At 58.3% G+C, this 112863-nt stretch carries 105 protein-coding genes, 2 tRNA genes, 3 pseudogenes and 1 other annotated feature; of the genes and pseudogenes, 58 read left to right on the top strand and 52 right to left on the bottom strand.

The genetic code is table 11. The features are described from left to right. Positions 1–170 precede the first annotated feature (170 nt). Positions 171–347: a GhoT/OrtT family toxin gene (locus ACUTSC_RS21695; RefSeq protein WP_197767398.1), complete on the bottom strand. Its 177-nt coding sequence runs from the start codon at positions 345–347 to the stop codon at positions 171–173. Between the two features lie 816 nt (positions 348–1163). Between ACUTSC_RS21695 and ACUTSC_RS21690 the strand changes: the two genes are divergently transcribed. Beyond that, positions 1164–1853, top strand: coding sequence for an alpha/beta fold hydrolase (locus ACUTSC_RS21690; RefSeq protein WP_197767397.1), 690 nt, complete (start codon positions 1164–1166; stop codon positions 1851–1853). A gap of 211 nt (positions 1854–2064) precedes the next feature. On the opposite strand, the gene ACUTSC_RS21685 is transcribed toward ACUTSC_RS21690, so the two are convergent. From ACUTSC_RS21685 to yeaG, 3 genes are all read right to left on the bottom strand, one after another. Then, entirely contained in the window at positions 2065–2295 is a 231-nt protein-coding gene (locus ACUTSC_RS21685; protein WP_004932237.1) for a hypothetical protein, read from the bottom strand. Between the two features lie 337 nt (positions 2296–2632). Continuing rightward, the gene (locus ACUTSC_RS21680) at positions 2633–3901 is read right to left on the bottom strand and encodes a DUF444 family protein (protein ID WP_197767396.1); all 1269 of its coding nucleotides are present in this window, start codon (positions 3899–3901) and stop codon (positions 2633–2635) included. A gap of 132 nt (positions 3902–4033) precedes the next feature. Then, positions 4034–5968 (bottom strand): protein kinase YeaG, encoded by a 1935-nt coding sequence (gene yeaG / locus ACUTSC_RS21675; RefSeq protein WP_025303096.1) that lies wholly within the window; start codon positions 5966–5968, stop codon positions 4034–4036. Between the two features lie 426 nt (positions 5969–6394). Between yeaG and ACUTSC_RS21670 the strand changes: the two genes are divergently transcribed. After that, complete coding sequence (locus tag ACUTSC_RS21670; RefSeq protein WP_063990128.1) at positions 6395–7159, top strand: MipA/OmpV family protein; 765 nt, start codon at positions 6395–6397, stop codon at positions 7157–7159. Between the two features lie 94 nt (positions 7160–7253). Here ACUTSC_RS21670 and ACUTSC_RS21665 read toward each other — a convergent pair whose 3' ends face one another. Together ACUTSC_RS21665 and gapA are read right to left on the bottom strand one after the other, a co-directional pair. Next, positions 7254–8129 (bottom strand): D-hexose-6-phosphate mutarotase, encoded by an 876-nt coding sequence (locus tag ACUTSC_RS21665; protein WP_197767395.1) that lies wholly within the window; start codon positions 8127–8129, stop codon positions 7254–7256. Positions 8130–8212: 83 nt separating this feature from the next. Continuing rightward, positions 8213–9208: a glyceraldehyde-3-phosphate dehydrogenase gene (gapA, locus tag ACUTSC_RS21660; RefSeq protein ID WP_004932222.1), complete on the bottom strand. Its 996-nt coding sequence runs from the start codon at positions 9206–9208 to the stop codon at positions 8213–8215. Positions 9209–9556: 348 nt separating this feature from the next. Here gapA and msrB point away from each other — a divergent pair, with 348 nt between their 5' ends. Together msrB and ACUTSC_RS21650 are read left to right on the top strand one after the other, a co-directional pair. Then, positions 9557–9970, top strand: a complete 414-nt coding sequence (gene msrB, locus ACUTSC_RS21655; RefSeq protein WP_004932219.1) for a peptide-methionine (R)-S-oxide reductase MsrB — start codon at positions 9557–9559, stop codon at positions 9968–9970. Between the two features lie 63 nt (positions 9971–10033). After that, the gene (locus tag ACUTSC_RS21650) at positions 10034–10306 is read left to right on the top strand and encodes a YeaC family protein (protein WP_033634809.1); all 273 of its coding nucleotides are present in this window, start codon (positions 10034–10036) and stop codon (positions 10304–10306) included. A gap of 42 nt (positions 10307–10348) precedes the next feature. Here the strand turns inward: ACUTSC_RS21650 and ACUTSC_RS21645 are convergent, their stop codons facing one another. The 4 genes from ACUTSC_RS21645 to sppA all read right to left on the bottom strand — a co-directional run bounded on the left by ACUTSC_RS21645 (position 10349) and on the right by sppA (position 15480). Next, positions 10349–11626 (bottom strand): glycoside hydrolase family 18 protein, encoded by a 1278-nt coding sequence (locus tag ACUTSC_RS21645; protein ID WP_445653546.1) that lies wholly within the window; start codon positions 11624–11626, stop codon positions 10349–10351. A gap of 232 nt (positions 11627–11858) precedes the next feature. Beyond that, positions 11859–12491: a bifunctional nicotinamidase/pyrazinamidase gene (pncA, locus tag ACUTSC_RS21640; protein ID WP_197767393.1), complete on the bottom strand. Its 633-nt coding sequence runs from the start codon at positions 12489–12491 to the stop codon at positions 11859–11861. A 22-nt stretch (positions 12492–12513) separates the two neighbouring features. Beyond that, complete coding sequence (gene ansA, locus ACUTSC_RS21635) at positions 12514–13530, bottom strand: asparaginase (protein ID WP_047730911.1); 1017 nt, start codon at positions 13528–13530, stop codon at positions 12514–12516. Positions 13531–13623: 93 nt separating this feature from the next. Beyond that, positions 13624–15480 carry a signal peptide peptidase SppA gene (gene sppA, locus ACUTSC_RS21630; RefSeq protein ID WP_103101069.1) on the bottom strand — a complete coding sequence of 619 codons (1857 nt, stop codon included), beginning with the start codon at positions 15478–15480 and terminating at the stop codon, positions 13624–13626. A 160-nt stretch (positions 15481–15640) separates the two neighbouring features. On the opposite strand from sppA, the gene ACUTSC_RS21625 reads away from it, so the two are divergent. The 5 genes from ACUTSC_RS21625 (at position 15641) to ACUTSC_RS21605 (ending at position 20729) form a co-directional block, all read left to right on the top strand. Continuing rightward, positions 15641–16192, top strand: coding sequence for an NAD(P)H nitroreductase (locus tag ACUTSC_RS21625; RefSeq protein ID WP_004932204.1), 552 nt, complete (start codon positions 15641–15643; stop codon positions 16190–16192). A gap of 157 nt (positions 16193–16349) precedes the next feature. Beyond that, on the top strand, positions 16350–17393 hold the full coding sequence (gene selD, locus ACUTSC_RS21620) for a selenide, water dikinase SelD (protein WP_197767392.1): 1044 nt from the start codon (positions 16350–16352) through the stop codon (positions 17391–17393). A gap of 8 nt (positions 17394–17401) precedes the next feature. Next, complete coding sequence (gene mnmH, locus ACUTSC_RS21615) at positions 17402–18511, top strand: tRNA 2-selenouridine(34) synthase MnmH (protein ID WP_197767391.1); 1110 nt, start codon at positions 17402–17404, stop codon at positions 18509–18511. Then, entirely contained in the window at positions 18511–20436 is a 1926-nt protein-coding gene (locus ACUTSC_RS21610) for a DNA topoisomerase III (protein WP_197767390.1), read from the top strand. The genes mnmH and ACUTSC_RS21610 overlap by 1 nt, the downstream gene beginning before the upstream one ends. Beyond that, positions 20433–20729, top strand: a complete 297-nt coding sequence (locus ACUTSC_RS21605; RefSeq protein ID WP_197767389.1) for a DUF1496 domain-containing protein — start codon at positions 20433–20435, stop codon at positions 20727–20729. Before ACUTSC_RS21610 ends, ACUTSC_RS21605 begins: the two co-directional genes overlap by 4 nt. A 21-nt stretch (positions 20730–20750) precedes the next feature. On the opposite strand, the gene ACUTSC_RS21600 is transcribed toward ACUTSC_RS21605, so the two are convergent. From ACUTSC_RS21600 to ACUTSC_RS21570, 7 genes are all read right to left on the bottom strand, one after another. Continuing rightward, a complete protein-coding gene (locus ACUTSC_RS21600) occupies positions 20751–21152 on the bottom strand; it encodes a pyrimidine (deoxy)nucleoside triphosphate diphosphatase (protein ID WP_197767424.1) in 402 nt (133 codons plus the stop codon). Positions 21153–21196: 44 nt separating this feature from the next. Continuing rightward, positions 21197–22003, bottom strand: coding sequence for an exodeoxyribonuclease III (gene xthA / locus ACUTSC_RS21595; RefSeq protein ID WP_197767388.1), 807 nt, complete (start codon positions 22001–22003; stop codon positions 21197–21199). Positions 22004–22104: 101 nt separating this feature from the next. Further along, a complete protein-coding gene (locus tag ACUTSC_RS21590; RefSeq protein ID WP_004932190.1) occupies positions 22105–22677 on the bottom strand; it encodes an LOG family protein in 573 nt (190 codons plus the stop codon). Between the two features lie 196 nt (positions 22678–22873). Beyond that, positions 22874–22958: transfer RNA gene (locus ACUTSC_RS21585), tRNA-Tyr, on the bottom strand. A 96-nt stretch (positions 22959–23054) separates the two neighbouring features. After that, positions 23055–23139 (bottom strand) — tRNA-Tyr (locus ACUTSC_RS21580). Positions 23140–23315: 176 nt separating this feature from the next. Continuing rightward, positions 23316–24164 (bottom strand): formyltetrahydrofolate deformylase, encoded by an 849-nt coding sequence (gene purU / locus ACUTSC_RS21575; RefSeq protein ID WP_016927485.1) that lies wholly within the window; start codon positions 24162–24164, stop codon positions 23316–23318. 68 nt (positions 24165–24232) lie between these two features. Then, positions 24233–24697: a YchJ family protein gene (locus ACUTSC_RS21570; protein ID WP_063990115.1), complete on the bottom strand. Its 465-nt coding sequence runs from the start codon at positions 24695–24697 to the stop codon at positions 24233–24235. Between the two features lie 118 nt (positions 24698–24815). Between ACUTSC_RS21570 and rssA the strand changes: the two genes are divergently transcribed. The 5 genes from rssA (at position 24816) to ACUTSC_RS21545 (ending at position 30370) form a co-directional block, all read left to right on the top strand. Then, a complete protein-coding gene (gene rssA / locus ACUTSC_RS21565; protein ID WP_197767387.1) occupies positions 24816–25718 on the top strand; it encodes a patatin-like phospholipase RssA in 903 nt (300 codons plus the stop codon). A 103-nt stretch (positions 25719–25821) separates the two neighbouring features. Next, a complete protein-coding gene (gene rssB, locus ACUTSC_RS21560; RefSeq protein WP_197767386.1) occupies positions 25822–26835 on the top strand; it encodes a two-component system response regulator RssB in 1014 nt (337 codons plus the stop codon). A 213-nt stretch (positions 26836–27048) separates the two neighbouring features. Beyond that, positions 27049–27966, top strand: coding sequence for a UTP--glucose-1-phosphate uridylyltransferase GalU (gene galU, locus ACUTSC_RS21555; protein ID WP_197767385.1), 918 nt, complete (start codon positions 27049–27051; stop codon positions 27964–27966). 40 nt (positions 27967–28006) lie between these two features. Beyond that, positions 28007–29350 (top strand): nucleotide sugar dehydrogenase, encoded by a 1344-nt coding sequence (locus tag ACUTSC_RS21550; RefSeq protein ID WP_197767384.1) that lies wholly within the window; start codon positions 28007–28009, stop codon positions 29348–29350. Between the two features lie 9 nt (positions 29351–29359). Further along, positions 29360–30370 carry an NAD-dependent epimerase/dehydratase family protein gene (locus ACUTSC_RS21545; RefSeq protein WP_197767383.1) on the top strand — a complete coding sequence of 337 codons (1011 nt, stop codon included), beginning with the start codon at positions 29360–29362 and terminating at the stop codon, positions 30368–30370. Between the two features lie 183 nt (positions 30371–30553). On the opposite strand, the gene hns is transcribed toward ACUTSC_RS21545, so the two are convergent. Further along, a complete protein-coding gene (gene hns / locus ACUTSC_RS21540) occupies positions 30554–30961 on the bottom strand; it encodes a histone-like nucleoid-structuring protein H-NS (RefSeq protein WP_004932170.1) in 408 nt (135 codons plus the stop codon). Between the two features lie 699 nt (positions 30962–31660). On the opposite strand from hns, the gene ACUTSC_RS21535 reads away from it, so the two are divergent. Beyond that, on the top strand, positions 31661–32245 hold the full coding sequence (locus ACUTSC_RS21535) for a thymidine kinase (RefSeq protein ID WP_038877247.1): 585 nt from the start codon (positions 31661–31663) through the stop codon (positions 32243–32245). Between the two features lie 119 nt (positions 32246–32364). On the opposite strand, the gene adhE is transcribed toward ACUTSC_RS21535, so the two are convergent. Then, entirely contained in the window at positions 32365–35037 is a 2673-nt protein-coding gene (gene adhE / locus ACUTSC_RS21530; protein WP_060439800.1) for a bifunctional acetaldehyde-CoA/alcohol dehydrogenase, read from the bottom strand. Between the two features lie 531 nt (positions 35038–35568). On the opposite strand from adhE, the gene ACUTSC_RS21525 reads away from it, so the two are divergent. The 7 genes from ACUTSC_RS21525 (at position 35569) to oppF (ending at position 44286) form a co-directional block, all read left to right on the top strand. Beyond that, complete coding sequence (locus tag ACUTSC_RS21525; RefSeq protein ID WP_015378089.1) at positions 35569–36213, top strand: YchE family NAAT transporter; 645 nt, start codon at positions 35569–35571, stop codon at positions 36211–36213. Between the two features lie 696 nt (positions 36214–36909). After that, positions 36910–38547 (top strand): ABC transporter substrate-binding protein, encoded by a 1638-nt coding sequence (locus ACUTSC_RS21520; protein WP_197767382.1) that lies wholly within the window; start codon positions 36910–36912, stop codon positions 38545–38547. A 148-nt stretch (positions 38548–38695) separates the two neighbouring features. Beyond that, positions 38696–40333: an oligopeptide ABC transporter substrate-binding protein OppA gene (gene oppA, locus ACUTSC_RS21515; protein ID WP_025303074.1), complete on the top strand. Its 1638-nt coding sequence runs from the start codon at positions 38696–38698 to the stop codon at positions 40331–40333. 83 nt (positions 40334–40416) lie between these two features. Beyond that, positions 40417–41337: an oligopeptide ABC transporter permease OppB gene (oppB, locus tag ACUTSC_RS21510; protein ID WP_004932150.1), complete on the top strand. Its 921-nt coding sequence runs from the start codon at positions 40417–40419 to the stop codon at positions 41335–41337. A gap of 14 nt (positions 41338–41351) precedes the next feature. Beyond that, entirely contained in the window at positions 41352–42260 is a 909-nt protein-coding gene (gene oppC / locus ACUTSC_RS21505) for an oligopeptide ABC transporter permease OppC (RefSeq protein ID WP_025303073.1), read from the top strand. A gap of 11 nt (positions 42261–42271) precedes the next feature. Next, a complete protein-coding gene (locus ACUTSC_RS21500) occupies positions 42272–43288 on the top strand; it encodes an ABC transporter ATP-binding protein (protein ID WP_033634782.1) in 1017 nt (338 codons plus the stop codon). Further along, positions 43285–44286 carry a murein tripeptide/oligopeptide ABC transporter ATP binding protein OppF gene (gene oppF / locus ACUTSC_RS21495; RefSeq protein WP_025303071.1) on the top strand — a complete coding sequence of 334 codons (1002 nt, stop codon included), beginning with the start codon at positions 43285–43287 and terminating at the stop codon, positions 44284–44286. The genes ACUTSC_RS21500 and oppF overlap by 4 nt, the downstream gene beginning before the upstream one ends. Before the next feature lie 73 nt (positions 44287–44359). On the opposite strand, the gene ACUTSC_RS21490 is transcribed toward oppF, so the two are convergent. Both ACUTSC_RS21490 and cls read right to left on the bottom strand, forming a co-directional pair. Continuing rightward, positions 44360–44683 carry an HI1450 family dsDNA-mimic protein gene (locus ACUTSC_RS21490; RefSeq protein WP_004932139.1) on the bottom strand — a complete coding sequence of 108 codons (324 nt, stop codon included), beginning with the start codon at positions 44681–44683 and terminating at the stop codon, positions 44360–44362. 56 nt (positions 44684–44739) lie between these two features. Then, positions 44740–46200, bottom strand: coding sequence for a cardiolipin synthase (cls, locus tag ACUTSC_RS21485; protein WP_038877257.1), 1461 nt, complete (start codon positions 46198–46200; stop codon positions 44740–44742). A gap of 242 nt (positions 46201–46442) precedes the next feature. Here cls and ACUTSC_RS21480 point away from each other — a divergent pair, with 242 nt between their 5' ends. Then, complete coding sequence (locus tag ACUTSC_RS21480) at positions 46443–46619, top strand: YciY family protein (RefSeq protein ID WP_025159792.1); 177 nt, start codon at positions 46443–46445, stop codon at positions 46617–46619. Positions 46620–46664: 45 nt separating this feature from the next. Here ACUTSC_RS21480 and ACUTSC_RS21475 read toward each other — a convergent pair whose 3' ends face one another. Together ACUTSC_RS21475 and smfY are read right to left on the bottom strand one after the other, a co-directional pair. Beyond that, complete coding sequence (locus tag ACUTSC_RS21475) at positions 46665–47156, bottom strand: Dps family protein (protein ID WP_039565820.1); 492 nt, start codon at positions 47154–47156, stop codon at positions 46665–46667. Positions 47157–47356: 200 nt separating this feature from the next. After that, on the bottom strand, positions 47357–48829 hold the full coding sequence (smfY, locus tag ACUTSC_RS21470; RefSeq protein WP_197767381.1) for a multidrug efflux MFS transporter SmfY: 1473 nt from the start codon (positions 48827–48829) through the stop codon (positions 47357–47359). Between the two features lie 126 nt (positions 48830–48955). On the opposite strand from smfY, the gene ACUTSC_RS21465 reads away from it, so the two are divergent. Further along, the gene (locus tag ACUTSC_RS21465) at positions 48956–49519 is read left to right on the top strand and encodes a TetR family transcriptional regulator (protein ID WP_197767380.1); all 564 of its coding nucleotides are present in this window, start codon (positions 48956–48958) and stop codon (positions 49517–49519) included. 137 nt (positions 49520–49656) lie between these two features. Here ACUTSC_RS21465 and ACUTSC_RS21460 read toward each other — a convergent pair. The 5 genes and pseudogenes from ACUTSC_RS21460 to ACUTSC_RS21440 form a co-directional block, all read right to left on the bottom strand. Continuing rightward, positions 49657–50663, bottom strand: a pseudogene (locus tag ACUTSC_RS21460) (substrate-binding domain-containing protein). A 33-nt stretch (positions 50664–50696) separates the two neighbouring features. Further along, a complete protein-coding gene (locus tag ACUTSC_RS21455; protein ID WP_443006777.1) occupies positions 50697–51674 on the bottom strand; it encodes an ABC transporter permease in 978 nt (325 codons plus the stop codon). Between the two features lie 76 nt (positions 51675–51750). Further along, positions 51751–53256: a sugar ABC transporter ATP-binding protein gene (locus tag ACUTSC_RS21450; RefSeq protein WP_443003121.1), complete on the bottom strand. Its 1506-nt coding sequence runs from the start codon at positions 53254–53256 to the stop codon at positions 51751–51753. After that, positions 53253–54770, bottom strand: coding sequence for a xylulokinase (gene xylB / locus ACUTSC_RS21445; RefSeq protein ID WP_197767377.1), 1518 nt, complete (start codon positions 54768–54770; stop codon positions 53253–53255). The genes ACUTSC_RS21450 and xylB overlap by 4 nt, the downstream gene beginning before the upstream one ends. 4 nt (positions 54771–54774) lie before the next feature. Then, complete coding sequence (locus ACUTSC_RS21440) at positions 54775–55809, bottom strand: NAD(P)-dependent alcohol dehydrogenase (protein ID WP_197773322.1); 1035 nt, start codon at positions 55807–55809, stop codon at positions 54775–54777. 228 nt (positions 55810–56037) lie between these two features. On the opposite strand from ACUTSC_RS21440, the gene ACUTSC_RS21435 reads away from it, so the two are divergent. Both ACUTSC_RS21435 and ACUTSC_RS21430 read left to right on the top strand, forming a co-directional pair. After that, positions 56038–56604: a D-lyxose/D-mannose family sugar isomerase gene (locus tag ACUTSC_RS21435; RefSeq protein ID WP_197767423.1), complete on the top strand. Its 567-nt coding sequence runs from the start codon at positions 56038–56040 to the stop codon at positions 56602–56604. Positions 56605–56663: 59 nt separating this feature from the next. Then, entirely contained in the window at positions 56664–57665 is a 1002-nt protein-coding gene (locus ACUTSC_RS21430; RefSeq protein ID WP_033647592.1) for a LacI family DNA-binding transcriptional regulator, read from the top strand. Between the two features lie 134 nt (positions 57666–57799). On the opposite strand, the pseudogene ACUTSC_RS21425 reads toward ACUTSC_RS21430, so the two are convergent. Next, positions 57800–58645: pseudogene (locus tag ACUTSC_RS21425) on the bottom strand (DMT family transporter); the annotation flags it as partial. Positions 58646–58737: 92 nt separating this feature from the next. On the opposite strand from ACUTSC_RS21425, the gene ACUTSC_RS21420 reads away from it, so the two are divergent. Continuing rightward, positions 58738–59604, top strand: a complete 867-nt coding sequence (locus ACUTSC_RS21420) for a LysR substrate-binding domain-containing protein (protein WP_197767376.1) — start codon at positions 58738–58740, stop codon at positions 59602–59604. Positions 59605–59616: 12 nt separating this feature from the next. Here the strand turns inward: ACUTSC_RS21420 and ACUTSC_RS21415 are convergent, their stop codons facing one another. Both ACUTSC_RS21415 and ACUTSC_RS21410 read right to left on the bottom strand, forming a co-directional pair. Next, positions 59617–60579, bottom strand: a complete 963-nt coding sequence (locus tag ACUTSC_RS21415; RefSeq protein WP_445653545.1) for an amidohydrolase family protein — start codon at positions 60577–60579, stop codon at positions 59617–59619. Positions 60580–60745: 166 nt separating this feature from the next. Continuing rightward, positions 60746–61042 carry a YciI family protein gene (locus ACUTSC_RS21410; protein ID WP_197767374.1) on the bottom strand — a complete coding sequence of 99 codons (297 nt, stop codon included), beginning with the start codon at positions 61040–61042 and terminating at the stop codon, positions 60746–60748. Positions 61043–61217: 175 nt separating this feature from the next. Here ACUTSC_RS21410 and ACUTSC_RS21405 point away from each other — a divergent pair, with 175 nt between their 5' ends. Continuing rightward, a complete protein-coding gene (locus ACUTSC_RS21405; RefSeq protein WP_025303057.1) occupies positions 61218–61871 on the top strand; it encodes an epoxyqueuosine reductase QueH in 654 nt (217 codons plus the stop codon). Positions 61872–62107: 236 nt separating this feature from the next. Beyond that, positions 62108–62851 carry a TonB system transport protein TonB gene (gene tonB / locus ACUTSC_RS21400; RefSeq protein ID WP_016927510.1) on the top strand — a complete coding sequence of 248 codons (744 nt, stop codon included), beginning with the start codon at positions 62108–62110 and terminating at the stop codon, positions 62849–62851. Positions 62852–62918: 67 nt separating this feature from the next. Here the strand turns inward: tonB and yciA are convergent, their stop codons facing one another. Together yciA and ACUTSC_RS21390 are read right to left on the bottom strand one after the other, a co-directional pair. Then, positions 62919–63347 carry an acyl-CoA thioester hydrolase YciA gene (gene yciA, locus ACUTSC_RS21395; protein WP_004932085.1) on the bottom strand — a complete coding sequence of 143 codons (429 nt, stop codon included), beginning with the start codon at positions 63345–63347 and terminating at the stop codon, positions 62919–62921. Between the two features lie 76 nt (positions 63348–63423). Further along, a complete protein-coding gene (locus tag ACUTSC_RS21390; RefSeq protein WP_004932082.1) occupies positions 63424–63963 on the bottom strand; it encodes a septation protein A in 540 nt (179 codons plus the stop codon). 222 nt (positions 63964–64185) lie between these two features. Between ACUTSC_RS21390 and ACUTSC_RS21385 the strand changes: the two genes are divergently transcribed. Beyond that, entirely contained in the window at positions 64186–65889 is a 1704-nt protein-coding gene (locus ACUTSC_RS21385; RefSeq protein ID WP_197767373.1) for a SulP family inorganic anion transporter, read from the top strand. Between the two features lie 52 nt (positions 65890–65941). Here ACUTSC_RS21385 and ACUTSC_RS21380 read toward each other — a convergent pair whose 3' ends face one another. After that, complete coding sequence (locus ACUTSC_RS21380) at positions 65942–66694, bottom strand: YciC family protein (RefSeq protein WP_063990052.1); 753 nt, start codon at positions 66692–66694, stop codon at positions 65942–65944. A gap of 34 nt (positions 66695–66728) precedes the next feature. Further along, positions 66729–67169: a YkgJ family cysteine cluster protein gene (locus ACUTSC_RS21375; RefSeq protein WP_197767372.1), complete on the bottom strand. Its 441-nt coding sequence runs from the start codon at positions 67167–67169 to the stop codon at positions 66729–66731. 286 nt (positions 67170–67455) lie between these two features. On the opposite strand from ACUTSC_RS21375, the gene ompW reads away from it, so the two are divergent. Continuing rightward, positions 67456–68088, top strand: coding sequence for an outer membrane protein OmpW (ompW, locus tag ACUTSC_RS21370; RefSeq protein WP_004932076.1), 633 nt, complete (start codon positions 67456–67458; stop codon positions 68086–68088). A gap of 44 nt (positions 68089–68132) precedes the next feature. Here ompW and ACUTSC_RS21365 read toward each other — a convergent pair whose 3' ends face one another. The 6 genes and pseudogenes from ACUTSC_RS21365 to ACUTSC_RS21340 form a co-directional block, all read right to left on the bottom strand. Continuing rightward, positions 68133–68447, bottom strand: a complete 315-nt coding sequence (locus ACUTSC_RS21365; protein WP_025303053.1) for a BON domain-containing protein — start codon at positions 68445–68447, stop codon at positions 68133–68135. 217 nt (positions 68448–68664) lie between these two features. After that, complete coding sequence (gene trpA / locus ACUTSC_RS21360; RefSeq protein ID WP_142110002.1) at positions 68665–69471, bottom strand: tryptophan synthase subunit alpha; 807 nt, start codon at positions 69469–69471, stop codon at positions 68665–68667. Further along, positions 69471–70661 (bottom strand): tryptophan synthase subunit beta, encoded by a 1191-nt coding sequence (gene trpB / locus ACUTSC_RS21355; RefSeq protein ID WP_033634762.1) that lies wholly within the window; start codon positions 70659–70661, stop codon positions 69471–69473. The genes trpA and trpB overlap by 1 nt, the downstream gene beginning before the upstream one ends. A 41-nt stretch (positions 70662–70702) precedes the next feature. Then, positions 70703–72064 (bottom strand): bifunctional indole-3-glycerol-phosphate synthase TrpC/phosphoribosylanthranilate isomerase TrpF, encoded by a 1362-nt coding sequence (trpCF, locus tag ACUTSC_RS21350; protein ID WP_197767422.1) that lies wholly within the window; start codon positions 72062–72064, stop codon positions 70703–70705. 3 nt (positions 72065–72067) lie between these two features. Continuing rightward, positions 72068–73664, bottom strand: a pseudogene (trpD, locus tag ACUTSC_RS21345) (bifunctional anthranilate synthase glutamate amidotransferase component TrpG/anthranilate phosphoribosyltransferase TrpD). Next, positions 73664–75226: an anthranilate synthase component 1 gene (locus ACUTSC_RS21340; RefSeq protein ID WP_197767371.1), complete on the bottom strand. Its 1563-nt coding sequence runs from the start codon at positions 75224–75226 to the stop codon at positions 73664–73666. The pseudogene trpD and the gene ACUTSC_RS21340 overlap by 1 nt, the downstream one beginning before the upstream one ends. Positions 75227–75250: 24 nt before the next feature. Continuing rightward, positions 75251–75354, bottom strand: a sequence feature (Trp leader region). Positions 75355–75606: 252 nt separating this feature from the next. Between ACUTSC_RS21340 and rnm the strand changes: the two genes are divergently transcribed. The 5 genes from rnm (at position 75607) to rluB (ending at position 79645) form a co-directional block, all read left to right on the top strand. After that, positions 75607–76488 (top strand): RNase RNM, encoded by an 882-nt coding sequence (gene rnm / locus ACUTSC_RS21335; protein ID WP_197767370.1) that lies wholly within the window; start codon positions 75607–75609, stop codon positions 76486–76488. Positions 76489–76534: 46 nt separating this feature from the next. Then, a complete protein-coding gene (locus tag ACUTSC_RS21330) occupies positions 76535–77155 on the top strand; it encodes an L-threonylcarbamoyladenylate synthase (RefSeq protein ID WP_197767369.1) in 621 nt (206 codons plus the stop codon). 115 nt (positions 77156–77270) lie between these two features. After that, complete coding sequence (locus ACUTSC_RS21325) at positions 77271–77630, top strand: Rap1a/Tai family immunity protein (RefSeq protein WP_046898939.1); 360 nt, start codon at positions 77271–77273, stop codon at positions 77628–77630. A gap of 149 nt (positions 77631–77779) precedes the next feature. Continuing rightward, positions 77780–78577: an alpha/beta fold hydrolase gene (locus ACUTSC_RS21320; RefSeq protein WP_197767368.1), complete on the top strand. Its 798-nt coding sequence runs from the start codon at positions 77780–77782 to the stop codon at positions 78575–78577. A gap of 162 nt (positions 78578–78739) precedes the next feature. After that, complete coding sequence (gene rluB / locus ACUTSC_RS21315) at positions 78740–79645, top strand: 23S rRNA pseudouridine(2605) synthase RluB (protein ID WP_025303042.1); 906 nt, start codon at positions 78740–78742, stop codon at positions 79643–79645. A 38-nt stretch (positions 79646–79683) separates the two neighbouring features. Here the strand turns inward: rluB and cobO are convergent, their stop codons facing one another. Then, positions 79684–80274: a cob(I)yrinic acid a,c-diamide adenosyltransferase gene (cobO, locus tag ACUTSC_RS21310; RefSeq protein WP_049200634.1), complete on the bottom strand. Its 591-nt coding sequence runs from the start codon at positions 80272–80274 to the stop codon at positions 79684–79686. Between the two features lie 13 nt (positions 80275–80287). Beyond that, positions 80288–81049 carry a YciK family oxidoreductase gene (locus ACUTSC_RS21305; protein WP_197767367.1) on the bottom strand — a complete coding sequence of 254 codons (762 nt, stop codon included), beginning with the start codon at positions 81047–81049 and terminating at the stop codon, positions 80288–80290. 359 nt (positions 81050–81408) lie between these two features. Between ACUTSC_RS21305 and sohB the strand changes: the two genes are divergently transcribed. Then, positions 81409–82455: a protease SohB gene (gene sohB / locus ACUTSC_RS21300; RefSeq protein WP_004930703.1), complete on the top strand. Its 1047-nt coding sequence runs from the start codon at positions 81409–81411 to the stop codon at positions 82453–82455. A 51-nt stretch (positions 82456–82506) separates the two neighbouring features. Here sohB and ACUTSC_RS21295 read toward each other — a convergent pair whose 3' ends face one another. After that, a complete protein-coding gene (locus ACUTSC_RS21295; RefSeq protein ID WP_004930700.1) occupies positions 82507–82758 on the bottom strand; it encodes a YciN family protein in 252 nt (83 codons plus the stop codon). A 427-nt stretch (positions 82759–83185) separates the two neighbouring features. On the opposite strand from ACUTSC_RS21295, the gene topA reads away from it, so the two are divergent. From topA to acnA, 4 genes are all read left to right on the top strand, one after another. Then, positions 83186–85783, top strand: coding sequence for a type I DNA topoisomerase (gene topA / locus ACUTSC_RS21290; RefSeq protein WP_197767366.1), 2598 nt, complete (start codon positions 83186–83188; stop codon positions 85781–85783). A 360-nt stretch (positions 85784–86143) separates the two neighbouring features. After that, entirely contained in the window at positions 86144–87118 is a 975-nt protein-coding gene (gene cysB / locus ACUTSC_RS21285) for an HTH-type transcriptional regulator CysB (RefSeq protein WP_004930690.1), read from the top strand. 190 nt (positions 87119–87308) lie between these two features. Further along, positions 87309–87545 (top strand): hypothetical protein, encoded by a 237-nt coding sequence (locus ACUTSC_RS21280; RefSeq protein WP_060424102.1) that lies wholly within the window; start codon positions 87309–87311, stop codon positions 87543–87545. Between the two features lie 223 nt (positions 87546–87768). Beyond that, positions 87769–90441: an aconitate hydratase AcnA gene (acnA, locus tag ACUTSC_RS21275; RefSeq protein WP_197767365.1), complete on the top strand. Its 2673-nt coding sequence runs from the start codon at positions 87769–87771 to the stop codon at positions 90439–90441. A 53-nt stretch (positions 90442–90494) separates the two neighbouring features. Here the strand turns inward: acnA and ribA are convergent, their stop codons facing one another. Continuing rightward, on the bottom strand, positions 90495–91088 hold the full coding sequence (gene ribA / locus ACUTSC_RS21270) for a GTP cyclohydrolase II (protein WP_019452695.1): 594 nt from the start codon (positions 91086–91088) through the stop codon (positions 90495–90497). A 279-nt stretch (positions 91089–91367) separates the two neighbouring features. Here ribA and pgpB point away from each other — a divergent pair, with 279 nt between their 5' ends. Next, positions 91368–92129 (top strand): phosphatidylglycerophosphatase B, encoded by a 762-nt coding sequence (gene pgpB, locus ACUTSC_RS21265; RefSeq protein ID WP_197767364.1) that lies wholly within the window; start codon positions 91368–91370, stop codon positions 92127–92129. Positions 92130–92151: 22 nt separating this feature from the next. Here the strand turns inward: pgpB and ACUTSC_RS21260 are convergent, their stop codons facing one another. Continuing rightward, positions 92152–92946 carry a DeoR/GlpR family DNA-binding transcription regulator gene (locus ACUTSC_RS21260; protein WP_197767363.1) on the bottom strand — a complete coding sequence of 265 codons (795 nt, stop codon included), beginning with the start codon at positions 92944–92946 and terminating at the stop codon, positions 92152–92154. A 389-nt stretch (positions 92947–93335) separates the two neighbouring features. On the opposite strand from ACUTSC_RS21260, the gene ACUTSC_RS21255 reads away from it, so the two are divergent. From ACUTSC_RS21255 to lapB, 11 genes are all read left to right on the top strand, one after another. Continuing rightward, positions 93336–94139, top strand: coding sequence for a transketolase (locus ACUTSC_RS21255; RefSeq protein WP_004930671.1), 804 nt, complete (start codon positions 93336–93338; stop codon positions 94137–94139). A 2-nt stretch (positions 94140–94141) separates the two neighbouring features. Further along, positions 94142–95047: a transketolase C-terminal domain-containing protein gene (locus ACUTSC_RS21250; RefSeq protein WP_197767362.1), complete on the top strand. Its 906-nt coding sequence runs from the start codon at positions 94142–94144 to the stop codon at positions 95045–95047. A gap of 10 nt (positions 95048–95057) precedes the next feature. Then, positions 95058–95858 (top strand): GolD/DthD family dehydrogenase, encoded by an 801-nt coding sequence (locus ACUTSC_RS21245; RefSeq protein WP_197767361.1) that lies wholly within the window; start codon positions 95058–95060, stop codon positions 95856–95858. Between the two features lie 63 nt (positions 95859–95921). Then, the gene (locus ACUTSC_RS21240) at positions 95922–96854 is read left to right on the top strand and encodes a substrate-binding domain-containing protein (RefSeq protein ID WP_197767360.1); all 933 of its coding nucleotides are present in this window, start codon (positions 95922–95924) and stop codon (positions 96852–96854) included. A 64-nt stretch (positions 96855–96918) separates the two neighbouring features. Further along, positions 96919–97536, top strand: coding sequence for a DUF2291 family protein (locus tag ACUTSC_RS21235; protein WP_197767359.1), 618 nt, complete (start codon positions 96919–96921; stop codon positions 97534–97536). Between the two features lie 9 nt (positions 97537–97545). Continuing rightward, on the top strand, positions 97546–99045 hold the full coding sequence (locus tag ACUTSC_RS21230) for a sugar ABC transporter ATP-binding protein (RefSeq protein WP_197767358.1): 1500 nt from the start codon (positions 97546–97548) through the stop codon (positions 99043–99045). Positions 99046–99055: 10 nt separating this feature from the next. Then, a complete protein-coding gene (locus tag ACUTSC_RS21225) occupies positions 99056–100120 on the top strand; it encodes an ABC transporter permease (protein WP_197767357.1) in 1065 nt (354 codons plus the stop codon). Further along, on the top strand, positions 100113–101636 hold the full coding sequence (locus ACUTSC_RS21220; protein ID WP_197767356.1) for an FGGY family carbohydrate kinase: 1524 nt from the start codon (positions 100113–100115) through the stop codon (positions 101634–101636). The genes ACUTSC_RS21225 and ACUTSC_RS21220 overlap by 8 nt, the downstream gene beginning before the upstream one ends. Then, a complete protein-coding gene (locus tag ACUTSC_RS21215) occupies positions 101633–102430 on the top strand; it encodes an SDR family oxidoreductase (protein WP_445653544.1) in 798 nt (265 codons plus the stop codon). Before ACUTSC_RS21220 ends, ACUTSC_RS21215 begins: the two co-directional genes overlap by 4 nt. Positions 102431–102721: 291 nt before the next feature. Next, positions 102722–103024 carry a lipopolysaccharide assembly protein LapA domain-containing protein gene (locus tag ACUTSC_RS21210; protein WP_197767421.1) on the top strand — a complete coding sequence of 101 codons (303 nt, stop codon included), beginning with the start codon at positions 102722–102724 and terminating at the stop codon, positions 103022–103024. Between the two features lie 6 nt (positions 103025–103030). Continuing rightward, a complete protein-coding gene (lapB, locus tag ACUTSC_RS21205) occupies positions 103031–104203 on the top strand; it encodes a lipopolysaccharide assembly protein LapB (protein ID WP_025303023.1) in 1173 nt (390 codons plus the stop codon). A 66-nt stretch (positions 104204–104269) separates the two neighbouring features. Here the strand turns inward: lapB and ACUTSC_RS21200 are convergent, their stop codons facing one another. After that, positions 104270–104569: an Arc family DNA-binding protein gene (locus tag ACUTSC_RS21200; RefSeq protein WP_197767354.1), complete on the bottom strand. Its 300-nt coding sequence runs from the start codon at positions 104567–104569 to the stop codon at positions 104270–104272. A 171-nt stretch (positions 104570–104740) separates the two neighbouring features. Continuing rightward, complete coding sequence (gene bhsA, locus ACUTSC_RS21195; RefSeq protein WP_016927533.1) at positions 104741–105001, bottom strand: multiple stress resistance protein BhsA; 261 nt, start codon at positions 104999–105001, stop codon at positions 104741–104743. A gap of 329 nt (positions 105002–105330) precedes the next feature. Here bhsA and pyrF point away from each other — a divergent pair, with 329 nt between their 5' ends. Both pyrF and yciH read left to right on the top strand, forming a co-directional pair. Then, the gene (gene pyrF / locus ACUTSC_RS21190) at positions 105331–106059 is read left to right on the top strand and encodes an orotidine-5'-phosphate decarboxylase (protein ID WP_197767353.1); all 729 of its coding nucleotides are present in this window, start codon (positions 105331–105333) and stop codon (positions 106057–106059) included. Between the two features lie 10 nt (positions 106060–106069). After that, positions 106070–106396: a stress response translation initiation inhibitor YciH gene (yciH, locus tag ACUTSC_RS21185; protein WP_197767352.1), complete on the top strand. Its 327-nt coding sequence runs from the start codon at positions 106070–106072 to the stop codon at positions 106394–106396. A 190-nt stretch (positions 106397–106586) separates the two neighbouring features. Here the strand turns inward: yciH and osmB are convergent, their stop codons facing one another. The 4 genes from osmB to ACUTSC_RS21165 all read right to left on the bottom strand — a co-directional run bounded on the left by osmB (position 106587) and on the right by ACUTSC_RS21165 (position 111210). After that, positions 106587–106805 (bottom strand): osmotically-inducible lipoprotein OsmB, encoded by a 219-nt coding sequence (gene osmB, locus ACUTSC_RS21180; protein WP_004945176.1) that lies wholly within the window; start codon positions 106803–106805, stop codon positions 106587–106589. Positions 106806–107076: 271 nt separating this feature from the next. Then, entirely contained in the window at positions 107077–107823 is a 747-nt protein-coding gene (locus ACUTSC_RS21175) for a DeoR/GlpR family DNA-binding transcription regulator (protein ID WP_004930631.1), read from the bottom strand. Positions 107824–107873: 50 nt separating this feature from the next. Continuing rightward, the gene (locus ACUTSC_RS21170) at positions 107874–110306 is read right to left on the bottom strand and encodes a formate C-acetyltransferase/glycerol dehydratase family glycyl radical enzyme (RefSeq protein WP_197767351.1); all 2433 of its coding nucleotides are present in this window, start codon (positions 110304–110306) and stop codon (positions 107874–107876) included. Positions 110307–110310: 4 nt separating this feature from the next. Next, positions 110311–111210, bottom strand: coding sequence for a glycyl-radical enzyme activating protein (locus ACUTSC_RS21165; protein ID WP_197767350.1), 900 nt, complete (start codon positions 111208–111210; stop codon positions 110311–110313). Between the two features lie 149 nt (positions 111211–111359). Here ACUTSC_RS21165 and fsa point away from each other — a divergent pair, with 149 nt between their 5' ends. From fsa to ACUTSC_RS21150, 3 genes are all read left to right on the top strand, one after another. Then, positions 111360–112025 carry a fructose-6-phosphate aldolase gene (gene fsa / locus ACUTSC_RS21160; RefSeq protein ID WP_197767349.1) on the top strand — a complete coding sequence of 222 codons (666 nt, stop codon included), beginning with the start codon at positions 111360–111362 and terminating at the stop codon, positions 112023–112025. Positions 112026–112407: 382 nt separating this feature from the next. Beyond that, the gene (locus tag ACUTSC_RS21155) at positions 112408–112782 is read left to right on the top strand and encodes a hypothetical protein (RefSeq protein WP_443006779.1); all 375 of its coding nucleotides are present in this window, start codon (positions 112408–112410) and stop codon (positions 112780–112782) included. Further along, a partial coding sequence (locus ACUTSC_RS21150; protein ID WP_445653547.1) for a hypothetical protein occupies positions 112755–112863 on the top strand: 109 nt, incomplete at its 3' end. The genes ACUTSC_RS21155 and ACUTSC_RS21150, both read left to right, overlap by 28 nt.

The following is a 112863-nucleotide window of genomic DNA, read 5'->3' as shown; positions in this document are numbered from 1 at the left end:
TTGTCTCCTTCTGTGCCCCCCGATCCGGTACGACATTGCTCACATTGCTTCCAATTTTCATGCCAGCCTTGCGCTGGCTTTTTTTATTCCACGCCAAAAACTCTGACGTCGGTGGTCAGTCTCTTTTCATTAACATGATTGTTTAAAAGCCACCGCGTGGCATTAGGGCGTTAGAACAGCGAAAACAGCAACACGACCGGCAGACTCAGCGGCCAGGTTAACCCGATGGTCAGTGCGCTGATACAGCGAATCTTGACGGAGTCCCGGCTAACCAGGTAGGTGAAAACCATTGAAACTAACAGACCAATAAAATAACAGTATTGCGTTGCAACCCACAGCGGTGACATGAAACCCGATCCCAGTTGTATTTTTACGCGCGAATTTTAGGAGCTTGGCGGGTGATAATCAATAACCAAAGGCCGTTTATTCAAACCTTTATCCATAAGAATGCATAATTCTTTTCTATAAAGAACGTAGGGTTATTAACGGCCTTACGTTTATTACCAAAAGAAATCAACAGCATAGTTACCGGTAACATTTCGCGTCAGGCAAGCCCTCTATTTGAGGGGCTGCGCCAGGTCAGAAAAACGTCGACGAGGGATACAGAAAGGGGATAGGACTGTTATCCGTAAATATTATTGATGTATCTGTGGGCGGAAAGGTTAAGGCGGGATAGCGTCAGGTTTCGCTTTCGTGGGCACTTTGGGGACCGGTTTTAGCGCATCGTCCCGATGCGCCGCTTGCCAGCCAGGGAGACGGGTTGTTGTTAATGAATGTTAAGACCGTAGACGAACAGCCACGAAAACAGCAGCGCCAGCAGGCATGCCATAAAAACGATGGAGATCATTTCCTTCACAACTTCATTCCTTTTCCCGGTGAGCTAAATTTACTTCTCTTTGTTTTTGCGCGAAATTTTAGATCGGTATGGGTAAAAATCCTAGTTTTAATCCCTTTTTTTCGCTGGTCCTGCGGCGTAAGCCGCTTCGATAACGCCGTGGCGACGCCGGAGAATCGGGGAGGTTAACCCGTCGTAGCTATTGCTGAACGCCATGAGGCTGACTATATAAAATGGGGACTACGTGGCGTCGAAGGCAGCCGGGCACGTTCCTTCAGGGGCTGTTCATCTGCCTGCGGTGCTTTACTATGGGGTGAAGGAGTCGGCAATGAGCACAAAACCAACTATCGTGCTGGTACACGGATTCTGGGGCGGCGCCGCGCACTGGAGTAAGGTCATCCTCGAGTTGTCACGCAGGGGATATACGGCGATTCATGCGGTGGAAATGCCTTTGACATCGCTGGCTGAGGATGCTGAGCGCACGCGCAAGATGGTCGCGCAGCAAGCGGGACCGGTATTATTGGTGGGGCACTCTTACGGTGGTGCCGTGATCACGGCAATGGGCAACCAGCCTAACGTGGTCGGCCTGGTCTACATCGCCGCCTTTGCGCCGGATGTCGGCGAAAGCCCCGGCGGCATTACGCAAGCGCATCCTCCTGCGGCAGTCGCGAATCTGGCACCGGACAGCGACGGCTATCTGTGGATAAAAGCCGACAAGTTTCACGAGAGTTTTTGCCAGGACCTTACCCCCGACGAGGCGCTGGTGATGGCGGTAGCGCAGAAGGCCCCGCTGGCCGATACCTTCGGTAACACCATCGGCGAACCGGCATGGAAACATAAAACGTCATGGTATCAACTTTCCAGCGACGATCGCATGATAGCGCCGGAGAATCAGCGGCGAATGGCGCAGCGGCTGCAGGCCAAGAAAATCATGGTGCTGAATGCCAGCCATGCCTCGCTGGTTTCCCATGCCGATGAGGTGGCGGGTTTGATTGACGAAGCGGCCGGTTTGAAATAAAGCAGGGGCAGGAAGGTTCGCCGGACTAAAGGGTGGCATTCTGCGACAGATTATCCCTTCGCTGCCTATTACGGCGGACTAAAGAGCCGGCGTAATAGGAGCGAATTAGGGATAAGCGCTGATATCGCTATCGATATTAATGATTAACAGCATCATTAACACCACGAGGGCGGTAATAAGGGCGGCAATAGTCTGCCTTACGCATATCGCCTTAGCGCCCGTTAACGCCGATCATTTCTATTGCCGCACGATGCAATCGCTGAAAATAATCATCGGGTTGTTTTTCTATCTCCTGGATAAGGCTGGCGAGCAGGTTCTGTTTGGTTATCGGCTTGTTGGCGGTCAGTACCAGCAGCACGTTTTTGCCGAGCAGGCAGCATATTTGCTTATGGTATTCATCAACATCGTGCTTGTTGAGGCCATAGAGGGTGTAGTCGATCATGATGTCTAACCTGCTGACAGGTAAATGCCCGCCGCAGCGGGCTGAGAAGCCATAGAAAAATAAAGTGAGGCAAATTTCGCTTAGGAAGAGACTTAAGCGATGGAGTAACGATAACTGAATGGGAATATTCCTATCAAGCCATGTGGGCGCAGAGGCGAATGTTTAGGAATAACCTCAGAAGAACAAATAATAGAGAGGACCGTTCTGGGGAATCTGACTTATTATTGGTGTTGCTGTTGTTTAAAAATCAAACATACGTGATGTAAATATATAATGCAAAAAAGAAACAGCCGGAAAACGGCGTTTTCCGGCTGTGGTGACATACACGCAATGTTATTCACACGGTCTGCTTGCGGAACAGTTCGCGGAATACCGGATAGATATCGTCCGGTTCGCGGATATGCTGCATGGCGAAGTTGTCGAATTTCGCCTGCAGATCCTCGTATTCGCGCCACAGCGTTTGGTGAGCGCGGCGAGTGATTTCTATGTAGCTGTAATAACGCACCATCGGCAAGATCTTCTTCGCCAAAAGCTCGTGACACAGCGGTGAATCGTCGGCCCAGTTATCGCCGTCCGACGCTTGCGCGGCGTAAATATTCCATTGCGCCGGGTCATAACGCTCTTCGACGACGTCGCTCATCAGCTTCAGCGCGCTGGAGACGATGGTGCCGCCGGTTTCCTGCGAATAGAAGAACTCCTGTTCGTCCACCTCTTTCGCTTGGGTGTGATGGCGAATATAGACTACCTCGACGTTTTTGTAGGTTCGGCTCAGGAACAAATAGAGCAGAATGTAAAAACGCTTGGCCATGTCTTTGGTCGCCTGGTCCATCGAGCCGGACACGTCCATCAGGCAGAACATCACCGCCTGGCTGGAGGGCTCCGGCCGGCGTTCATAGTTTTTGTAGCGCAGGTCGAAGGTATCGATAAACGGTACGCTTTCGATTTTCTTGCGCAGTTCGGCAATTTCCTTGCGCAGCCGCTCCTCTTCCAGCAATTGCACGGGTTCGGTGTTTTCCAACTGGGTCAGCGCATCTTCCAGCTCGTGCAATGCGCGTCTTTTACCGGCGGTCATGGCGGTACGCCGCGCCAGCGAATTCTGCAGCGAACGCACGACGCTGATGTTGGCCGGCACGCCGTTGGCGGTATAGCCGGCGCGGTGGGTTTTGAACTCGGTCAACTGCTTGTATTGGTTCTTTTTCAGGTTGGGCAGGGCGAGATCCTCGAACAACAGATCGAGGTATTCGTCTTTGGAGATCTGGAAGACGAATTCATCCTGGCCTTCACCGTCCTGGCTGGCGTTGCCCTGGCCGCCGCCACCGCCTGCGCCTCCCTGAGGCCGCTCAACGCGATCGTTCTGCACGAAGTGGTCATTGCCTGGGTGAACGCGATGGCGAGTGCCGCCGCGTCCCTGATGAAACATCGGTTCGTTGATATCGTCAGTGGGGATGGAGACCGACTCCCCGCTGTCCACGTCGGTGACCGAACGCTTGTTAATGGCTTCGGCAATCGACTGTTTGATTTGCGACTTGTAACGGCGCAAGAAGCGCTGGCGGTTCACCATGCTCTTGTTTTTGCCGTTCAGCCGTCGGTCAATGAAATAGGCCATACTTCCCCCAAACGACGTTGCCAACTCTTCATGTCCCGGTCGCGGCAGCGCAATGAGCCAGCCCCTCCGTGGGCTTCGCTGCAACGTCCATGACTGTGGACATGGCCCTGATAATGCCGCTTACCTGAGGCGTTATGAGGATTTTCTGACCCGCAGATACCATTCACACAGCAGGCGCACCTGCTTGCGGGTATAGCCTTTCTCCATCATGCGGTCGACGAAGTCGTCGTGTTTTTTCTGCTCGTCCGTCGACGTTTTGGCGTTAAACGAGATGACCGGCAACAGCTCTTCGGTATTGGAGAACATTTTCTTCTCGATCACGGTACGCAGCTTCTCGTAGCTGGTCCAGTTCGGATTGCGGCCGTTGTTGTTGGCGCGGGCACGCAGCACGAAGTTCACGATTTCGTTACGGAAATCTTTCGGGTTGCTGATACCGGCCGGTTTCTCAATTTTCTCCAGTTCGGCGTTCAAAGACTCGCGGTCGAACAGCTGACCGGTGTCGGGATCGCGATACTCCTGATCCTGGATCCAGAAGTCCGCGTAGGTCACGTAACGGTCAAAAATGTTCTGTCCGTATTCCGAGTAGGATTCCAGATAGGCGGTCTGGATCTCTTTGCCGATAAACTCGGCGTATTTCGGGATCAGATAGCCTTTCAGGTGTTCCAGGTATTTCTCGGCCAAATCCTGCGGGAACTGTTCGCGTTCGATCTGCTGCTCCAGCACATAGAACAGGTGTACCGGGTTGGCCGCCACCTCGGCGTGATCGAAGTTGAATACCCGCGAGAGGATTTTAAAGGCGAAACGGGTGGAGAGGCCGTTCATGCCTTCGTCAACCCCGGCGTAGTCGCGGTACTCCTGATAGGACTTGGCTTTCGGATCGGTATCCTTGAGGCTTTCGCCGTCATACACGCGCATTTTCGAGTAAATGCTCGAGTTTTCCGGCTCTTTCAACCGCGACAGCACGCTAAACCGCGCCAGCGTTTCGAGGGTGCCCGGCGCGCAGGGCGCATGGGTCAGCTCGCTGTGATCCAGCAGCTTGTCGTAAATCTTGATCTCTTCCGACACGCGCAGGCAGTAAGGCACCTTGACGATGTACACGCGGTCGAGGAACGCTTCGTTGTTCTTGTTGTTGCGGAAGGTCACCCACTCGGATTCGTTGGAGTGCGCCAGAATAATGCCGCTGAACGGCAGGGCGGAGATGCCTTCGGTACCGTTGTAGTTGCCTTCCTGGGTCGCGGTCAGCAGCGGATGCAGCACCTTGATCGGCGCTTTGAACATCTCGACGAACTCCATAATCCCCTGGTTGGCGCGGCACAGGGCGCCGGAGTAGCCGTAGGCGTCCGGATCGTTCTGCGCGTGGTTCTCCAGTTTACGGATATCCACTTTACCGACCAGCGCCGAGATGTCCTGGTTGTTCTCATCGCCTGGTTCGGTTTTGGCGATGGCGATCTGCTCCAGGATGGAAGGGCGCACTTTCACGACTTTAAACTTGGTGATGTCGCCGCCGAACTCATGCAGGCGCTTCGCCGCCCAGGGCGACATGATGGTGCCGAGATAGCGACTCGGGATGTTGAACTCTTTCTCCAGGATCGAGGCATCTTCCTGCGGGTTGAACAGGCACAGCGGGTGATCGTTGACCGGGCTGCGCTCGCCGTTGGCGCTGAGGGTGTAGATGGGCACGCGCTGCATCAACGCCTTGAGACGTTCCGCCAGCGAGGATTTACCGCCGCCCACCGGGCCCAGCAGGTACAAGATCTGTTTCTTCTCTTCCAGGCCCTGCGCGGCGTGTTTCAGGTAAGAGACGATCTGTTCGATGGCCTCTTCCATGCCGTAGAATTCTTCGAAGGCCGGATAGCGTGCGATCACGCGGTTGGAGAACAGGCGCGACAGGCGTGATTCCAGCGCAGTGTCGACCATCACAGGTTCACCGATAGCCATCAGCAGACGTTCGGCCGCGTTGGCATAGGCACTGCGATCTTGCCGGCAAATGGTAAGAAATTCCTGCAGTGTGAACTCTTCGTCCTTGGCAGCTTCGTAGCGCTGGCGATAGTGGTCAAATATGTTCATGATGCCCGTCCTTTCGTTATTAGCACAGGTTAAAGAGAGCGTGTGATAGTGTTCTGGCCCCCGGAAGATGAGAATACGCCTGAGTACAGCAACCCGTATGCCAACTTGGTGCGCTTATTATCGCGAGTTGCGCTGTATGCCACTGGGCCCAGGATAAATTCGCCTTCTGATTTAAGCTTAGTTTGCTTGCCGGAAAATTTCCTGCCGCAGAAAAAGCTTTTTTTAAGTCATATCAATGACTCAGTTATTACTGTGTAAGCCAAATGCCTTGTCTGGCGCGGCCTGCGGGATGAAACGTCATCGTTCCGCCATGATTAATTCATAATTCCGCTATAAGTTATTCGATCTTGGTCGTTTTCTATTGTAAAGATTAGGCGCGCAACTAAATTTTCACATAAACTATTGCGGCTATTAACCCTGTAATTTATGGAAAAAGAACCAGTGAAGATTTCAAAACTCAAAACGCTAGCAATTATCGCTTCCGCAATGGTTTGTGCGCAAAGTGCTCAGGCGGGAACCTGGTCACTTGGCGCTGCCGCGCTGGTTAGCCCGGACGCGTATCGCGGTTATCAGGACCGCGTTTATCCGGTGCCCGTCATCGACTATGAAGGTGACGACTTCTACTTCCGTACTCTGACCGCCGGTTACTACCTGTGGAAAGATCAAGAAAACCAGCTGAGCATCATGGGTTACTACACGCCATGGGGCTACCGTCCGGGCGACAGCGACGACGATCGCATGAAGCGCCTCGACAAGCGTCGCGGCACGCTGATGGCCGGCCTGGCTTATTCGCACAACGCCCAGTGGGGCACTATCCGTACCACTTTCACCGGCGACACGCTGAACAACAGCAACGGGCTGGTGGGCGATGTGGCTTATCTGTACAAGTTTGATCTGGACGCGCTGACGCTGGTCCCGGGCGTGGGCGTGATGTGGAACAGCAAGAACCAGAACAAATATTACTACGGTGTCAGCGCCAATGAATCGCGCCGCAGCGGCCTGGACAGCTACACCCCAGGCGATAGCTGGGCACCGTATCTCGAGCTGAGCGCCAATTACCAGATCAACAAAAGCTGGAATGCCTTCTTCGTCGGCCGCTATGTGAAGTTGTCTGATGAAGTGAAAGACAGTCCGATGGTGGATAAATCCTACACCGGTTTGTTGATGACGGGTGTGAGCTACACCTTCTAATCATGCATTGCACGATTACCGTGCGTGACGTGCATCAAAAAGGGGCGCCTGCGCCCCTTTTGCACATCTGCAGTGCGCTATCGCGCACGGCTCCTCAGGCCTTCTTACGGCTGCGGAAGGTCACACCCAAACGGGCCGGTTGTTCGCCAGCGGCGACCAGCGGTTTGCTGACGCGCCCGGTCTCTACGCAGACCATGGTCTTGTAACCGTCGTTCGGCATATCCCCCATGCTGCAGGAGAGCTCTACGCCCGGGTTCCAGGCGATGACGTCGCTCATATGATGGTGGTGAACCTCTATGGTGCGTGCGAGCGCCGGATCGCGGATCTGGCTGAAGGCCTCCGGGCGGGTGTAGACGCGGTCGGTTTGGCCTATGAAGGTCACTTCGCCCGCCTGGCACGCCTCTGCGCCGCCCGCCACCTTGTCGATATAAGGCTCGCCCAGGCCCGCCACGCTGACCCGATCGATGTCGCCGACCTGGAAGTAGCTGTGCAGCGCCGCCGTAGCCTGATAATCGCCGTGCGATTCCAGCTCGATCTCGCACTCCGCACCCAGCTTGAAGCGGGCAATCAGCGTGAAGGCGTGCGGCCACAGTTTGCGGGTCTGTTCATTGTCTTTCAGGGTAAAGGTCAGGATGACGCCGTTGTCATCTTCATCGTGCGCTGTCAGGCTCCAGGGCTGATTGCGGGCAAAACCGTGGGAGGGTTGTGCTACCGGGCCGAACCACGGCCAGCAGATCGGCACGCCGCCGCGGATGGCCTTGCCTTTGGCAAAGGGGGTATTGCTGCTGAGCCAAATCACCGGCTGCTCACCGCTGGGCTGCCAGGCCAGCAAATGGGCGCCTTGCAGCGCGACGGCCGCGCGCACTTTCGGGTGCGACACCACAACCACGCCCAGTTCATCGAGTTGACGCAGGCTGATGTAAGGCGAAATCTGTTCGGAAACGGGCAGGGTGAAAATTTTCTCGTTCATTTCATTACCTATTGTTTGCCGGAGAGACAAATAAAAAAGGGCGACAAAAATGTCGCCCTCATTATCAGCTTAACATCATGCCATTACTTGGAGATGTGAGCGATCAGATCCAGAACCTTGTTGGAATAACCGGTTTCGTTGTCGTACCAGGAAACCAGTTTCACGAAGTTGTCGTTCAGTGCGATACCGGCTTTGGCATCGAACACGGAAGTCAGCACTTCGCCGTTGAAATCGGTGGAAACCACGTCGTCTTCAACGTAGCCCAGAACGCCTTTCATAGAACCTTCAGCGGCATCTTTGATGGCTTTCTTGATTTCTTCGTAGGTAGCCGCTTTTTCCAGACGCACGGTCAGGTCAACAACGGATACGTTTGGCGTCGGTACGCGGAACGCCATACCGGTCAGTTTGCCTTTCAGCTCTGGCAGAACAACGCCAACCGCTTTCGCTGCGCCGGTAGAAGAAGGGATGATGTTCTGGGATGCGCCGCGGCCGCCGCGCCAGTCTTTGTGGGACGGGCCATCAACGGTTTTCTGCGTGGCGGTGGTCGCGTGAACGGTGGTCATCAGGCCTTCAACGATACCGAAGTTGTCGTTGATGACTTTAGCCAGTGGCGCCAGGCAGTTGGTGGTGCAAGAGGCGTTGGACACGATGTCCTGGCCGGCATATTTATCAAAGTTGGCGCCACGCACGAACATTGGGGTCGCATCTTTGGATGGGCCAGTCAGAACGACTTTTTTAGCGCCAGCGGTGATGTGTTTACGTGCGGTTTCGTCGGTCAGGAAGATACCGGTCGCTTCAGCAACCACGTCAACGCCCACTTCGTTCCACTTCAGGTTAGCCGGGTCTTTCTCTGCGGTAACACGGATGGTTTTGCCGTTAACAACCAGGTGGCCGTCTTTAACTTCTACCGTACCGTTGAAACGGCCGTGAGTAGAGTCATACTTCAGCATGTAAGCCATGTACTCTGCGTCCAACAGGTCGTTGATTGCAACGATCTCGATGTCAGAACGCTCTTGAGCAGCACGGAAAACAATGCGACCGATACGGCCAAAACCGTTGATACCTACTTTGATAGTCATATATTCCACCAGCTATTTGTTAGTGAATAAAAGGTTGGTTGTAAAATTACAAAAACCTTACCCAGCGTCAAGCGGAATCGTGTCAATTCTTGCGGCAAGTCAAACCGGAAGGGTGGTTTTGCACGCTTATTGCACAGTCCATTTGCGCTCGGCCTCATCCGTTATATGGGGACAAGCCGCCAAGTATAAAGTCAGCATACGCAAGATGTGTGATCGCTATCACATATCATCGTGACGTGGCCTTTATGGGCTACAGTTTAGGCCAAAAACCCCTGCAGCGGTGTTAATTTTTTGTTATTATTAATCATTGTTTTCGTTGACATTATCCACATTCAGAGATAGGCACAAATGGCTAAAGAGACAACCCCCGGTCATCCGGTCACGGAACTGAATGAAATCCAACGTTATGTGACGCAACAGCGCGGCACCGAAGCGCCGTTCAGCGGCAAATTGCTGCACAACAAGCGCGAGGGCGTGTACCATTGCCTGTGCTGTAACCAGCCGCTGTTCTATTCCGAAACCAAATACGATTCCGGCTGCGGCTGGCCGAGCTTTTATGAGCCGGTTTCCGCCGATGCAATCCGTTATCTTGATGATAATTCACATAATATGCACCGTGTTGAAATCCGCTGCGGCCATTGCGACGCGCACCTGGGGCACGTTTTCCCCGATGGCCCGCAGCCGACCGGTGACCGTTATTGCGTCAACTCCGCCTCGCTGAGTTTCACCGATGGCGAAAATGGCGACCAAACGGCCGGCTAAGTGGTAATTTAACCAACAAAATCGATTCAGCTAATTATTCATCCGTAAGCGAGAAGGGCTCTGATGGACGTGAAAGATCTGATTGCGGCGATGACGCCCGAGATATACCAGCGCCTGGTACAGGCGGTTGAGCTGGGCAAATGGCCGGACGGCGTGGCGCTGACGCCGGAGCAAAAAGAAAACAGCCTGCAGGCGGTGATGCTGTGGCAGTCGATGAACAACGTCGATCCGCAGCACATGAGCATCGGCACCGACGGGCAGATCGTGATGAAGAGCAAGCAAGAGCTGAAACAGCAGTTCGTTGCCGAGCCGCTGGCCAAACTCAAACCGCAGTAAGGCTGCTCTAAAGCGGGGCGATGACGCCATCGCCCCGTCGATTCACCGTTTTTCGCCCTTAATCCCCAGCGATTCCGCCAGCTGCTGCGCCAGCCGGTTATTGTCGTCCGCGCCGTACTCCCAGAACATCGCCCCACCCAATCCCTGGCTTTTGATGTACTCGGCTTTGATAGCCACCGAACGCGGGTTCTCGTAGGAGATAGCGAACAGCGGTTTGCCTGCGGCAGATTGCAGCGTCAGGTAAGGCACCTTGGCGTCGTCATCCCAGTGTTCGCGAAAACGATGCTGCGGATCGTTGAGCAATTTGCTGACGATATCGTGGTATTTAAAGTAAGTGTCTTTGCTGAGATCCAGCCCCAACGCGTTGAACAGGGCGGTTTCTCGCTTGCTAAAGTCAGGCTGCGTCACCGGATGCTTGGCGGCGTCCGGCTTGTCCCAGTCGATGCCCGCCTCGGTCGCCCGTTTCGGTACCCGGCCGTAGAAACCGATGCCCAGGTTCATCTGTGCCGGTTTCAGTCCGGCAGCCAGATAATTCTTTACCACGAAATCGGCGCTGTAGCGGTCGGCGGCCGCCACGGTTGGCCAACGCTTTGAATCGTACAGGTTGGCATTGAAGTACTGCGTGCCGTAAGCCATGTCGTAGGTCATCAGATTGATGTAGTCGAGGTAAGGGGCAATGCTTTTCACATCGACCCATTCCTGCGGGCTTTTGACGTTGGCCCCGACGGCGATGGTTAACAGCTTGCCTTTACCCAGTGCCTGGTGAAGCTCTTTCAGCAGCAGGGTGAAGTTGTCGCGATCTGCCGGTTGGCTTTCCACCAGCCCCCAGGCGCCGTTCACCGGATATTCCCAGTCCAGATCGATACCATCCAGCTGATATTGGGCGATCACCTGCAGCGCGGAGCGAATGAATATCGCCCGATTTTCCTCGGTAGCGGCGGTGGCGCAGAAGCCCCGTGCGCCCCAGCCGCCGACCGACAGCAGCACTTTCAGCTCGGGGTTCTGTTTGCGCAGCACCGGCAGCCATTGCAGATCGGCCGTGACTTTCGGCGACAGGTAGATCTGGTGGCGGCGAGCGGGGTCTTTCAGCGCCGCATTGGTTTCATCTTTCTCGCCGTTGTAGATCAGGCCGAAAGAATAGTTGAGGTGGGTGATTTGCGTGACGTCCAGCTTGTCGATGTCGCCACCGGGGCCAGCGGTGACGTCGCCGCCGCCGTTAAAGTAGCCGACGGAGAGATAAGCCGCCTGGGCCGTGCCTGCGCCGGCCATAGCCAACTGCACCGCCGCCAGCAATGGCAGCAGTTTTCGGGTTATTTTCATGTCTGTCTCCTTGGGTCGGCAAGGCCGACCGTACCGCCAGAGGCGGTCACAATAAAACCGGGCTCAGCGGGCCCCGGATGCGTATAACCGATTGACGCCAAAAGCGTCGCAGCCATAACAGCAAAAGCGCCTGCCGGTCACAAGCCGTTGGGGAAGAAGAAGGGCGGTATTGTGAGCGGCGTCGATATTTTCGCCGCCGCGCAGAGAGGGCGCCGGTGGCGCCCTGGAGGATTTAGTTGGCGAGAAATTGTGACAGGGTAACCAGTTGTGCACCGGCGTGCGCCATGTCCTGCAGCGCCCGCTCGCTGTCGTCCGGCTGCAGATTCACGCCGCGGCAGCCGTCGACGATCACCTGCGTTGGATAGCCGGCAGCCAGCGCATCCAGCACGCTGAACTTCACGCAGTAGTCGGTCGCCAGGCCCATGATTGCCAGCCGCCGGACGCCCTGCGATTGCAGCCAGCCGTGCAGTTCGGTCTGCGCACGGTGGCCGTTATCGAAGAACGCGCTGTAGCTGTCGATGTCCGTCTCCTGCCCTTTGCGAAAAACGGCATTGATGTGTTGCCGCTGCAACCGGGGGTGAAAATCGGCGCCGTGGCTCCCTTGTACGCAGTGCACCGGCCACCATACCTGCGGCAGGCCTTCCAGCTCGCCGAGGGTACCGACCTGCGCATGGGAGTTCACCGCAAAGCTGCGGTGATTGGCGGGGTGCCAGTCCTGGCTGGCCACCACCGGTTCGCCGCGAGCCAGACAGGCGGCGATCGCCTGATTGGCGATCGGGATGACGGCGTCGCCCGCCGTGACCGCCAACGCGCCGCCGGGGCAGAAATCGTTTTGCAGATCGATCAACAACAGGGCCGTTTTCATCGCCGCTCCAGAGTTCAGTAGGTTAACCGTTGATGCTCAGTTCGCCGCGCAGATCTTGCTGCATCAGGGCGCGGATTTGTTCCGGCGTCAGCGGCTGGCTCAGCAGGTAGTGCAGCTTGGTCAGGGCGGCTTCCACCGTCATGTCGAAACCGCTGATCACCCCGGCGTGCGCCAATGCGTTGCCGGTGGCGTAGCCTTCCATATTGACGCGCCCGGAGATGCACTGCGTCAGGTTGACCACCACGATGCCGCGTTCGGAGGCCGCACGCAACTCGTCGATCAGCTCGGCTTTCTGCGGCGCATTACCGACGCCGTAGGAGCGCAGGATCAGCGCCTTGACCGGCTGCAGCAGGAAATTGCGCACCACCGCGCCGGAAATGCCCGGATAGATGGTGACCACGCCGATCGGCTGCGGCGTGATGTCGTGAACCCGTAACGCGCCGTTGCAAGCCGGGCTGTCGATGCCGTGCTGGCGGCGAATGTGGATGCCGGCTTCCAGCAGCGGTGGCAGATTCGGGGAGGCGAAGGCGTCGAAGCCGTCGGCGTGCGCTTTGGTGGTGCGGTTGCCGCGGAACAGCTTGTTGTTGAAGAACAGGCTGACTTCGTTCACCGGATGGTTAGCCGCCAGATACAGCGCGTTGAGCAGGTTGGTCTGGCCATCGGAGCGCAGCTCCGCCAGCGGAATCTGCGAACCGGTGACGATCACCGGTTTAGCCAGGTTTTCCAGCATGAAGGAAAGCGCCGACGCGGTGAACGCCATGGTGTCGGTGCCGTGCAGGATCACGAAGCCGTCGTAGCGATCGTAGTTCTGCTTGATGTCGTCGGCGATGTGCTGCCAGTCTTCCGGCGTCATGTCCGAAGAGTCAATCAGTGGCGCGTATTCGTGAATGGTGAAATCCGGCATTTCCGGGCGGTGGAATTCGGGCATCAGCGCCAGCTGGCGCTGCAGGTGGCCAGAAACCGGGATATAGCCGTGATCGGAACGCTGCATGCCGATGGTGCCGCCGGTGTAGGCGACGTAAATGGATTTCTTTTGCATGGTCATGATTTTAACAAAGATAAGATGGGCTGAATTATAGGGGCATAGCGGCAGAAAAAAAGCCCGACGATGGCCGGGCTGCAGAATTATTTGTTAGCGGACTTCTCCGCAGGTCAGGCAGATCGCATAACGGTTTTGCGGATCGTTCAGGTTATTGAACAAGCCCGGCTGTTCTTTCACCGCGTTGGCGACCGAAGCCAGCGGGGCGGGCAACATGGCCTGAATCGCCGCCGGCAGCATGGCGTGAATGGAAACGCCGAACTGGCTGAGCACCATATCGCTCAGGCTTGGGGTATCGACGAACCAGTCGAGCTGCCACTGCTGCAGCTTCGCCAGCTCGGCGGCTTTCTTCACCGCGTCGTCGAAATCACCCAATTGATCGACCAGGCCGTTGGCTTTGGCGTCGCTGCCGAGCCAGACGTGGCCCTGGGCGATTTGGTCAACCTGTTGCGGGGTCATCTTGCGCGATTTGGCAACCAGATCGAGGAAGTTCTTATACCCGTTTTCGATATTCAGCTGCATCATCTGCGAGAACTCCTGCGGCAACGCCTTGGTGACCGCAATATCGGCCAGCGGCGAGGTCGCCACGCCGTCGGTGTGCACGCCCAGCGTATCCAGGGTTTTCTCGTAGGTATTGATGATGCCGAAAATGCCGATGGAACCGGTCAGGGTGCTCGGGCTGGCGATGATGTAGTCGGCCGGCGTTGAAACCCAGTAGCCGCCCGATGCGGCCATGCCGCCCATCGAGACCACCACCGGTTTGCCGGCGGCGCGCACGGCGGCCAGTTCGGAGCGGATCACTTCGGATGCGCTGACGCTGCCGCCCGGGCTGTTGACGCGGAACACCACGGCTTTGATGGCGGGATCCAGACGTGCCTGACGCAGCTCGGCGGCGGTAGTATCACCTCCGACGTTACCCGGCGTTTGCGGGCCGTCCATGATGGCGCCGTTGGCGAAGACGACGGCGATCTTGCCGCCCTGGTTGGCATCCGGCTTCGGCTGATAGTCGTAGATGCTGATGGCGTTGAAATCGTTCGCCTGTTTGTCCCAGCCGAAGGTCTTGACCAGCTGATTTTCGATCGCGGTGCGCGACGCCAGCTCGTCCACCAGCTTATTGTCCAGCGCATAGCGAGCGGTGTCGCCACCGGCCGCCTGCAGGCCGCTCAGCACGCCGGCGGCGCCCGGGAACAGCTGCTGCGGTGTCAGTTGGCGGTTGGCCGCGACGGTCTCCAGGTAGTTCTGCCACAGACCGCCGATCCAACGGCTGTCCGCTTCGCGCGCCGCCGGGGACATATCGTCGCGGATCAGCGGTTCGACCGCCGATTTATAGGTGCCGACGCGGAAGATATTGGTGGTGACCTTGAGCATGTCCAGCAACGACTTGTAGTACAGGTTGTTGGTGGCGAAACCGTGCAGATCGACCGCGCCCTGTGGCGACAGGTAGACCTTGTTGGCGTAGCTGGCCAGATAGTATTGCGTCTGGTTGTAGCTGTCGCCGATGGCGAAGATCGGCTTGCCGCTGTCGCGGAACTCGCGCAGCGCTTTGCCGATGTAGCGCAGCGACGGCTGATCGGCGCCGGCGAAGTCATTCAGCTGCAACACCATGCCGGTAATGTTTTTGTCGTCTTTGGCCTTGCGGATACTGTCCACCACGTCGAACAGCGAGTTTTCCTGCAGGCGGCTGCTGGAGGCACCCAACAGCTCGCGGCCCCATTGCCGCACCCGGTTGTTTACCGAAGGCTGATCGACCACCACGCCGCTTAAATCGACCAGCAGCGCGCCGCGCGCCGGGGCCGTCGAGGTGGAGGAACTTTGGAAGGACAGATAGATGCCGACCCCAACCAGGATCAGCAAGACCAGGAACAGGTTAAGGATCAGTTCCCTGATAAAATTCAGCAGACGCCATGTCCACCGGAAAATGCCGGCAATAATTTGCCACAATGTGCGCATGTGCTCTCCAACAAGAGTCGAGAATGTTCCGCTATCCTAATGAGCGGCCGGGTAAATGTCAGCTTTAAATCGTGGCACTCAGACGCTATCGCCGAGGCTGTAACTCGTCGTTTAGCTATGTTAACGTGGCCGGAATGAAAATTGTTATCAGGAGTTTACGATGGATGCTCTGGATCTTTTATTGAATCGCCGCTCGGCTTCGCGCCTGGCGGAACCGGCGCCGGCGGGGGAAGTACGCCAAAATATCATCAACGCGGGCCTGCGTGCGCCCGATCACGGCGCGCTGCAGCCGTGGCGTTTCGTGATGATCGAAAATCAGGGTCTTGAGCGCTTCAGCCAGCTGCTGCAGGCGGCGGCGAAGCAGGATCAACTGGACGAAGCGGCGATCGAAAAGGCCACCAAGGCGCCGTTCCGCGCACCGCTGATCATTACCGTCATCGCGCACTGCACTGAAGAAACCAAGGTGCCGCGCTGGGAGCAGGTGGTTTCTGCCGGTTGCGCGGTACAGGCAATGCAAATGGCGGCGTTGGCGCAGGGCTTTAACGGCATCTGGCGTACCGGCGCCTGGACCGAGCATGCGCTGGTGCGTGAAGCCTTCGGCTGCCGCGAGCAGGACGAGATCGTCGGCTTCCTCTATCTGGGCACCCCGCAGCTGAAGGCCGCCACCAAGGTGACGCCGCCGGACAGCACGCCTTTCGTCAGCTATTTCTGAGTTTTCTCCCGCGGGGCGCGGCGAAAATGCGCCAAACTCCGCAAAATCGCATGGTTTCTGAGCAGGCCGCTCGCTTATCGGCGGCCCGCTCTTATCAATCCCCTCGGCAAGCGCTACCCTATGATATCTTGAGTGCCGTTACCGAAGGGAGTGGACTATGACATCGCCAGCGATCCGTTTAACCCAGTACAGCCATGGCGCTGGCTGCGGCTGCAAAATCTCACCGAAAGTTCTCGAAACCATCTTGCACAGCGAGCGGGAAAAGTTTGTCGATCCGCGCCTGCTGGTCGGCAATGAAACCCGCGACGACGCGGCGGTGTACGACATCGGCAATGGCGTCGGCATCATCAGCACCACCGACTTCTTCATGCCGATCGTCGACGATCCGTTCGATTTCGGCCGCATTGCGGCCGCCAACGCCATCAGCGACGTGTACGCCATGGGCGGCAAACCGATCATGGCGATCGCCATTCTCGGCTGGCCGATCGCCAAACTGCCGCCGGAGGTGGCGCAGCAAGTGATCGACGGCGGGCGTTTCGCCTGCCAGCAGGCGGGGATCGCGCTGGCAGGTGGCCATTCCATCGATGCGCCGGAACCTATTTTCGGCCTGGCGGTCACCGGCGTGGTCAATACCGAGCGGGTGAAGAAAAACAGCGCCGCACAGGCCGGGGCGAAACTTTATCTGACCAAACCGCTGGGCATCGGCGTGCTGACGACCGCCGAGAAGCAAAGCAAGCTGCGCCCTGAGCATCAGGGCCTGGCGACGGAAGTGATGTGCCGCCTGAACAAGCCGGGCGCCGACTTTGCCGAGGTGGCGGGCGTTACGGCGATGACCGATATCACCGGCTTTGGCCTGCTGGGCCACCTGAGCGAGGTGTGCCAGGGCTCCGGTCTGCAGGCGACGGTCTGGTTCGAACGGGTGCCGAAGCTGCCGGACGTCGAGGCGTATATTGCCGAAGGCTGTGTGCCGGGCGGCACCGGGCGCAACTTCGACAGCTATGGCCATCTGGTGGGCGAGATGAGCGATTTGCAGCGCCAGCTGCTGTGCGATCCGCAAACCTCCGGCGGCTTGCTGTTGGCGGTATTGCCTGAGTCGGAGGCGCAGGTGCTGGCGATTGCCGAGCAGCACGGTATCACGCTCAACGCTATCGGTGAATTGCATGCCGCACAGACCGGGCAGCCGCTGATCGAGGTCGTGTAGTGTCCAACATGCAAGGAAGGCCGGACAGCGACGATTACCCACGCATTTTCCTGCAGGACGTGCCGCTGATTGACGTGCGCGCGCCGATCGAGTTTCAACAGGGCGCCTTCGCACAGGCGGTGAATTTACCGCTGATGATCGACAGCGAACGCCAAGCGGTCGGTACCTGCTATAAGCAGCATGGGCAGCAAGCGGCGATCGCGCTCGGCCACAGCCTGGTGAACGGCAAGCTGCGCGAACAGCGCACCGCCGCCTGGCTGGCGGCCTGCGCAGAGCGGCCCGCAGGCTATATTTACTGCTTCCGCGGCGGGCTGCGCTCGCAGCTGGTGCAGCAATGGCTGCATGAGGCCGGCGTGGATTATCCGCGTATCATTGGCGGTTATAAGGCGCTGCGCAATTATCTGCTCGGTGTACTGACGCAAAGCGCGGCCTTGCCGATGGCCCTGGTGGGCGGCAATACCGGCTGCGGCAAGACGCTGCTGGTCAACGAACTGGCCGACGGCGTCGATCTGGAAGGCGCGGCGCGCCATCGCGGTTCATCTTTTGGCCGAACGCTGGCGGGACAGAGTTCGCAGATAGATTTTGAGAATCGTCTGGCTGTGTTATTGCTGAAAAAACAGCATGGTGGCAGCCGCCGTTGGGTGCTGGAAGACGAAGGGCGGATCATCGGCAGCAACAATCTGCCGTTGCCGTTGTTCAATGGCATGCAACAGGCGCCGGTGGCGGTGATCGACGATCCGTTCGATATTCGCCTGGCGCGCCTGCAGGCCGAATATATCGACGGTATGCGCGAACAGTTCGAACAGGCCTATGGCGTGGAAGAAGGCTGGCGGCAGTACGACGACTATTTGCATCACGGCCTGTTCGCCATTCGCCGCCGTTTGGGCCTGGAGCGCTTCCAGCAATTGACGCAGCGGCTGGAGGCGGCGCTGCGGGCGCAGCGCCTCAGCGGCCTGGGCGACGCGCACCGCGAATGGTTGGCGCCCCTGTTGCAGCAGTACTACGATCCGATGTATTGCTATCAGTTGGAAAAGAAAGCCCAGCGGATCGTCTTCCGCGGGAACTATGCAGAAGTAAGAGAATTCTTGATGACGTTCAGCCAGAAAAACGGTGATTAATGCGACTGTTCATAGCCGAGAAACCGAGTTTGGCGCGCGCCATTGCCGACGTCTTGCCCAAGCCGCATCGCCGCGGCGACGGTTATATCGCCTGTGGCAACAACGACGTGGTGACCTGGTGCGTCGGCCACCTGTTGGAGCAGGCTCAGCCTGACGCCTATGACAGCCGCTATGCGCGCTGGTCGTTGGCGGATCTGCCGATCATCCCCGAAAAATGGCGCTTGCAGCCGCGGCCTTCGGTCAGCAAACAGCTCAACGCGATTAAAAAGCTGCTGCTCGAAGCCGATGAAGTGGTTCACGCCGGTGACCCGGATCGCGAAGGGCAACTGCTGGTGGATGAAGTGCTGGACTACCTGGATTTGACGGCGGAGAAGCGCCAGAACGTGCGCCGCTGTTTGATCAACGATCTCAACCCGCAGGCGGTGGAGCGTGCGGTCGAGCGCCTGCGCGACAACCGGGACTTTATCCCGCTGTGCGTGTCCGCGCTGGCGCGTTCGCGCGCCGACTGGCTATACGGCATCAATATGACCCGTGCCTATACGCTGCTGGGCCGCAACGCGGGTTACGACGGCGTGCTGTCGGTGGGCAGGGTGCAGACGCCGGTGCTCGGATTGGTGGTGCGTCGCGACGAAGAGATAGAAAACTTCGTGTCGAAAGACTTCTTTGAGGTCAAGGCGCACATCGTCACGCCGAAAGAAGAACGCTTTGTGGCGCTATGGCAACCCAGCGACTCCTGCGAACCTTATCAGGATGAAGAAGGGCGTTTGCTGCACCGGCCGTTGGCGGAGCACGTGGTCAAGCGCATCGAGGGCCAGCCTGCCCTGGTCACGGCGTATAATGATAAACGGGAATCAGATACCGCGCCGTTGCCGTTCTCGCTGTCCACGCTGCAAATCGAGGCGGCCCGGCGCTACAACCTCAGCGCGCAACAGGTGCTGGACGTTTGCCAGCGGCTGTACGAAACCCACAAATTGATCACCTATCCGCGTTCCGACTGCCGCTATCTGCCGGAAGAACATTTTGCCGGCCGCCACGCGGTGCTGAACGCCATCAGCGTGCACCAACCCGAGCTGTATCCGCAGCCGGTCATCGACAGCGATCGCCGCAACCGCTGCTGGGACGATAAAAAGGTCGATGCGCACCATGCCATCATTCCCACCGCCCGCGCCGGCAAGATTAATCTGACGCAGGATGAACGCAACGTGTATGGGCTGGTGGCGCGCCAGTATCTGATGCAGTTTTGTCCGGATGCGGTGTTCCGCAAATGCGTGATCGAGCTGGACATCGCCGGCGGCAAATTCATTGCCAAGGCGCGTTTCCTGGCCGAGGCTGGCTGGCGCACGCTGCTGGGCAGCAAGGAGCGCGACGAGGAAAACGAAGGCGCGCCGCTGCCGGTGGTGGCTAAGGACGATGAGTTGCAGTGTGAGCGCGGTGAAGTGGTGGAGCGCCAGACGCAGCCGCCGCGGCCGTTTACCGACGCCAGTCTGCTGTCGGCTATGACCGGCATCGCGCGATTCGTACAAGATAAAGCGTTAAAGAAAATCCTGCGGGCGACCGATGGTTTAGGAACGGAAGCGACGCGAGCGGGGATCATCGAATTGCTGTTCAAGCGGGCGTTTCTGTACAAGAAGGGACGCTATATTCACTCCAGCGAAACCGGGCGCGCGTTGATTCACTCGCTGCCGGATCTTGCTGCGCGCCCTGATATGACGGCCAACTGGGAAGCCACGCTGACGCAAATCAGCGAGAAGTCCTGCCGCTATCAGGACTTTATGCAGCCGTTGGTCGGCACGCTGCAAGAGCTGATTTATCAGGCCAAGCAGAGCCGGGCGAGCATGGCGTTTCGTGGATTGCCGCCGCCGCCTTCCAGCGGAGGCAAAAAACGCAGGAAAAGCGCCGGCAAGGCGCAGGAGAAGAGTGAATGAAGCGTGGACTCAGTGGGGTATTGGCTGCCGCTGCTCTGATGTTTTCCGGCCTGGCCGCCGCCAATCGCGGCGATGTGGACGTGGTGTTACCGGTTTCGCCGGAGATTTGGGGCACGGCCAAAAACGGCGTCAACCCACCGCCGGCACAGCCCTGTAACCGCTGTTGCGTCTACCAGAATCAGAACTATACCGAGGGCGCGGTGCTTAAAGTGGAAGGGGAAATGCTGCAGTGCGTGCGTGAGCCTAACACCATCGGCACCAACCCCTTGATTTGGGTGCGATTGAAGAAGTGACGATGTAACCTGTCGCCGCGCTCAGCATGCACCGCTTTGCGCGGCGATATAGTCCGCCAGCAGTGGAACGTCGGCGGGCGCCAGGGCGTATTCCTGCGCCTGTTGCAGCGTGACCCAGACCAGGGCCGAGTGACAATGCAGCTGCAATTCACCGGAGAACGCCGCGACTCGCCAGGCGTGCAGCCGGATGATGCGTTCGCCTTGCTGCCACTGATTGCTGCCCACATAGTCGCCGATACGGGCGCAGATCCCCAACTCCTCATCCAACTCGCGCGCCAGCGCTTCTGGCTGGCTTTCGCCGGCTTCAACTTTGCCGCCGGGAAACTCCCACAGACCGGCTTGATCGCTGCCTGCGCCGCGCTGAGCCAGCAAAATGCGGCCATTTTGTTCCAGAATGGCGGCTACCACGTCGATAATTTTCATTGGCTTCACAGAGTAAAACCCCGGCGAGCGCCGGGGTGATGGGATTACAGCGTAAATTCCGCCCAGACCGGCGCATGGTCGGAAGGTTTTTCCATACCGCGGGTTTGGTAATCGATGCCGGTGGCGATGCAGCGCGAAGCCAGCGGGGTGCTGGCCAGCAGCAGATCGATACGCAGGCCGCGGTTGTCGTCGAACCCTTTGGAGCGGTAGTCGAACCACGAGAACTCGTCGTTGCGCCCCGGGTTGGCGTGGCGATAGGTGTCTACCAGGCCCCAGTTCAGCAGGCGGTCCATCCATTCGCGCTCTTCCGGCAGGAAGGAACACTTGCCGGTGCGCAGCCAGCGTTTACGGCTGTCTTCGCCGATGCCAATGTCATAATCGCTCGGGCTGATGTTCATGTCACCCATGATCAACACCGGAGACTCCGCCGACAGCTGCTGCTCCAGGTAGTTTTGCAGATCCTGATAAAAGCGTGTTTTAGCCGGGAATTTGATCGGATGGTCGCGGCTTTCACCTTGCGGGAAGTAGCCGTTGACCACCGTCAGCGTGCCCTGTGGCGTGGCCAGATCGGCCATGATGATGCGACGCTGCGCGTCTTCTTCATCAGTCGGGAAACCGCGGCGCACGGCCAGAGGCTCCGCTTTGGTCAGCAGCGCAACGCCGTAATGGCCTTTTTGCCCGTGATAGAACACGTGATAGCCGTGCTGGCTGACTTCTTCCAGCGGGAACATGTCGTCGTGAACTTTAGTTTCCTGCAGACCGATCACGTCGGGCTGGTGCTGTTCGATAATTGCCGCCAGCTGATGCGGACGCGCGCGCAGTCCATTGATATTAAAAGAGACAAACTTCATGAGCGGTGCCGTTTTCACGAGAAAAATGTGCTGTGATAGTAGCAGAGTTTGGCGGGAAATGTAACGCAGACAGCGGCCGGACCGCTGGCTGCGCTGCGGGTTTATTTCGCCCAGCGGTCGTAATTTTTGGGTTGATAGTCGTCAAACTGTTGCAGCAGTGTTTGCGCCGATTCACTGATGTGCAGGGTGCCGAGATAGTCGTGGCGCATAAAACCCTGATCGGCGACGTGCTCGAGGAACTGGCTTAGCGGGCGATAGAAGCCGTTGACGTTCAGCAGGCCGACCGGTTTGTTGTGATAGCCGATTTGCCCCCAGGTCCAGATTTCAAACAGCTCTTCCAGCGTGCCGATGCCGCCGGGCAGGGCGATAAAACTGTCCGCCAGCGCCGCCATACGGGCTTTGCGCGTATGCATATCAGGCACCACTTCCAGTTCGGTCAGGCCGCGATGCGCGGTTTCCGCTTCAACCAGGCGCTCGGGGATAATGCCGACAGCTTCACCGCCCGCCGCCAACACGGCATCTGCCACGATCCCCATCAATCCTTTTTTGCCGCCGCCATAGATTAAACGGCGCCCCTGTGCGGCCAGCAGCTGTCCCAGTTGACGAGCCTGCTCGGCATAAGCGGGATTGACGCCTTCGCTGGCGCCACAAAAAACGCAAATATTGTTTCGCATCCACCTGTTCCTTACTGCACTAAAGAAGCCAGTGGTATAGCGAATTGTCGGCCGGAGTTCAAGTTACGGCTGGGAGTGAGGAAATAAAACATCGAGTGAAAGCGGGGAATAAGGGGAGACAAATTGAGTTTTATTGATACGAGAGCATTAGGGATGCGATGTGTTTTAACTTGGTTCAGGGATTTTTTGCAAGGGATGGTGGTGGGGGAAGGATTCGAACCTTCGAAGTCTGTGACGGCAGATTTACAGTCTGCTCCCTTTGGCCGCTCGGGAACCCCACCATGATATTCATGGATTTACTAATTGTTGCTCCGGTTTTATTCGGAAGAAACCTGGCCGGCTTCTTTACTGCTTCTTCGCTCCTGGCGGAGAAAAGATGGTGGTGGGGGAAGGATTCGAACCTTCGAAGTCAGTGACGGCAGATTTACAGTCTGCTCCCTTTGGCCGCTCGGGAACCCCACCATATTACATGGCTATTTAACTGGCCTTGCTTGCGAGAGCGCTGTCTCGGTAAGCGGGGCGCATCATATCAAATGAAGCGGATGTGTAAAGCATTGAAATGCAGAAAATGAATCGTTTGCCGTTTTTTTATTCTTGGCGGTGCATCCCTGAACGAAATGCACCGCTTTATTGAGCGATTACAGAATAACGGTGCGGTTGCCGTAGACAAAGACGCGCTGCGCCAGCACCTGATACAGCGCGCGGCTGAGCACATTTTTCTCCACGTCGCGGCCGGCGCGCATCATATCCTCGGCGGAATAGGTGTGATCGACGTGGATCACGTCCTGCATGATGATCGGGCCTTCGTCGAGATTGTCGTTAACGTAGTGGGCGGTGGCGCCGATGATTTTTACCCCGCGCTCGTAGGCCTGGTGATAAGGGCGCGCGCCGATAAACGCAGGCAGGAACGAATGGTGAATGTTGATCACTTGATTCGGATAATGTTGCACGAAGGCCGGGGTCAGCACGCGCATATATTTGGCCAGCACCACGTAATCCGGCTGATATTGATCGATCTTGGCCGTCATTTCGCGGTCATGCTGTTCACGCGTCAAGCCTTCGTGGCTCACCAGATGGAAAGGAATATCGAAACGCTCCACCAGCGATTGCAGCGTGTCGTGGTTGCCGATCACGGCGGCGATTTCAACGTCGAGGCCGCCATAGGCGCTTTTCATCAATAGATCGCCCAGGCAGTGGGCCTCTTTGGTGACCAGCACCACGATGCGACGGCGCCCGGTGCTGTGCAGCTCACGCAACGAACCTTCCGGCAGCGCGCTGTCCAGATCGGCCAGCAGCGTGTTGTCGTTGAAAATGCCTTCCAGCTCGGTGCGCATGAAGAAACGGCCGGTGCGGTGATCGACGAACTCATTATTCTGGACGATATTGAGTTCGTGCTTGTAACAGATGTTGGTGATCTTGGCGATCAGCCCTTTGGCATCCGGGCAGATGGTGCGTAACACTTTCCGTTGTACATTTTGGTGTGGCATGGGTTTGAGGATCCTGTCTGATACTGAACGGCCTGTCTGCGCAGGCGTAAACGTGAAGCGCCGGCCGGCTAGCGCCCGCAGCACTTCTTGTATTTTTTCCCTGAGCCACAGGGACAAATCGCATTTCTGCCGGGCTGGGGTTTGGTGCCGTCGATATAATACCAACGTTGATCGCGACGAAGGAAGCGCGAGCGTTCATGCATCGCCTGCGGTTCGCCGCTTTCGCCATCGATAAAGCGGGCGATGAATTCGACGAAGCCTTCATCCGGCTCATGACCGGCTTTCTCTTCCACGATCGTCAGGCCCAGCCATTCGGTATTTTTAAAGCTGTCGACGATTGCATTGCGCCACGCTTCGGCGCCGCAGTCGGGGTGCCAGGTGGCGATCAGATAGTCGACGTTATGATTTACGTAGGCGGTGAAGCGTGAACGCATCAGCTGGCCGGGCGTCGGCGCCGGCTGATTGCCGCTGATAAAGGGGGCGCAGCACGCGTTATACGCCAGTCCGCTGCCGCATGGGCATGATTCGGGCAAAATAACTCCTGAGAACACGAGGCAGAAAATGAATTTAGCGCATATGTTACCTAACAATATTCGTCAGTGACAATCTACCCTGAAAGCAGAGAACACCTTTCACCGAGAGGATGGCGCTATGCGGCAAATCAAGATCGGACTGGCGCTGGGGGCGGGATCGGCCAAAGGCTGGGCGCACATCGGCGTGATCAATGCGTTAAAGAAACTGGGAATTGAGGTCGATATCGTTGCCGGCTGCTCTGTCGGCGCGTTGGTGGGCGCGGCGTTCGCCAGCCATCGCCTGCCGGCGATGGAGCAGTGGGTGCGGTCGTTCAGCTATTGGGACGTGATTCGGCTGATGGATTTTTCCTGGCAGCGCGGCGGCCTGTTGCGCGGAGAACGGGTGTTTAACGCTGTCGGACAGCTGTTGAAGATCAATGATATCGCCGAGTGCGCGTTGAAGTTCGGCGCCGTGACGACCAATCTCAGCACCGGGCGCGAGCTGTGGCTGACCGAAGGCGATATTCATCAGGCGATACGCGCTTCCTGCAGCATGCCTGGCCTGTTGGCGCCGGTATGGGCCGACGGCTATTGGCTGGTGGATGGCGCGGTGGTCAATCCGGTGCCGGTGTCGCTCTGCCGCGCTATGGGCGCCGATATCGTCATCGCGGTCGATCTGCAGCATGACGCGCACCTGATGCAGCAGGATCTCTTCTCGATACGCATTGAGGAAGAAAACCTGGACGATGCGCCTGCAGCCACCTGGCGCGGGCGTTTGCGGGAGCGCATCGGCAGAATGCGGCAGCGCAAACCGGCGACGGCGCCGACGGCGATGGAAATCATGGGCACCTCGATTCAGATGCTGGAAAATCGCCTGAAGCGCAACCGCATGGCGAGCGATCCGCCGGATGTGTTGATCCAACCTTTTTGCCCGCAAATCTCGACGCTGGATTTCCACCGCGCCGATGAAGCGATCGAGGCAGGGTTACTGGCAGTGGAAAAACAACTGGATCGGTTGTTGCCGTTGATAAAAAATAGATAATTCTCGGTTCTCGGTTGGCATTGCGCGGTCAGTCTGTTTCAGACGAGCATAAGTGACCTTTTTGAGCCACTATTACACTATGGAAAGGGACGAGGCTCGGCTGATGGCATTACCACTTACTCACAAGCGCATCTTGATCGTTGAGGACGAGCAGGTTTTTCGTTCAGTGCTGGTCAGTTATTTGGCCTCGCTGGGTGCTGAAACCGGCGAGGCGACCAACGGTTTACAGGCGTTGAGTGCAGTCGATGACTTCAAGCCGGATCTGATCCTGTGCGATCTCGCGATGCCGGAAATGGGCGGTATCGAATTCGTTGAACACCTGCGTTTGCAGGGGGTACAGATCCCGGTGCTGGTGATCTCGGCCACCGACAAGATGGCTGACATCGCCAAGGTGTTGCGCTTGGGCGTGCAGGATGTGCTGCTCAAGCCGCTGACCGATCTCAATCGCCTGCGTGAAGCGGTGCTGGCGTGCTTATACCCCAATATGTTCACCTCCCAGGCGATTGAAGAGGTTGAGCTGTTTCAGGATTGGGATGCGCTGAGCAAAAACCCTTCCGAAGCCGTCAAACTGCTTAAACAACTGCAACCGCCGGTACAGCAGACCATTGCGCACTGCCGGATCAACTATCGGCAGTTAACCACCGGTGAAAATCCCGGCCTGGTGCTGGATATTGCCGCGTTGTCAGAAAAAGACCTGGCATTCTATTGTCTGGACGTCACGCGCGCCGGCGATAATGGCGTATTGGCGGCATTGCTGTTGCGCGCATTATTTAATGGCTTGCTGCAAGACCACCTGGCTAATCAACAGCATCGTTTGCCGCAAATGTCGGCATTGTTAAAGCAGGTTAATCAATTATTGCGGCAGGGGAAATTAGACGGCCAATTCCCGCTGCTGTTGGGATATTATCACGCCGAAAATAAGAACCTGATTCTGGTTTCCGCCGGGCTGCATGCCAACGTCAATACCGGTGACAATCAAATCCAGCTGAGCAACGGCGTGCCACTGGGGACGCTGGGGGCGACCTACATGAATCAGATCAGCCAGCGCTGTACCGCCTGGCAATGTCAGGTGTGGGGCAGCGGGGGCCGATTGCGGCTGATGCTCAGCGCTGAATAACAGGCAGCGATCGGCGAGATCTTAAGCTATTCACTTATCTGCAATTAAACCGTTTATTTATTCTCCGGATTATCCGAACGGGTAATAGTCCTAAATGTTTTCTATTTGTGTTCCGGCTAATGCTCGGCGCGTATAAGCTGGTATACTCCGAAGGTTTTTTTATATCGAGCCCAAGCTCATAAAATGAGCGCTTTAGCTTTAAGAGAGGAAATAATGCCTGCTGTAAATCGCAAAGTCAGAAAAGCCGTGATCCCGGTTGCAGGCTTGGGTACGCGGATGTTGCCGGCCACCAAAGCCATTCCGAAAGAAATGCTGCCGCTGGTTGATAAACCGCTGATCCAATACGTCGTCAATGAGTGCATTGCGGCGGGGATTAACGAGATTGTGCTGGTCACCCACTCCTCCAAGAACTCGATCGAAAACCATTTTGACACCAGTTTCGAACTCGAAGCGATGCTGGAAAAACGCGTCAAGCGCCAATTGCTGGATGAAGTGCAGTCGATCTGCCCGAAAGGCGTTACCGTGATGCAAGTCCGCCAGGGCAATGCCAAAGGCCTGGGGCACGCTATCATGTGTGCCTACCCGATGGTGGGCGACGAGCCGGTCGCGGTGGTGCTTCCGGACGTGATCCTCGACGAATACAGCGCCGATCCGAAAAAAGACAACCTCCACGACATGTTGCAGCGCTTCGAAGCCACCGGCGTCAGCCAGATCATGGTTGAACCCGTGCCACATAAAGATGTCGGAAACTACGGCGTAGCCGACTGTAAGGGCGTTGCTTTGCAACCCGGCGAAAGCGCGCCGATGGTCAGCGTGGTCGAGAAACCGTCGCCGGATAAAGCCCCGTCCAACCTGGCGATTGTCGGTCGTTACGTGTTGTCCGCCGATATTTGGCCGCTGTTGGCCAAAACGCCTCCTGGCGCCGGCGACGAAATTCAGCTGACTGATAGCATCGAAATGTTGATGCAGCAGGAAACGGTGGAAGCGTATCACCTGAAAGGCGTGAGCCATGACTGCGGTAACAAGCTGGGGTACATGCAGGCTTTTGTGGAGTACGGCATGCGTCATGCCAGCTTGGGCAAAGAATTTTCTCAGTGGCTGCAACAGGTTGTTGCCGCTGATAAGAAGTAATTTGATCTTTCGTCTTAATTTGAAAAACTAGGATTTTCACATGAAAGTAACAGTTTTTGGTATTGGTTATGTGGGGCTGGTACAGGCCGCCGTGCTGGCTGAAGTTGGCCATGACGTTATGTGCATCGATGTTGATGAGCGAAAAGTCGAAAACCTGAAAAAAGGGAATATCCCGATTTTTGAACCGGGCCTGACGCCGCTGGTACAGCAAAACTATGAGGCTGGGCGCCTGCATTTCACCACCGATGCCAAAGCGGGCGTGGCGCACGGGAATATCCAGTTTATCGCCGTCGGCACGCCGCCGGATGAGGACGGTTCCGCCGATCTTAAATATGTCACCGCGGTGGCGCGCACTATCGCCGAGCACATGACCGATCGCAAAGTGGTGATCGACAAATCTACTGTGCCGGTCGGTACGGCTGACAAGGTGCGTCAGGTGATGGCGGAAACGCTGGCGAAACGCGGCAGTAACGTGGCGTTCGACGTGGTGTCCAACCCTGAATTCCTGAAGGAAGGCGCTGCGGTGGCTGACTGCATGCGCCCCGAGCGCATCGTGATCGGTACCGACAATAAAGAGGTAATCGAACCGATTCGCGAACTGTACGAGCCGTTTAACCGCAATCACGATCGTATGATCATGATGGATATCCGCAGCGCGGAGCTGACCAAATATGCTGCCAACTGCATGCTGGCGACCAAAATCAGCTTTATGAACGAAATGTCCAACCTGGCGGAAATGCTGGGCGCGGACATCGAGAAAGTGCGCCAGGGCATCGGTTCCGATTCACGTATCGGTTATCACTTCATCTACCCTGGCTGCGGCTACGGTGGTTCTTGCTTCCCGAAAGATGTCCAGGCCTTGATCCGCACGGCGGAGCAGATCGGTTACCAACCGAAGCTGTTGCAGGCGGTAGAGCAGGTCAACTATCAACAGAAAGACAAGCTGAACAGCTTTATCAAAGACTATTTCGGCAGCGATTTGAAGGGCAAAACCTTCGCGCTGTGGGGTCTGGCGTTCAAGCCGAATACCGATGACATGCGTGAAGCGTCCAGCCGCGTGCTGATGGAGCATCTGTGGGCTGCCGGTGCCACCGTTCAAGCCTACGATCCGGAAGCGATGAACGAAGTTCAGCGCATCTATGGCCAGCGTGACGATCTGAAGCTGATGGGGACCAAAGAGGCTGCCTTGCATGGCGCCGATGCTCTGGTGATCTGCACCGAATGGCAGAATTTCCGCGCGCCGGACTTCGACGTGATCAAGAGTGCGTTGAAACAGCCGGTGATCTTCGATGGACGTAACCTGTACGATCCGGAGCGTTTGGCGAATCGTGGCTTTACCTACTATGCGATTGGCCGCGGTGCCTCGATTAAACCGGTTATTTAAGGAGTGGGCATGAAATTCCTGGTTACAGGCGCCGCAGGGTTTATTGGTTATCACGTTGCAGAGCGTTTGTTGACCGCCGGGCATCAGGTTGTCGGTATCGATAACCTGAATGACTATTATGACGTGGGCCTGAAAATGGCCCGTCTGGACAGGCTGGCGGATAAGCCGGGATTCCGCTTCATCAAGCTGGATTTGGCCGATCGTGAAGGTATGGCGGCATTGTTCGCCGAGCATCAGTTCCAACGAGTCATTCATTTGGGTGCACAAGCCGGCGTGCGATATTCGCTGGTCAACCCGTTGGCTTATGCGGATGCCAATCTGATCGGCCATTTGAACGTTCTGGAAGGCTGCCGTCATAATAAGGTCGAGCATTTACTTTACGCTTCCTCCAGCTCTGTTTATGGCCTCAATCGCAAGCTGCCGTTTGCTACCGAAGATTCTGTCGACCACCCTGTGTCGCTGTATGCGGCAACCAAAAAAGCCAATGAGCTGATGTCACACAGCTACTCTCATTTATACGGTCTCCCGACGACGGGGCTACGCTTCTTTACCGTATATGGTCCTTGGGGGCGTCCGGATATGGCGCTGTTCAAGTTTACCAAGGCCATATTGGCGGGGGAGAGTATCGATGTATATAACCACGGTGAAATGCACCGTGACTTTACTTACATCGATGATATCGCCGAGGCGATTGTGCGGCTGCAGGCGGTTATTCCGCAGGCAGATCCGTCATGGACCGTTGAACAGGGATCGCCGGCGACCAGTTCCGCGCCGTATCATGTTTATAATATCGGCAATAACACCCCCGTTAAACTGATGGAATATATCACGGCGTTGGAGCAGGCTTTGGGGGTAACTGCCCGCAAGAATATGCTGCCGATGCAACCTGGCGACGTGATGGATACCAGCGCGGATACCGCAGAGCTTTATCGTGACATTGGTTTTAAGCCGGAAACCAGCGTTGAAGAGGGTGTGAAGCGCTTTGTTGATTGGTATAAGGCATTCTACCGGGTTCAATAATTGAACGAGGTATATGCGATAAAGGGGCCTTAGGGCCCTTTTTTTCGCTGGAACGTCATGCAAGGAGGAAAATGCGAATTAGGATATTTACTAAAAGGAAAGGGATGAGGCGGAGCACGGCTATAAGCTTTAAAATGAAAAGGCCCCCCGTAGGGAGCCTTTCAGATACGGGCTGAATCGCTATTACAGCAGGAAATCATCCAGAGATTTACCTTGCTCTTCGATAGCTTTCTTAATCACCGCAGGAGTACGGCCTTGGCCGGTCCAGGTTTTCAGCTCGCCGTTTTCGTCTTTATATTGGTATTTAGCAGGACGTGCTGCACGTTTTGCTTTACCGGCAGCCTTGTTGGCAGCCATGGTTTGCAGCAGTTCATTCGGATCGATACCGTCAGCAATCAGCATTTCGCGGTATTGCTGCAGTTTACGGGTGCGTTCTTCGATTTCTGCTTGAGCCTGGCTGTCTTCTTCGCGACGTTCGTTCACAACAACTTCCAGTTTCTCGAGCATTTCTTCCAGCGTTTCCAGTGTGCATTCTCTTGCCTGGGCGCGCAGAGTGCGGATGTTGTTCAAAATCTTTAATGCTTCGCTCATTGTCCTAGTCTCAAATTATATTGGTGGGGGGCGTCTCGATAATAATAGAGTGCTATTTTCTTTTCTGCAATAGCCAAATTGACTTGAATACTCAAATTTACCTTTTAAAAAACCGTTAATCGGATCTGTCCGACTAATATAGGAAGGGCTGTTAACTATTACCCTCGGTGCGCTTAAGTCAAAATTTCAGCAGGCATGCTTTAAAAGACGCGTGTTGCAAGGCTTTCATCGATAAGTTATCGACGTAATTTATATCAATATTACAATGGGTTCTGTGGGCTTAATCACGTCATGGCAAGGCAGACATTGTAAACAATAGGGGTATATAGGTAAAGATTGCGTCAGTAAACGTCGGGGACAGCGAAGGTGATTAAATGCCCTGTATAGGCCCCGCGTATAATAGACTAGCGCACCGCTGCGGCTGCGGCACCTGCCGCGGTGAAAGGGTGACTATGGATTAATGGGCAAATGATCGCGGTTAACCATTAGCAGGAATTAATAGTGATGACAGGCATACATTATCCTGTAAATAGCTGTAAAAAGAACGGGCCGACAGAACGATATGTTTCGCTTGAAAGCGCATTATTACGGCGAACGCAATATTCGTTCGCTTTGGGCTGAGCCGGGAGGCGGCTTATGGTACACTTGCCGTCCTAATCAACATTTGAATATTTCTTATACCATCGGAGTTGCGGGGCCATGGCTCAACTTTATTTTTATTACTCTGCGATGAATGCCGGCAAGTCCACCGCGTTGCTACAGTCTTCATATAACTATCAAGAACGTGGTATGCGAACGCTGGTGTTCACCGCGGAGATCGATCACCGCTATGGCGTAGGCAAAGTCAGCTCGCGCATCGGGTTATCTTCGCAGGCCCAGCTCTATAACAACGACTCAATGCTCTTCGCCATGATTCAGCAAGAGCATCAACAGCAGCAGGTGCATTGTGTGCTGCTCGATGAAAGCCAGTTCCTGACCAAAGCGCAGGTTGAGCAATTGTGCGATGTGGTGGACCAACTGGACATTCCCGTATTGTGTTACGGCCTGCGCACCGATTTTCTCGGTGAGTTGTTTACCGGCAGCCAATATTTGCTGGCCTGGGCCGATAAGCTGGTGGAATTGAAAACCATCTGTCACTGTGGGCGCAAAGCCAATATGGTGTTGCGGTTGGACGAGAATGGCAAAGCGATGCATGCCGGCGAACAGGTGGTGATTGGCGGTAACGAGAGCTATGTCTCCGTCTGCCGCAAGCATTATAAAGAGGCGATTCACTCCCTGGACTAGGGGGAAAACGCCGCCAGAGCCCGCTGAAGCGTTTTGGCGGCGTGAGTCGAAATGCAGCGCCGCAGGCGCAATAAAAAACCCGCCGTTTGGCGGGTTTTTTTTATCGGTTCACGGAACCGTTATTTCTTGGGCTTCTTTACCGCGGCTTTGGCGGCAGCCGGAGCGGCCGCTTCCTCTTCTACCGCTTCGCTGAATTCGCGGCCGTAGAAGGTATCCAGCATGATTTGCTTCAGCTCGGCAATCAGCGGGTAGCGTGGGTTGGCGCCGGTGCATTGGTCGTCGAATGCGTCTTCCGACAGCTTGTCGACTTTCGCCAGGAAGTCCGCTTCCTGCACACCCGCCTCACGGATGGAGGTTGGGATGCCCAACTCGGTTTTCAGCTCGTCCAGCCAGGCCAGCAGTTTCTCAATCTTCTGCGCGGTACGGTCGCCCGGTGCGCTCAGGCCGAGGTGGTCGGCGATTTCAGCGTAGCGGCGGCGCGCCTGAGGGCGGTCGTACTGGCTGAAGGCCGTCTGCTTGGTCGGGTTGTCGTTCGCGTTGTAGCGAATGACGTTGGAAATCAGCATCGCGTTGGCCAGGCCGTGCGGAATGTGGAACTCCGAACCCAGCTTGTGCGCCATGGAGTGACAGACCCCGAGGAAGGCGTTGGCGAAGGCGATACCGGCGATGGTGGCGGCGTTATGCACGCGTTCACGGGCAACCGGATTTTTCGCGCCTTCTTTATAGCTGGCCGGCAGATACTCTTTCAACAGTTTCAGCGCCTGCAGCGCCTGGCCGTCGGAGTATTCGTTCGCCAGCACCGAAACGTAGGCTTCCAACGCGTGGGTGACCGCATCCAGACCGCCGAAGGCGCACAGGGATTTCGGCATGTTCATCACCAGGTTGGCATCGACAATTGCCATGTCCGGGGTCAACGCATAGTCGGCCAGCGGGTATTTCTGTCCGGTGGTGTCGTCAGTTACGACGGCAAACGGCGTGACTTCCGAACCGGTGCCTGACGTGGTGGTGATGGCGATCATTTTCGCTTTCACGCCCATTTTCGGGAACTTGTAGATACGCTTGCGGATGTCCATGAAGCGCAGTGCCAGATCCTCGAAGTGGGTTTCAGGATGTTCGTACAGCACCCACATGATTTTCGCGGCGTCCATTGGCGAGCCGCCGCCCAGCGCGATGATGACGTCCGGTTTGAAGGAGTTCATCTGCTCGGCGCCTTTACGTACGATGCTCAGCGTCGGGTCGGCTTCCACTTCGAAGAACACTTCGGTTTCGATGCCGTGAGACTTCAGAACCTTGGTGATCTGGTCGGCATAGCCGTTGTTGAACAGGAAGCGGTCGGTCACGATGAAGGCGCGTTTTGCCCCGTCGGTCGCCACTTCTTCCAGCGCGATAGGCAGCGAGCCCCGGCGGAAGTAGATCGATTTCGGAAGTTTATGCCACAACATGTTTTCTGCTCGCTTCGCTACAGTTTTCTTGTTGATCAGGTGTTTAGGTCCGACGTTCTCAGAGATGGAGTTGCCACCCCAGGAGCCGCAACCCAGCGTCAGCGAAGGCGCGAGTTTGAAGTTATACAGGTCGCCGATACCGCCCTGAGAAGCCGGGGTGTTGATCAGGATACGAGCCGTTTTCATTTTATCGCCGAAGTAGGCGATGCGAGCCGTTTGGTTATCCTGGTCGGTATACAGGCAGGAGGTGTGGCCGATACCGCCCATGGCGACCAGTTTTTCAGCTTTGGCGACGGCGTCTTCGAAGTCTTTGGCCCGGTACATCGCCAGGGTAGGCGACAGTTTTTCATGGGCGAAAGGTTCGGACTCGTCGACCAGCTTCACTTCGCCGATCAGCACTTTGGTGTTGGCCGGCACTTTGATGCCTGCCATCTCGGCGATTTTCGGTGCAGATTGGCCGACGATGGCCGCGTTCAGGCCGCCGTTTTTCAGGATGATGTCCTGAACCGCTTTCAGTTCTTTACCCTGCAGCAGATAGCCGCCGTGGGAAGCGAAACGTTCGCGTACCGCATCATAGATAGCGTCAACGACGATGACCGACTGTTCGGAAGCGCAGATAACGCCGCTGTCGAAGGTTTTGGACATCAGGATAGAGGCGACCACGCGCTTGATGTCTGCGGTTTCGTCTACCACGACCGGCGTATTACCGGCACCGACGCCGATGGCCGGCTTGCCGGAGCTGTAGGCGGCTTTCACCATGCCCGGGCCACCGGTGGCCAGGATCAGGTTGATGTCCGGGTGGTGCATCAGCTGGTTGGACAGCTCGACGGTCGGTTGGTCGATCCAACCGATGATGTCTTTCGGCGCACCGGCGGCGATAGCGGCCTGCAGCACGATATCGGCGGCTTTATTGGTGGCATTCTTCGCACGCGGGTGCGGCGAGAAGATGATGCCGTTACGGGTTTTCAGGCTGATCAGCGCTTTGAAGATCGCGGTAGAAGTTGGGTTGGTGGTAGGAACGATACCGCAAATCAGGCCGATAGGTTCGGCGATGGTGATGGTACCGAAGGTGTCATCTTCAGACAGGATGCCACAGGTTTTTTCGTCTTTATAGGCGTTGTAGATGTACTCGGAAGCGAAGTGGTTTTTGATCACTTTGTCTTCGACGATACCCATTCCGGATTCTTCCACGGCCATTTTGGCCAACGGGATACGGGCATCAGCAGCGGCGAGGGCGGCAGCGCGGAAGATTTTATCCACTTGCTCTTGAGTGAAGTTGGCATATTCGCGCTGGGCTTTTTTGACACGTGCGACAAGCTCGTTCAGTTCAGCGACATTCGTTACAGCCATAATGCTCTCCTGATAATGTTAAACTCTTTCAGTAAATAAGCCGTGCGAGCCACTAGTATAGTCGTAACGGGGATAAACGGTGATGAGAATACTGGGGCTTTCCCGCGTTATTTCTTCGCATGCTGCTGATTTGCTTAAAGAGCTTTACCCTACGCCAGCCGGAGGGGCAGACCGTGAGGAGAACGGAATCGGCGATGTGGCCACCCACTTTGTTCTACTCCCTGCCTACGACTAAGAGCTTACCCACTGTTGGGTAGTTGATTTGTGATCTAAATCATGAAAACAGCAAGCTGACACCTTTCAGCTTGCGGGTGTTGGGAATCATTCTCGATAACTGTGAGCAATGACTCTTTTTTCAACATAAAAAATCAAAAGGCCACACATCACTTTAACAAAGGACATTTGTTTTGTTGCATAACCTGCTGACAGTCAAAAATGCTGCTCTGGCCGGATGGATTACCCGCGGCAATTCCATTACATTAGCGCGCATAGGCAGCACACCTTTTTATAGCACTTAACGCGGAGCCATCTGTGGGCCAATCTCTGTTGGATCTTTCCGGCTTTATCAAGTTCTTTGTCGGTCTGTTTGCGCTGGTCAACCCGGTGGGCATCTTGCCGGTGTTTATCAGCATGACCAGCTACCAGGCGGAAGCGGGGCGTAACAAAACCAACCTGACCGCCAACCTGTCGGTCGCCATCATTCTGTGGACGTCGCTGTTTCTGGGCGAAGGGATCTTGCGGATGTTCGGCATCTCTATCGATTCGTTCCGCATCGCCGGCGGTATTTTGGTGGTGACCATCGCCATGTCGATGATCAGCGGCAAGTTGGGGGAGGACAAACAGAACAAACAGGAGAAATCGGAGAGCGCGATACGCGAAAGCATCGGCGTGGTGCCGTTAGCGCTGCCGCTGATGGCGGGGCCGGGGGCGATCAGTTCTACCATCGTGTGGAGTTCACGTTATCACAACTGGCAAAGCCTGCTCGGCTTTACGGTGGCGATCGCCTTGTTCGCCTTTTGCTGCTGGCTGTTGTTCCGCGCCGCGCCGCTGTTGGTGCGTTTGCTAGGGCAGACCGGCATCAACGTGATCACCCGAATCATGGGCCTGTTGCTGATGGCGCTCGGGATCGAGTTTATCGTTACCGGCATTAAGGCGATATTCCCCGGCCTGTTGTAATACCCTTTGTTTAGCCGCGCACCTTTCGCGTTAGCGCGGCTAAAATTAATTTTAAAGTTTAAATTATTTATTGGTTCGCATTATTATAGTGCAGAGGATGAATAAAATTTATGCGGTTGCACTCTTATGTTGCATAAATCTCATGTTGCTGTGCAAAAAAAACGCTAAGCGTTATTTCAATCACTTTTCCTCCCCCATTTCCGCGCATTTTGTCCCCGTTCAATGGTAAAGCTGTTGTTAAATTAATCACATCATTCTGTGGGGCTTGTCTCACTTTCATCCAGGTGTTATTAGTGATTAACCGACTATAGGCAGGTGTTTGTTCTTTGAATGGCTGGATTGTTAACTGAATGTTTCTTTGTGCGGCGATGAGATTGCGCCGATGGTTTCAAACGAAATGATTTTTGTTTTTTTATCTTTAAAATCAAAGTCATGACTTTGATTTTCTGTGGCCCCGATCTCGGGGGACGGATCGGGCTTCGTGCGATAAAAGAGAATTGCTTAACATTTTCGTAAAATTTATTGGCTATGGAATTTGGCTTCTGCTAATTTCCGAGCAACTTTCCCGTGGTCAATTAACTGAAATGCGCCATAAAAACGGGAATGATTTTTGCTGGTATCCGTTTATTTAGAATTCTTATAAACACTTCACAAACTTCGATAAGCGGTGCTTGTCGGTGAAAAGGAGCCTCGATTATGCAGCAAACCCTGAAGCGTACTTCTTTGACCTTGTTGATTAGCGGCGCGCTGGGCGCCGGCGCCGTAAATAGCAGTTTGGCGGCAGAGGTTCCGGCCGGCGTCCAATTGGCGCAGCAGCAGAATATTGTGATCAACAACGGTAGCGAAGTGGCTTCATTGGATCCGCATAAGGTCGAGGGCGTACCGGAAAGCAATATCATTCTTAACCTGCTGGAAGGGCTGGTGAGCACCGATGCCAACGGGCATGTGGTGCCAGCGGCGGCGACAAGCTGGGAAAACCAGAATTATCAGCATTGGACCTTCCACCTGCGTCCCGGCGCGGTGTGGAGCGACGGCAGCCCGGTGACCGCGCAAGATTTCGTCTACAGCTGGCAGCGTCTGGCCGATCCGAAAATCGCTTCGCCCTATGCCAGCTACCTGCAATACACCAAAGTTGAAAATATCGACGACATCCTGACCGGTAAGAAGCCTCCGCAGACCCTCGGCGTCAAGGCGCTGGACGACCAGACGCTGCAGGTGACGCTGAGCGAGCCAGTACCGTATTTCATCAGCATGCTGAGCCACACGTCGCTCAAACCGGTGAAACGGGCGGTGGTGGAGAAATTCGGCGACAAATGGACGCTACCCGCCAACTACGTCGGCAACGGCGCTTACCGCCTGAAAGCGTGGGTGGTGAACGAGCGCATCGTGCTGGAGCGCAGTCCGAGCTACTGGAACAACAAGCAAACGGTGATCAATCAGGCGACCTTCCTGCCGATTACCTCGGAGGTCAGCGACGTCAACCGCTTCCGCAGCGGCGAGATCGACATCACCAACAGCGCCATTCCGCCGTACCTGTACGTCAAGATGAAACGCGAAATGCCCGAGCAGCTGCACGTTAACCCTTATCTGTGCACCTTCTATTACGAGCTCAATAACAAGCGGGCGCCGTTCACCGATCCGCGCGTGCGTACGGCGGTGAAGATGACGCTGGATCGCGACATTATCGCCAACAAGATCATGGGCCAGGGGCAAATCCCGGCTTACAGCTTCACGCCAACCTTCACGGAAGGCGCCAGCTTCACTCAGCCTGCGTGGGCCGGCTGGAGTCAGGAGCAACGCAACGCCGAAGCCAGGAAACTGCTGGCGGAAGCGGGCTACAGCGACGCCAAGCCGCTGAAGTTCTCGCTGCTGTACAACACCTCCGATCAAAACAAACAGCAGGCGATCGCTGCCGCGTCGATGTGGAAGAAGAACCTGGGCGCCGAGGTCACGCTGCGCAACCAGGAATGGAAAACTTCGCTGGAGAGCCGCCATCAGGGGCAATACGACGTGGCGCGTGCCACCTGGTGCGGGGATTACAACGAACCCAGCGCGTTCCTGAACCTGGTCCTGTCCAACAGCAGCATCAATACCGTGTTCTACAAGAGCCCGGCGTTCGACGCCATCATGGCCGCCACGTTGAAGGCGCCGGATGAGGCCGCGCGCGCCGCGCTCTATCAGCAGGCGGAAGCGCAGCTGGACAAAGACTCCGCGTTGGTCCCGGTTTATTACCGCGTCAGCGCGCGGTTGATCAAGCCGACGGTGGGCGGGTTCACCGGCAAAGATCCGCTGGACTATACCGACGTTAAAAATCTTTACATTATCAAGCAGTAAAGGGGTATTCCTCACGCCGAGGCGCTGGGGAATATAGGGAAGGCCGGCCGCCGCATTCGTTCCGCGGCGGCGGGAAAACAGAGTCCGCTTACGGGCAACGCAGGTTCCGCGAAGAGCCTGTGATAATAAAAAACTGGAGTCGATAAGTATGACCAACATCACGAAGAAAACGCTCATTGCCGCCGGCGTTATCGCCGCGCTGGGTATCACAGCAACCACCAGCGCTTTCGCCGCTGACGTCCCGGCGGGCGTGCAGCTGGCCGACAAGCAAGAAATCGTCAAAAACAACGGTTCCGAAGTGCAGTCGCTGGATCCGCACAAAATCGAGGGCGTGCCGGAAAACAACGTCACGCGCGATCTGATGGAAGGCCTGGCGAACAACAGCCCGGACGGTTCCATCGTGCCGGGCGTCGCGGAAAGCTGGGATAACAAGGATTTCAAAGTCTGGACCTTCCACCTGCGTAAAGACGCAAAATGGTCCAACGGCAAGCCGGTGACGGCGCAAGATTTCGTCTACAGTTGGCAGCGCGTGGTGGATCCGAAAACCGCGTCGCCTTACGCCAGCTACCTGCAGTACGCCCATGTGGAAAACGTCGATGACATCATCGCCGGTAAAAAAGACAAGTCGACGCTGGGCGTGAAGGCCATCGACGACCACACCTTCCAGGTGACCCTGAGCGAGCCGGTGCCTTATCTGGTTGAAATGACCCCGCACTACGCCATGAAGCCGGTTTACAAAGACGCGGTGGAGAAGTTTGGCGAGAAGTGGACGCTGCCGGCCAACTACGTCAGCAACGGCGCTTACAAACTGAAAGACTGGATTGTCAACGAACGCATCGTACTGGAACGCAACCCGGAATATTGGGATAACGCCAAAACCATCATCAATAAAGTGACGTTCCTGCCTATTTCGTCGGAAGTGACCGACGTTAACCGCTACCGCACCGGTGAAATCGACATGACTTACAACAACATGCCGATCGAACTGTTCCAGAAGCTGAAAAAAGAGATCCCGAAAGAGGTGCATGTCGATCCTTACCTGTGCACCTATTACTACGAAATCAACAACCAGAAGGCGCCGTTCACCGATGCGCGCGTACGTGAAGCGCTGAAGCTGGGCATGGACCGCGACATCATCGTCAACAAGGTGAAAAACCAGGGCGATCTGCCGGCCTACAGCTTTACGCCGCCATACACCGACGGCGCCAAGCTGACCCCGCCGGAGTGGTTCGGCTGGACGCAGGAAAAACGCAACGAAGTGGCGAAGAAACTGCTGGCGGAAGCCGGCTATGGCCCGGGTAAACCGCTGACCTTCTCCCTGCTGTACAACACTTCAGACCTGCACAAGAAGCTGGCGATCGCCGCCGCCTCCATCTGGAAGAAAAACCTGGGCGTGGACGTGAAGCTGGTGAACCAGGAGTGGAAAACCTTCCTGGATACCCGCCATCAGGGTACCTATGACGTGGCGCGCGCCGGCTGGTGCGCCGACTACAACGAGCCGAGCTCGTTCCTGAACATGATGCTGTCCGACAGCAGCAGTAACACCCCGCACTATAAGAGCGCCGAGTTCGACAAGCTGATGGCCAACGTGTTGACCGCGAAGAGCAAAGACGAGCGCGCCGATCTGTATCAGAAAGCGGAAGTTCAGCTGGATAAAGATTCCGCCATCGTTCCGCTGTATTACTACGTGAACGCCCGTTTGGTGAAACCTTACGTCGGTGGCTACACCGGCAAAGACCCGCTTGATAACGTGTACGACAAAAACCTGTACATCATCAAGCATTGATACGGTAAGAGCCGGCGGCGCAGGCCGCCGGCCCATGTTGAGAATAATAAGCCGTCATCAGGCTGTCGCACAGGGTTAGGGCAATGCTTAAATTTATACTTCGTCGCTTGTTGGAAGCGATCCCGACACTATTTATCCTTATCACCATCTCATTCTTCATGATGCGCCTGGCGCCCGGCAGTCCATTTACCGGGGAACGCGCATTGCCGCCGGAAGTTATGGCGAATATCGAAGCCAAATATCATTTGAACGACCCGATCTGGAAACAGTACGGTCATTATCTGGCGCAGCTTGCGCAGGGAGACTTCGGCCCGTCCTTTAAATACAAGGACTATTCGGTGAACGATCTGGTCGCCAGCTCTTTCCCGGTTTCCGCCAAACTCGGTCTGGCCGCGTTTCTGCTGGCGGTGGTGCTGGGGGTGAGCGCCGGCGTGATCGCCGCGCTGAATCAGAACACCAAATGGGACTACACGGTGATGGGGTTCGCCATGACCGGGGTGGTGATACCCAGTTTCGTGGTGGCGCCGCTGCTGGTACTGATCTTCGCCATCACGCTGAAATGGCTGCCGGGCGGCGGCTGGAACGGCGGCGCGCCTAAGTTCATCATCCTGCCGATGGTGGCGCTGTCGCTGGCCTATATCGCCAGCATCGCCCGTATTACGCGCGGTTCGATGATTGAAGTGCTGCACTCCAACTTCATCCGCACCGCGCGCGCCAAAGGCTTGCCGATGCGTCGCATCATTTTCCGCCACGCGCTGAAGCCGGCGCTGCTGCCGGTGCTGTCCTACATGGGGCCGGCGTTCGTCGGTATCATCACCGGTTCGATGGTGATCGAAACCATCTACGGTCTGCCGGGGATCGGCCAGCTGTTCGTTAACGGCGCGCTGAACCGCGACTACTCCCTGGTGTTGAGCCTGACCATTCTGGTGGGCGCTCTGACCATTCTGTTCAATGCGATCGTCGATGTGCTGTATGCGGTCATCGATCCGAAAATCCGTTATTAATCTGGAGCACGCGAATGATGTTGACTAAAAAGAACAGCGAAGCTCTGGAACACTTCAGCGAGAAGCTGGAAGTGGAAGGACGCAGCCTGTGGCAAGACGCGCGCCGGCGCTTTATGCACAACCGTGCGGCGGTCAGCAGCCTGTTCATTCTGGTGTTGATCACGCTGTTTGTGGTGCTGGCGCCGATGCTGTCGCAGTTTGCCTACGACGATACCGACTGGGCGATGATGTCCGCCGCTCCAAGCCTGGAATCGGGACACTATTTCGGCACCGACTCCTCCGGGCGCGATCTGCTGGTGCGCGTGGCGATCGGCGGGCGCATCTCGCTGATGGTCGGCGTGGCGGCGGCGCTGGTGGCGGTGATCGTCGGCACCCTGTACGGCGCGATGTCCGGTTATCTGGGCGGCAAGATCGACTCGGTGATGATGCGTCTGCTGGAGATCCTCAACTCCTTCCCGTTCATGTTCTTCGTGATCCTGCTGGTGACCTTCTTCGGCCAGAATATCCTGCTCATCTTCGTGGCGATCGGCATGGTGTCGTGGCTGGATATGGCGCGTATCGTGCGCGGCCAAACCCTCGGCCTGAAGCGTAAGGAATTCATCGAAGCGGCGCTGGTGTGCGGCGTCTCCACGCGCAATATCGTGCTGCGGCATATCGTGCCGAACGTGCTCGGCGTGGTGGTGGTGTATGCGTCGCTGCTGGTGCCGAGCATGATCCTGTTCGAATCCTTCCTCAGCTTCCTGGGGTTAGGCACGCAGGAGCCGCTCAGCAGCTGGGGCGCATTGCTTAGCGACGGCGCCAACTCAATGGAAGTTTCACCGTGGTTGCTGCTGTTCCCGGCGGGTTTCCTGGTTGTCACTCTGTTCTGTTTCAACTTTATCGGCGATGGCCTGCGTGACGCCCTCGACCCGAAAGATCGTTAAGGAGTGCAATCATGAGCACCATTGAACATCCTCAACTGCAAACCGGCGCCGGGGTCAAAACGTCGCCACTGCTGGACGTGAAAGACCTGCGCGTCACGTTCTCCACCCCGGACGGCGACGTGACGGCGGTGAACGATCTGAACTTCGACCTGCGCGCCGGCGAAACGCTGGGCATCGTCGGTGAATCCGGTTCCGGCAAATCGCAGACCGCGTTCGCCCTGATGGGGCTGCTGGCCAGCAATGGCCGCATCGGCGGCTCGGCCAAATTCAACGGACGTGAAATCCTCAACCTGCCGGAAAATCAGCTCAACAAGCTGCGGGCCGAAGAAATCTCGATGATCTTCCAGGACCCGATGACCTCGCTCAACCCTTATATGCGCGTTGGCGAACAGCTGATGGAAGTGCTGATGCTGCATAAGAAAATGAGTAAAAGCGAAGCCTTTGAAGAGTCGGTACGCATGCTCGACGCGGTGAAAATGCCGGAAGCGCGCAAGCGTATGCGCATGTATCCGCACGAGTTTTCCGGCGGCATGCGCCAGCGCGTGATGATTGCCATGGCGCTGCTGTGTCGGCCAAAGCTGCTGATCGCCGACGAGCCGACCACCGCGCTGGACGTGACCGTCCAGGCGCAGATCATGACGCTGCTCAACGAGCTGAAGCGCGAGTTCAACACCGCCATCATCATGATCACCCACGACCTGGGTGTGGTGGCCGGCATCTGCAACAAGGTGCTGGTGATGTACGCCGGCCGCACCATGGAATACGGCAGCGCGCGCGAGGTGTTCTACCAGCCGAGCCACCCGTACTCCATCGGCCTGTTGAACGCGGTGCCACGCCTCGACGCCGAAGGCGAAGCGTTGCTGACCATTCCCGGCAATCCGCCGAACCTGCTGCGGTTGCCGAAAGGCTGCCCGTTCCAGCCGCGCTGCCCGTACGCCATGGAGCAGTGCGCGAGCGCTCCGCCGTTGGAGCAATTTGGGGAAGGGCGCCTGCGCGCCTGCTTTAAACCGGTGGAGGCGTTGGTATGACAGCGGTAACCGACAAGAAAGTGCTGCTCGAAGTGGCCGATCTGAAAGTGCACTTCGACATTCATGACGATAAACAGTGGTTCTGGCAGCCGCCGAAAACCCTGAAAGCGGTCGATGGCGTCACGCTGCGGCTGTTCGAGGGGGAAACCCTGGGCGTGGTCGGCGAATCCGGCTGCGGCAAATCCACCTTCGCGCGCGCCATCATCGGCCTGGTGAAGGCCACCAGCGGGCGCGTCGCCTGGCTGGGGAAAGATCTGCTGGGCATGAGCGATGCCGACTGGCGGAAAACCCGCAGCGATATCCAGATGATCTTCCAGGATCCGCTGGCGTCGCTCAACCCGCGCATGACCATCGGCGAGATCATCGCCGAGCCGCTACGCACCTACTACCCAAAAATGCCGCGTCAGGAAGTGAAGGACAAGGTCAAGGCGATGATGCTGAAGGTCGGCCTGCTGCCTAACCTGATCAACCGCTACCCGCACGAGTTCTCCGGCGGCCAGTGCCAGCGTATCGGCATCGCACGCGCGCTGATCCTCGAGCCGAAGCTGGTGATCTGCGACGAGCCGGTCTCCGCGCTGGACGTGTCGATTCAGGCGCAGGTGGTGAACCTGTTGCAGCAGCTGCAGCGCGAGATGGGGCTGTCATTGATCTTTATCGCCCACGATTTGGCGGTGGTGAAGCACATTTCCGATCGCGTGTTGGTGATGTACCTGGGCCATGCGGTGGAGCTGGGCACCTATGACGAGGTGTACCACAATCCGCAGCACCCTTACACCAAAGCGCTGATGTCGGCGGTGCCGATCCCGGATCCGGACAAGGAGAAGGAAAAGCAGATCCAGCTGTTGGAAGGGGAGCTGCCTTCGCCGATCAACCCGCCGACCGGCTGCGTGTTCCGCACCCGCTGCCCGATCGCCGGGCCGGAGTGCGCCAAGACGCGCCCGCTGCTGGAGGGCAGTTTCCGCCACGCAGTGTCCTGCCTGAAGGTCGATCCGCTGTAATCCGCCGCTAGCCGGCAACAAAAAGCCCCGCTGAATGAGCGGGGCTTTTTTTATCCGATGCGCTATCGGCGAATCACTCTTTCCACAGAATGTGGCACAGCTTGTGGTCTTTCTCGCGGCAGATCAGCACGCGGGCGAACACGTCGTTGATCGGCTCGCCGTCGCTGTCCGCCAGACCGATCACCACCTCGGCGAAGAAGTCCGGGTTCAGATCGTAATCCACGTGCTCGCTCCAGTCTTCGGAGGGATCGTACAGTTCGGCGCCGCCGCGCTCTTCAAACTGCAGATTGAACAGCAGAATATCCGCCGGATCCAGATTGTCGCCGGCCAATTCGAGGAAAATGTCGTAGGCCTGTTCCAGCGTTTCGTCTTCGGTAAGGCGGTTATTCAAATCCATAAAAAAATCCTGATAACAAATGATTTGGCGCTATTAAAGCACGCTCGCCGCGGCTTTTACAGCAGCGGGCTGAAAAAGTAGAACAGGCGCTCGACCAGGCGATGCCAGAACGGCCGCTTCAGCCACTCTTTGGCGTTCAGCAGCTGGGAACGGGCGATATAGTCTTCCTGCACGCAGGCCAAATCGCTGCCGAAGCCGTCATCATCGATCACCAGCGTGATCTCGAAATTCAGCCACAGGCTGCGCATATCCAGATTGACGGTGCCGACCAGGCTGAGCTGGCCGTCCACCAGCACGCTCTTGGTGTGAAGCAGACCGCCTTCGAACTGATAGATCTTGACGCCGGCCTCCAGCAGCTCGGAGAAGAACGCGCGGCTGGCCCAGCGCACCATCATCGAATCGTTGTCGCGCGGCACGATGATGCTGACCTCGACGCCGCGCAGGGCGGCGGTGCAGATGGCGTGCAGCAGATCGTCGCTCGGCACGAAGTACGGCGTGGTCATGATCAGCTGCTCGCGCGCGGAATAAACCGCGGTCAGCAGCGCCTGGTGGATCATTTCCTCGGGGAAACCGGGGCCGGAGGCGATCACCTGAATGGTATGGCCGCTCTCCTGCTCGAACGGCATGATGTTGACGTCCGGCGGCGGCGGCAGAATGCGCTTGCCGGTTTCAATCTCCCAGTCGCAGGCATAGACGATGCCCATGGTGGTGGCCACCGGGCCTTCCATGCGCGCCATCAGGTCGATCCACTGGCCGACGCCCGCATCCTGCTTGAAGTAGCGCGGATCGACCATGTTCATGCTGCCGGTATAGGCGATGTAGTTGTCGATCAGCACCACTTTGCGGTGCTGGCGCAGGTCCATGCGGCGCAGGAACACGCGCAGCAGGTTGACCTTCAGCGCTTCGACCACTTCGATGCCGGCGTTGCGCATCATCGCCGGGTAGGGGCTGCGGAAAAATTGCAGGCTGCCGGCGGAGTCGAGCATCAGGCGGCAGTGTACGCCGCGCCGGGCGGCGGCCATCAGCGATTCGGCCACCTGATCGACCAGGCCGCCGGGCTGCCAGATATAGAACACCATTTCAATGTTGTGGCGCGCCAGCTCGATGTCGCGGATCAGCGCTTTCAGCGTGTCGTCGGTGGTGGTGAGCAGCTGTAGCTGGTTGCCCTTGACGCCGTCGATGCCCTGGCGGCGGTTGCAAAGTTGGAACAGCGGTTCGGCGACCTCGCTGTACTCGGTGGCGAAGATGCGGCGGCTCTCTTTCAGCTCCTTCAGCCAGCGCGCGGTCGACGGCCACATGGCTTTGGCGCGCTCGGCCCGGCGCTTGCCCAGATGCAGCTCGCCGAACGATAAATAGGCCACGATGCCGAACAGCGGCAGAATATAGATAACCAGTAGCCAGGCCATGGCAGAGGGAACCGCACGGCGTTTCATCAAAATGCGCATCGTCACGCCGGCGATCAGCAGCCAGTAGCCGAACACCATGAGCCAACTGATTACGGTATAAAATGTTGTCATAAAGGCGAAAAATCCCGTTCGCAAACCACCAATGATGAGTGTACGCACAGATCGGGCAAGGCGAAACCTTTTATCGGCGCTTATGTTACATAAATATGATGAAGTTAAGGCACTTGCTGAAAATGAAAAGGCGGCTTTTGCCCGCGTGGCGCCCGCTGTGCCGCCGATAACTGCGGCTTGGATCACGGGTGGAAAGGGCTATAATGCCCGCGGTTGGCATTAGACGAACGAGTGACGGAATTATGAGACGCAGTAGAAATGAAGTGGGTCGCTGGCGCATGTTGCGGCAGAGCCAACGCCGCCGGCATCGCTGGCTGGAACGCCAGTCGTGCAGCAATCGCCATATTATCCGGGTGCGGCGGCGCCTGGACGATCAGCATCGGCGCGCGCTGCTGTTTGCGGTATCCTGCGAGTGGTAAAACGAAAACAGTCCCGTGAGGGACTGTTTTGTTATGGCGCCTGGGTTATTTGCCCAGATAGGCGTTGAGCATCCAGACCTGTTTTTCCTGCTCTTTGATGTAATCGCTCATCAGCGACGCGGTGCCTTCGTCACCGGCGTCTGCCGCGACCGCGAGCAGCTCACGTTGCTGCTGCAGCAAGATTGAATACCCTTCCAACAGGCCGCGCAGCGTGCCTTTATCATCGGTCACGTTGGTATGTTCCTTGATGTCGGCGGTTTTCAGATAGTCGCTGAAAGCGTGACGCGGCTGCGAGCCCAGCGTCAGAATACGTTCCGCCAGCTCATCCACCTTGGTCAGCAGATCGTTATATGTCTCTTCGAATTTCGCGTGCAGTTCAAAGAACTGCGGGCCGGTAATATTCCAGTGATAGCCGCGCACGTTCATATACAGCACCTGATAGTTCGCCAACAGCGCATTCAGCGCCTCGGCAAGTTTTGCCGATTGTTTACTGTCGAGGCCGATATGGGTTTTCGCTGCTTTCTTTGCCGTTGCCATAATAATCTTCTCCTGATTATTTGTTCCGATAGTAGACAGAATCAATTTCCATAGCTGTTACAGTAACCGGATTTATCGCAGGGTTAAACACGATAACAGGCATTATTGCCATCGCTAAAACCGATGACGATAAATCCGCCGAGCAAATTGCCGAATCAGTTTACGCAGGATCCACAGGCGAAAAAAGCCGCTTTTATCGGTTACTTGCGCAGCGCCAGTTTCACCGCGCCGGCGCCCAGCGCCATTAGCAATGCGGCGGCGATCAGCACCGTAATAAACGCGCGATCAAAGGCCAAGCGCGCCAACTGCGTCAGCTGCTGCGCGCGATCGGCCGCCAGCCCGGCCGCCAGCCGCAGGGCTTCGTCGATGCTGTCGTAGGCCAAATCGCTGACCGGCAGCTCCGCCGGCAGCGCCAGGCTGTGGCTGTAAACCGCCGTCATCAACCCGCCGAGCAGCGTCACGCCCAGCACGCCACCCAGTTCGTAGGAGACGTCTTCGATGGACGCCGCCATGCCGGACTTCTCCTCCGGCGCGTTCAGCATGATGGCGGTAGAAGCGGCGGTGATCACGCCGCCGAGGCCAAAGCCCACCAACGCCAGGCTGACCAATTGCAGCGCCATGCCGCTCTGGTATAACGCGGCAAGACCGGCGATGCCGAGGGTGGTCAGGACAAAACCGCCGAGGATGATGCTGCGTTCGCCGTAGCGTGGCAGCAGCAAACCGGCCATCGGCCCCGCCAGCGCCGAGGCCAGCGGGATCGGCAAAATAAACAGCGCCGCCTGCAGCGGGCTGAGGCCGAGCACCAGCTGCAGGCGTTGGCTGAGCACCAGCTCGACGCCGATCAGCGCCACCATCGACAGCAACGCCACGCCGATGCCGCCTGCGAACAACCGGTTGCGGAACAGGGAGAAATCGATCATCGGGTGGGCGCTGCGCTGCTGACGACGTACGAACAGCACCAGGAACAACACGCCGATCGTGGCCGCCACGAGGAGGGCGATCGCATCAGGCGTCGGTTTGCTCAGTTCCTTCAGCGCATAGATAGCGCCGACCAGGCCAATCATGATCTGCACCGAGCCGACGATGTCCGAAGGGCGTGGGTTATCGCCACCGCAGCGCGGGATCAGTTTCCACGCCAGCGGCCAGACCAGCAGCACGACCGGCACATTGATCAGGAACACCGAACCCCACCAGAAATACTCCAGCAGCAGGCCGCCGACCACCGGGCCGATGGCCGCGCCGCCGGAGGCCACCGAGGCCCAAATGCCGATCGCCAGCGCGCGCTCGCGTTCGTCGGTAAAAACGTGGCGCACGATGGACAGCGTGGCGGGCATCATCATTGCCGCGCCAACGGCGAGGAACACCCGGGCGGCGATCAGCCACTCGGCGGTGGGCGAGAACGCGGCGCACAGCGAAGCGACGGCAAATACCGGCAGCCCGGCGAGAAACAGCCGTTTATGACCGATGCGATCGCTCAGCATGCCGGCGCCGGGCAGCAGGCCGGCCACCACCAGCGGATAGGCGTTGACGATCCAGAGTTTTTGCGAGGCGCTGGCGTCCAGCGCCTGGGTTAAGCGCGGCAGGGCGGTATATAACACCGTCATATCGATGACGATCAGGAACAGGGCGCTGGCGACCATCGTCAGGATCAACCAGCGGTTCTTGGCGTACATAATTCATATCCAGTTAACGTGGGCGGCGCGGAGGCGCCGCCATTCGGGTAAGCCACCGGCGACGCCGGGTGGTATACTGATGATAATATATATCCATACGTTCGTATTGAAAAGAAGGGTTTCTTAATGGGACGTCAACGCATCATCGATCGCGACAAGGTTTTGGACACCGCCGAAGAGATCGTCGCCACCCAGGGCGCCGCCGGCTTGACCATCGACGCCGTTGCCAAAGCGATGGGGATCTCCAAGGGCGGGGTGCAGTATTGCTTCGGCAGCAAAGATGCGCTTATCGATGCCATGTTCGATCGCTGGGGCAGTGCCTACGAGACGCTGTTCGCCGCTATCGCCGGCGACGATCCTTCGCCGCAGACCGCCGTGCGGGCGCATATGCTGGCCACCCACAGTTCGGATCAGACCGCCAGCGCCAAGGCCGCCGGGCTGATGGCGACGCTGATTCAAACGCCGGAGCATCTGGCGAGCACGCGCGAATGGTATCGCAGCCGCATCGCAGGTTTGGATTTGACGACGGAAGAAGGCAAGCGCGCGCGCCTGGCGTTTCTCGCCACCGAAGGCGCCTTTATGCTGCGTTACTTTGGTTTGATGGATATCAGCCAGGCGGAATGGGAAACGATGTTCACCGATATGCAGGCGTTGATTTTAACTGAGGGTGCCTATCGCACTGATAGCTAGCAAAGCCCGCAGTGAAAGGCGTATGTTTATCGAACAAGATATTCCCTCGAAGAACCTTTAAGCCAGCCACTCCGTGCTGGCTTTTTTTTGCAGGCAAGCGCCCTGGCGGGGCCCCCTGGAGCCAGGGGGCGGGGGGATTATTTCCGGGCGTCCAACAGCGCTTGGGCGTTCTCTGCGGTAACGACGGTCCACGGAATGTAGTAATGCTTCTGCGTGCCGCCCTCCCATTTCAGATCCTTGGCGTACTGCTTCCAGATATCCGACTGCGGTTGATAGCTTTCACCTTTCACGGCGCGCAGCGCGACGTCGATGGAACCCTGCATCTGGCCTTTGGCATCTTGCAGGATAGAGACCATTTCACCGGCCTGCACCGCATGAATCGCGTCGGAAACGCCGTCAACGCCGGCAATCGCGAAGTCCTTCACATTCAGGCCGGCGCCTTTAATCGCCTCGATAGCGCCCAGTGCCATCTCGTCGTTTTGGCCGATCACGCCGTTGATTTTACCCCGGTGTTTCTGCAGCCAGTTTTCCATCAGCGGCTGCGCTTCCGCACGTGACCAGTTGGCCGTTTTGCGCTCAAGTACCGTGACCTGGCCGGCGCCGCACTCGGCAATCGCTTTATCATTGCCCTTACCGCGCTGGATCTCGCCGCTGCCGCCTTTCGGGCCTTCGATAATCACCACGTTCACTTTGTGGTTCTTGCAGTCGAGTTTATCCAGTACGGCTTTGGCTTCCAGATACCCCCCAACTCGTCATTAGACACCACTTCAGACGTCATCGCGTCCGTGTTCAGGCGCGCGTTGGTGACCACCACCGGGATTTTGGCTTCGTTGGCATTGGTGACGATATCGATATTGGCCTCAAAATCCATAGGGTTGACGATAATGGCATCGGCGCGCGTCTGGATAGCGGTGGCGGCCTGATCGTTTTGCACCGATGCATCATAACGCCCATCGTAGAAGGTCAGCACGGCTTCGCCGCTTTTCACCGCCGGGTGTTCCTTGCCGAACCTTTCCATCAATTGCACGAACTCGGCTTTGTTGCCGTACATCAATACCGCGATTTTCACCGGGGCGGCCTGAGCTGCCGACAGGCTGCCCAGCATCAGGGCAGAGGCAAACAACGCTATCTTGGTCTTATTCATGGTTTTCTCCTGGTAGAGTTGGGTCTGATGTTATTAATCGCGCTGTTGCTTACGCGAGGGGTCGAGCAAGACGGCAAGGACGATCAATGCGCCTTTGATAATTTGTTGGTAATACGATTGCACGCCGAGCAGATCGAGGCCGTTATTCATCACCCCGATAATCAGCACGCCGAAGAAGGTGCCGACCAGCGTACCGACGCCGCCGGCCATGCTGGTGCCGCCTATCACTACCGCCGCGATGGCGTCCAGCTCATACCCTGCGCCGGCGTTGGTCTGCGCCGAGCCGGTGCGCGCCGTGAGGATCAGGCCGGCGATGCCGGCCAGCGCGCCGCACAGCGTATACACCAGTATTTTGATGCGAGTGACGTTGATCCCCGAGGTGCGCGCGCTTTTCGGGTTGCCGCCGACGGCGTAGATGTAGCGCCCGAAGAGGGTTTTATTCAGCACGAGCCAGGCGAGGGCGAACAGCACGATGAAGATGATGACGGGCACCGGAACGCCGCCGACATAGCCATTGCCTAACCAGCGGAAATCGCTGTTCAATTGCGATACCGGATTGCCGTTGGTGGTCAACATGGTTAAACCGCGCGCCGCGGAGAGCATGCCCATGGTGACGATAAACGGCTGCAGCCGGTAGCGTGCTAACACGGTGCCGTTCACCAGGCCGCAAACGATGCCGATGCCCAGCGCCACAATCAGCGGCGCCATGACGGCGGTCGCGGTGTCGCCGATAGCCAATCCGTTGTTGTTGGTGGCGAAGCGGGCGGCGACGATCCCGCTTAAGGCCAGCACCGAGCCCACGGAGAGATCGACGCCGGCCGTAATGATGACAAAGGTCATGCCGATGGCCAGAATGCCGTTGATCGAGACCTGGCGCAGGACGATCAGGGTGTTTTCATTGCTGAGAAAATAGTTGCTGCTCCAGGCCCCCTGAGCGACCTGATATTCGCCAATCAGCGCCACGATCAGGCACAGGGCGAAAAAGGCGATGATAATGCCGTACTTGTGCATACGGCGCTTATTGCGGGTGAAAAATGAAATTCCTGGTGATAAGGAGTGGGCGCTGCTCATTTTTTTTCTCTCTCTGTTAAACCGCAAGTTTCATCAGTGCTGCCTGGGTCGCATCGGCTGCCGAAAGCTCGCCGGCCAACTGCCCATCACGAAACACCAATATGCGATCGCTCATGCCGATAATTTCCGAAAGCTCGGAGGAAACCATAATGATCCCTTTGTTTTGCAGGGCGAACTCCGACATAAATCGATAGATCTCTTTCTTGGCCCCAACGTCGATACCGCGCGTCGGCTCGTCGAGCAGCAAAACCTCCGGATCCAGCAGCGCCCAACGGCCCAGCACGACCTTTTGCTGGTTGCCGCCGCTCAGGTTGCCCACCGGCTGTTCGCCATCGTGGGTTTTAACGTTGAAGCGCTGGATCATGTCGCGGGTCCGCGCCTGCTCCCGTTTCTCGCTGACAAACCCCATCCGGCTGATGGCGGCAAAAGAGGCGATATTGATGTTTTCACTGACGGAACGGCACAGCACCAGGCCGGTTTCCTTGCGATCTTCCGTCACGTAGGCAATGCCGCTGTCGATGGCCTTGCGCGGAGAATGGCGGTTCAACGTCTTGTCACCCAAGCGAATCGTGCCGCTGTCGGCATGCTGAATGCCGAAGATAAGATCGAGAAACTCGCTGCGGCCCGAGCCCACCAGCCCATAGATGCCCAGGATCTCTCCGTGCTTCAGTTGCAGGCTGATATCTTTTATCTTGCTGCGCCAACACAGGTTGTTGACCTCCAGCAAGACCTCTTCGCCGGGCTGATTGAATTTGGCGAACTCGCTGTCGTACTCGCCGCCAATAATGTGTTCGATCAGCTGCTCACGGGTGATGTCGGCGATATAGCCTTCATGGATATAAGCGCCGTCGCGGAAGATGGTGTAGCTGTCCGCAATTTGGAATATCTCTGACAAACGGTGAGAGACGTAGATAATGCCTTTACCTTTTGCCGCCAGTTGCTGAAGCGTCTGAAAGATTTTTTGCGCATCCTCTTCGCCAATCGCCGAGGTGGGTTCATCCATGATGATGATGTCGGCATTGGCATGCGACAGCGCCTTGGCGATCTCGACCAGCTGCTGCTCGGCGACGCTCAGGTTGCGCATTTTTTCTCGGGCGTCGATCTTGAAATCAAGCTCTTCAAGCAGGCGGGTCGTGCGCTGATTGAGCGTTGCGAAATCCACGAACCCCAGGCGTCTCGGCTCGCGGCCCAGCCAAATGTTTTCGGCCACCGTCAGATCCGGGATCGCGCTCAGTTCCTGCTGCACGATGGCGATGCCGGCATTGAGGGCTTCCCGAGGATGATGAAATTCGCAGCGTTGACCATTGATAAAAATGTCGCCGCCATCGGGTTGAATAAAGCCCATCAGAATGCTGAGAAAGGTGGATTTACCCGCGCCGTTGCCGCCGCACAGGGCATGGATGGATCCGCGCCGCAGGCAAAACTCCGCATTCTTCAGCGCCACGACCGGGCCAAAGGCTTTCCTGACGCCGCTGACCTCCAGCAGATAGGCGGGCGCTGGCGTATGGGGATCTCGCGTCACAGTTGCACCTCCGGGTAGGTCTGCTGCAAGCGTTGCAGGTACCGTTGATAAAGCGTTTCGTATTGCGCCCGTCTGCCGGCGTTTGGCCGTGTGCGCGTGGCCTCATCCAGCGCAACGAAGCGTTGGCACAGTTCGGCCAGCAACGCGCCGGCGTTCCGGCGCGGATCGTCGGCCAACATCGTCGCCCACATCGCCTGAACGGCGCCGCCCAGCGCGGCGGTCTCTTTGGCTTTCAGACAGACCACCGGGCACCCCATTACGTCCGCGACGATTTGTCGCCAGGCGGCGCTGCGGGCGCCGCCGCCGGTGAGGCGGATCTCGCGCGCTTCGATGCCCTGACGGCGAAACAGCTCGATGCCGTAGCGCAGGCCGTAGGTGGCGCTTTCGACCACCGCCAGGCAAAGATTGGCGCGGGTAAAGTTGTCGCTATCGAGGTTATGCAGGCTGGCGCGCGCGTGGGGCAGCGGCGGAACGCGTTCGCCGTTGAAGAACGGCAGCATCTCGACACCGCCTGCGCCGGGCGAGGCCTGCGCCAATAAACCGTTAAAGCCGGCAAGGTCTTCGTTCAGCAGCGTTTGTACCGCAGTGGTGGCCGAGGTGACATTCATGGTGCAAATCAAGGGCAGCCACCCGTTGGTGCTGGAGCAGAAGCCGGCAATCATGTCCGATTCCGCCGTGACGGGGGCGGCGGACCAGGCGAACAGCGTGCCGGAGGTGCCCAGGCTCAGGGTGAGGGTGCCGGCCTCGATGTTGCCGGAACCGATGGCCGCCATCATGTTGTCGCCGCCGCCGGTCGAGACCCGAACTGCCGGGCCGAGGCCGAGTTTTTCCGCCGCGGCGGGGCGCACCGTGCCGATGCAGCAGTCCGCGCTTTTGAGCGGCGGCAGGGCATGCCACAGGCGGCCGCTGTCGTCGATGAGATCGACGGCGGTTTTGCTCCAGCGACGGGTGCGCACATCGAACAACCCGGTGCCGGAAGCGTCGCCATATTCCGCTACGCGCTCCCCGGTCAGCCAGAAGTTCAAGTAGTCATGGGGCAGCAGCACGGTGTGCAGTTGTGCCCACAACGCCGGATGGTGCGTCTTGAACCAAAGGATTTTTGACGCGGTATAGCCGGTGGCGATCCGCAGGCCGAGTGTTTCCAGCGAGCCGTTGGCCCCGCCGAGCTGTTGCAGGAGCCGTTCGTTTTCTTCCGCGGTTTCGGTATCGCACCACAGCTTGACGCTGTGCAGCACGTTACCGTCTGCGTCCAACGGCACAAACCCATGTTGTTGGCCAGAGACCCCCAGAGCATGAATCTCCCGCGCATCAACGCCGGCGTTAGTCACGGCTTGGCGAAAAGCGATGACTAACGCCTCAATCCACCAGTCGGCCTCTTGTTCGCGCCGGCCATTGGCTTGGCTGATGAGACGGTGAGGGGCATTGCCCTCACCGAGGATCGCGCCCTGTGTGCTGTCGACAATCACGACTTTCGTGCCTTGCGTACCGCAGTCTATGCCAGCATAGAGCGTCATAGGATTACTCCATCTCCAGCATGATTTTGATGTCTGAGGCATGTCCTGCCGCCGCGCGCTCGAAGGCGGCCACGCTGTCGGAGAACTTGTAGGTTTGGCTTATCAACGGTTGGACGCGCAACTTGCCGCTGCTCAACAGCCTCAGCGTGCGCGGGTACATGTTGGCGTAGCGGAAAATGGTCTTGAAGGTGATTTCCTTGGCCTGCGCGGCGACGATATCCATCGGCGCGGCATCGATCGGCATACCGACCAACACCGCGGTCGCCCCTGGCGCCGCATGTTCGGCCAGCGTTGCGATAGCCGGTTTTGCGCCGCTGCATTCAAATACGACATCGGCGCCATTGCCGCTGGTGAGCGCGGCCACTTTCCCTGCCAGGTCGCCGGTTTTGATATTGACGGCGTGCAGCCCCTCGTAACTGGCCGCTACGGCGAGTTTCTCGTCAAACAGGTCGCAAATAATGACGTCCGAGCAGCCGCCCGCCAGCGCCGCGAGGGCGGTGACCACGCCGATCGGCCCGGCGCCGATCACCAGGGCGATATCGCCGGGTTTGATCCCGGCTTTGGTGGCCGCTTGCATGCCGATGGCTAAGGGTTCCACCATGGCGCCCTCAGCGAAACTGACGTTGTCCGGCAATTTGAACGTGAAGGCGGCAGGGTGGATGACGGTTTCGCGCAGGCAGCCGTGCACCGGCGGCGTCGCCCAGAAGCGAACGGCCGGGTCAAGGTTGTAAATACCGGCGCGCGTCTGCGCCGAGTTGAGATCGGGAATGCCGGGCTCCATGCAAACGCGATCGCCGACGCTGAGGTGAGTGACGTTTTTACCTGTCGCGAGCACCACGCCGGAGGCTTCATGACCGAGCACCATCGGGGCGTTAACCACGAATGGGCCAATGCGGCCATGCTGGTAATAGTGCACATCACTGCCGCAGATGCCTACGGAATGAATTTTTATCTGTACATCATCGGGCCCCAGCGTTTCGGCAAGCTGGACGTCCTCGATAGCGATTTCCCCCGCTTTGGCCAACACTAATGCTTTCATATTGCCTCCTGGTGAATCATTTTTATGGTAACGGTATCATTTCAATGCGGCGATAGTGAGCCAAAGCGAGTGGCTAAACTGTGATCAATGTTGGAATTACTCGACGGGGGTTAATTTCGCTGGTGGGTTGTTATTCAATATGGGGATAGCGATCACAAAATCGGCGGGGCAATGACGGTTTTAATATCAGCATGCTGATATCGATACCGTTACTTTGCAGGGGAAATGATGAACAAACAACAAGGTGCCATAGCCGCTACGCTGGAATATTTGCGCGAGGCGGACATTGTTTTGACCGAAGAAGAACAGCAACGTATTGAAATTGCCACGTTTGGTCTGGATGACTATCCCGTGTCAGGGCTGCAGCTGCTGACCTACGTCAACTCACCGCGGTATTGTGCGAAAGAGTTGGTGCTGTTTCCGGGGCAAACCTGCCCGGAACATTTGCATCCTCCTTTCGCCGGTACGCCCGGCAAGCAAGAGACGTTCCGCTGCCGTTGGGGAGAGGTGTTTCTGTTTGTCGATGATGAAAACCTGACGCTTAATGACGCCGGCGGCCAACCGGTATGCCGGGTGCCAGAGGGCGCGGAGCCGTGGTATACCTGCAATCGCTATATCCTCCTGCGGCCTGGCGAACAATACACCATCGCGCCCAATACCCGGCACTGGTTTCAGGCTGGAAAGCGGGGGGCGGTTGTGTCCGAGTTCTCTTCCGAGAGCCGTGACGAGCTGGATATCTTTACCGATCCCCGGATTAACCGCCTGGCAGGGCGTAAACCATTAGCACCACGATGAAAGTTCTGTCATGATGTTGTCAATGGTACAAAATGATACTCTAAGCTAAGGAGCTGCATTTGGCAGTGGGTCGAGGACGGAAAGCGACGCTGGCTAGCGTGGCCGCACAGGCAAACGTCAGTAAAATCACCGCGTCGCGGGCATTTTCACAGCCGGACAAGGTTCATCCGGAAACGCTGCGCCGCATTCGGGAGACCGCTGCCGAACTCGGTTATGTGGTCAATGCCGCGGCGCGCAACCTGCGTGCGAAAAGCAGCAGAACCATCGGCATCGTCAACCCTGATATGGCCAACCCGTTCTTTGGCGGCCTGACACGCTTGATGACGCTTGAAGCGCAAAAAATGGGGTATGACACCCTGGTGTTCGACTCCTATGAGTCTCAGGAAAGCGAAGACAGAATCATCGACAAACTGATTGGCTACAACGTCGATGCGATCATTCTCTCGGTCATTTCCAACGATCATCTGTACCAGCCTTCCTATCTAAAACGGTTGGAAACATTGAATATCCCGGTGGTGCTGATCGACCGGGAGCTGGATAATCGCCACTGCAGCGGGGTGTATATCGATAACCTGGACTGCGGCCTCCAGGCGGGGCGCTGGCTGCTGGAACAGAAGGCGCAGCGGGTGGTGGTGGTCTCCGGGCCGGAAAACTCCAACGTCGCGCGTGACAGGGTAACTGGCTTGCAAGCGGCATTACAAGGCAAGGTGGCGTCGCTTGAAGTGCTGTATGCCGATTTCTTTATGGATGTCGCCTGGCAAGAGACGAGCCGATGGCTGGCCAATAACCGCGCGCCGGACTTTTTCGTCGGCTGCAATAACCAGATCTCCCTGGGCATTATCAAGGCCTGCATCGAGCATCGGCTGCCGTTGATGCAGGACGTGGCGCTGTTCAGCATCGATGAGGTTTCGCATGCCGAGATCTACGGTTTTCATTTCCCCTGCGTGTCGCACGATTTGCAAGAGATCGCCTGGCAAGCGTTGAATCTGGCGATCCGTCGTATTGCCGACCCCGAGATCAAACCGGGCAAGGTGGTGGTGCGAGGAAAACTCATCGCGTAGCGGCGGCGCCGTTCGCTTGACCCGTCATTTTTTAGCGCGTTGCGCCGTTTACGGCTCATCCCCCCGGCGGGACGGATTAGCAACCACAAACCGCTTCCTGCGGCCGCCGCGCCCAGCAGCATCGGCCAGGAAAGGGGCTCATCGAACATTAACCATGCCCAGCAGAAAGTGACGAAGGGACTGAGAAACAGCAGGCTCGTCACGCGCAGCGCAGAGGTGAGCCTTAAACAAAACCAGTACAGACCGTAGCCGCCCAGCGTCGCCAGTAGCGCGGTCCAAAGCACGCCGATCACAAAGCCCGTCGTCATGGTTGGCAGCAACGGGCCTTCAGCGCCGGCCATCGCGGCGAAAGCCAGTGCTGAAACCGCGCTTTGTATGCCCAGCGCGGCCGGCAAACTCATTGCCTGCGTCTGCGGCAGCCGTTGCTGCCACAGCGTCGCCAGCGCCAGCGACAGCATCCCCGCCAGAGGCAACAAGTAGCTCCACATTGGGGCGTTTCCCCATGAGATGGCGCTGCCGGTCGCCAGCGTTACCCCGCTAACCCCCAATGTTAACCCGAACCAGACGCGACCATCGGGCAGGCGGCGCTGCAACAGCATGCTGAGCAGTGCCGTGCCGAGAGGGAGCAAATCGGCGATGAGCGCGGCCAGCCCGGCCGGCACGCCATATTCAATGCCTTTGCTGACGCCGGTCAGGTAACCGGTCATGGCGAGCAACCCGATCCCGGCGTGAACAGCTATCGTCAGCGGAGATGCGCGCCTTATTGCGTTCAGACTAAACGGCAGCAGCGCGAACGCGACCATGATGCAGCGCCAGAACGCCACCAGCAACACCGGCGCGTAATCGGCGGCGAAGCGGATGCCGACGAAGCCGGAGCTCCAGGCTACGATCAACAAGACCTCAGCCGCAGCCAGCCAGAGGGCGGCTTTGCCGCGATGTTTGCCGCAGTGGGAAGAGGGGCGGAATTGTGGCAGGGACATGGTGGTCACCTCCTTTTCCGCCCGATGGTAGTGAGTGGCTATAATTTAATAAATCGAATAATTTTTGTTTAGTTGTTTAGTGGAGTTAAATCATGCGGCCGACATTGGATATCGATCTCTTGCGCACTTTTCACGCCATTGCGCGTTTGGGGCAATTTCGCGCGGCGGCGGCATTTGTCAATCGCAGCCCCGCCGCCGTGAGCGTGCATATCCAGCGCCTGGAACAGCTGGCTGGCGGGCGCCTGCTGGAGCGAGACAATCAGTCCGTGGCGTTGACGCCGCTGGGAAACAGGCTGCTGGCCTCGACGCTCGGGCTGCTGAACGCCCATGACGATATTCTGCGGGAGCTGCAGGGCGCGCCGCTGAGCGGCCATATTAAATTGGGATTGCCCGATGAGTACGCTTCTCATGTGATACGCCATATTTTGCCGCGGTTTGCCGACAGTTTTCCCGCGGTGGAGCTGGAGGTCTCTACCGCCGCCAGCCAGGCGTTGGTGGAACAAATTGGCCGTAATCGGCTGCATCTCGCGCTGGCGGTTCAACCCTCGGGGAGACAGTGCCAGACACCACTTGCGATGACTGCGCCGGTGTGGGCCGGAGGCCGTTCGCTGGCGCTGCAGGCTAACCGGCCGCTGCCGCTGGCGTTGCATGCCGCCGATTGCCCTTATCGCGAAGCGATGCTCGAGGCGTTGACGGCCGCGGGGCGGCCATGGCGGGTCATTTTAAGCAGTCCTTCGGCCAGCGTGGTGGCCTCTTGCGTAGAGGCGGGGTTAGCCGTCACGTTGCTCGATCGGGCTCGACTCTCTGGTGCGATGCGGATACTCGAAGAGTTGCCACCGGTCGCGCCGTATGAGGTGCAACTGCTGCGATCTTTCGCCGCCGACGGCGAGCCCGCGACGACGATGCTGGAGAAAGTCATCGGCGAGTATTTTCAGGGCGGCGAACACATCGTGCAGTAAACGTGGCCAAACCTAGGAGGGCCGCTTCACATCCTGCAACCCAAACAGCGCTGCCGCATTGCGATCCAAAATGGCGTTCACGTCTTCCTCAGGCAAACCCGCGCGCCGGATGTAGTCCACCGTGGTTTGAAACAGTTCGCCTGGCTGGAACGGAAAATCGGTGCCGAACAGCAGCCGCCCAGTGCCGAAAGTCGCTGCCGCCGCTTGCAACGCGGGCACCTGATCGTGGCCTACCGTGTCGTACCACATGCGCAGGGCGGCGCGGCTTGGGGGTTCCGGCGTATTCGGCGCCTCCCACGCGACGGTTTGGTCGAGGCGTTCCAGCGTCATCGGCAGCAGGCCGCCCAGGTGCGGCACAATGATTTTCATCTCCGGAAAGCGTTGGGGGATGCCGTTGAGGATAAAGTGCATGGCGGCGACCGTGTCTTCGATCGGCGCGCCGATCGACCAGGTCAAGGCGTAGTCGGCGATCAGCGGCGAGTGCGCGCCGCGGCCGGCGGGATGAATGGCCAACACGCTGCGGCGGCGGTTGAGTTCCTGATAGAGCGCCTCGAACAGCGGGTTGGCGATAGACAGCCCGAGCACTGAGGTGGTGATGCAGGCGCCCAGCATGTCGAGCTGGGTAAAGGCCCTTTCAAGCTCGCGTAACGCCGCGTCGATATGCGGCAGCGGCAAAGAAGCGATAGCCCGAAAGCGGGTGGGATAACGCGCTACCAGCTCCGCATATTCATCATTGATCCGGCGCGCGGCATCAACGGCCGCCTGCTCGTCTTCCAGATGCGGCGACAGCGGCGTCGCCGACAGGATTTGCATGTCGATGCCGGCGCGATCCAGCAGGGCGAAGCGCGCGTCGAGTTCGCGCTCGGTGCGGCCGGCGCCCAATTGCCGATAGGCGCCGACTTCGTGCACGCCATGCGTTTGCAAAAGATCCAGATACTCTGTGCTCCACAGGTGAGCGTGTACGTCGAGTCGCATTGGTCGATCTCCGGAGTTCGCGGCGATGCCGCGGGTTCAGGAGAGTATAGGCGGGCGACGCGACAGCCCCTGGAGGGAGGGCACTTTTTCTACCGACGGGTTAGGGCGAGAGCACGCATTGATCCGGGAACGGCGTGCCGTTCCCGATCAGGCCGCGTGCAGCAGGTCAGAACACCTGTTTGAACGGTTTCACCGTCACGTCGGCGTAGACGCCGGCGGCGATATAAGGATCCTGCTGCGCCCAGGACTGAGCTTCTGCCAGCGACTCGAATTCGGCGATCACCGTCGAACCGGTAAAGCCGGCGGCGCCGGGATCGTTGCTGTCGATGGCCGGGTTAGGGCCGGCGACCACCAGGCGGCCGGCGTCGCGCAGCGCCTGCAGGCGCGCCAGATGTGCCGGGCGCACCGCCAAGCGATTTTCCAGCGAGTTGGGGACGTCTTGCGCGTAGATCAGATAAAGCATGTTTCACCTTTAAAATCATGGCTATAAAACGGTGCTACCAAGGTAGCGCAAAAGGCGCGGCAGGGGAACGGTGCGCGGCGAATTTCCCGGCGGATTGGCGCTTATGCCTTGAAGCCGCTACCTTTTATTCGTATAGTGCGGCGCGCTTAAACTGATATGCCATTGAGGTGAGGATATGACGGAACTGGTAAGGGAAAAACTCGATTTGCCGGCGGGCAAAAGTAAACTGCTGCTGCACTCTTGCTGCGCGCCCTGTTCCGGCGAGGTGATGGAAGCGATCCAGGCCTCCGGGATCGAGTACGCCATTTTCTTCTATAACCCCAACATTCACCCGCAAAAAGAGTATCTGCTGCGCAAGGAAGAGAACATCCGCTTCGCCGAGCAGCACGGGGTGCCGATCATCGATGCCGATTACGACACCGACAACTGGTTCGCCCGCGCCAAGGGGATGGAGAATGAGCCGGAGCGCGGCATTCGTTGCACCATGTGTTTTGACATGCGTTTTGAGCGCACGGCGCTGTATGCGCATGAGCACGGTTACGACACCATTTCCAGCTCGCTGGGTATTTCGCGCTGGAAGAACATGCAGCAGATCACCGACTGCGGCATCCGGGCGGCGGAAAAATATCCCGATCTGGTGTACTGGGATTACAACTGGCGCAAGAAGGGCGGTTCGTCGCGCATGATAGAGATCAGCAAACGCGAGCGCTTCTATCAGCAGGAATACTGCGGCTGCGTCTATTCGCTGCGCGACACCAACCTGCACCGCAAGGCGCAAGGGCGGCCGCTGATTAAGCTGGGCGTGCTTTACTATGGCGATGAAGAATAACGCTTAATCATCGCAATCAACCCGCTACGGCGGGTTTTTTATTTTTTGACGCCCGGCCAAACGTTAACCAAGCGTGTTGTTCCGGCGATAAAAAAGCAACGGTGAGGTTAATATCCTTATGAGTTTGCTGGTTTTAGCCGCGCAGACTGACGATTAAAGCGATAGTTTGCCTTTCGTTATTGAATATGATTGCTATTTGCATTTAAACTTGGCGAACCAGAGGAAACAGAATCATTATGCCGCTAAAAAAGATGTTCCTTAATCGCCGTATATCCGTGCCTTTCGTCTTGTCCGTAGGCCTGCACAGCGCCCTGGTGGCGGGATTGCTTTACGCTTCGGTAAAAGAAGTGGTGGAGCTGCCGAAGCCAGAGGACGCGCCGATCAGCGTCATGATGGTCAACACCGCCGCGATGGCTGAGCCGCCACCGCCGGCGCCGGCCGAACCGGAGCCGCCGCAGGTCGAACCTGAGCCGGAGCCAGAACCGGAACCTATCGTGGAGCCGCCGCCGAAGGCGATCGTGAAGCCGGAGCCGGTCAAGCCGAAACCGAAGCCTAAGCCGAAGCCGAAGGTCGAAAAGCAGGTGAAACCGGAGCCGAAGAAGGTTGAGCCGCGCGAGCCGTCGCCGTTCAACAACGATTCGCCGGCCAAACCGATCGATAAAGCGCCGGTGAAACAGGCGCCTGCCGCGCCGGTGCAGGGCAACTCGCGCGAGGTCGGGCCAAGGCCGATCAGCCGCGCCAATCCGCTCTATCCGCCGCGGGCCCAGGCCTTGCAGATCGAAGGCAACGTGCGGGTACAGTTCGATATCGACAGCGACGGGCGCGTCAGCAACGTGCGTATCTTGTCGGCCGAACCGCGCAACATGTTTGAGCGTGAAGTGAAGCAGGCGATGCGCAAATGGCGCTATGAAGCCAAAGAAGCGAAAGATCGCACTGTCACTATCCGCTTCAAGCTGAATGGCACGACCGAATTGAACTGAGTTCGGTCAATACCAAAAGAAAGGGTCGCCTCGGCGACCCTTTTTGCATTTGCGGCGTAGCGTCAGCTTATTCTTCGAAGCCAACGCGGAAATTCATTTTGCCCTCAGGCAGCGCGCGCGAGTTGCCCTCCGCATCGACCGCCACATAGGTGAACACCGCTTCGGTCGCCCGGTAGCGTTGGCCGATCGGGGCGGAGGAGACTTTCTTGACCCACACTTCGATATTGATGGTGATCGAGCTGCGCCCGGTACGGATGCAGTGCGCATAGCAGCAAACCACATCGCCTACCGCCACCGGTTTCAGGAAGGTCATGCCGTCCACGCGCACGGTCACCACGCGCCCTTCGGCGATCTCTTTTGCCTGGATGGCGCCGCCGATATCCATTTGCGACATCAGCCAGCCGCCGAAAATATCACCGTTGGCATTGGTATCGGCCGGCATCGCCAGCGTGCGCAGCACCAGCTCGCCGCTGGGTAAAGGTCGTTGTTGTGTCATAGCAGTCTGCTTTTAAAAGGAGGGAATAACATCATACTGCCCGCGGCAAGCGCCGCAGGCATTAACAATTTTGTAACTATTTTTTCTGTTCTTCCGGCATGTGCCGGTAAATATAGATACCGCTGAGGAGGGTGAAGACCAGCGTCAGCACCGTCAGGCCAAAGACTTTGAAATTGACCCAGACGCTTTGCGGCAGCCAGAAGGCGACATAGATGTTCGCCAGGCCGCAGGCCAGGAAGAAGACCGCCCAGGCCAGGTTGAGGTTGCTCCACACTTTGTCCGGCAACGTCAACTCTTTGCCCAGCATGCGCTGAACCAGCGGTTTTTTGAGCACCCACTGACTGATCAGCAGCGCCAGCGCGAACAGCGCGTAAATCACCGTGACCTTCCATTTGATGAACAAATCGTTGTGGAACACCAGCGTCAGGGTGCCAAACACCAGCACCATCAGGAAGGTGATCAGCGTCATCTTCTCGACCTTGCGGTATTTCACCCAGGTGAATACCAGCGCCAGCGCGGTGGCGACAATTAACGCGCCGGAAGCGACGTAAATGTCGTACAGCTTGTAAAAAGCGAAAAAGACAATTAACGGGAGGAAATCAAGAAACTGCTTCATAAATCAATCCATCATCTGTTCATCGGCCGACTATACCGGATTCGGCGAGCTCTGTGTACCGCCGGGCGTTGCCGATTATCGACGTTTGGCCGGAGGATTTCTGCCGCGAAAGCAGGAATTTGCATAAACTTACGCAAGAAAGTGCGGGCACATTGCCAGCGCGGGCCGCAGGCCGCATAGTAAGTAGCATAATAACCAGATAATTTACCGCGGAAAACAAGCATGCAGTGGAAATCTCTCCAGGCCCTGACGCCGGGTTTGACGCATTTATTGGGCTATCAACGCAGCTGGCTCAAGCCGGATATTCGCGCCGGCCTTTCCGTCGCCGCCGTCGCCTTGCCGGTGGCCATCGCCTATGCCGAGCTGGCCGGGGTCAGCCCGGTGGTGGGGCTCTATTCCTGTATTTTGCCGATGATGGCCTATGCGCTGTTCGGCTCGTCGCGCCAGCTGATCGTCGGGCCCGACGCCGCCACCTGCGCGGTGATCGCTGCGGTGGTGACGCCGCTGGCGGCGGGCAATATGGAACGCCATTGGCAACTGACCATCATGATGACCGCGATGATGGGCGGCTGGTGCCTGCTGGCCAGCCGGTTCAAGCTGGGGGCACTGGCGGATCTGCTGTCGCGGCCGATCCTCAGCGGGCTGCTGAACGGCGTGGCGATCACCATCATCGTCGATCAGATCGGCAAGGTGTTGGGATTCACGGTGCACCCGGCGCAGCTGATCGAGCGCATCTACGCGCTGCCCGGTAACCTGCTGCACAGCGACTGGCTGACGATGACGGTGTCGTTGTTGACGCTGGTGACGCTTCTCGGATTTAAAAAATGGCGGCCTAACTGGCCGGCGCCGCTGTTTGCCATCGTGCTGGCGGCGTTCGTGACCTGGGCCGGCGGTCTGCAGCAGCATGGCGTGGTGACGGTGGGCGGTTTCAGCGGCGTGTTGCCGATCGTCCAGTGGCCGGATTTTCAGCCAGGACTGCTGCGCGACATGGTGATCCCGGCGCTCAACCTGGCGGTGGTGAGTTTTGTCAGCATGATGCTCACCGCCCGCAGCTTCGCCGCCAAGAACGGTTATGAGGTGAACGCCGACGCCGAGTTTCGGGCGCTAGGGCTGGTGAATATCGTCTCGGCGCTGTCGCAAGGTTTCGCCATCAGCGGTGCGGATTCACGCACCGCGGTGAATGACGCCAACGGCGGCAAGAGCCAGCTGGTGTCGGTCATCGCCGCCGCGGTCATCGCCTTCGTCTTGCTGTTCCTGATGGCGCCGCTGCAGTTTATTCCGGTGGCGGGATTGGGCGTGGTGCTGATGTATGCGGCCTGGTCGCTGCTGGACATCCGTGGTATCTGGATCTTGCGCCGCCGCAACGCGCAGGCGTTCCGCCTGGCGCTGTTTACCTTTCTCAGCGTGCTGCTGGTGGGGGTGATCAGCGGCATCGGGCTGGCGGTGTTACTGGGGCTGATGCAGTTTCTGCGCACTGTCTTCCGGCCGACGGAACAGCTGCTGGGCGTCAACGACGAAGGCATGATCCATTCCATGGGCAACAACAATGGGGTGAAGGCGGTGCCTGGCGTCATGATGTATCGCTTCAATTCGCCGCTGACCTATTTCAACGTGGCGTACTTCAAACGCCGTATTCTCAATTTGGTCGACGGCACGCCGTTCCAGCCGCGCTGGGTGGTGGTGGATGCGGTAGCCAGTTTTACCCATGCCGATATCAGCGTGCTGGCGGCCATCGACGAACTGAAACGTGACTTGTTACAGCGTAACGTTAAGCTGGTGCTGGCGGGGCGCCGCACCGAGCTGACGCGCTGGTTCCGCATCAATCGCTTAGGGCGCGACAAAGAGTTGATTTTGGTGCCGGACCTGTATCTGGCGCTGAAGCTGATTCAGAGTAAGGAGCAGGCGGAAGCCGCCACGGTGGGGTAAACAAAAAAGGGGCGCGCCGAAGCGTGCCCCTTGGGTTTTGATTGCGTCGGCGTTAGCCGCGCAGCAGCATGTACAGGCGGAACAGGTAGATCAGCAGCAGGGCAGACACCAGGTTGCTCAACGCGGTCAACACCACGCTGGCGACGTTCGGCGTCAGCACCGACAGGTGGCTCACCAAAAACAGCACCAGCAGCTTGGCCGCCAGCCACAGCATCATCGCCGGCACCAGCACGCGCGCATTGGCGAAGGCCAACTTGCTGCTCAACTTGAGCGAGGCGAACACGCCTTTCTTGTCGACGGAGGCGATCACCGGCGCCAGCGCGAAGGCGATAGCCATCAGCACGCCCGGCACCACAAACAGCGTCAGGCCGAGCTGGATCAGCAGGGTGCAGATAAACAGCAGCAGTAACAGACGTGGCAGGTCGGGCGCCGAGGCGCCGAGCGCGCGCAGGGCGCTGGTGCGTTCTCCTTGCGACACCAGACGGATCAGCGTCAGCATCCCGCCGACCAGCAGCACGTTGCCGACCAGCGCGGAGAAGGTGGCGGCCGCCGACACTTTCAGCAACACCATCTGCTGTTCCGGCGTCATCTGCTGGATCACTTCTTGAATGCCCATACCGGTAGACGAAGCGAAATCGCTGGTGGTGGCAGCGAGCGTCGCCAACTGTTCGGCATCGGGGCTGAAGGCCTGATTCAGCAGCACGGAGATAAACGCCGTCAACAGCGCCAGCATCAGGATGCTGGCCAGTTGGTTGCGTAAAAAGTTAAAACTGTCACGGTACAAAGCGTTGGCCGTGATAGGCATGCAGACTCCTTGGCGTCGGGAAAACAGAGATAAATCAGTGGGTGATTGTACCCTGTTCCACGCCGCTGTGGCACCCCGCGAATTGCACTACGCCTATTTCTTCAACGATCGTCGTTTCAGGCAGCGAGAGCGGCAGGGGCACCGGCAAGGGCGGCAGGCCGTAGCGTTCGCGAGCGCGATCGCAGGCTTCGTTGCGCAGGCCGTTTTCACCGGACTGATCGAACTCCCGGCACGGGCTGGGCCGATTGAGGTAGATCGAGCAGGACACGGCTTTGCCGATCTCGCCGTCCAGCGCGTTGCAGCGGGGGGACTTGCTGTTGGTCCCCTTCATGCAGCGCAGGAACGGGGTCAAAGGCTCCGTTAAGGAAAGGGGAACGGTGCCGCCGCCGTCTTCGGCTTCGGCCCAATAGAATGACACTCGAAAATAACCGCAGCATGCGCCGCAGCTGACACAGGGATTAAGGATTTCGCTCATCTTGATTGCCCACCGACTCCTCACGGCACCAACCAAAACCAACACGGAAAATGAAATTACCTCAGCCGCAATTTTCTCCGCAACCGAAATTTGAACATGTAGATAATTTGCAACAAAATCGATTTTTTGATGCAGATCAATCCTTGATTTATTAGGCGGTTAGGTAACCTTGTTTTTAGTAGGATTTTAAATTTTTACACATAAGATGTGATCTCGATGGGATCACAAATACCCGAAAGTAGGTATATTCCCCCTCGGGCGATTAACCACACAAATGGAATGGATAATGAAAAAGACAACTCTGATGGTATTGGCGACGATGATGGCGCCTATGTTGGCAAGTGCGCATCAGGCCGGTGATTTCCTGTTCCGCGCGGGAACTGCGACGGTGCGTCCAAATGCGGGTTCGGACAACGTGCTGGGGTTGGGTTCGCTGGATGCGAAAAACAACACCCAGCTCGGTCTGACCTTCGGTTACATGGTGACGGACAACATCGGCGTTGAGTTGTTGGCCGCAACGCCATTCCGCCACAAGGTTACGCTGGGCGGCACCGATCTGGCGACCGTTCACCAATTGCCGCCTACGCTGATGGCGCAATACTACTTCGGCGACAAGCAGGACAAACTGCGTCCTTACCTGGGTGTCGGCGTTAACTACACCACCTTCTTCGACGAGAAGTTCAACGACTACGGCAAAAGCGCCGGGTTGAGCAACCTTGATCTGAAAGACTCCTGGGGTGTGGCGGCGCAGGCCGGCCTGGATTACAACCTGGATGAGCACTGGATGCTGAACATGTCGGTGTGGTGGATGAACATCGAAACCAAAACTCGCTTCAACGATGCGAATGGCGGGCACCACAGCTTCGATACGCGTCTGGATCCGTGGGTGTTCATGTTCGGGGCGGGTTATCGCTTCTGATGAAGGCCGCAATCAGGGAGGCGTTGCGCCTCCCTGTGTCGGTATTATTTAATCTGCATTACGTTTTCAACCGATTTCACACCGGCCACGCCGCGTGTGACCTGCACCGCACGGTTGGCGTCATCGCTGGACGTCACAAAGCCGCTCAGCTGCACGCGACCTTTAAAGGTTTCCACGCTGATCTCGCGTGACTTGATGTTTTTATCCGCCAACAGTGCCGATTTCACTTTGGTGGTGACTACGGTGTCATCGATATAACCGCCCGTTCCCTCTGATTTTGCCGTCGGCGCGCAAGCGCTCACCGCGACCGCCACAACGGCTGCCATGCACAAGGCTGAAAGGGTTTTAAACAGCTTCATAAATTACTCTCCATGCAATGTTATGGTTGAAATTCGCTACGGTTTTTCGCCGCAGCGAGCGCATTCCCCAAATCAAACGAAGAAATGCATAGCGAACAAACTTCATTGTGAGACAAGACTTGAGTTTGTTCAAATTTTTGCTGTAAATAAATGGAACAAACTTTGAGGGGAAACAAGCTGTTAAAGCGAGCGCCGGCGGGGCGCTCGCTGGAGAGGATCACGCGCGGGTGGCGCGCTTCATACTGCTGGCGAAGGCCGCCAGCCTGGTCAGCATCTCCGCCGGGTTGGCATGGTGCTGTTCGATGATTTTGACGATTGCCGAGCCGGAGATCGCGCCGGCGGCCCCGGCCTGCAGCGCGGCCTTTACCTGCTCGGGTTCGGAGATGCCGAAGCCCTGCAGCGGCGGCGCGGCGTGATACTCGCGCAGCTTGTTCACCAGGTGATGCAGCGGCAGCTGCGCCCGGCTTTCGGTGCCGGTCACCCCGGCGCGCGACAGCAGATAGGTGTAGCCGCGGCCGTGCGAGGCGATTTCACGCAGCAGATCGTCATCGGCGTTCGGCGGGCAGATGAAGATCGGTGCGATACCGTGGCGTGCGGCGGCGGCGCGGAACGGCGCAGACTCTTCAAACGGCACGTCGGCGACCAGCACCGAATCCACGCCCACTTCGGCGCAGCGTTGGTAAAACGCATCGATGCCTTTATGGAACACCAGGTTGGCGTACATCAGCAGGCCGATGGGAATGGTCGGGTGCTTCTGGCGGATGGCCGCCAGCATCTCGAAGCACTGGGTCGGCGTGACGCCGGCGGCGAAGGCGCGCAGCGTCGCGCTTTGGATGGTTGGGCCGTCCGCCAGCGGATCGGAGAAGGGGATACCCAGCTCCAGCGCGTCCGCGCCGGCTTCGATTAGGGTGTCGATAATCTGCAGCGACAGCGCCGGGTTAGGATCGCCCAGCGTCACGAACGGGACGAAGGCGCCTTCCTTGCTGCTTTCCAGGCGCGTGAACAGTTGCTGATAACGTTCCATCAGATTTCTCCCCGTGCTTTTAAAATGTCGTGAACGGTAAATATGTCTTTGTCGCCGCGGCCGGACAGGTTGACCACCAGGATCTGCTCTTTCTGCGGCGTTTCACGGATCATTTTCAGCGCGTGCGCCAGGGCGTGCGAGGATTCCAGCGCCGGGATGATGCCTTCATGGCGCGACAGCGCCTTGAACGCTTCCAGCGCTTCGTCGTCGGTGATCGACACGTATTCGGCGCGGCCGGTACTGTTCAGGTAGGCATGCTGCGGCCCGACGGACGGGAAGTCCAGCCCGGCGGAAATCGAATAGGACTCTTCAATCTGGCCTTCGGCGGTCTGCATCATCGGCGCTTTCATGCCGAAGTAGATGCCGACGTGGCCGTGCTTCAGCGGCGCGCCGTGCTGGCCGGTTTCGATGCCCAGACCGGCGGGTTCCACGCCGATCAGCCCCACGTCGGCGTCATCGATAAAGTCGGCGAACATGCCGATGGCGTTGGAGCCGCCGCCGACGCAGGCGATTACCGCATCCGGCAGGCGGCCTTCGCGCTCCAGCACCTGAGCTTTGGTTTCTTCGCCGATCATGCGCTGGAATTCACGCACGATGGTGGGATACGGGTGCGGGCCGGCGGCGGTGCCGAGCATATAGTGGGCGGTTTCATAGCTGCCGGACCAGTCGCGCAACGCTTCGTTGCAGGCGTCTTTCAGGGTGGCGGAGCCGCTGTGCACCGGGATCACTTCCGCGCCCATCAGCCGCATGCGGAATACGTTCGGCGACTGGCGCTCAACGTCTTTGGCGCCCATATAGATGCGGCATTTCAGACCGAGCAGCGCGCAGGCCAGCGCCGACGCGACGCCGTGCTGGCCGGCGCCGGTTTCCGCGATGATCTCGGTTTTGCCCATGCGCTTGGCCAGCAACGCCTGGCCCAGCACTTGGTTGGTCTTGTGCGCGCCGCCGTGCAGCAGATCTTCGCGCTTCAGATAAAGCTTGGTGTTGCTGCCGGCGGTGAGGTTTTTGCACAGCGTCAGCGCCGTCGGGCGGCCTGCGTAGTTCTTCAACAGATCGATAAATTCAGCCTGAAATGCCGGATCGCGCTGAGCGCTGACAAAGGCTTCTTCCAGTTGTTTCAGGGCCGGCATCAGAATTTGCGGCACATACTGGCCACCAAATTCGCCGAAGTAGGGGTTAAGCAGCGTCATGAGAGTTCCCGTTATTATCCGTTATTAATATAGAGCCGTATTCAGTAGGCGCGCAGGGTCTGGAAGACCGAGGCCAGGCGCGCGGGATCTTTGATGCCCGGTTCGCTTTCCACGCCGGAGTTGAAGTCCAGCCCGGCGCAGCCGAGCTTGGCCGCTTCGACGCAGTTGTCGGCGCGCAGGCCGCCCGCCAGCATCACGTTAGTCAGATCTTCGTCTTGCAATACCGACCAGTCGAAGCGTTGGCCGGTGCCGCCGGCGCCGTTGTCCAGCAGATAACGGTCGACATGCTGCAGATCGCGCGCCGGCACTCTATCTTTCACGCTCAGCGCTTTCCAGATGCGGCAGTCGGCCGGCAAGCGGGCGCGCAGGGCGCTGATATAGGCCTGGTCTTCCGCGCCGTGTAATTGCACCGCATGCAGACCGAGGCGCTCAACGGTCAACGCCACGGTATCGACCTGGGCGTCGCAGAACACGCCGACGTACTTCAGCGGCGCGCCGGAGATCACTTCGCGGGCGCGGGTGATGTCCACATAGCGCGGCGAACGGCCGACGAAGATTAGCCCGCCGTAGATGGCGCCGGCCTGATAGGCGGCGGCGGCGTCTTGCGGACGGGTCAGGCCGCACACTTTGTTGTCGCCCAGGATCACGCGGCGCACGGCGGCGCGCAGATCGGGTTCCGACATCAACGCACTGCCGATCAGGAAGCCGTTGGCGTAATGGCTCAGCTCGCGGATCTGCCCGTAGTTGTTGATGCCTGATTCGCTGATCACCGTCACGCCATGCGGTACGTGCGGCGCCAGCTGACGGGTGCGGTTCAGATCGATGCTCAAATCGCGCAGATCGCGGTTGTTGATGCCGACCACGCGCGCTTCAAGCGCGATCGCGCGCTGCAGCTCTTCTTCACTGATCACTTCGGTCAGCACGCCCATATTCAGGCTGTGGGCCACTGCGGCCAGTTGGCGGTACTGCTCGTCGGTCAACACCGACAGCATCAGCAGGATCGCATCGGCCTGATAGTAGCGCGCCAGGTAAATCTGATAGGGATCGATGATAAAGTCTTTGCACAATACCGGTTGGCTGACGGTTTTACTGACCAGCGGCAGGAAATCGAAGCTGCCCTGAAAGTATTTCTCGTCGGTCAGCACCGAGATCGCCGAAGCGAAATCTTTATACACCGTGGCGATCTCTACCGGATCAAAGTTCTCGCGAATCAGCCCCTTGGAAGGCGAGGCCTTCTTGCATTCGAGAATGAAAGCCGTCCGGGTGCCCTGCAGCGCGTGATAGAAGCTGCGTTCGCTCGGCACGATGTCATTCTGAAAGCCGGCCAGGGGCTGTTGCTCTTGTCGCGCCGCGATCCATTGCGCTTTGTCGCGGACAATCTTGTGTAGCACGGTTTCCTGCATCATTTATCCTCTTGCCGCCAGTGCGATGACACGCTCATAGGCCTGCCCGCTGTTGATCATATCCAGTGCCTGCCGCGCATTTTGGCGCAGGTCTTCATGTCCGAATAACTTCAGAAGCAACGCGACGTTGGCCGCGACCGCCGCGGCGTGCGCCGGCTCGCCTTTACCTTGTAACAGCCGCGCCAAAATGTCACGGTTTTCTTCCGGCGTGCCGCCCAGCAAGGCTTCCAGCGGATAGGTTTCCAATCCGAAGGACTGCGGCGTGAGCTGGTAGCTGCTGATTTCGCCGTTGTTCAATTCCGCTACGTGCGTCGGGGCGTGGATCGCCACCTCGTCCATGCCGCCGCCGTGAACCACCGCCGCACGTTGATAACCCAGCACGCGCAGGGTTTCGGCAATCGGCAGCACCAGTTCCGGGCTGTAAACGCCGATCAGCGCCAGTGGCGGGCGCGCCGGGTTGATCAGCGGACCCAGCACGTTGAACAGCGTGCGGGTTTTCAGCTGCTGGCGCACCGGCATGGCGTGACGGAAACCGGTGTGGTACTGCGGCGCGAACAGGAAGCACACGCCGAGATCGTCCAGCGCCTTGCGCGCTTCTTCCGCCGGCAGATCCAGGCGGATGCCGAACGCCGCCAGCAGATCCGAAGAGCCGGAACGGCTGGAGACGCTGCGGTTGCCGTGTTTGGCGATCTTCGCGCCGCAGGCCGCCGCCACAAAGGCGCTGGCGGTGGAAATATTGATGCTGTTGGTGCCGTCGCCGCCGGTGCCGACGATATCGGCGAACGGGTAGTCAGGGCGCGGGAACGGCTGAGCATCTTCCAGCAGCGCTTTGGCGGCGCCGGCGATCTCTTCCGGGCGCTCGCCGCGGACTTTCATGCTGATCAACGCCGCCGCCAGTTGGCTCGGCTCCAGCTCGCCGCGCACGATGGCGCTGAACAGCTGTTGGCTTTCCTGCTGGCTCATCGACTCGGCGCGGTACAGTTTCTCAAGAATAGGTTGCATCGTCGTGTTCCTTATATTACTTCGCCAGCGCCCAGGCGAGGGTCTGCTCAAGCAGGCGCGCGCCATGGGTGGTCAGAATCGATTCCGGGTGGAACTGGAAGCCGCACACGCGGCGACGGTCGTCGCGCACCGCCATCACCATCTCGCCGAAACGGGCGTTGACGGTGAGATCGGCCGGGATATTGCTGCCGACCAGCGAGTGGTAGCGCGCCACCGGCAGCGGATTGGCCATGCCGGCGAACATGCCTTCACCATCGTGAACAATCGCCGAGGCCTTGCCGTGCAGGATCTCGCCCGCCTGGCCGACCTGGCCGCCGTAGGCTTCGACGATCGCCTGGTGACCGAGGCAGATGCCGATGATCGGCAGCCGGCCGCGCAGGCGCTGCAGCAGCTCCGGCATGCAGCCCGCTTCGGACGGCGTGCCGGGGCCGGGCGACAGCATCAGCACCGGCTGGGTCATGTGTTCCAGGCGTTCGATGATCACCTCGGCGGCGATCTGGTTACGGTAAATCACCACCTGGTGGCCGCTGGCGCGCAGCTGATCGACCAGGTTGTAGGTAAAGGAGTCGACGTTGTCGAGCAACAGGATATCGGCCATCAGAACACCTCCTTGGCATGGTGCGCAGTGGCGATGGCGCGCAGCACGGCACGGGCTTTATTACGGGTTTCGTCGGCTTCCGCCTGCGGGACGGAATCCAGCACCACGCCGGCACCGGCCTGCACGGTGGCGATGCCGTCTTCAACGTAGGCGGAACGGATGACGATGCAGGTATCCAGATCGCCGGTGGCGGTGAAGTAGCCTACCGCGCCGCCGTAGCTGCCGCGGCGCGTGCCTTCGGAGGCGGCGATCAGCTGCATCGCCCGCACTTTCGGCGCGCCGCTCAGGGTGCCCATGTTCATGCAGGCCTGGTAGGCGTGCAGCACGTCGAGATCGGCGCGCAGGGTGCCCACCACCCGGGAAACCAGGTGCATGACGAACGAATAGCGGTCCACCTTGGTCAGGTCGGCCACGTAGCGGCTGCCGGCCTGGCAGATGCGCGCCAGATCGTTGCGCGCCAGATCGACCAGCATCAGGTGCTCGGCCAGCTCTTTGTGGTCGGTGCGCATTTCCAGCTCGATGCGGCTGTCGAGATCCAGATCCAGCGAACCGTCGGCACGGCGGCCGCGCGGGCGAGTGCCGGCGATCGGGTAGATTTCGATTTGGCGATTGCCTGCGTCGTATTTCAACGCGCTCTCCGGCGAAGCGCCGAACAGGGTGAAGTCATTATCCTGCATGAAGAACATATACGGGCTGGGGTTGTTGTCTTTCAAGGTCTGGTAGGCCGCCAGCGGCGCCGGGCACGGCAGGGAGAAGCGGCGCGACGGCACCACCTGGAAAATCTCGCCCTGGCGGATCGCTTCCTGCAGCCCGCTGACCACCGCGCCGTACTCTTCGTCGCTCTGATTGCAGCTCAGCTGCATGTTTTCCAGCGTTTGGTGCGGGATCGGCTGTGGGGTTTGTTGCAATTCGGCCTGCAGCTGTTCCAGACGTTGCTGCAAACGCTGCGCTTCACTCGCCTGCTCACTGAAGACGCTGGCCTGCAGACGGGCCGTACCGCGTTGGTGATCCAGCACCAGCAGGGTTTCCGCCAGATAGAAGCAGAAGTCCGGGCAGCGTTGATCCTGGCGCAGTGCCGGCAGGTCCTCGAACCCGGCGACCAAATCGTAGGCGAACAGGCCGCCCAGCATCACGGCTTCGCGCTCGTCCGCCGGGGAGTCCACCAGGGTCAGCAGCGTGCGCAGCGCGTCGAACACCGACAGTGAGCGCAGGCGGGCATCTTCGTCCTGCACCGCGTCGATCGCCGGGAAGGTCAGCTCGCGACCGTTGGGGCGTGCCTGATTGCGCACCTCAGGCGGCAGCGCTTCGTCCAGCAGCGGCAGCAGCGCCGCGCCGTTGGCGCTCAGCGCCTGCACGCTGACGGTGCGGCCCAGTGCGGTAATGCGCAGCGCGCTGTCGATCACCAGCAGGCTCTGCAGATTCTGTTTGCTGTTGATTTCCGCCGATTCCAGCAGCAGGGTGGCCGGACGGGCGCCGCACAGCTGGTGGAAAATAGTAGTGGGGTCGCCCCGGTAGCTGGCTTGCGCCTTCAGCAATGTCAGTTGTGGTTTGGTGTTCATCATCGGTGGTTCCAGTGAATTCTGTCCATAAAAAAGCCCGCATCAGGTGCGGGCTCAGGAAATCTGCATTGTCAGATGACAGCTATGCGCGATTACACCGCCCGCAAGAGGGAGGTACGCCACCAACCGTGAAGAGAAATGTAGTTGTTCATTTGCAGACTCTCTCTGTTAACGCTCATCCGACACGGCTGTTGCCGTGAACTTGCGTACTAGTTAACTGGTTCACGAAGGCAAAGTCAACCCTCTTTTTGCACAATGTTTTAGCGGTCAGCGTGAATTCTATTCATCATCCACCTGGCGCCTGTGGTCAGGGCAGAATAGATTTCCGTCCGGCCGCCGATAACGGGTATGATAGAAAACCAAGCCATTGCCGGATAGCCGTTTTGACAGACAGTAACCCCCCATCCACCGCTTTTACTCTGTACGATCTCCACAGCCACACGACCGCCTCCGACGGCTATCTGACGCCGACGCAGCTGGTGCTGCGGGCGGTCGAGATGCGCGTGGGCGTGCTGGCGATCACCGATCACGACACCACCGCAGGCTTGGCCGAGGCCGCCGCCGCCATTGCGGAGCAGGCGTTGCCGCTGCGGTTGGTCAACGGGGTGGAAATCTCGACGCTGTGGGAAAATCATGAGATCCATATCGTTGGGTTGGGTATGGACGTCGCGCACCCGGCGCTGGTGGCGCTATTGGCGGAACAAACCGAACGTCGCAATCGGCGGGCGCAGGAGATCGGCGTGCGCCTGGGTAAAGCGCGCATTCCCGACGCCTATGCCGGCGCCCAGCGGCTGGCGGGCGACGGCGCGGTAACCCGCGGCCATTTCGCCCGTTACCTGGTGGAGACTGGCGTGTCGGACAACATGGCGCAGGTGTTCAAGAAATACCTGGCCAAAGGCAAAACCGGCTACGTGCCGCCGCAGTGGTGTACAATAGAACAAGCCATTGATGCGATTCATCAATCGGGCGGCCAGGCGGTGGTAGCGCATCCCGGCCGTTACGATCTGACCGCGAAGTGGTTGAAACGTTTGCTGGCGCATTTCGCCGAACACGGTGGCGACGCCATGGAAGTGGCGCAGTGTCAGCAGGCACCGCATGAGCGCTCGCAATTGGCGAAATACGCCCAGGACTATCGCCTGTTGGCCTCGCAAGGTTCTGATTTTCATCAGCCTTGTTCGTGGATCGAACTGGGGCGCAAGCTGTGGCTACCGGGCGGCGTCGAGCCGGTGTGGCGCGATTGGCCGCAGCCGGGCCAGGCGGTCTGATTTTACGCGCGTGGCAACGCGCGCGAGCATCATTTAGGAGCAAGTCATGAGTCAGCTTTTTTATATTCACCCGGACAACCCGCAGCCGCGCTTGATTAACCAGGCGGTTGAGGTGCTGCGCAAGGGCGGGGTGATCGTTTATCCCACCGATTCCGGCTATGCGCTGGGTTGCATGCTGGAAGAGAAGGCGGCGATGGAGCGCATTTGCCGTATCCGTCAGTTGGACGGCAACCACAACTTTACCCTGATGTGTCGCGATTTGTCCGAGTTGTCGACCTATGCGCACGTCGATAATACGGCGTTCCGCCTGATCAAAAACAATACGCCGGGCAACTACACCTTCATTCTGAAAGCGACCAAAGAAGTGCCGCGCCGCCTGATGAATGAAAAGCGCAAAACCATCGGCCTGCGCGTGCCGTCGAACCCGATCGCATTGGCGCTGCTGGAGGTGCTGAACGAACCGATGATGTCCACCACGCTGATGCTGCCGGGCAATGACTTTGCCGAATCCGATCCGGAAGAGATCAACGATCACCTGGGCAAGGTGGTCGATCTGGTGATCCACGGCGGCTTCCTCGGCCAACAGCCGACTACGGTTATCGATCTGACCGAATCCTCGCCGGAAGTGGTGCGCGAAGGGGCGGGCGACGCGGCGCCTTTCCGCTGATGTCAAAGGTTGCCACCTTGCTCATTGTCTGAAAATCGGCTGAAGCGACGCTATTTCGCGTGAAAGCCGCTATTCTTGATTACTTCAGAATTGATAATGGGCAGGATGCGCAGCAATGATTAAACAGGTTTCTTTTTTAGCGGCCTTATTATTTTCCTCAATGGCAAATGCGGGGTTTTATTCGGGCAGCGGTTTGCTGGCCGAATCCGGCGGTTACGTAAAAAATAAAAGCGGTGAAGCCACCGTGGCCGAAGCGCTGAATGGCGGCATGTTCATGGGATACGTCGCCGGCGTATTCGATACCTATTCCATGCAGGGCAACCGCAATATCTGCCCGGCGGCCGGGATGAGCATCGGCGTAGCCGCCGACGCGGTGATGCAGTATTTGAACGAGCATCCTGAACAACTGCATTATTCCGCACCGTCGGTGATCATGCTGGCGTTAAGCGCCGCCTATCCCTGCGTGCGCCATTAAGTTCCCATTCCAATTCGTGCGCATTTTTTCATAAGGTGCGCTCGGGCCGCTTTCCGCACGAACTTCAATAGATCAATGCCTGCTGCGCTGTCACCTTATCCTCGTCGGTATTTCCCGAACGGGTCGGGGAGAGACGCGCAGGAGGTAATATGACCGCATTTCACAGTGCCAACATGATGCTCGATTATCAGGATATCGGCTCAGGGCCACTCACGCTGGTGTTGCTGCCCGGCTGGTGCGAACCGAAAACGGTATTCGAACCGTTTATCGCCTTGGCGGCCGAACGCTATCGGGTGATCAGCATCGACTGGCGTGGCCACGGCCTGTCGTCAAAAGCGGCGGAGATGTCGCTGGCGGCGGACGATTTACTGGAAGATGTGCGTCAGCTGCTGACGGCGCTGCGTTTGGATGACGTGGTCACCCTGTCGGTGGCGCACGCCAGCTGGCTGGCGGTGGCGTTGGCCGAAGCGTTGCCGCAGCGGGTACGGGGCATGGTGTTTCTCGACTGGATCATGACGCAGCCGGAACCGGCGTTCTTTACGGCGGTGAGCCGCATGCAGCAGCCGCAGCAGTGGCTGGCGGCGCGTGATGCCTTGTTCGACTTCTGGCAGGGCGGCATCCGCCACGATCGGGTCAAACGCCATCTGGAGGTCGAGATGGCGCAGGAGGATTACCGGCTCTGGCGTGCCGCCGGCGTGGCCATCGAACAGGCCTACCGGCAATTCGGCTCGCCGCTGCAACGCCTGGCGGGAATGAGCGCGCCGCCGCCGTGCCGGCATATCTACTCGTTGGACCGCCGCGACGACTATCTGCGGCAGCAGCAGGCATTTGCCGCCGAGCAGCCGTTTTTCTCCGTGGTGCGTCTAGGAGAGGCTCGTACTCACCTCGGCATTCTGGAACGGCCTGACGCGGTGCTGTGGGCGGTGGAGGATTTTTTGGCGCGGTGAACGCCGTCTGAAGGGGGCCTCCGCCGATAAAGTGGGTTTCAACACCTTAGAAAGCCTGTATAATACGCGGTTCGATCCTGATAAACGTATTATGACCGTTGTGGCGCTTGGCCGCGGCGGTATCCCCCCGACGCCTGTGAAGGCGACATTAGAGGTTGCTCAATGAGCGAAAAGTTACAGAAAGTTTTAGCGCGCGCCGGGCATGGCTCGCGTCGTGAAATCGAAACCATGATTGAAGCCGGGCGCGTCAGCGTCGACGGCAAGGTCGCCAAGCTGGGCGATCGCGTTGAAGTGACGCCGGCGATGAAAATTCGTCTGGACGGTCATGTCCTGTCGATCAAAGAATCCGAAGAGGTGGTTTGCCGGGTGCTGGCTTACTACAAACCGGAAGGCGAGCTGTGTACCCGCAGCGATCCTGAAGGCCGCCCGACGGTGTTCGATCGCTTGCCGAAGCTGCGCGGTTCGCGCTGGGTGGCGGTAGGGCGTCTGGACGTCAACACCTCCGGTCTGCTGCTGTTCACCACCGACGGTGAACTGGCCAACCGTCTGATGCACCCGAGCCGAGAAGTGGAGCGCGAGTACGCGGTACGCGTGTTCGGCCAGGTTGACGATGCGAAAGTGAAGCAGCTGAGCAAGGGCGTCCAGCTGGAAGACGGCCCGGCCGCCTTCCGCACCATCAGCTTCCAGGGCGGCGAAGGCCTCAACCAGTGGTACAACGTGACCCTGACCGAAGGACGTAACCGTGAAGTGCGTCGCCTGTGGGAAGCGGTGGGCGTGCAGGTGAGCCGCCTGATCCGCGTGCGCTACGGCGACATCGACCTGCCGAAAGGCCTGCCGCGCGGCGGCTGGGCGGAACTGGATCTGCCGGCGATCAACTACCTGCGCGAGCTGGTGGAATTGAAACCGGAAACGGTCAGCAAAATGCCGGTGGAGCGTGAGCGCCGCCGCGTGAAGGCTAACCAGATCCGCCGCGCGGTCAAGCGCCACTCTCAGGTGGCCGGCAGCGGCCGCCGCAGTGCGCCAGGCAGCAAGCCGGGTAAACCGGGCAAGCCAAGCAAGCGCAGCTAATTCCTCATTCTGGCCCCGTTCGGGGCCAGAACTTTTTGTTACCAATCGATCCCCTGCTGCGCCTTCACGCCTGCATCGAACGCGTGTTTCACCGGCCGCATCTCCGTGACCGTATCCGCCAGTTCCAGCAAATCGCGATGGCAACCGCGCCCGGTCAAGATCACCGTTTGGTGCGCAGGGCGCCCCAGCAACGCTGCCTTCAGCTCTTCCAGTTCCAGATAGCCGTAGGTCAGCATGTAGGTCACTTCGTCCAGCAGCACCAGATCCAGGCTGCTGTCGGCCAGCATGCGTTTGCCGTGCTGCCACACCGCCTGACAGGCGGCGGTATCGCCGGCCTTGTTCTGCGTCTCCCAGGTAAAACCGGTGGCCATCACCTGGAATTCAACGCCGTGTTGCTGCAGCAGGTTTTTTTCGCCATTGGGCCACTCGCCCTTGATGAACTGGATCACCCCGGCGCGCATGCCGTGGCCAACCGCCCGGGTGACGGTGCCGAAGGCGGCCGTGGTTTTACCCTTGCCGTTGCCGGTAAACACCAGCAGCAGGCCGCGCGTGTCCTGCGCGGCGGCGATGCGGGCATCGACCTGTTCTTTCAGGCGCTGCTGGCGCTGTTGATGACGATCTTCCGCCATGAAACTCTCCTTATTATTCGGCCGCGCCGGGTTTACGGTTCGGCTGCGCGTCGAAGCTCATGCCGGTTTTCCGGCGGCTGTCTTCGCCCATCAGATACAGATACAGCGGCATGATATCGGCGGGGGTCTTCAGCTTGTTCTTGTCTTCGTGCGGGAAGGCGGATGCGCGCATTTTGGTGCGGGTGCCGCCAGGATTGATGCAGTTCACCCGCAGATTGCGGTTTTTATACTCGTCGGCCAACACTTGCATCATGCCCTCGGTGGCGAACTTCGACACCGCATAGGCACCCCAGTCTGCGCGGCCGGTGCGCCCGACGCTGGAACTGGTGAACACCAGCGAACCGGCGTGGGATTTCAGCAGCAGCGGCAGCAGCGCCTGAGTCAGCATAAAGGTAGCGTTGACGTTAACCTGCATCACCTCTTGCCACATGGTCATCGACAGGTCGGCCATTGGCGCGATGTCGCCGAGCAGGCCGGCGTTGTGCAGCACGCCGTCAAGGCGGGGGATCTGGCGCGCCAGATCGTCGGCTATCTGCCGGCATTGCTCCTGCGTGGCGTGCAGTAAGTCCAGCGTTACCACCAGGGCCAGGGCGCCGCCCTGGGCCGCGATCTCTTGTTGTACCGCCAGCAGTTTGCTCTCGGTGCGCCCCAGCAACACCAACTGGGCACCGAAGCGCGCGTAGGTCAGCGCCGCTTCGCGGCCGATGCCGTCGCCGGCGCCGGTGACCAAAATGATACGTTGTTCGAGCAGATCTTGTTTGGGTTGGTAATGCACGATAAATCCTCGCCTGGGTGGCTGTTCTCCCGCAGATATCGGGGAGCAAGGGTGAAACGCGCGGCCGGGGCGGGAGCGAAGGCTCGACCGTCTGCGGGCCGCGCAGCGAATCCGTCTCATCATATTGATGAATAATGGGTGTTATATGCCTTAATCCGCGGGCATTTTCAATGCGTAGCAGGCTGAAATGGCATTCTTTTGTAACAAAAGCGCGGCGGCGGCGGCTTGGTTCGACCGTAAATCGTCCCCATAGTGATGCTCTGTGCGCAATGAATTTTCATTTAGCCGCGACAGCAGCCGCTGCGGTTGGCTAAAATGGGAATAAGCATACTAACAACCTGTAAATAAAGGCGGAATCTGTGGAGTTTATATCTGTTTATGGCTTGTTTCTGGCCAAGGTCGCCACGGTGGTGCTCGCCATCGCCGCGTTGGCCATCCTGGCGGTCAGTTTGGGGCAACGCAAGAGCCGCCAGAAAGGGGAGCTGCAGCTGACCGATCTCGGCGAACAGTATCGCGAGATGCAGCGCGATATGCGCCTGGCGCGGATGGATGCCGCCGAACAGAAGGTTTGGCTGAAACAGTTCAAGAAGCAGACCAAATCTGATGACAAATTGAAGAAACAGCGCGCCAAGTCCGGCGCGGTGGAAGTGGCCAAGCCGTGCCTGTATGTGCTGGATTTCAAAGGCAGCATGGACGCGCACGAGGTCACCTCACTGCGCGAAGAAATCTCGGCGGTGTTGGCGGTGGCGTCGGCGCAGGATGAAGTCCTGCTGCGCCTGGAAAGCCCTGGCGGAGTGGTGCATGGCTACGGCCTGGCGGCTTCGCAGCTGGAGCGTCTGCGCAAAGGTGGCATTCGCCTGACGGTAGCGGTGGATAAAGTGGCGGCCAGCGGCGGCTACATGATGGCCTGCGTCGCGGATCGCATCGTGGCGGCGCCGTTCGCCATCATCGGCTCCATCGGCGTGGTGGCGCAGATCCCGAACTTCCACCGGCTGCTGAAGAAGAACGACATCGACGTGGAGTTGCACACCGCCGGGCAGTTCAAACGCACGCTGACGCTGTTCGGTGAAAACACCGAACAGGGGCGCGAGAAGTTCCGCGAAGATCTGAACGAAACCCACGAGCTGTTCAAGCGCTTTGTGCATGAGCAGCGCCCGTCGCTGGATATCGACAGCGTCGCCACCGGTGAACACTGGTTCGGTTCACAGGCGAAAGAGAAGGGCTTGATCGACGCCATCGGCACCAGCGATGACTTGCTGATCGCCGAGCTGGATAACCACGAAGTGATCGCCGTGCGCTACACGCGCCGCAAACGCCTGATGGATCGCTTCACCGGCAGCGCGGCGGAAAGCGTCGATCGCTTGCTGTTGCGCTGGTGGCAGCGTGGAGAAAAGCCGCTGCTGTAACGGCGGCGATAGCGTGAATCAACGGGGGACAGGTGCCCCCGTTTTCTTTTCTCAATCGACCAGGTGGTATTTTTCCGAAAGCAGATGGGCCAAATGTTTAAACATATTAAATACCGCGGTGGTTTTGGCGGTGGGCAATCCGTCGGCATCCAAAAAGTATTCGCCGCGGAAAACTAAAACGCCGCTTTTTTGTTCAACGTCGGTGGCGATCATGCCGTGCAGATAATCTTCGTGTTGGCGGATGATGTTATTTGCTTCCGCCAGCAGGGCCTCGCGGCCGATAGGGGCAGTATTTGTGCGCATTTATTAGACTCCAAACTAAAAACTCTGCGCATATTCTAACGCCGGTTCGCTTTTATCCGCAAACCGACTAAGGTTTATTTGCCGTCTGGATGGCCATGGGCGGCCGCCGGTTGGCGAAATCGGTCTTTCCGTGCTAATTAGGTTGCGTGACGCTTTTTATCAGGTACAGTGTGGGATTTTGCGGCGTCGGGTGGAAGGTTTTGTTTACGCCATGAATGAAACTCACACAGCCATACTTCTGGGGCATGGGTGAATAGCAGGCAGGATCAACAACTTGCGTTCAGGTTGAGCAGTTGGGCAACCAAAAGAAAAAAATCTGTTGATCTCTTGCCAGACTGCCGCAATATAAAAAAAGAGACACGAATTGCCGCGGCACGGCGAGATAAAAGACTTCTTTTTAGAAGAAATAAATTAGGTAAAGGTAAATATGGGTAAAGCTCTCGTAATAGTTGAGTCCCCGGCAAAAGCCAAAACTATTAATAAATATTTAGGAAATGACTACGTGGTGAAGTCCAGCGTCGGTCATATCCGTGATTTGCCGACCAGTGGCTCAGCCAGCAAAAAGAGCGCTGACTCAACCGAAGACAAAGCCAAGAAAAAAGTTAAAAAAGATGAGAAGGCGGCGCTGGTAAATCGCATGGGCGTCGATCCTTACCACGGCTGGAAAGCGCATTATGAAATCCTGCCGGGTAAAGAAAAAGTGGTCGCCGAGTTAAAATCATTGGCGGAAAACGCCGACCACATTTATCTCGCAACCGACCTTGACCGCGAAGGGGAAGCCATCGCCTGGCACCTGCGGGAAGTGATCGGTGGGGATGACAAACGCTTTAGCCGCGTGGTGTTTAACGAAATCACCAAAAACGCGATCCAACAGGCGTTCAAACAGCCGGGCGAGCTGAACATTGACCGCGTCAACGCGCAGCAGGCGCGCCGGTTTATGGACCGCGTGGTGGGCTATATGGTCTCGCCGCTGCTGTGGAAGAAAATTGCCCGCGGCCTGTCCGCCGGCCGCGTGCAGTCGGTGGCGGTGCGCCTGGTGGTTGAGCGCGAGCGCGACATCAAGGCCTTCGTGCCGGAAGAGTACTGGGAGCTGCATGCCGATCTGCTGGCGAAGGGTGACACCGCGCTGCAGATGGAAGTGACCCATGCGCACGACAAACCGTTCAAGCCGGTCAACCGCGAGCAGACTCACGCCGCGGTCAAGCTGCTGGAAAAAGCCCGCTACACGGTGCTGGATCGCGAAGACAAACCGACCAGCAGCAAACCGGGCGCGCCTTTCATTACCTCCACGCTGCAACAGGCCGCCAGCACCCGCCTGAGCTTCGGCGTGAAGAAAACCATGATGATGGCGCAACGGCTGTATGAAGCCGGCCACATCACCTATATGCGTACCGATTCCACCAACCTGAGCCAGGATGCGCTCAACATGGTGCGTGGCTACATCGGCGACAACTTCGGCGACAAATACCTGCCGAAGGCGCCGAATCAGTACAGCAGCAAAGAGAATTCGCAGGAAGCGCACGAAGCGATCCGACCTTCGGACGTGAACGTGCTCGCCGAGCAGTTGAAAGACATGGAAGCGGACGCGCAGAAGCTGTATCAGCTGATCTGGCGCCAGTTTGTCGCCTGCCAGATGACGCCGGCGCAATACGATTCCACCACGCTGACGGTGAAAGCCGGCGATTATCAGCTGCGCGCCAAGGGCCGTACGCTGCGCTTTGACGGCTGGACCAAGGTGATGCCGGCGCTGCGCAAGGGCGATGAAGATCGCACCCTGCCATACGTCGAAATCGGCAGCGAGCTGGATCTGCAGAAACTGATCCCGAGCCAGCACTTCACCAAGCCGCCGGCGCGCTACAGCGAAGCCTCGCTGGTGAAAGAGCTGGAAAAACGCGGCATCGGCCGCCCGTCCACCTACGCCTCCATCATCTCGACCATTCAGGATCGCGGTTATGTGCGTGTGGAAAGCCGGCGCTTCTATGCCGAGAAAATGGGCGAGATCGTCACCGATCGTCTGGAAGAAAACTTCCGCGAGCTGATGAACTATGACTTCACCGCGCGCATGGAAGACGGTCTCGATGAGGTCGCCAACAACCAGGCCGAGTGGAAAGCGGTGCTGGACGAGTTCTTTGTCGACTTCAGCGAGCAGCTGGAAACGGCGGAGAAGGATCCGGAAGAAGGCGGCATGCGGCCTAACCAAATGGTGATGACCAGCATCGACTGCCCGACCTGCGGCCGCAAGATGGGTATCCGTACTGCCAGCACCGGCGTGTTCCTCGGCTGTTCCGGCTACGCGCTGCCGCCGAAGGAGCGCTGCAAAACCACCATCAACCTGGTGCCGGAAGCGGAAGTGCTCAACATCCTCGAAGGCGACGACGCGGAAACCAACGCGCTGCGCGCCCGCCGCCGCTGCCAGAAATGCGGTACGGCGATGGATAGCTATCTGATCGACAACCAGCGTAAACTGCACGTTTGCGGTAACAACCCGGCGTGCGACGGCTATGAGATCGAAGAGGGCGAGTTCCGCCTGAAAGGCTACGATGGCCCGGTGGTGGAGTGCGACAAGTGCGGCTCGGAAATGCACCTGAAAATGGGGCGCTTCGGCAAGTACATGGGTTGCACCAACGAGAACTGCAAAAACACCCGCAAGATCCTGCGCAACGGCGATGTTGCACCGCCGAAGGAAGATCCGGTGCCGTTGCCGGAGCTGCTGTGCGAGAAGTCCGACGCCTATTTCGTGCTGCGTGACGGCGCTGCCGGCGTGTTCCTGGCGGCCAACACCTTCCCTAAATCGCGCGAAACCCGTGCGCCGCTGGTGGAAGAGCTGGCTCGCTTCAAGGATCGCCTGCCGGAGAAGCTGCGCTATCTGGCCGATGCGCCGGTGGCGGATGCCGAAGGCAATAAAACGCTGGTGCGTTTCAGCCGTAAAACCAAACAGCAGTACGTCTCCTCTGAAAAAGACGGCAAGGCGACCGGTTGGTCTGCGTTCTACGTGGACGGCAAGTGGGTCGAAGGCAAGAAGTAAGGCCGTTGTCCTGCCTGCAAGATGAAAAACCAGCCCTGGCGGCTGGTTTTTTATTGGTGAAAAGCGGCAAACGGATCTATCCTTTGCTGTTTTTATCCCTCCGCTACCGCCGTTTCGCGTTGATACCAATGCAAAATAATCGTTATCATAGTGTGACGTGGATCTATACTTGAAGCTGCAACGTGGTATAGTGGTTATATAAAAAGTTTTTTTATTATTAAAGCTTATTAACAACGGCGCTTTCTTCACCATCAGGGTAGAACACGGTGTTTATGGCTTGTGAGTTTCAGCATACCGGGGCGACACCGATATACCTGGCTGCGGGTAAGCCGCAGTGTTTAACCTAGGATGGTATAAGATATGAAATTGCAGCAGCTTCGTTACATTGTGGAAGTGGTTAACCACAACCTGAATGTCTCCTCGACGGCAGAAGGGCTCTATACCTCGCAACCCGGCATCAGTAAACAGGTGCGTATGCTCGAAGATGAGCTGGGCATCCAGATTTTCGCCCGCAGCGGCAAACACCTGACCCAGGTCACCCCGGCCGGCCAGGAAATCATTCGCATTGCGCGTGAAGTGTTGTCCAAAGTGGACGCCATCAAAGCCGTTGCCGGTGAACACACCTACCCGGACAAAGGCTCGCTGTACGTCGCCACCACGCATACGCAAGCTCGCTACGCCTTGCCCAACGTGATCAAGGGCTTCATCGAGCGTTACCCGCGCGTCTCGCTGCACATGCATCAGGGCTCGCCGACGCAGATCGCCGAAGCGGTCTCCAAGGGCACCGCCGATTTCGCCATCGCCACTGAAGCGCTGCACCTGTATGACGATCTCATCATGCTGCCGTGCTACCACTGGAACCGTGCGGTGGTGGTGAAGCCCGATCATCCTTTGGCGGGCAAAAGCAGCATCAGTATTGAAGAGCTGGCGGCTTATCCGATCGTCACTTACACCTTCGGCTTTACCGGCCGCTCGGAGCTGGACACCGCCTTCAATCGCGCCGGCCTCACGCCTCGCATCGTCTTTACCGCTACCGACGCCGACGTGATCAAAACCTACGTGCGTTTGGGATTGGGGGTGGGGGTGATCGCCAGCATGGCGGTGGATCCGGTGCAGGATCCGGATCTGGTGACGGTGGATGCGCGCGATATCTTCACCTACAGCACCACCAAGATCGGCTTCCGCCGCAGCACCTTCCTGCGTAGCTACATGTACGACTTCATTCAGCGCTTCGCGCCGCACCTGACGCGCGACGTGGTCGACAGCGCGGTGGCGCTGCGCTCCAACGAAGAAATCGAAGCGATGTTCAAGGACATCAAGCTGCCGATTAAGTAACCATCGACGATATCAAATCAAACCCGGAAAGGCGCCTGCCTAACCGGGTTTTTTTTAGCCCGGAAATCCGTGCCTTCTTGCTTCTCAGGATCATCCTGAAAAGTCGCTGTCCTCTTTTCAACCCGTTAGCGTCTGAGTAGAGTGCAGATGTTCAAGGCGTGCCTGATTACAGTAAATGCGTGGTATCACGATGAAAAAAAGTCTCTGGATTGTTCTGTTCTTGTTGCTCACCCTTTTGTTGCTGCGCTACCTACCAGACGGCATTTTCGACAGCTTCGTTTCCAACAACATAGAAATTAGCGGTGATGGTGAAATAGGGATGAATAATTTCGACTCGGTTGTTATTGCCATTAAATTGGGTGTCTCTGCCATCATTGCGGCGGTTGTCCTAATAGTCTGTCGCCGCCTGGTGCGTAAACCCCGCTAAAGCCCCGGGATTTTCCCTGCCAAAACGCCGCCTCGCTGCGGCGTTTTTGTTGGCGCATTGCCTAACCCCTTGGCGGCGCACGCACTTCTTTCCCGCTGATTGTTCCCGCCTATCGTTGTGATCAAATCGTGTTGTTATCAAAACGTTAACTTATCTTTGTGGTATCTTTAAACAAGACCTCACTGATTACCCTGTTTTAGTCACAATAAGAAATGGAGGAGCTATGTCGTCCGATCTTCGTGAAACAAGTCTGGATAAGCTGGTTGCGCTGAATAGCGAGTATTACTACTACAGCCTGCCGCTGGCGGCGAAGCAGCTGGGAGATATCGACCGGTTGCCGAAATCAATGAAAGTGCTGTTGGAGAACCTGCTGCGCCATGTGGATGGTGACACCGTGCAGGTTGACGACCTCAAGGCCATTGTCGCCTGGCTGCAAACCGGCCATGCTGACCGTGAGATCGCCTACCGTCCGGCGCGCGTGCTGATGCAGGATTTTACCGGCGTACCGGCGGTGGTGGATTTGGCGGCGATGCGCGAAGCGGTACGGCGGCTGGGCGGCAACGTCGACCAGGTAAACCCGCTGTCGCCGGTGGATCTGGTGATTGACCACTCGGTTACCGTCGATGAATTTGGCGATGACAACGCCTTTGAAGACAACGTGCGTATCGAAATGCAGCGTAACCACGAGCGCTACACCTTTTTGCGCTGGGGGCAGAAAGCCTTCAACCGCTTCCGCGTAGTGCCGCCGGGCACCGGCATCTGTCACCAGGTTAACCTTGAATACCTTGGCCAAACGGTCTGGCACAGCGATGAAAGCGGCCGCCGCGTGGCTTATCCCGATACGCTGGTGGGCACCGATTCCCACACCACCATGATCAACGGACTCGGCATCCTCGGCTGGGGCGTCGGCGGCATCGAAGCGGAAGCGGCGATGCTGGGCCAGCCGGTGTCGATGCTGATCCCGGACGTGGTCGGCTTCAAGCTGACCGGCAAGCTCCGCGAGGGCATTACCGCCACCGACCTGGTGTTGACCGTGACCCAAATGCTGCGCAAGCACGGCGTTGTCGGCAAATTCGTCGAGTTTTACGGCGACGGGCTGGCCGATCTGCCGCTGGCGGACCGGGCAACCATCGCGAACATGTCGCCGGAGTTCGGCGCCACCTGTGGCTTTTTCCCGGTGGATGACGTTACGCTCGGCTATATGAAGCTCAGCGGCCGTAGCGCCGAACAAATCGCGCTGGTGGAAGCCTACGCCAAAGCGCAGGGCATGTGGCGTAACCCGGGTGATGAACCGATCTTCACCAGCTCGCTGGCGCTGGACATGTCAACCGTGGAAGCCAGCCTCGCCGGGCCGAAACGCCCGCAGGATCGCGTTGCGCTGCCGAATGTGCCGCAGGCGTTCAAGGCCGCCACCGAGCTGGATATCGGGGGGCACAAGGCCAATACCGACAGCAAAACCTTCACGCTGGACGGGCAGCAGCACGAACTGCGCGACGGCGCGGTGGTGATCGCGGCGATCACCTCCTGTACCAACACCTCCAACCCGAGCGTGATGATGGCGGCCGGCCTGCTGGCGAAAAATGCCGTCAAGAAAGGGCTGCGCAGCAAACCCTGGGTAAAAACCTCGCTGGCGCCGGGATCCAAAGTGGTGACCGACTACTTCGACAGCGCCAAACTCACCGCCTATCTGGAAGAGCTGGGGTTCAACCTGGTGGGGTATGGCTGCACCACCTGCATCGGTAACTCCGGCCCGCTGCCGGATCCGATCGAGCAGGCGATCAAAGAGGGCGATCTGACCGTGGGCGCGGTGCTGTCGGGCAACCGCAACTTCGAAGGGCGTATTCACCCACTGGTGAAAACCAACTGGCTGGCTTCGCCGCCGCTGGTGGTGGCTTATGCGCTGGCGGGCAGCATGAAGATTGACCTGACCAAAGAGCCGCTGGGCGAGGGCAACGACGGTCAGCCGGTCTATTTGAAGGACATCTGGCCGAGCAGCCAGGACATCGCTCAGGCGGTGGAAGAAGTGCGCACCGAGATGTTCCACAAGGAATACGGCGAAGTGTTCGACGGCGACGCCAACTGGCAGGCGATCCAGGTGACCGGTTCGGCAACCTATCAGTGGCAGGAGGATTCTACCTATATCCGCCATCCGCCGTTCTTCAGCACCATGAAGGTGAAGCCGGATCCGGTGCTGGACATCAAAGACGCGCGCATTCTGGCGATTCTGGCCGATTCGGTGACCACCGACCACATCTCGCCGGCGGGCAACATCAAGCGCGACAGCCCGGCGGGGCGTTACCTGAGCGAGCACGGCGTAGCGCCGCAGGATTTCAACTCCTACGGCTCGCGCCGCGGCAACCACGAAGTGATGATGCGCGGCACCTTCGCCAACATCCGCATCCGCAACGAAATGGTGCCGGGCGTGGAAGGCGGCTATACCCGCCATATCCCGTCGCAGCAGCAGCTGTCTATCTACGACGCCGCCATGCAGTATCAGCAGGAGAAGGTGCCGCTGGCGGTGATCGCCGGTAAAGAGTACGGTTCCGGCTCCAGCCGCGACTGGGCGGCGAAGGGCCCACGCCTGCTGGGCGTACGGGTGGTGATTGCCGAGTCCTTCGAGCGTATCCACCGCTCCAACCTGATCGGCATGGGGATTTTGCCGCTGGAGTTCCCACAGGGGGTGACGCGCAAAACCCTGGGGCTGACCGGGGATGAGCAGATCAGCGTCGGCGGCCTGCAGCAGCTGCAGCCGGGCCAGACGGTGCCGGTGCATATCACCTATGCCGATGGGCGCAAGGAAGTGATCGACACCCGTTGCCGTATCGATACCGGCAATGAGCTGACCTACTACGAAAACGACGGCATCCTGCACTATGTGATCAGGAAAATGCTGTAATTAAGCAATAAAAAGGGCGCCGCAAGGCGCCCTGATTGTTTCCGCGGCGGCGATCACTTCTGGTCGAGCAAATGGCCCATTTTGGCGGCCTTGGTCGCCAGATAGTGCTCGTTCTTCGGGTTACGGCCGACGATCAGCGGCACGCGCTCGCTGATGTTGATGCCGGCTTCGGTCAGGATCTCGACCTTTTTCGGGTTGTTGGTCAGCAAACGCACCGCGTCGACGCCCAGCAGTTTGAACATGTCGGCGCACAGGGTGAAGTCGCGCTCATCGGCGGCGAAGCCGAGCTGGTGGTTGGCTTCCACGGTGTCTGCGCCCTTATCCTGCAGGGCATAGGCGCGGATCTTGTTCAACAGGCCGATATTGCGGCCCTCCTGGCGATGATAAAGCAGGATGCCGCGGCCTTCTTCGGCGATTTGCTCCAGCGCGGCTTCCAGTTGAAAACCGCAGTCGCAGCGCAGGCTGAACAGGGCATCGCCGGTCAGACATTCGGAATGCACGCGCGCGAGCACCGGCGCTTCGCCGGAAATATCACCGAATACCAGCGCCAGATGGTCATGCCCGGTCGCCAGTTCTTCGAATCCTACCATCAGGAAATCGCCCCAAGGTGTCGGCAGTTTAGCCTCTGCCACCCGTTTAAGCTGCATGTCACTCTCCACAAAAGCGTACGATTCAATCATTGTCGCGCATCCTAAGTCCGGTTCGGTAAATTGACCAAGACTAAAACGTGCTACGCCGATCTCTATTTCGTTAATTATCGGCTATTTTGCCACAACTTCTTGCCGGGCGGTGCTCAGCAAACCAGCAGATGGCGTTTTCCTGCTGCCTATTATTGCGATAGGTTGCCTATCTGTTTAATTTTTCGCGTGTTATCAAGATTACACTCTTGTTACACTGCAGCCTGATTCACGCAGAGGAAAACAGGAATGTATGAGATAGCAAAACGTACGGCGGGCGGCGCGCTGCTGTTGCTGTTGATGCCGCTGGTCGTCTGGGCATCCGGCTGGCACTGGCAGCCCGGCGGCAATGAGCCACTGCTCAAAGCGCTGTACTGGGTGACCGAAACCGTGACCTCGCCGTGGGGCATTCTGACCAGCGCTATCCTCTGCGGTTGGTTTTTGTGGTGCCTGCGCTTTCGGCTGAAGGCGGCCATCGGTCTGGCGCTCCTGCTTTTCGCCGCGCTGGTGATCGGGCAGGGGGTCAAGTCGTTAATCAAGGATCGGGTGCAGGAACCGCGGCCGTTTGTGGTATGGCTGGAACAAACCCACGGCGTGGACGGCAAATACTTCTATTCGCTGCATCGCAAAGAGCGCAGCGCGCTGGTGCGCGAGCAACTGCAGGATCAGACGCTGGTGCCGAACTGGCTGCGCAAGCACTGGCAGTTTGAAACCGGCTTCGCTTTCCCATCGGGGCACACCATGTTCGCCGCCACCTGGGCGCTGTTGGGCGTAGGGCTGCTGTGGCCGCGCCGCCATTATAAAACCGTCGCGCTGCTGATGGTGTGGGCGACAGGCGTGATGGGCAGCCGCCTGCTGTTGGGCATGCACTGGCCGCGCGATCTGGCGATGGCCACGCTGATCAGCTGGCTGCTGGTGGTGGTCACCTGCTGGCTGGCGCAGCGCTGGTTCGGCCCGCTGACGCCGCCGCCGCAAGAGCAGCAGGAAATCGCGGCGCGCAAGCCGGAATAAGCACGCTTCTCGCAGGCGCCCGTCAGGCGCCTGCCACCAACACCTTCACCCCGACCTTCTCAAAGGCCTGTATGGCGGTATCGCTGATACCGTCGTCGGTAATCAAATAGTCGATATGCTGCCAGTCGCAAGGCAGCGCAAACATTGAAACCTTATCGATCTTGCTGGCGTCGGCAACCACATACACCGTGTTGGCTGCATTGATCATCGCCATTTTCAGTTTGATGTCGGTTTCGCTTGGGAAACTGAGGCCGTGGCGGGGTGAGATGCAGGCTGTCGCGAGGAACAGTTTCTGCGCCAGCACGTTTTCGAAGAAGCTGGCGGCTTTGTCCCCGGAAGTGGAGAGTGTCGGAAATTTGAACGAGCCGCCGGTCAGCAAAATGTTCACGCCCGGTTCGCCGCCCAGTTGCAGCGCGATATTGACGCCGGTGGTGATAACGGACAGCTTTTTTATGTGATTCAAGTGATTGGCGATAGCCGTGGTGGTGGTACCAGAATCAAGAATGATGGTGTCGCCCGGCTCGATAAAACCGGCGGCGAGCTTGCCGATGCGATCCTTGGCGGTCAGGTTGACCTGGCGTTCCAACAGCATGGCATGGGTATTTTGCTTGCCGTCGACCAGGGTTGCGCCACCGTGGAAGCGCTGCACGTAGCCCTGTTGCTGCAGAACCCGCAGGTCGGTACGAATGGTCGCCTCGGTCAGCTTGAAGGTATCGGTAAGCATTTTGACCGTCGCCGAGCCGTCTTCGCGGATCATGTCGAGGATCTTTTCGCGCCGTTGCTGCATTTCCGCCAGCTGTTCGCTTTTGCTTTTCAATCGAAAGACTCCTGCACCTGTCAGTTTCCGCCGCGCGGTTTGCCGCGGCAACTCCTTATTGATGCGCTGAATTCTAGCTTGCGATTATTGATAAAGCTATGGCTAAACCCGATAATCCCTTTTGGTTTTTATTCGAAAATCAATGAGGTCAGTAAAAAAAACAACGGTAAAAACGAACTTAAAGTAGCCTGGTTATTCATATGCAATTGTTATTTAAATATTTTAATGATTTGCGGCTTTGCCTTCCGAGTGCTTTTGTTTGAAATTTGATCTTGCCCACATTAATTATCGTTTTTGCTGCATATGATTTCCATTCGAAAATCAAAGGCGAGTTAGCGGATCGGTTTCGATGCGATAACGATAATCAAGGCGCTCAAGCAGAGGTGACGATGGACTTCCAGGCGATTAAAAACACGGCGCGCCAGGCGCGCCGATATGTGGTGACCATGAACCATAAGGCAGGCAAGGGCCATACCGGCGCCGATCTGTCGGAAATCGACATCATCTGCACCTTGTATATGGCGGTGATGGATCGCAGCAATGCCCGGCCCGATCAGGATCGGTTCATTTTGTCTAAAGGGCACGGCGCCGGCGGTTTTTACTGCAGCTGCGCGGCGATGGGCCTGCTCGATCCGGCGGTGCTCGATCAGTTCATGGGCGACGACACCTTGTTGGCCGGGCACCCGGTGCGGCAGAAGCTGCCGGAGTTGGTGGAGATTAACTCCGGCGGTTTAGGGCATGGCCTGCCGATCGCCGTGGGGCTGGCGCTGGGCAATAAACTGGCCGGGCGCGCACATCGCCGCGCTTTCGTGCTGCTGGGCGACGGTGAGCTGGCGGAGGGATCCAACTGGGAGGCGGCGATGGCGGCCAGCAAATTCAAGCTGGATAACCTGATTGCCATCGTCGATCGCAACCGGCTGCAGTTGGCGGGCAAGACAGAGGCCATCATGCCGCTGGAACCGTTGGCGGAAAAATGGCGCGCTTTCGGTTTCGAAACCCTGGAGTGCGACGGGCACGATCCGGCGGCGCTGGTGGCGGCGATCCAACGCCCGAGTCAGGACAAGCCGCGGGTGATTTTGGCCAATACCGAAAAGGGTCACGGCGTGTCGTTTATGGCTAACGTTGCTGCCTGGCATCACGCGGTACCGGACGAACAACAGCTGGCGCAGGCGCTGGCGGAACTGGAGGGGTGAACATGCAGGATTTACGCGATGCCGTAGTGACGGCGTTGATCGAAGAGCAACTGGCGGGGGCCGATCTGAGCGTGATGGTCGCGGACTCCACGTCCACGTCGAAAATTGCACCTTTTGAGCAGGCTTATCCAGAACGGGTGGTGAACGTCGGTATTGCCGAACAGAACATGGTGGGCATGGCCGCCGGCATGGCGCTCAGTGGCCGTACGGTCTTTACCGCCAATGCCGCGCCTTTTCTGTTTGCCCGTTCTAACGAACAGATGAAAAACGATGTTTGCTACACGGAAACCAACGTGAAAATGCTCGGCCTGAATGCTGGGTTCGGCTATGGGCCGCTGGGGGCGACGCACCACTGCATGAACGATATCGCCATCGCCCGCACGCTGGGCAATCTCAGCGTCTATGCGCCGGCGGATGCGCGGCAAGCGGCAGAGATTGTCCGCTATGTCATCGCTCAACCCGGCCCGGCCTATATCCGCATGGACAGCGACAAGCTGCCGGTGTTGAACGCGAGCTATCACTTCCGCCCCGGAGAGCCGGAGGTGTTGCATCAGGGCTCTGACAATCTGGTGTTTTGCCTGGGGACGGTGGCTCATGAGGCAATGAAGGTACTGGAATTGGGCGAAAACCCGACCATCGTCTCGTTGCCTTCGCTCTGGCCACTCAATGAGGCGGCGGTAGTGGCGTTGATGCGTTCGCACCGCCGGGTGCTGACCATAGAGGAGCACGCCCTCAGCGGCGGCCTGGGTACCATCATCGGTGAACTGTTGCTGCGGCATCAGCTGTCGCGGCCGTTTACCGCACTGGGCGTGCCGGCTTACGAATTTACTCACAGCAGCAGCCGGGTGGCGCTGCGGCGTCAATACGCCATCGATGCGGCAGGATTGCAGGCTCAGTTAACGCAATAGGGGGAATGCGATGGATCGGAACGAATACGACGTCAATTTACGCTACGGTGTCGATAGCCGGATGTCGCTGGCAGGGAAGGTTGCCGTGATCACCGGCGGTCTGGGCGGCATCGCGATGGCCGCCAATCGCCTGCTGTTGGAAAAGGGCGCGCGCCTGGTATTGATGTATCCGGCCTTTGAACAGGACAAGGCCGCGGCGGCGCTGCGAGAGTTGGGGGAAGAACAGGTGTTCTGCCAGGTGTGCGACGTGACCGATTCCGACTCGGTGGCTGCCGCCTTCAACGCGGCTCAATCTCGCTTTGGTCGGCTCGATATCCTGGTCAACTGCGCGGGCTACGTCAATTTGCAGCCGGCGACGGAGGTCACGCTCGAGGAGTGGCAGCGCCATCTGGCGGTCAATCTCACCGGGCCCTTCCTGTGCTCGCAGGAACTGGCGCGCCGTGCGATAACCGCCGGCCACGGCGGGAAAATCATCAACATCGCATCACAGGCGGCCTCCATCGCCATTGACGATCACTGCGCTTACACCTCCGCCAAGGCGGGCCTGCTGGGCATGACCAAGGTGATGGCCAAAGAATGGGCGCCGCACGGCATTACGGTCAACACGTTATCGCCCACAGTGGTGCTGACGCCTATGGGAGAGAAAGCCTGGCGCGGCGAGAAGGGCGAGGCGATGAAAAAACTGATCCCGCTGGGGCGTTTTGCTTATACCGACGAAATTGCGGCGGCGATCCTGTTTTTTGCCAGCAACGGCAGCGACATGATTACCGGCGCGGACCTGATGATCGACGGCGGTTTTACCATTTGGTAAGCGGCAACCGCAGCGATCGCCAACACCAGACGATGTTCAACACAACGATAAGAGAACACCATCATGAGAAAAATAGCCACTTACCTTACCCTGCTCACCGGTTTTGCCTGCACCTCTGCCATGGCGGCGGAAAAGGGCACGATCGCCATTCTCGTCAATTCGCTGGATAACCCTTATTACTCCGCAGAGGCCAAGGGGGCCGAGACCAAGGCCAAGTACCTCGGTTACCAGACGCTGCTGTTGTCGCACGGTGAAGACGTTAAGCGCCAGGGAGAGCTGATCAGCCTGGTTATCGGCCGCAAAGTACAGGGCATCATTTTGGATAACGCCGATTCCCAAGCCAGCGTCGCCGCCGTGCAGCAGGCGAAAAACGCCGGTATTCCGGTGGTACTGATCAACCGCGAGATCCCGGTGGATGGCGTGGCGTTGGCGCAGATCACCCATAACAACTTCCAGGCCGGCTCGGACGTCGCCAACCAGTTTGTAGAAAAAATGGGAGAAACCGGCAAATACGCCGAGCTGACCTGCAACCTGGCGGACAATAACTGCGTCACGCGCTCGCAGTCGTTCCACAACGTGATCGACCAATATCCTGAGATGGTCAGCGTGGCGCGTCAGGATGCCAAGGGCAATCTGCTGGAGGGAAAACGCATCATGGACAGCATCCTGCAGGCGCATCCGGACATCAAAGGCGTGATCTGCGGCAACGGCCCGGTGGCGCTGGGGGCAGTGGCAGCGCTGAAGGCCGCCGGCCGGCAGGATGTCACCGTGGTGGGCATCGACGGCAGCAACGATGAACGCGACGCCATTCTCAACGGTAGCCTCTATGCCAGCGTGATGTTGCAGGCGCAGGCGATCGCCGCGCAGGGCGTTGAAATCCTCGACGGCTATTTCCAATCCGGCAGCTATACCGGCAAGGAGCGTGTGATGTTCCGCGGCATCCTGATCGGCAAAGACAATGCGCAACGGGTCAGTGACTTCAACTTCAAACCGTAATCCGCGTTGAGCGGCGTCTTTCATCACCCCGTCCCGGCGGCGGGGTGCGATCGGAGGTGTTGTTATGTCGATGCGCATTGCGCTGGCCGTCACCGTCGTCCTGACGTTGAGCGGTTGCCGTATCGTCTCGGAGAAAAAGCTGGCGGAGCTTCGCTCCCCGGTGAATCCGCATGTGGCGCAGGCGGCGGAGATTTACCGCAGCCAAATCGCCCCGCAAGCGGTCAAAACGGCTCAGCCGCTGGGCGAGCTGATCGCCCGGATCGCCCAGGCCAAGGGTTTTGACAGCGCCTGCGGTCTGCTGGGGTACCGCGCTCAACCGGAGTTTCCTTGTTATTTCAACGTTAAGGTCAGTGGTGAAGTCGCGGCGGTCAACACCCGATCGCGCAGCGGAAAATTAACGCTCAAAGTGACCGATGCGCCGCTCAGCAGCGTGGAGGTGCAGATCGGGCCGGTTTATCGCGGTACGGCGTTGCGCGACAGCTATCGCGGCCTGAGCTACAGCGATTTCAATGACCAAGCGTTGTTCGGCGATTTTGCCAGGGCGATTAATCAGGCTTCGATCGACGAACTGGCCGGATCCCAGCCCAAGGTGGGTGACCACATTACCGTGTATGGCGTATTCAGCAGCTGGCAGGCACCTGTCGAGCCGCTGTTGATCACGCCGGTACGCATTCAACCTTAAGGGGGCGTGATGAGCGAACCGGTCATTATTCAAACGCGCAACGTTTCGCGTCTCTATCCCGGCGTCACGGCGTTGGATAGCGTGAATTATCAAGTGATTCGCAATCAGGTCAACGTGCTGATCGGCGAAAACGGCGCCGGCAAATCGACCATGATGAAGCTGCTGGCGGGGGTGGAAACCCCGTCTTCCGGCACCATCGAGCTGGAGGGAAAAGCGGTGACGTTAACCTCCACGCAGAAGGCGGAGCGGCTCGGGATCAGCATCATTTTTCAGGAGCTGAACCTGTTCCCCAACCTGTCGGTGATGGACAACATTTTTATGGCTAACGAGTTCTTCCAGCGTGGCCGCATCAATGTGGACTATCAATATCAGCTGGCCAAAGCCTTGCTGCAGCGGCTGGAGTTGGACATCGATCCGCATACGCCGTTGGGCAGCCTCGGCATCGGTCATCAGCAACTGGTTGAAATTGCTCGCGCGTTGGCGAAGGACACCCGGGTGTTGATCATGGATGAACCAACATCGGCGCTGAGCCAGGCTGAGGTGCGCACGCTGTTTCGGGTGATCGCCGATCTGAAAAAACGCGGCGTCACCATCATCTACATTTCTCACCGTCTGGAAGAGCTGATGGAGATTGGCGATCGCATCACGGTGTTCCGCGATGGGCGTTTTGTTGCCGCCGAGCCGGTCTGCAACGTCAGTATCCCGTGGATCATCGAAAAGATGGTCGGGGAAAAGAGCAAGCACTTTGATTATTGCGCGGCAGAGCAAGGGGATGAAGTGCTGAAGGTCGAGCGGTTGACGCTGCCGCGTGAAAGCGGCGGCTATTGCCTTGATGACGTCAGTTTTTCACTGCGCAAAGGGGAAGTGATCGGCATTTATGGCCTGTTGGGGGCCGGCCGCACCGAACTGTTCAAGGTGATCAACGGCGTGATGCGCCAGACCGCCGGCCGCATTTTGCTCAACGGCAAAAACGTGGAGCGGCTGGGGTTTCGTCAACGCATGGCGTTGGGCATGGCGCTGGTGCCGGAAGACCGGCAGGCGGAGGGGTTGGTACAGATGATGTCAATCAAGGCCAACATGACCCTGGCCAGCCTGGGGCGTAATGCACTGCGGCCGTTGGCGGCGGCTGGGGAGTGCGCGCTGGTCGATGGCATGATCGAAAAACTGGCGATCAAGGTGAGCGACCGGGAGCTGCCAATCACCAGCCTGAGCGGCGGCAATCAGCAGAAAGTGGTGTTGGGCAAGGCGCTGCTGACCGGGCCGCAGGTAGTGTTTCTCGATGAGCCGACGCGCGGAATTGACGTCGGCGCCAAAACGGATGTTTATCACCTGATTGGCGCTATGGCACGCCAGGGGCTGGCGGTGATGTTCTCTTCGTCGGAGCTGGATGAGGTGGTCTCACTGGCCGACCGGGTGATGGTGATGGCGGACGGGAAACTGACGGCCGATCTGCCGCGTGAACGGGCCGATCGCGAAACGCTGATCCGCGCCTCAACCCCTCATGCATAAGGATAAGGCAATGCAAACCAAGTATCGGTTGTATATGTATTTGCTGCAGGCGCGCACCTTCATCGCCCTGTTGCTGGTGGTGCTGTTCTTCAGCAGCATGGTGCCGAATTTTCTGACCGTCTCCAATCTGCTGATCATGACGCAGCACGTGGCGATTACCGGGCTGCTGGCGGTTGGCATGACGCTGGTGATTCTCACCGGCGGCATCGATTTGTCGGTCGGCGCGGTGGCGGGCTTGTGCGGGATGATCGCCGGTGCGCTGTTGACCGTCGGCATCCCGCTGTGGGAAGGCAACCGGCTGTTTCTCAACGTTTTTGAAGTGATCGCAGCGGTGGCGCTGTTGGGCGTGTTGTTGGGTTTGATCAACGGCACGCTGATTACGCGGCTCGGCGTTGCGCCGTTCATCTGCACCCTGGGCGCAATGTACGTGGCGCGTGGGGCGGCGTTGCTGACGGCGGACGGCAAAACCTATCCCAATCTGGTGGGTATGGAGGCGCTGGGCAACACCGGTTTTGCGGCCCTGGGGTCCGGGACCTTTCTGGGCATTTACAACCCGATTTGGCTGATGTTGGTCATCGTGTTGCTGGGGATCTATCTCACCAAGAAAACGCCGCTGGGCCGCTATATTTATGCGATTGGCGGCAATGAGCCGGCGGCGCGGCTGTCGGGAGTGCCGATCGTCAAAGTGAAAATGTTCGTCTATGCCTTTTCCGGGCTGTGCGCGGCGCTGGTGGGGTTGGTCATCGCTTCACAATTGCAAACCGCGCACCCGATGACCGGCAATATGTTCGAGATGGACGCCATCGGCGCGACGGTGCTGGGCGGTACGGCGCTGAGCGGTGGCCGCGGCAGGGTATTCGGTTCGATCATCGGTGCCTTTGTGATCGTTTTTCTGGCGGACGGCTTGGTGATGATGGGCGTCAGCGAGTTCTGGCAAATGGTGATTAAAGGATTGGTGATCGTCACCGCCGTGGTGATCGATCAGTTCCAGCAGCGTTTGCAAAGCAAGGTCATTCTGATGCAGCGCCAGGAAAAAAAAGCGGTGCAGCCGCTGGCTGAGGTGAGCCATGGTTAAAGCGGATTGTATTGTCGCGTTGGACGAGGGCACTAGCAACGCCAAGGCTGTGGTGGTGGATGTCCAGGGGACGATCGTCGCCAGGGCCAGCAGGCCGCTGACGCTGCAGACGCCGCAGCCCGGTTGGGTGGAACAGCGGGGCGAGGCCTTACTGGCAGCCACTCTGGCGGTGCTGCGGGAAGCGATTGCGTTGGCCGGCGCATCCCGTATTGCCGGTATCGCCATCAGTAACCAGCGTGAAACTGCCATCGGCTGGCGGCGTTCCGACGGCCAGCCGATCGGGCCGGCCTTAACTTGGCAATGCGCGCGTTCTGCCGATTTCTGTGAACGGCTGCGGCACGATCGGCAGGCCGAAGTGGTGCGTCGCGCCACCGGTCTGCCGCTTTCACCGCTGTTCTCGGCGTCGAAAATGCGTTGGTTGCTCGATCATTGCGAAGAAGGGCAACGGATGGCGGAGAACGGGGAGATCTGCCTTGGCACCGTCGATTCCTGGCTGCTTTGGCAGTTGAGCGGAGGACAGGCGTTCGGTTGTGATACCTCCAATGCCGCACGTACTCAACTGCTGAACCTTGTTTCCGGCGATTGGGACGAGCGGATGCTGGCGCTGTTCAACATTCCCCGTCAGGCGCTGCCGACGATCCACCCTTCCAGCCATCTGTTCGGCACGACGTTAGGATTGGAAGGCATTGCCGACGGCATTCCGATTGGCGCGATGGTGGGTGACTCGCATGCGGCGCTGTACGGCCATGCGCTTGGTCAGGCAGGGCAGGTGAAGGCCACCTATGGCACCGGATCATCGGTGATGGCGCCGATCGCCGAAGCGCTATGCGATACGAGCGCCCTGGCAACGACCGTCGCCTGGCACGATGGTGGGCGAATGCAGTATGCGCTGGAGGGCAATATTCCCCACACCGGCGACGCCATTGCCTGGATGCTGGATATCACCGCCATGCCGTCGGGTGACGACGCGCCGTTAAGTGAACTGCCTGTTCTCGTGCCCGACAGCGGCGGCGTTTATTTTGTACCGGCACTGACCGGAGCCGGTGCGCCCTGGTGGGACGAACAGGCGCGCGGCGTGATCTGCGGGCTCAGCCGCGGTACGCGGCGGGAACATGTGGTGCGGGCCGCTTTTGAAGCGGTGGCTTATCAAATCGCCGATGTGATCGACGTATTGCGGCAACAGCCGGGCTTTGTGCTGCAGGGGTTAATGGCCGATGGCGGCCCCAGCCGCAATGACTGGCTGATGCAGTTTCAGGCCGATCTGTTGGGTTGCCCGGTGTGGCGCAGCAACACGGCGGAACTCTCGGCGCTGGGGGCGGCGCTGATGGCGATGCGCCGCCTGTGGGGGACAACCGATAGGCAACTGGTGGCACTGTTGCCCCAACATGATGAATTTAAACCCGATATGCAACGCCACCGGCAGTTGCAGGAAAACTACAGCGCCTGGCGGCAGGCGGTACAGCGCACCTTGTGGCGGCCGCAAGCGGCTGCATTGATGACAGGAGAACAACCATGAATCGTGATTTCACGGGAAAAACCGTGGTGATTACCGGCGCATGCCGCGGCATTGGCGCGGGTATCGCCGAACGTTTCGCCAGTTTGGGCGCCAATCTGGTGATTGCATCGAATGCGGAACGCATTCTGACCACGGCGGAAACGCTGCGCCAGCGTTATCGGGTGGCGGTGCTGCCGGCCATCCTCGACGTCACCAATGAAGCGCAGGTGAGTGATTTTTATCATCAGGCCTGGGAACAATTCGGGGCAATCGACGTTTCCATTCAAAATGCCGGAGTGATCACTATCGATCGTTTTGACCAGATGCCCAAAAGCGATTTTGAGAAAGTGTTGGCGGTAAATACCACGGCGGTCTGGCTCTGCTGCCGGGAGGCGGCCAAATATATGGTCGGCCAACGCCGAGGGCGGTTGATCAACACGTCTTCCGGTCAGGGGCGTAACGGGTTCATTTACACACCGCATTACGCCGCCAGCAAAATGGGCGTGATCGGCATTACGCAGAGTTTAGCGTTGGAACTGGCCCCGCATGGCATCACCGTCAATGCATTCTGCCCCGGCATTATTGAAAGCGAGATGTGGGAATATAACGACCGCGTTTGGGGCGAAATTCTCAGCGGCCCGGAAAAAACCTATGGCAAAGGAGAGTTGATGGCCGAGTGGGTGGCGGGGATTCCGCTTAAGCGCGCCGGTCAACCCGAGGACGTGGCGGGCCTCGTGGCCTTCCTTGCCTCGGACGATGCCGACTATATTACCGGCCAGACCATCAATGTGGACGGCGGGTTAATCATGTCCTGACGTGACTATGTCACAAAAAGGCGGCGTCGGATCGGCGCCGCATTAACCGCTTACATTTTCCCGCCATTGCAATCCGACCGGTCGCCCCCATATCCTTATAAATTCGACGTTTTGAGAAGCTTTCTCATCAATTTGTTCGCTAAGGCCGTTTACTGCCGAATATGCCAGCAGATATGTGGTTTTATCGTGCCGCAGGGTTTCCCTGCCGCAACGGGAAATGCTAACTTAAGGGTTAGGGACGCCACGTTTTGGCATCGTTCATCCGATTCACTCGGCATCGCGGGAAAGAATGTGAAATATTTGCTGATTTTTTTGTTGGTTCTGGTGATCTTCGTGATTTCCGTTACCTTGGGTGCGCATAACGATCAGGTGGTCAATTTTAACTATCTGGTTGCGCAGGGCGATTATCGCGTATCGACCCTGTTGGCCACGCTGTTTGGCGCCGGTTTCGCTCTTGGCTGGATCATTTGCGGTCTGTTCTACCTGCGCACGCGCATTGCGCTGGGCCGCGCCGAGCGCAAGATCAAAAGGCTGGAGCTGCAGCTTGAGCAGCCCGCTGAACCGGCGGCTCAGCCCGTTGTCAGCAAGGAATAATCCTCTATGTTAGAACTGCTGTTTCTGTTGCTGCCCGTGGCTGCCGCGTACGGTTGGTACATGGGGCGCAGAAGCGCTCAGCAGGATAAACAGCAAGAAGCCAACCGCCTGTCGCGTGAATACGTGGCAGGGGTGAACTTTCTGCTTTCCAACCAGCAGGACAAGGCGGTCGATCTGTTCCTCGACATGTTGAAAGAGGACAGCAACACCGTTGAAGCCCACCTGACGCTGGGTAACCTGTTCCGTTCGCGTGGTGAAGTCGACCGCGCCATCCGCATCCATCAGGCCTTGATGGAAAGCGCCTCCCTGACCTTCGAACAGCGTCTGCTGGCGGTACAGCAGTTGGGCCGCGACTATATGGCGGCCGGGCTGTACGATCGTGCGGAAGACATGTTCAGCCAGTTGACTGACGAAGCGGATTTTCGCGTATCGGCGCTGCAGCAACTGCTGGTGATCCATCAGGCCACCAGCGATTGGCAAAAAGCGATCGACGTGGCGGAAAAGTTGGTCAAGCTGGGTAAAGAGAAACAACGCGTCGAAATCGCACACTTCTATTGTGAACTGGCGCTGCAGGCGATGGGCAGCGACGATCTCGATCGGGCGATGAGCCTGCTCAAGCGGGCGGATGCAGCCGATAAACAGTGTGCGCGCGTATCCATCATGTTCGGGCGCATCTACATGGCGCAAAACGACTACGCCAAAGCGGCAGAGTCGCTGCAACGCGTACTGAGCCAGGATAAAGAGTTGGTCAGCGAAACGCTGCCGATGCTGCAGGAGTGCTACACTCATCTGCCGGAACAACAGCACAACTGGGCTGAATTCCTGAAGCGCTGCGTAGAAGAGAACACCGGTGCCACCGCCGATCTGATGCTGGCCGAGATCATCGAGCAGCACGAAGGGCGCGACGTGGTGCAGGTCTATATCAACCGCCAGCTGCAACGCCATCCGACCATGCGGGTATTTTACCGGCTGATGGATTATCACCTGGCGGACGCCGAAGACGGCCGGGCGAAAGAGAGCCTGCTGCTGTTGCGCGATATGGTCGGCGAGCAAATTCGCACCAAACCGCGTTACCGTTGCCACAAATGCGGCTTCACCGCGCACTCGCTCTATTGGCATTGCCCGTCGTGCCGCGCCTGGTCATCGGTTAAACCGATCCGCGGCCTGGATGGGCAATAACGCCGCGGCACCAAAATAAAACGGGGCGATTTATCGCCCCGTTTTTTATGTTCGTCTGTTCGTCGTTTACTTTTTCTTGCCGCCTTTGGCGCCGGTTTTCAACAGCTGGCGGAGTTTCTTCAGCTCTTTCTGGCTCAACGGCTGTTCAATTTCTTCTTCGGTGCTTTGATTGTCGATCTCGCCGTGGTGCAGTTCATCCGCCTTTTTGGCCGGTTTTTCTGACTTGGTGGCGGGCGCACTGAAGCTGCTTTCCAGGCGCTGGCACACTTCCACGCTCAACGAAAATTCGTTTTCAGCGGCGGCGGCGCGGATTTTTTCTTTGAGTTCCAAGGGAATTTTAATGGTAAGTGTCGATATCTCGCTCATTTTGAAAGCCTTTCTGCAGGAAGATGCCTTCAAGCTAAGCCACTGGCGATCGGGTGTCTAGTGTGTAATAAAAATTTAATATTTATGTAACAAATTGAGCAAGGAAAACGCGGGTTTTTTAGGCGAGAAACAGAGGCAGGGCCCGAACGCGCGGGCCCTGTACCAGAAATGTTATTTGTAGATGATGGCGGTGCCGCTCAGCATGTTGTTACCACCGGCGGAGATGATGCGGTAGCTGCTGGCGCCCTGAGCATCGGCCTTAGCGGCCAGCTTTTTCTCCAGGCTGCTGAGGGTGGTCGCGTGGCCTGCGGAAACGATGCCGGTAGCGGTCAGGTTATCGGCCTGCTGGCTGTTGATCGGTTCAGCGGCGAAAGTGGCGAAAGAGGTCAGTGCGATAGCGGCAGCGGTTGCAAAATATTTGATGGTTTTCATAGGTGACTCCAGTCTGTTTATTTAGGAAGGAAGCCATTCGCTTCCGATGGGTTGAATAATAAAGCATCTACGCCGATTGAAAATCTGATAATGCTGAGTAAGTCATTCAAAATATTTGATTAATAATTTACGTATCTTTACGGCGTTTTACGCTGCGTGGTTTATCGCTGACGCGCTTTCGTTGACGCGCCATGACAAAGGTGAGAGGTAACATGACGGAGCGCCGCTGTGCGCTGCGGCTGGGATTTCTGGCCCCCGACAGGTAGAATGCGGCGGTCAGTTTCGCGGGTGAGTCCCTGATTATGTCTATTTTACAGAAGGTAGAAGAAATGAAGTCTGAAAATAACGCTAATAACAATGACTTAAAATCATCTCCAATCGTTGTGGCGTTAGATTACGCCGATAAGAACGCTGCGCTGGCGTTCGCCGACCGTATCGATCCGCAAGACTGCCGGCTGAAAGTGGGCAAAGAAATGTTCACGCTGTTTGGGCCGCAGTTGGTGCGCGATCTGCATGGGCGCGGCTTCGACGTGTTTCTCGACCTGAAATTCCACGATATTCCCAATACCACCGCGCATGCGGTCGCTGCGGCGGCCGAGCTGGGCGTTTGGATGGTCAACGTCCACGCCAGCGGCGGCGCGCGCATGATGACCGCCGCTAAAGAAGCGCTGGCGTCATTCGGGGCGGATGCGCCGCTGCTGATCGCCGTGACGGTGCTCACCAGCATGGAAGCGGAAGACCTGCGCGGCATCGGTATTGAGGCCAGCCCGGCGGAACACGCCGAGCGCCTGGCGCGCCTGTCCCGCGACTGTGGGCTGGACGGCGTGGTGTGTTCTGCACACGAAGCGCAGCGGCTGAAAGCGGCCTGCGGGCAGGCTTTCCAACTGGTTACGCCGGGGATCCGCCCAGAGGGCTGCGCGGCGGGCGATCAGCGCCGTATCATGACGCCGGTGCAGGCACAGGCCGCCGGCGTGGACTACATGGTGATTGGGCGTCCGATCACCCAATCTGCCGATCCGGCCGCGACGCTGCGCGCGATCCGCGCCTCTTTGGCCTGAGGAACCGCCAATGAAGGACGATAACAGCCGCCTGGTGTATTCCACGGACACCGGCCGTATCAAGCATGAAGAGGTTAAACCGCAACGCGCCAAGGGTGACGGCATCGTGCGCATCCAGCGCCAGACCAGCGGCCGCAAGGGGAAGGGCGTATGTCTGATTGCCGGCGTCGATCTGGATGACGCTGCGCTCGACAAACTGGCGGCCGAGCTGAAGAAGAAATGCGGCTGCGGCGGTTCGGTGAAAGACGGGGTCATCGAGATCCAGGGCGATAAACGCGATCTGCTCAAGCAGCTGCTGGAAGCCAAAGGCATGAAGGTCAAACTGGCGGGCGGTTGAGGTGAATCGCCATGCCGCGGTGCAATGCCGCGGCATGGCTTGAGGTTGTTGCTGCCGGGGGTTAGCCCGTTAACGGCAAAAGAACCATAGACTTAAAGTAAAACAGACCTGAAATCATCGTTATTCTGGTTAATACGTCAAAGCGCCGAAGCGCTTTTGCCAGCCTGTCGGCCGAGGTTTCTCGGTCAGGTTATTTGCCAACCTGGTGACCGATAATGCCCCCTACCGCAGCCCCACCCAGCGTGCCCAACGCGCTGCCGTCTGTCAGCACTGCGCCGCCGACTGCACCGGCGCCGGCACCGATTGCGGTGTTGCGATCGCGTTTGGACATGTTGGAACAGGCGCTGAGTGAAAACGCCAGAGTCAGTGCCAGAGCGGCGGTGGCGAAACGTTTATTGATAATCATCATAATGACTTCTCCTTAGCATTGGCTATATGGAAGTGCCCTATAAGTATAGGCGGTAACCATAAATCAGGCCTGCTGTTGATTCCCGTACAGTATCGATATAAAAAATGGCATTTTTTGTTAAAAGCCGAATAATTAGCAAGTTATGGCCCAAAAGTTGCCGAAACTGAGTATAGGTTTCTCGGGAAGGATAAACAGGTAAATAGTCTTAAAATCCCGCTGCGCAGGGGGAAAGACGCGCGGTGTAGCCCGCGCGGTGCGGTGGAGGCCTGCGCTATTCGTTGACCAACTCCACCTGTACGCCCTGGCGTTTCAGCTGATGCTGATACTCCAGCGCCAGACGCGAATCGGTGATCACCCGGCTGATCTGGCCCGGCTGCGCCAGCGGATTGGGCTGGATCTGGCCGAATTTGCTGGAGTCCGTCAGCACGATATTCTCCACGCCCTTGGCCAGCACCGCGCTGACTACGTCGGCGCGCATCATGTCGCGGCCGGTAAAGCCGGTTTCGGCCTGAAAGCCGTCAATGCCGATAAACGCCTTGTTGAAATGCACCTGCTGAATGCACAGCCGCGTAAGCGGGCCGACCACGGTCTCGCTTTTCTTCTGGTACATGCCGCCCAGCACAATCACATCACAGTCGGTTTCTTTGAGCAGGTTGGCGATGTAGTGGCTGACGGTGATCAGCGTAATGCGCTTGCGTTCGGCGATGTAGCGCGCCAACAGGGCGTTGGCGCTGCCGCTCTCGATAAAGATCGTCTCGCCGTCGTTGACCTGCGCGGCGGCATACTGCGCCAGCCGTTGCTTGAGGGTGAAATTGGACATCATGCGGGCGTCGACGTCGTCGCTCTCCAGCGCTACGGCGGAGCCATGTACCCGCTTCAGATAACTGCGCTTTTCCAGCAGGTTGAGATCCTGCCGGATGGTGACTTCCGAGACGCCTGAGGCACGCGCCAGCTCATTGACGCTGATCCGCCGGCGATCGTTAACCAACTGCAATATGGTCTGTTGTCGTAAATTCATATCGGCCTGATGATACGGCCGCCAAGGCGCGGCCGCTAAGAGTCAAAGGTTTAAAGAGTATGTTCTGTGCGCGCAATAATATCATCCTGCGCTTCAGGGGATAATGCGGTAAAGAAGGCGGAATAGCCAGCTACGCGAACCACTAAATCACGATATTGGTCAGGGTGTTGCTTCGCCGCCAGCAGCGTTTCGCGCGACACGATGTTGTACTGCACATGCCAGCCGCGGTAGCTCTCGAAGAAGGTGCGCAACATCAGCATCAGCTTTTCCCGATCGCGCGGGTTGTCCAGCGTCGTCGGGTTCAGCTTTTGATTGAGCAGCACGCCGCCGAGGATCGCTTCGGTCGGCAACTTGGCGAGCGAATTGAACACCGCCGTCGGCCCCAGGTGGTCGGTGCCGGACGCCGGGCTGGCGCCTTCCGCCAGCGGCTGATGCGCCTTACGGCCATCCGGGGTAGCCAGAGTGGCGGCGCCGAAGGGCACGTTGGCCGAGATAGACGACGTGCCGGCGTAGTAGCCGCCGCCGATCGGCCCGCGGCCGAAGCGGGTATTGCGATATTGCTTCAGTTCCTCGATGTAGGTTTGGTAGGCGCGCACCAGCAGCCGATCGACGTCGTCCACGTCGTTGCCGTATTTGGGCGCGGCGTTGAGCAGCCGTTGGCGCAGCTGTTCGCCATCCAACCCGGCGAAGTCGTCGGCCAGCGCCGCCGCCAACTGCTGCTGGCCGATTGCCCCTTGCTCGAACACCAGTTTGCGCACCGCCGCCAGGCTGTTGCCGAGATTGGCGATGCCGACCTGCAGGCCGGAAACCCAGTCGTACTTGGCACCGCCTTGCTTGATGCTTTTGCCGCGTTCGATGCAGTCATCTACCAGCGCGGAACAGAGGATATCGTGGGCGTTCTCCTCCAGCACGCTGTCCACCACGCATTCGATCTCAATTGACTTGCGCGTGTAGTAACGGATTTGCCGATCCCATGCGGCCATCACCTGCTCGAAATCGGCGAAGTTTCCTTTGGACAGCGCCTGTTCCTGCGGCAGGAAAATCTGCCCGGAGGTGGCGTCGCGGCCCTGTTCCAGCGCCGCCAGCAGCACGCGGGCGAAGTTGATGAAGCTCATGCCGGTGCAGCGATAGCCCCATTTGCCGCCGACGGCGGTCTCGATGCAGCCGATGGCGGCATAGTCGTAGGCGTCCTGTGGTTCAACCCCCAGCTTGATGAACTCGGGAATGACGATTTCGTCGTTGTTGAACGCCGGCATGCCGAAGCCGCAGCGGATCACCTGCACGCAGGCGTCGAGGAAATCGGCGCTCATTCCGGCGTGATAACGCACGCTGAGGTTGGGTTGGGTGGAGCGCAGGCGGCCGCAGGATTCGAGAATGGCGTAGGACAGCGGGTTGACCGCGTCGCACGGCCGGCCGTCGATCAGTTTTTGGCCGCCGATGGTGACGTTCTGGTACAGCGGGCTGCCTGCGGAGGCTTTGGAGTGCGAGCCGGAGCGGATCTTGTTGACCTCCAGCAGCTTCAGCCAGCAGCTGTGCAGCAGCTCGATGGCGTCTTCCCGCGCCAGGTTTTGCTCCAGCTCGACGTCGCGCCGATACCAGGGATAGAGATATTGGTCGAGGCGACCAAAGGAAACCGAATGGCCGTTGGATTCGATCTGCAACGTCAGCTGGATGAAATAGCACAGCTGCAGCGCCTGCCAGAAGGTCCGCGGCGGGCGATGGGCGATCAGATCGCAGTTGTCTGCGATAGCCAGCAGCTCGGTGCGCCGCCAGTCGCGGGTTTCGCGTTGCGCCATGTCGCGCGCCAGGCAGGCGAAGCGCAGGATGTGCTCGCTCAGCGCCGCCAGCACAATGTCGATGGCGTTGAGAAACTGCGCTTTGTGCAGATCTTGCCACTCGGTCAGGTGCAGGCGGCTGCGGCGCGCGTTCACCTTTTCACGCAGGCCGTCGAGGCCTAGCGCCAGCAGCAGCGGGAAGTTGACCGCCAGGTGGGCGTCGCCGGAGGTCATGTTGCCCTCGGCCTTGATGATGCCGGTGGCGAGCAGCGCCTTTTGTTCGTCTGTGAACATGCCGTAGCAGCGATCCTGCACCGTTTGGCCGCGCCACCAGGGGCAAAGACGGTGCAAAATCGCCTTGTTCTCTTCGCTGACCGAGAAGCCGGCGCCCGGCCGGTCGGCCAACTGGTCTATCTCGTTTTCTATCCAGCCGACGGTATATTCGGGGAAGATCGGCGCGGCGCGCAGCTCACTGGCCTGGTTGCCGACGATCAGCTCGTCGTTGGCGATCCAGATGCTGCGCTTCGCCAGGTGGTTGGCCAGCGCCAGCGCACGGCGCACCGGCAGCGGCCGATCCTGATGCTGTTGGTAGGCTTCGGTATAGTGCTGCGCGCGTTCGGTGCACACCGGCGGTTTGACGATGTGGATCAGCGTGTTCTTATGCGCCTGAATACGGGCGCTGAGGGTGGTCAAATCCAATGTGGTCATGGCGTTATCCTCGCAAAATGGCGGTCAGGCCTTTGGCACCGGCGTACGCTTCGGCGAAGGCCAGCAGGTCGGGCGCGTCCAGCGGCGTACGGGCGGCGCGGTAGGGCTCGCCGAGCAGGTGATACTTGTTGATGCCCAGCGTGTGGTACGGCAGAAAATGGATCTCCGATACGCCGATCTCGTCGGCGGCGAAGTCGACAATCGCGCGGACAGAGTGGCGATCGGCGTTGAAATCGGGGATCAGCGGCACGCGCACGGTCATGGGCACGCCGTGCGCCGCCAGACGGCGAAAATTGTTCATCACCCGACGGGCGGAGCCACCGGTCCAGGTTTTGAAACGCGCTTCATCGGTGTGTTTGAGATCGGCCAACAGCAGATCCAGCCAGGGCAACGAAGGGGCGATATAACGCCAGGGAACGTGCAGACAGGATTCGACGGCGGTGTGGATGCCGGCTTCGCGGCCGCGCCTCAGCAGCTCCGCCGCGACTTCCGGCTGCATAAAGGGCTCGCCGCCGGACAGCGTCAATCCGCCGCCGCTGCGCAGGTAGAAAGGCTTATCTCGCATCACCTCGGCCATGATATCGTCGGGGTTGACCGCGCTGCCGCACAGGCTGAGCGCGCCGGTCGGGCAGGCGGCGGCCAGCGCCGCGTAGTCGTCTGCGCTGATGACGTCGCGCCGCAGCGTCAGTGTTCCCTCGTCACGCCGCAGGCCTTGCGGGCAGCGCTCGGTGCACAGCGTACAGCCGCTCAGGCACAGGCGCTCGTCAAACAGCAGATCTGCGCGGCGCGAGCGGCTTTCCGGGTTCTGACACCAGCGGCAGCTCAGCGGGCACCCTTTTAAAAAGACCACGCTGCGGATACCGGGGCCATCATGGGTCGAGTAGCGCTGCAGATTGAAGTACATGAGTCACCCGTTTGGCGTTGCTGAATCTTTCGCCATTAAAGATGTTTCGAATGAAAGTTGAATTGATTTTGGTCAAAAGTTTGCGGGGTTTTTGCCCTATGATGATCAGAGTTTGAATCCGCCCACACAACATGACACAGGAGTCCGTGATGGAGCTTTATCTCGATACCGCCGATGCGACTGCGGTAAAACGCCTGGCGCGCATTCTGCCGCTGCACGGCGTCACCACCAACCCGAGCATCGTGGCGAAAGAAGGCAAGCCGATCTGGGAAGTGCTGCCCGCGCTGCGCGACGCCCTCGGCGGCACCGGCAAGCTGTTCGCGCAGGTGATGGCGACCGATGCCGAGCGCATGGTGGCGGAGGCGGCGCTGCTCAGCCAGCGCGTACCGGGGCTGGTGGTGAAGATCCCGGCAACCGCCGAGGGGCTGGCAGCGATCAAGAAGCTTAAAACGATGTCCATCCCGACGCTGGGCACGGCGGTATACGGTGCCGGGCAGGGGCTGCTGGCGGCCTTGGCCGGGGCGGAATATGTGGCGCCTTACGTCAATCGGGTAGATGCGCAGGGCGGTGACGGTATCGAAATGGTGCACGAGCTGCAGCAGTTGCTGAGCCTGCATGCGCCGTCGGCGCAGGTGCTGGCCGCCAGCTTCAAAACGCCGCGCCAGGCGCTGGAATGCCTGCTGGCGGGTTGCCAGGCCATCACGCTGCCGGTGGATGTGGCGGAGCAGTTCCTCAGCGCGCCGGCGGTGCAGGCCGCGGTTGAGAAGTTCGAGCAGGATTGGCAGGGGGCTTTCGGCAGCAATTTGTTGAGCTGATAACGGCCTGATGTGTTAATTTTCCTCCCGATCGACAATTAATTTTAAAGGATGGCGCATCATGGCGTCATCCTCCCGCCGTTTCGCCATTCTTCTCATGCCCGCCGCCTCCCTTATGGTTTTGTGAACCGCAGTGCCATAAAGCTGTTGATTTTTCCCCCTCGAGGCTCATAATTCGCCCAAGAGTAAGTTTTATTTACATTAATTTACTTAACTTATGATTTTGACCAAATAAATAACTATAAGTAACGGTGAGGAGCCAAGGATGCGCTCAGATTCAGATAGTGCTCGTGCTTTACTTTATTCTATCCGCTGCGGGCTGTCGGGATTATTGATCGGCGTTGTACCCCTGTTTTCCGCTTCAGCGTCTACCAGCGATGGAATGGCGTCCATTGATGCCCGCGAACAGCAGCGCCAGCAGGAGCGCGAGCGCGCCCTGCAACAGCAAAATGCCCCGCAGGCCGATGCGCGCCTTTCCCGTCCTGACGTTGTGCTGCCCGATTACCCAACCGATGAACGCCCTTGCTTCATCATCAATCGGCTAACGTTGGTCGGCGAGTCTGCCGATCGCTTTCAATGGGCGTTGAACGCCGCGGCGGATGCCAGGGGCCGCTGTCTGGGCAGTCAGGGCATTGTGCTTGCCATCAACAAGGTGCCCGTGGCGGCACGGCGCAAGGCGAAACGGCCGTCACGGCAACGGCAACGACCCTCAACAACGACGGTGGCAAGCTGCTGTCCGGCCAGGCATCAACCCTGACGACCTCGGGTAATGCCAGTAACCGTGGCGGCGAAATCAGCGCCGCGGTGCTGACGGTGAAGTCTGACCGTCTCGACAACA

The sequence above is a fragment of the Serratia sp. TSA_105.2 genome, assembly GCF_052692115.1.
Note: the sequence above shows the minus strand (reverse complement) of the source record. Positions and strands in the feature narration are given on the sequence as shown.

Bases quoted from the DNA above. Each gene is read 5' to 3' on its own strand.
- ACUTSC_RS21550 (WP_197767384.1), top strand. From the start codon at position 28,007: ATGAAAGTAACAGTTTTTGGTATTGGTTATGTGGGGCTGGTACAGGCC.
- yciA (WP_004932085.1), bottom strand. From the start codon at position 63,347: ATGACACAACAACGACCTTTACCCAGCGGCGAGCTGGTGCTGCGCACG.
- cysB (WP_004930690.1), top strand. From the start codon at position 86,144: ATGAAATTGCAGCAGCTTCGTTACATTGTGGAAGTGGTTAACCACAAC.
- rluB (WP_025303042.1), top strand. From the start codon at position 78,740: ATGAGCGAAAAGTTACAGAAAGTTTTAGCGCGCGCCGGGCATGGCTCG.
- ACUTSC_RS21330 (WP_197767369.1), top strand. From the start codon at position 76,535: ATGAGTCAGCTTTTTTATATTCACCCGGACAACCCGCAGCCGCGCTTG.
- ACUTSC_RS21475 (WP_039565820.1), bottom strand. From the start codon at position 47,156: ATGGCAACGGCAAAGAAAGCAGCGAAAACCCATATCGGCCTCGACAGT.
- ACUTSC_RS21435 (WP_197767423.1), top strand. From the start codon at position 56,038: ATGAACAAACAACAAGGTGCCATAGCCGCTACGCTGGAATATTTGCGC.
- ACUTSC_RS21390 (WP_004932082.1), bottom strand. From the start codon at position 63,963: ATGAAGCAGTTTCTTGATTTCCTCCCGTTAATTGTCTTTTTCGCTTTT.
- ACUTSC_RS21235 (WP_197767359.1), top strand. From the start codon at position 96,919: ATGTCGATGCGCATTGCGCTGGCCGTCACCGTCGTCCTGACGTTGAGC.
- ACUTSC_RS21245 (WP_197767361.1), top strand. From the start codon at position 95,058: ATGGATCGGAACGAATACGACGTCAATTTACGCTACGGTGTCGATAGC.
- ACUTSC_RS21320 (WP_197767368.1), top strand. From the start codon at position 77,780: ATGACCGCATTTCACAGTGCCAACATGATGCTCGATTATCAGGATATC.
- ACUTSC_RS21455 (WP_443006777.1), bottom strand. From the start codon at position 51,674: ATGCACAAGTACGGCATTATCATCGCCTTTTTCGCCCTGTGCCTGATC.
- oppC (WP_025303073.1), top strand. From the start codon at position 41,352: ATGATGTTGACTAAAAAGAACAGCGAAGCTCTGGAACACTTCAGCGAG.
- yeaG (WP_025303096.1), bottom strand. From the start codon at position 5,968: ATGAACATATTTGACCACTATCGCCAGCGCTACGAAGCTGCCAAGGAC.
- acnA (WP_197767365.1), top strand. From the start codon at position 87,769: ATGTCGTCCGATCTTCGTGAAACAAGTCTGGATAAGCTGGTTGCGCTG.
- ACUTSC_RS21665 (WP_197767395.1), bottom strand. From the start codon at position 8,129: ATGAACGAGAAAATTTTCACCCTGCCCGTTTCCGAACAGATTTCGCCT.
- gapA (WP_004932222.1), bottom strand. From the start codon at position 9,208: ATGACTATCAAAGTAGGTATCAACGGTTTTGGCCGTATCGGTCGCATT.
- ACUTSC_RS21670 (WP_063990128.1), top strand. From the start codon at position 6,395: ATGGAAAAAGAACCAGTGAAGATTTCAAAACTCAAAACGCTAGCAATT.
- ACUTSC_RS21440 (WP_197773322.1), bottom strand. From the start codon at position 55,809: ATGAAAGCATTAGTGTTGGCCAAAGCGGGGGAAATCGCTATCGAGGAC.
- ACUTSC_RS21230 (WP_197767358.1), top strand. From the start codon at position 97,546: ATGAGCGAACCGGTCATTATTCAAACGCGCAACGTTTCGCGTCTCTAT.
- ACUTSC_RS21685 (WP_004932237.1), bottom strand. From the start codon at position 2,295: ATGATCGACTACACCCTCTATGGCCTCAACAAGCACGATGTTGATGAA.
- ACUTSC_RS21590 (WP_004932190.1), bottom strand. From the start codon at position 22,677: ATGCGAAACAATATTTGCGTTTTTTGTGGCGCCAGCGAAGGCGTCAAT.
- ompW (WP_004932076.1), top strand. From the start codon at position 67,456: ATGAAAAAGACAACTCTGATGGTATTGGCGACGATGATGGCGCCTATG.
- ACUTSC_RS21325 (WP_046898939.1), top strand. From the start codon at position 77,271: ATGATTAAACAGGTTTCTTTTTTAGCGGCCTTATTATTTTCCTCAATG.
- mnmH (WP_197767391.1), top strand. From the start codon at position 17,402: ATGCAAGGAAGGCCGGACAGCGACGATTACCCACGCATTTTCCTGCAG.
- pgpB (WP_197767364.1), top strand. From the start codon at position 91,368: ATGTATGAGATAGCAAAACGTACGGCGGGCGGCGCGCTGCTGTTGCTG.
- ACUTSC_RS21535 (WP_038877247.1), top strand. From the start codon at position 31,661: ATGGCTCAACTTTATTTTTATTACTCTGCGATGAATGCCGGCAAGTCC.
- oppF (WP_025303071.1), top strand. From the start codon at position 43,285: ATGACAGCGGTAACCGACAAGAAAGTGCTGCTCGAAGTGGCCGATCTG.
- ACUTSC_RS21170 (WP_197767351.1), bottom strand. From the start codon at position 110,306: ATGACCACATTGGATTTGACCACCCTCAGCGCCCGTATTCAGGCGCAT.
- adhE (WP_060439800.1), bottom strand. From the start codon at position 35,037: ATGGCTGTAACGAATGTCGCTGAACTGAACGAGCTTGTCGCACGTGTC.
- ACUTSC_RS21410 (WP_197767374.1), bottom strand. From the start codon at position 61,042: ATGCTTTATCTGATCTACGCGCAAGACGTCCCCAACTCGCTGGAAAAT.
- oppB (WP_004932150.1), top strand. From the start codon at position 40,417: ATGCTTAAATTTATACTTCGTCGCTTGTTGGAAGCGATCCCGACACTA.
- trpCF (WP_197767422.1), bottom strand. From the start codon at position 72,064: ATGCAGGAAACCGTGCTACACAAGATTGTCCGCGACAAAGCGCAATGG.
- pyrF (WP_197767353.1), top strand. From the start codon at position 105,331: ATGAAGTCTGAAAATAACGCTAATAACAATGACTTAAAATCATCTCCA.
- ribA (WP_019452695.1), bottom strand. From the start codon at position 91,088: ATGCAGCTTAAACGGGTGGCAGAGGCTAAACTGCCGACACCTTGGGGC.
- ACUTSC_RS21650 (WP_033634809.1), top strand. From the start codon at position 10,034: ATGGACGTGAAAGATCTGATTGCGGCGATGACGCCCGAGATATACCAG.
- ACUTSC_RS21605 (WP_197767389.1), top strand. From the start codon at position 20,433: ATGAAGCGTGGACTCAGTGGGGTATTGGCTGCCGCTGCTCTGATGTTT.
- ACUTSC_RS21545 (WP_197767383.1), top strand. From the start codon at position 29,360: ATGAAATTCCTGGTTACAGGCGCCGCAGGGTTTATTGGTTATCACGTT.
- ACUTSC_RS21340 (WP_197767371.1), bottom strand. From the start codon at position 75,226: ATGATGAACACCAAACCACAACTGACATTGCTGAAGGCGCAAGCCAGC.
- ACUTSC_RS21520 (WP_197767382.1), top strand. From the start codon at position 36,910: ATGCAGCAAACCCTGAAGCGTACTTCTTTGACCTTGTTGATTAGCGGC.
- ACUTSC_RS21165 (WP_197767350.1), bottom strand. From the start codon at position 111,210: ATGTACTTCAATCTGCAGCGCTACTCGACCCATGATGGCCCCGGTATC.
- oppA (WP_025303074.1), top strand. From the start codon at position 38,696: ATGACCAACATCACGAAGAAAACGCTCATTGCCGCCGGCGTTATCGCC.
- ACUTSC_RS21240 (WP_197767360.1), top strand. From the start codon at position 95,922: ATGAGAAAAATAGCCACTTACCTTACCCTGCTCACCGGTTTTGCCTGC.
- ACUTSC_RS21155 (WP_443006779.1), top strand. From the start codon at position 112,408: ATGGCGTCCATTGATGCCCGCGAACAGCAGCGCCAGCAGGAGCGCGAG.
- trpB (WP_033634762.1), bottom strand. From the start codon at position 70,661: ATGACGCTGCTTAACCCCTACTTCGGCGAATTTGGTGGCCAGTATGTG.
- lapB (WP_025303023.1), top strand. From the start codon at position 103,031: ATGTTAGAACTGCTGTTTCTGTTGCTGCCCGTGGCTGCCGCGTACGGT.
- ACUTSC_RS21175 (WP_004930631.1), bottom strand. From the start codon at position 107,823: ATGAATTTACGACAACAGACCATATTGCAGTTGGTTAACGATCGCCGG.
- cls (WP_038877257.1), bottom strand. From the start codon at position 46,200: ATGACAACATTTTATACCGTAATCAGTTGGCTCATGGTGTTCGGCTAC.
- ACUTSC_RS21375 (WP_197767372.1), bottom strand. From the start codon at position 67,169: ATGAGCGAAATCCTTAATCCCTGTGTCAGCTGCGGCGCATGCTGCGGT.
- ansA (WP_047730911.1), bottom strand. From the start codon at position 13,530: ATGCAAAAGAAATCCATTTACGTCGCCTACACCGGCGGCACCATCGGC.
- ACUTSC_RS21690 (WP_197767397.1), top strand. From the start codon at position 1,164: ATGAGCACAAAACCAACTATCGTGCTGGTACACGGATTCTGGGGCGGC.
- ACUTSC_RS21250 (WP_197767362.1), top strand. From the start codon at position 94,142: ATGCAGGATTTACGCGATGCCGTAGTGACGGCGTTGATCGAAGAGCAA.
- ACUTSC_RS21645 (WP_445653546.1), bottom strand. From the start codon at position 11,626: ATGAAAATAACCCGAAAACTGCTGCCATTGCTGGCGGCGGTGCAGTTG.
- ACUTSC_RS21385 (WP_197767373.1), top strand. From the start codon at position 64,186: ATGCAGTGGAAATCTCTCCAGGCCCTGACGCCGGGTTTGACGCATTTA.
- ACUTSC_RS21490 (WP_004932139.1), bottom strand. From the start codon at position 44,683: ATGGATTTGAATAACCGCCTTACCGAAGACGAAACGCTGGAACAGGCC.
- selD (WP_197767392.1), top strand. From the start codon at position 16,350: ATGACATCGCCAGCGATCCGTTTAACCCAGTACAGCCATGGCGCTGGC.
- hns (WP_004932170.1), bottom strand. From the start codon at position 30,961: ATGAGCGAAGCATTAAAGATTTTGAACAACATCCGCACTCTGCGCGCC.
- ACUTSC_RS21415 (WP_445653545.1), bottom strand. From the start codon at position 60,579: ATGCGACTCGACGTACACGCTCACCTGTGGAGCACAGAGTATCTGGAT.
- tonB (WP_016927510.1), top strand. From the start codon at position 62,108: ATGCCGCTAAAAAAGATGTTCCTTAATCGCCGTATATCCGTGCCTTTC.
- fsa (WP_197767349.1), top strand. From the start codon at position 111,360: ATGGAGCTTTATCTCGATACCGCCGATGCGACTGCGGTAAAACGCCTG.
- xthA (WP_197767388.1), bottom strand. From the start codon at position 22,003: ATGAAGTTTGTCTCTTTTAATATCAATGGACTGCGCGCGCGTCCGCAT.
- ACUTSC_RS21500 (WP_033634782.1), top strand. From the start codon at position 42,272: ATGAGCACCATTGAACATCCTCAACTGCAAACCGGCGCCGGGGTCAAA.
- bhsA (WP_016927533.1), bottom strand. From the start codon at position 105,001: ATGAAAACCATCAAATATTTTGCAACCGCTGCCGCTATCGCACTGACC.
- ACUTSC_RS21610 (WP_197767390.1), top strand. From the start codon at position 18,511: ATGCGACTGTTCATAGCCGAGAAACCGAGTTTGGCGCGCGCCATTGCC.
- ACUTSC_RS21465 (WP_197767380.1), top strand. From the start codon at position 48,956: ATGGGACGTCAACGCATCATCGATCGCGACAAGGTTTTGGACACCGCC.
- msrB (WP_004932219.1), top strand. From the start codon at position 9,557: ATGGCTAAAGAGACAACCCCCGGTCATCCGGTCACGGAACTGAATGAA.
- pncA (WP_197767393.1), bottom strand. From the start codon at position 12,491: ATGAAAACGGCCCTGTTGTTGATCGATCTGCAAAACGATTTCTGCCCC.
- rssB (WP_197767386.1), top strand. From the start codon at position 25,822: ATGGCATTACCACTTACTCACAAGCGCATCTTGATCGTTGAGGACGAG.
- sppA (WP_103101069.1), bottom strand. From the start codon at position 15,480: ATGCGCACATTGTGGCAAATTATTGCCGGCATTTTCCGGTGGACATGG.
- ACUTSC_RS21295 (WP_004930700.1), bottom strand. From the start codon at position 82,758: ATGCGCACAAATACTGCCCCTATCGGCCGCGAGGCCCTGCTGGCGGAA.
- ACUTSC_RS21405 (WP_025303057.1), top strand. From the start codon at position 61,218: ATGACGGAACTGGTAAGGGAAAAACTCGATTTGCCGGCGGGCAAAAGT.
- ACUTSC_RS21215 (WP_445653544.1), top strand. From the start codon at position 101,633: ATGAATCGTGATTTCACGGGAAAAACCGTGGTGATTACCGGCGCATGC.
- cobO (WP_049200634.1), bottom strand. From the start codon at position 80,274: ATGGCGGAAGATCGTCATCAACAGCGCCAGCAGCGCCTGAAAGAACAG.
- trpA (WP_142110002.1), bottom strand. From the start codon at position 69,471: ATGGAACGTTATCAGCAACTGTTCACGCGCCTGGAAAGCAGCAAGGAA.
- ACUTSC_RS21225 (WP_197767357.1), top strand. From the start codon at position 99,056: ATGCAAACCAAGTATCGGTTGTATATGTATTTGCTGCAGGCGCGCACC.
- ACUTSC_RS21695 (WP_197767398.1), bottom strand. From the start codon at position 347: ATGTCACCGCTGTGGGTTGCAACGCAATACTGTTATTTTATTGGTCTG.
- smfY (WP_197767381.1), bottom strand. From the start codon at position 48,829: ATGTACGCCAAGAACCGCTGGTTGATCCTGACGATGGTCGCCAGCGCC.
- ACUTSC_RS21680 (WP_197767396.1), bottom strand. From the start codon at position 3,901: ATGGCCTATTTCATTGACCGACGGCTGAACGGCAAAAACAAGAGCATG.
- ACUTSC_RS21280 (WP_060424102.1), top strand. From the start codon at position 87,309: ATGAAAAAAAGTCTCTGGATTGTTCTGTTCTTGTTGCTCACCCTTTTG.
- topA (WP_197767366.1), top strand. From the start codon at position 83,186: ATGGGTAAAGCTCTCGTAATAGTTGAGTCCCCGGCAAAAGCCAAAACT.
- yciH (WP_197767352.1), top strand. From the start codon at position 106,070: ATGAAGGACGATAACAGCCGCCTGGTGTATTCCACGGACACCGGCCGT.
- ACUTSC_RS21255 (WP_004930671.1), top strand. From the start codon at position 93,336: ATGGACTTCCAGGCGATTAAAAACACGGCGCGCCAGGCGCGCCGATAT.
- ACUTSC_RS21600 (WP_197767424.1), bottom strand. From the start codon at position 21,152: ATGAAAATTATCGACGTGGTAGCCGCCATTCTGGAACAAAATGGCCGC.
- ACUTSC_RS21380 (WP_063990052.1), bottom strand. From the start codon at position 66,694: ATGCCTATCACGGCCAACGCTTTGTACCGTGACAGTTTTAACTTTTTA.
- osmB (WP_004945176.1), bottom strand. From the start codon at position 106,805: ATGATGATTATCAATAAACGTTTCGCCACCGCCGCTCTGGCACTGACT.
- xylB (WP_197767377.1), bottom strand. From the start codon at position 54,770: ATGACGCTCTATGCTGGCATAGACTGCGGTACGCAAGGCACGAAAGTC.
- purU (WP_016927485.1), bottom strand. From the start codon at position 24,164: ATGCCACACCAAAATGTACAACGGAAAGTGTTACGCACCATCTGCCCG.
- rssA (WP_197767387.1), top strand. From the start codon at position 24,816: ATGCGGCAAATCAAGATCGGACTGGCGCTGGGGGCGGGATCGGCCAAA.
- galU (WP_197767385.1), top strand. From the start codon at position 27,049: ATGCCTGCTGTAAATCGCAAAGTCAGAAAAGCCGTGATCCCGGTTGCA.
- ACUTSC_RS21625 (WP_004932204.1), top strand. From the start codon at position 15,641: ATGGATGCTCTGGATCTTTTATTGAATCGCCGCTCGGCTTCGCGCCTG.
- ACUTSC_RS21220 (WP_197767356.1), top strand. From the start codon at position 100,113: ATGGTTAAAGCGGATTGTATTGTCGCGTTGGACGAGGGCACTAGCAAC.
- ACUTSC_RS21420 (WP_197767376.1), top strand. From the start codon at position 58,738: ATGCGGCCGACATTGGATATCGATCTCTTGCGCACTTTTCACGCCATT.
- ACUTSC_RS21200 (WP_197767354.1), bottom strand. From the start codon at position 104,569: ATGAGCGAGATATCGACACTTACCATTAAAATTCCCTTGGAACTCAAA.
- ACUTSC_RS21365 (WP_025303053.1), bottom strand. From the start codon at position 68,447: ATGAAGCTGTTTAAAACCCTTTCAGCCTTGTGCATGGCAGCCGTTGTG.
- ACUTSC_RS21480 (WP_025159792.1), top strand. From the start codon at position 46,443: ATGAGACGCAGTAGAAATGAAGTGGGTCGCTGGCGCATGTTGCGGCAG.